Source organism: Mucilaginibacter sp. (assembly GCF_025362475.1).
GTDB lineage: Bacteria > Bacteroidota > Bacteroidia > Sphingobacteriales > Sphingobacteriaceae > Mucilaginibacter.
Genome location: NZ_JANYGH010000002.1, coordinates 57,672 through 173,014, shown reverse-complemented (window position 1 = coordinate 173,014; position 115,343 = coordinate 57,672). Strand labels below are relative to the sequence as shown.

116 protein-coding genes (2 of these 116 cut by a window edge) are annotated in these 115,343 nt (G+C 43.3%); 42 read left to right on the top strand and 74 right to left on the bottom strand.

The window, feature by feature from the left end:
- From Q0R88_RS01710 to Q0R88_RS01660, 11 genes are all read right to left on the bottom strand, one after another.
- Positions 1 to 97: the beginning of a nitrous oxide reductase family maturation protein NosD gene (locus Q0R88_RS01710; RefSeq protein ID WP_295711559.1), read on the bottom strand. It extends 1,142 nt beyond the left edge of the window; 97 of the gene's 1,239 nt are visible here — the first part of the coding sequence; it begins with the start codon at positions 95 to 97; its stop codon lies beyond the left edge, outside the window.
- The gene (locus Q0R88_RS01705) at positions 94 to 534 is read right to left on the bottom strand and encodes a nitrous oxide reductase accessory protein NosL (RefSeq protein WP_295711557.1); all 441 of its coding nucleotides are present in this window, start codon (positions 532 to 534) and stop codon (positions 94 to 96) included. The genes Q0R88_RS01710 and Q0R88_RS01705 overlap by 4 nt, the downstream gene beginning before the upstream one ends.
- On the bottom strand, positions 531 to 1,106 hold the full coding sequence (locus Q0R88_RS01700; protein ID WP_295711555.1) for a hypothetical protein: 576 nt from the start codon (positions 1,104 to 1,106) through the stop codon (positions 531 to 533). Before Q0R88_RS01700 ends, Q0R88_RS01705 begins: the two co-directional genes overlap by 4 nt.
- Positions 1,107 to 1,165: 59 nt before the next feature.
- Positions 1,166 to 3,148 (bottom strand): Sec-dependent nitrous-oxide reductase, encoded by a 1,983-nt coding sequence (nosZ, locus tag Q0R88_RS01695; protein ID WP_295711553.1) that lies wholly within the window; start codon positions 3,146 to 3,148, stop codon positions 1,166 to 1,168.
- Between the two features lie 20 nt (positions 3,149 to 3,168).
- Positions 3,169 to 3,657, bottom strand: coding sequence for a cytochrome c (locus tag Q0R88_RS01690; RefSeq protein WP_295711550.1), 489 nt, complete (start codon positions 3,655 to 3,657; stop codon positions 3,169 to 3,171).
- A gap of 183 nt (positions 3,658 to 3,840) precedes the next feature.
- Positions 3,841 to 4,269 (bottom strand): Rrf2 family transcriptional regulator, encoded by a 429-nt coding sequence (locus Q0R88_RS01685; RefSeq protein WP_295711548.1) that lies wholly within the window; start codon positions 4,267 to 4,269, stop codon positions 3,841 to 3,843.
- A gap of 43 nt (positions 4,270 to 4,312) precedes the next feature.
- Positions 4,313 to 5,266 carry an iron-sulfur cluster repair di-iron protein gene (ric, locus tag Q0R88_RS01680; protein WP_295711546.1) on the bottom strand — a complete coding sequence of 318 codons (954 nt, stop codon included), beginning with the start codon at positions 5,264 to 5,266 and terminating at the stop codon, positions 4,313 to 4,315.
- A 78-nt stretch (positions 5,267 to 5,344) separates the two neighbouring features.
- A complete protein-coding gene (locus Q0R88_RS01675; protein ID WP_295711544.1) occupies positions 5,345 to 6,529 on the bottom strand; it encodes a hypothetical protein in 1,185 nt (394 codons plus the stop codon).
- A complete protein-coding gene (locus Q0R88_RS01670; protein ID WP_295711542.1) occupies positions 6,529 to 6,861 on the bottom strand; it encodes a metal-sulfur cluster assembly factor in 333 nt (110 codons plus the stop codon). The genes Q0R88_RS01675 and Q0R88_RS01670 overlap by 1 nt, the downstream gene beginning before the upstream one ends.
- Positions 6,848 to 8,134 (bottom strand): cytochrome C oxidase subunit I, encoded by a 1,287-nt coding sequence (locus Q0R88_RS01665; protein WP_295711541.1) that lies wholly within the window; start codon positions 8,132 to 8,134, stop codon positions 6,848 to 6,850. Before Q0R88_RS01665 ends, Q0R88_RS01670 begins: the two co-directional genes overlap by 14 nt.
- Positions 8,131 to 8,952 (bottom strand): DUF2249 domain-containing protein, encoded by an 822-nt coding sequence (locus tag Q0R88_RS01660; RefSeq protein WP_295711539.1) that lies wholly within the window; start codon positions 8,950 to 8,952, stop codon positions 8,131 to 8,133. Before Q0R88_RS01660 ends, Q0R88_RS01665 begins: the two co-directional genes overlap by 4 nt.
- Positions 8,953 to 9,605: 653 nt before the next feature.
- Between Q0R88_RS01660 and Q0R88_RS01655 the strand changes: the two genes are divergently transcribed.
- Genes Q0R88_RS01655 through Q0R88_RS01645 form a run of 3 tightly spaced genes read left to right on the top strand, consistent with a single transcriptional unit; the run spans position 9,606 to position 11,693 of the window.
- Entirely contained in the window at positions 9,606 to 10,427 is an 822-nt protein-coding gene (locus Q0R88_RS01655) for an SDR family oxidoreductase (RefSeq protein ID WP_295711537.1), read from the top strand.
- Positions 10,424 to 11,341, top strand: coding sequence for an AraC family transcriptional regulator (locus Q0R88_RS01650; protein ID WP_295711535.1), 918 nt, complete (start codon positions 10,424 to 10,426; stop codon positions 11,339 to 11,341). Before Q0R88_RS01655 ends, Q0R88_RS01650 begins: the two co-directional genes overlap by 4 nt.
- A 10-nt stretch (positions 11,342 to 11,351) precedes the next feature.
- Positions 11,352 to 11,693, top strand: coding sequence for a nuclear transport factor 2 family protein (locus Q0R88_RS01645; protein WP_295711534.1), 342 nt, complete (start codon positions 11,352 to 11,354; stop codon positions 11,691 to 11,693).
- Positions 11,694 to 11,770: 77 nt separating this feature from the next.
- Here Q0R88_RS01645 and Q0R88_RS01640 read toward each other — a convergent pair whose 3' ends face one another.
- Positions 11,771 to 12,724 (bottom strand): hypothetical protein, encoded by a 954-nt coding sequence (locus Q0R88_RS01640; RefSeq protein WP_295711531.1) that lies wholly within the window; start codon positions 12,722 to 12,724, stop codon positions 11,771 to 11,773.
- A 44-nt stretch (positions 12,725 to 12,768) separates the two neighbouring features.
- Here Q0R88_RS01640 and Q0R88_RS01635 point away from each other — a divergent pair, with 44 nt between their 5' ends.
- Entirely contained in the window at positions 12,769 to 13,986 is a 1,218-nt protein-coding gene (locus tag Q0R88_RS01635) for an IS4 family transposase (RefSeq protein WP_295711530.1), read from the top strand.
- 190 nt (positions 13,987 to 14,176) lie between these two features.
- Here the strand turns inward: Q0R88_RS01635 and Q0R88_RS01630 are convergent, their stop codons facing one another.
- The 3 genes from Q0R88_RS01630 to Q0R88_RS01620 form a co-directional block, all read right to left on the bottom strand.
- Positions 14,177 to 14,506 carry a MazG-like protein gene (locus Q0R88_RS01630; protein ID WP_295711527.1) on the bottom strand — a complete coding sequence of 110 codons (330 nt, stop codon included), beginning with the start codon at positions 14,504 to 14,506 and terminating at the stop codon, positions 14,177 to 14,179.
- A gap of 118 nt (positions 14,507 to 14,624) precedes the next feature.
- Positions 14,625 to 15,203: a TetR/AcrR family transcriptional regulator gene (locus Q0R88_RS01625; RefSeq protein WP_295711525.1), complete on the bottom strand. Its 579-nt coding sequence runs from the start codon at positions 15,201 to 15,203 to the stop codon at positions 14,625 to 14,627.
- A gap of 102 nt (positions 15,204 to 15,305) precedes the next feature.
- Complete coding sequence (locus Q0R88_RS01620; protein WP_295711523.1) at positions 15,306 to 15,665, bottom strand: helix-turn-helix domain-containing protein; 360 nt, start codon at positions 15,663 to 15,665, stop codon at positions 15,306 to 15,308.
- Positions 15,666 to 15,772: 107 nt separating this feature from the next.
- Here Q0R88_RS01620 and Q0R88_RS01615 point away from each other — a divergent pair, with 107 nt between their 5' ends.
- Positions 15,773 to 16,528 (top strand): glucose 1-dehydrogenase, encoded by a 756-nt coding sequence (locus tag Q0R88_RS01615; protein ID WP_295711522.1) that lies wholly within the window; start codon positions 15,773 to 15,775, stop codon positions 16,526 to 16,528.
- Between the two features lie 33 nt (positions 16,529 to 16,561).
- Complete coding sequence (locus tag Q0R88_RS01610; protein WP_295711520.1) at positions 16,562 to 17,032, top strand: nuclear transport factor 2 family protein; 471 nt, start codon at positions 16,562 to 16,564, stop codon at positions 17,030 to 17,032.
- A 253-nt stretch (positions 17,033 to 17,285) separates the two neighbouring features.
- Here the strand turns inward: Q0R88_RS01610 and Q0R88_RS01605 are convergent, their stop codons facing one another.
- Both Q0R88_RS01605 and Q0R88_RS01600 read right to left on the bottom strand, forming a co-directional pair.
- Positions 17,286 to 17,915: a hypothetical protein gene (locus Q0R88_RS01605; protein ID WP_295711518.1), complete on the bottom strand. Its 630-nt coding sequence runs from the start codon at positions 17,913 to 17,915 to the stop codon at positions 17,286 to 17,288.
- 30 nt (positions 17,916 to 17,945) lie between these two features.
- The gene (locus Q0R88_RS01600) at positions 17,946 to 18,536 is read right to left on the bottom strand and encodes a hypothetical protein (protein WP_295711516.1); all 591 of its coding nucleotides are present in this window, start codon (positions 18,534 to 18,536) and stop codon (positions 17,946 to 17,948) included.
- 129 nt (positions 18,537 to 18,665) lie between these two features.
- On the opposite strand from Q0R88_RS01600, the gene Q0R88_RS01595 reads away from it, so the two are divergent.
- Together Q0R88_RS01595 and Q0R88_RS01590 are read left to right on the top strand one after the other, a co-directional pair.
- The gene (locus tag Q0R88_RS01595; protein WP_295711514.1) at positions 18,666 to 19,277 is read left to right on the top strand and encodes a TetR/AcrR family transcriptional regulator; all 612 of its coding nucleotides are present in this window, start codon (positions 18,666 to 18,668) and stop codon (positions 19,275 to 19,277) included.
- Positions 19,278 to 19,622: 345 nt separating this feature from the next.
- Positions 19,623 to 20,087 (top strand): 5-fold beta-flower protein, encoded by a 465-nt coding sequence (locus Q0R88_RS01590; protein WP_295711512.1) that lies wholly within the window; start codon positions 19,623 to 19,625, stop codon positions 20,085 to 20,087.
- 199 nt (positions 20,088 to 20,286) lie between these two features.
- Here the strand turns inward: Q0R88_RS01590 and Q0R88_RS01585 are convergent, their stop codons facing one another.
- From Q0R88_RS01585 to Q0R88_RS01575, 3 genes are all read right to left on the bottom strand, one after another.
- Positions 20,287 to 21,045 (bottom strand): hypothetical protein, encoded by a 759-nt coding sequence (locus Q0R88_RS01585; RefSeq protein WP_295711511.1) that lies wholly within the window; start codon positions 21,043 to 21,045, stop codon positions 20,287 to 20,289.
- Positions 21,046 to 21,164: 119 nt separating this feature from the next.
- Positions 21,165 to 22,445, bottom strand: a complete 1,281-nt coding sequence (locus Q0R88_RS01580; RefSeq protein ID WP_295711509.1) for a HAMP domain-containing sensor histidine kinase — start codon at positions 22,443 to 22,445, stop codon at positions 21,165 to 21,167.
- Positions 22,445 to 23,119, bottom strand: coding sequence for a response regulator transcription factor (locus tag Q0R88_RS01575; RefSeq protein WP_295711507.1), 675 nt, complete (start codon positions 23,117 to 23,119; stop codon positions 22,445 to 22,447). Before Q0R88_RS01575 ends, Q0R88_RS01580 begins: the two co-directional genes overlap by 1 nt.
- Positions 23,120 to 23,396: 277 nt before the next feature.
- On the opposite strand from Q0R88_RS01575, the gene Q0R88_RS01570 reads away from it, so the two are divergent.
- Entirely contained in the window at positions 23,397 to 24,068 is a 672-nt protein-coding gene (locus Q0R88_RS01570) for a cytochrome b/b6 domain-containing protein (RefSeq protein WP_295711506.1), read from the top strand.
- Between the two features lie 35 nt (positions 24,069 to 24,103).
- On the opposite strand, the gene Q0R88_RS01565 is transcribed toward Q0R88_RS01570, so the two are convergent.
- From Q0R88_RS01565 to Q0R88_RS01530, 8 genes are all read right to left on the bottom strand, one after another.
- Positions 24,104 to 26,572, bottom strand: a complete 2,469-nt coding sequence (locus Q0R88_RS01565; RefSeq protein ID WP_295711504.1) for a TonB-dependent receptor — start codon at positions 26,570 to 26,572, stop codon at positions 24,104 to 24,106.
- An 80-nt stretch (positions 26,573 to 26,652) separates the two neighbouring features.
- Positions 26,653 to 27,471, bottom strand: a complete 819-nt coding sequence (locus Q0R88_RS01560) for a helix-turn-helix domain-containing protein (protein ID WP_295711502.1) — start codon at positions 27,469 to 27,471, stop codon at positions 26,653 to 26,655.
- Positions 27,472 to 27,493: 22 nt separating this feature from the next.
- The gene (locus tag Q0R88_RS01555; protein WP_295711501.1) at positions 27,494 to 28,183 is read right to left on the bottom strand and encodes a VIT1/CCC1 transporter family protein; all 690 of its coding nucleotides are present in this window, start codon (positions 28,181 to 28,183) and stop codon (positions 27,494 to 27,496) included.
- Between the two features lie 26 nt (positions 28,184 to 28,209).
- Entirely contained in the window at positions 28,210 to 29,433 is a 1,224-nt protein-coding gene (locus Q0R88_RS01550) for a DUF3570 domain-containing protein (protein ID WP_295711498.1), read from the bottom strand.
- A 14-nt stretch (positions 29,434 to 29,447) separates the two neighbouring features.
- Complete coding sequence (locus Q0R88_RS01545) at positions 29,448 to 29,675, bottom strand: DUF4266 domain-containing protein (RefSeq protein ID WP_295711496.1); 228 nt, start codon at positions 29,673 to 29,675, stop codon at positions 29,448 to 29,450.
- Between the two features lie 3 nt (positions 29,676 to 29,678).
- On the bottom strand, positions 29,679 to 30,635 hold the full coding sequence (locus tag Q0R88_RS01540) for an FAD:protein FMN transferase (RefSeq protein ID WP_295711494.1): 957 nt from the start codon (positions 30,633 to 30,635) through the stop codon (positions 29,679 to 29,681).
- Positions 30,622 to 31,059 carry a thioredoxin family protein gene (locus Q0R88_RS01535; protein ID WP_295711492.1) on the bottom strand — a complete coding sequence of 146 codons (438 nt, stop codon included), beginning with the start codon at positions 31,057 to 31,059 and terminating at the stop codon, positions 30,622 to 30,624. Before Q0R88_RS01535 ends, Q0R88_RS01540 begins: the two co-directional genes overlap by 14 nt.
- A gap of 12 nt (positions 31,060 to 31,071) precedes the next feature.
- Positions 31,072 to 31,497, bottom strand: coding sequence for a Rieske 2Fe-2S domain-containing protein (locus Q0R88_RS01530; RefSeq protein ID WP_295711490.1), 426 nt, complete (start codon positions 31,495 to 31,497; stop codon positions 31,072 to 31,074).
- Between the two features lie 318 nt (positions 31,498 to 31,815).
- On the opposite strand from Q0R88_RS01530, the gene Q0R88_RS01525 reads away from it, so the two are divergent.
- The gene (locus Q0R88_RS01525; RefSeq protein ID WP_295711488.1) at positions 31,816 to 32,091 is read left to right on the top strand and encodes a hypothetical protein; all 276 of its coding nucleotides are present in this window, start codon (positions 31,816 to 31,818) and stop codon (positions 32,089 to 32,091) included.
- Positions 32,092 to 32,241: 150 nt separating this feature from the next.
- On the opposite strand, the gene Q0R88_RS01520 is transcribed toward Q0R88_RS01525, so the two are convergent.
- From Q0R88_RS01520 to Q0R88_RS01505, 4 genes are all read right to left on the bottom strand, one after another.
- Positions 32,242 to 32,961 (bottom strand): TIGR00730 family Rossman fold protein, encoded by a 720-nt coding sequence (locus Q0R88_RS01520; RefSeq protein ID WP_295711486.1) that lies wholly within the window; start codon positions 32,959 to 32,961, stop codon positions 32,242 to 32,244.
- A complete protein-coding gene (gene mgtA / locus Q0R88_RS01515; RefSeq protein ID WP_295711484.1) occupies positions 32,958 to 35,516 on the bottom strand; it encodes a magnesium-translocating P-type ATPase in 2,559 nt (852 codons plus the stop codon). Before mgtA ends, Q0R88_RS01520 begins: the two co-directional genes overlap by 4 nt.
- Before the next feature lie 21 nt (positions 35,517 to 35,537).
- Positions 35,538 to 36,371, bottom strand: coding sequence for a hypothetical protein (locus tag Q0R88_RS01510; RefSeq protein ID WP_295711482.1), 834 nt, complete (start codon positions 36,369 to 36,371; stop codon positions 35,538 to 35,540).
- Between the two features lie 173 nt (positions 36,372 to 36,544).
- Entirely contained in the window at positions 36,545 to 38,923 is a 2,379-nt protein-coding gene (locus Q0R88_RS01505; protein ID WP_295711481.1) for a phosphoketolase family protein, read from the bottom strand.
- 488 nt (positions 38,924 to 39,411) lie between these two features.
- On the opposite strand from Q0R88_RS01505, the gene Q0R88_RS01500 reads away from it, so the two are divergent.
- Together Q0R88_RS01500 and Q0R88_RS01495 are read left to right on the top strand one after the other, a co-directional pair.
- Positions 39,412 to 40,170 (top strand): glucose 1-dehydrogenase, encoded by a 759-nt coding sequence (locus tag Q0R88_RS01500; RefSeq protein ID WP_295711479.1) that lies wholly within the window; start codon positions 39,412 to 39,414, stop codon positions 40,168 to 40,170.
- Between the two features lie 6 nt (positions 40,171 to 40,176).
- Positions 40,177 to 40,326 (top strand): AAA family ATPase, encoded by a 150-nt coding sequence (locus Q0R88_RS01495; protein WP_295711477.1) that lies wholly within the window; start codon positions 40,177 to 40,179, stop codon positions 40,324 to 40,326.
- Positions 40,327 to 40,379: 53 nt separating this feature from the next.
- Here the strand turns inward: Q0R88_RS01495 and Q0R88_RS01490 are convergent, their stop codons facing one another.
- Together Q0R88_RS01490 and Q0R88_RS01485 are read right to left on the bottom strand one after the other, a co-directional pair.
- A complete protein-coding gene (locus Q0R88_RS01490; RefSeq protein WP_295711476.1) occupies positions 40,380 to 40,763 on the bottom strand; it encodes a hypothetical protein in 384 nt (127 codons plus the stop codon).
- A 75-nt stretch (positions 40,764 to 40,838) separates the two neighbouring features.
- Entirely contained in the window at positions 40,839 to 41,168 is a 330-nt protein-coding gene (locus Q0R88_RS01485; RefSeq protein ID WP_295711474.1) for a DUF2892 domain-containing protein, read from the bottom strand.
- Between the two features lie 89 nt (positions 41,169 to 41,257).
- Here Q0R88_RS01485 and Q0R88_RS01480 point away from each other — a divergent pair, with 89 nt between their 5' ends.
- From Q0R88_RS01480 to Q0R88_RS01460, 5 genes are all read left to right on the top strand, one after another.
- Positions 41,258 to 42,592, top strand: a complete 1,335-nt coding sequence (locus Q0R88_RS01480; protein WP_295711472.1) for an acetate/propionate family kinase — start codon at positions 41,258 to 41,260, stop codon at positions 42,590 to 42,592.
- Between the two features lie 111 nt (positions 42,593 to 42,703).
- Complete coding sequence (gene glgP, locus Q0R88_RS01475; protein WP_295711470.1) at positions 42,704 to 44,362, top strand: alpha-glucan family phosphorylase; 1,659 nt, start codon at positions 42,704 to 42,706, stop codon at positions 44,360 to 44,362.
- Positions 44,363 to 44,528: 166 nt separating this feature from the next.
- The gene (locus Q0R88_RS01470) at positions 44,529 to 45,950 is read left to right on the top strand and encodes a PAS domain S-box protein (RefSeq protein WP_295711469.1); all 1,422 of its coding nucleotides are present in this window, start codon (positions 44,529 to 44,531) and stop codon (positions 45,948 to 45,950) included.
- The gene (locus Q0R88_RS01465; protein ID WP_295711468.1) at positions 45,881 to 46,060 is read left to right on the top strand and encodes an ATP-binding protein; all 180 of its coding nucleotides are present in this window, start codon (positions 45,881 to 45,883) and stop codon (positions 46,058 to 46,060) included. Before Q0R88_RS01470 ends, Q0R88_RS01465 begins: the two co-directional genes overlap by 70 nt.
- Before the next feature lie 95 nt (positions 46,061 to 46,155).
- Positions 46,156 to 46,533, top strand: coding sequence for a response regulator (locus Q0R88_RS01460; RefSeq protein WP_295711466.1), 378 nt, complete (start codon positions 46,156 to 46,158; stop codon positions 46,531 to 46,533).
- Positions 46,534 to 46,613: 80 nt separating this feature from the next.
- Here Q0R88_RS01460 and Q0R88_RS01455 read toward each other — a convergent pair whose 3' ends face one another.
- Complete coding sequence (locus Q0R88_RS01455; protein ID WP_295711464.1) at positions 46,614 to 47,666, bottom strand: response regulator; 1,053 nt, start codon at positions 47,664 to 47,666, stop codon at positions 46,614 to 46,616.
- A 306-nt stretch (positions 47,667 to 47,972) separates the two neighbouring features.
- Here Q0R88_RS01455 and Q0R88_RS01450 point away from each other — a divergent pair, with 306 nt between their 5' ends.
- Entirely contained in the window at positions 47,973 to 49,010 is a 1,038-nt protein-coding gene (locus Q0R88_RS01450) for a HAMP domain-containing sensor histidine kinase (RefSeq protein ID WP_295711462.1), read from the top strand.
- 138 nt (positions 49,011 to 49,148) lie between these two features.
- On the opposite strand, the gene Q0R88_RS01445 is transcribed toward Q0R88_RS01450, so the two are convergent.
- From Q0R88_RS01445 to Q0R88_RS01435, 3 genes are all read right to left on the bottom strand, one after another.
- Positions 49,149 to 50,009, bottom strand: a complete 861-nt coding sequence (locus Q0R88_RS01445) for a universal stress protein (protein WP_295711461.1) — start codon at positions 50,007 to 50,009, stop codon at positions 49,149 to 49,151.
- Between the two features lie 227 nt (positions 50,010 to 50,236).
- Entirely contained in the window at positions 50,237 to 50,659 is a 423-nt protein-coding gene (locus Q0R88_RS01440) for a hypothetical protein (protein WP_295711459.1), read from the bottom strand.
- Positions 50,656 to 50,871 (bottom strand): hypothetical protein, encoded by a 216-nt coding sequence (locus Q0R88_RS01435; protein WP_295711458.1) that lies wholly within the window; start codon positions 50,869 to 50,871, stop codon positions 50,656 to 50,658. The genes Q0R88_RS01440 and Q0R88_RS01435 overlap by 4 nt, the downstream gene beginning before the upstream one ends.
- 277 nt (positions 50,872 to 51,148) lie before the next feature.
- Between Q0R88_RS01435 and Q0R88_RS01430 the strand changes: the two genes are divergently transcribed.
- From Q0R88_RS01430 to Q0R88_RS01420, 3 genes are all read left to right on the top strand, one after another.
- On the top strand, positions 51,149 to 51,976 hold the full coding sequence (locus tag Q0R88_RS01430; RefSeq protein ID WP_295711456.1) for a DUF6544 family protein: 828 nt from the start codon (positions 51,149 to 51,151) through the stop codon (positions 51,974 to 51,976).
- Positions 51,977 to 52,326: 350 nt separating this feature from the next.
- On the top strand, positions 52,327 to 53,169 hold the full coding sequence (locus Q0R88_RS01425; protein ID WP_295711455.1) for a universal stress protein: 843 nt from the start codon (positions 52,327 to 52,329) through the stop codon (positions 53,167 to 53,169).
- Between the two features lie 17 nt (positions 53,170 to 53,186).
- On the top strand, positions 53,187 to 55,883 hold the full coding sequence (locus Q0R88_RS01420; protein WP_295711453.1) for a cation-transporting P-type ATPase: 2,697 nt from the start codon (positions 53,187 to 53,189) through the stop codon (positions 55,881 to 55,883).
- Here Q0R88_RS01420 and Q0R88_RS01415 read toward each other — a convergent pair.
- The 3 genes from Q0R88_RS01415 to Q0R88_RS01405 all read right to left on the bottom strand — a co-directional run bounded on the left by Q0R88_RS01415 (position 55,880) and on the right by Q0R88_RS01405 (position 59,218).
- Positions 55,880 to 56,941 (bottom strand): AI-2E family transporter, encoded by a 1,062-nt coding sequence (locus Q0R88_RS01415; RefSeq protein ID WP_295711451.1) that lies wholly within the window; start codon positions 56,939 to 56,941, stop codon positions 55,880 to 55,882. The genes Q0R88_RS01420 and Q0R88_RS01415 overlap by 4 nt on opposite strands.
- A 439-nt stretch (positions 56,942 to 57,380) precedes the next feature.
- Positions 57,381 to 57,635, bottom strand: a complete 255-nt coding sequence (locus tag Q0R88_RS01410) for a hypothetical protein (protein WP_295711450.1) — start codon at positions 57,633 to 57,635, stop codon at positions 57,381 to 57,383.
- A 101-nt stretch (positions 57,636 to 57,736) separates the two neighbouring features.
- Positions 57,737 to 59,218: an MBL fold metallo-hydrolase gene (locus Q0R88_RS01405; protein WP_295711449.1), complete on the bottom strand. Its 1,482-nt coding sequence runs from the start codon at positions 59,216 to 59,218 to the stop codon at positions 57,737 to 57,739.
- A 144-nt stretch (positions 59,219 to 59,362) separates the two neighbouring features.
- Between Q0R88_RS01405 and Q0R88_RS01400 the strand changes: the two genes are divergently transcribed.
- The 4 genes from Q0R88_RS01400 (at position 59,363) to Q0R88_RS01385 (ending at position 64,052) form a co-directional block, all read left to right on the top strand.
- Entirely contained in the window at positions 59,363 to 59,794 is a 432-nt protein-coding gene (locus Q0R88_RS01400) for an Hsp20/alpha crystallin family protein (RefSeq protein ID WP_295711448.1), read from the top strand.
- Positions 59,787 to 60,035 (top strand): hypothetical protein, encoded by a 249-nt coding sequence (locus Q0R88_RS01395; RefSeq protein ID WP_295711447.1) that lies wholly within the window; start codon positions 59,787 to 59,789, stop codon positions 60,033 to 60,035. The genes Q0R88_RS01400 and Q0R88_RS01395 overlap by 8 nt, the downstream gene beginning before the upstream one ends.
- Before the next feature lie 228 nt (positions 60,036 to 60,263).
- A complete protein-coding gene (locus Q0R88_RS01390; RefSeq protein ID WP_295711446.1) occupies positions 60,264 to 61,148 on the top strand; it encodes a universal stress protein in 885 nt (294 codons plus the stop codon).
- A gap of 354 nt (positions 61,149 to 61,502) precedes the next feature.
- Entirely contained in the window at positions 61,503 to 64,052 is a 2,550-nt protein-coding gene (locus tag Q0R88_RS01385) for a cation-translocating P-type ATPase (protein ID WP_295711445.1), read from the top strand.
- Positions 64,053 to 64,464: 412 nt separating this feature from the next.
- Here the strand turns inward: Q0R88_RS01385 and Q0R88_RS01380 are convergent, their stop codons facing one another.
- From Q0R88_RS01380 to Q0R88_RS01355, 6 genes are all read right to left on the bottom strand, one after another.
- Positions 64,465 to 65,445 carry an MlaD family protein gene (locus Q0R88_RS01380; protein WP_295711444.1) on the bottom strand — a complete coding sequence of 327 codons (981 nt, stop codon included), beginning with the start codon at positions 65,443 to 65,445 and terminating at the stop codon, positions 64,465 to 64,467.
- Positions 65,446 to 65,451: 6 nt separating this feature from the next.
- Positions 65,452 to 66,228, bottom strand: coding sequence for an ABC transporter ATP-binding protein (locus tag Q0R88_RS01375; RefSeq protein ID WP_295711443.1), 777 nt, complete (start codon positions 66,226 to 66,228; stop codon positions 65,452 to 65,454).
- 5 nt (positions 66,229 to 66,233) lie between these two features.
- Complete coding sequence (locus Q0R88_RS01370) at positions 66,234 to 67,028, bottom strand: ABC transporter permease (RefSeq protein ID WP_295711442.1); 795 nt, start codon at positions 67,026 to 67,028, stop codon at positions 66,234 to 66,236.
- 346 nt (positions 67,029 to 67,374) lie between these two features.
- A complete protein-coding gene (ppsA, locus tag Q0R88_RS01365) occupies positions 67,375 to 69,825 on the bottom strand; it encodes a phosphoenolpyruvate synthase (RefSeq protein ID WP_295711441.1) in 2,451 nt (816 codons plus the stop codon).
- Positions 69,826 to 70,176: 351 nt separating this feature from the next.
- The gene (locus Q0R88_RS01360) at positions 70,177 to 70,749 is read right to left on the bottom strand and encodes a universal stress protein (RefSeq protein WP_295711574.1); all 573 of its coding nucleotides are present in this window, start codon (positions 70,747 to 70,749) and stop codon (positions 70,177 to 70,179) included.
- Positions 70,734 to 71,042, bottom strand: coding sequence for a hypothetical protein (locus tag Q0R88_RS01355; protein WP_295711440.1), 309 nt, complete (start codon positions 71,040 to 71,042; stop codon positions 70,734 to 70,736). Before Q0R88_RS01355 ends, Q0R88_RS01360 begins: the two co-directional genes overlap by 16 nt.
- A gap of 630 nt (positions 71,043 to 71,672) precedes the next feature.
- On the opposite strand from Q0R88_RS01355, the gene Q0R88_RS01350 reads away from it, so the two are divergent.
- The 3 genes from Q0R88_RS01350 to Q0R88_RS01340 are packed head-to-tail and all read left to right on the top strand — an operon-like array spanning position 71,673 to position 74,695.
- A complete protein-coding gene (locus tag Q0R88_RS01350; RefSeq protein WP_295711439.1) occupies positions 71,673 to 72,758 on the top strand; it encodes an efflux RND transporter periplasmic adaptor subunit in 1,086 nt (361 codons plus the stop codon).
- On the top strand, positions 72,759 to 74,018 hold the full coding sequence (locus tag Q0R88_RS01345; protein WP_295711438.1) for an ABC transporter permease: 1,260 nt from the start codon (positions 72,759 to 72,761) through the stop codon (positions 74,016 to 74,018). It begins immediately after the preceding gene.
- The gene (locus Q0R88_RS01340; RefSeq protein ID WP_295711437.1) at positions 74,018 to 74,695 is read left to right on the top strand and encodes an ABC transporter ATP-binding protein; all 678 of its coding nucleotides are present in this window, start codon (positions 74,018 to 74,020) and stop codon (positions 74,693 to 74,695) included. Before Q0R88_RS01345 ends, Q0R88_RS01340 begins: the two co-directional genes overlap by 1 nt.
- Positions 74,696 to 74,800: 105 nt before the next feature.
- Here Q0R88_RS01340 and Q0R88_RS01335 read toward each other — a convergent pair whose 3' ends face one another.
- The gene (locus tag Q0R88_RS01335) at positions 74,801 to 75,661 is read right to left on the bottom strand and encodes a universal stress protein (RefSeq protein ID WP_295711436.1); all 861 of its coding nucleotides are present in this window, start codon (positions 75,659 to 75,661) and stop codon (positions 74,801 to 74,803) included.
- Positions 75,662 to 75,799: 138 nt separating this feature from the next.
- On the bottom strand, positions 75,800 to 76,237 hold the full coding sequence (locus Q0R88_RS01330) for a pyridoxamine 5'-phosphate oxidase family protein (RefSeq protein WP_295711435.1): 438 nt from the start codon (positions 76,235 to 76,237) through the stop codon (positions 75,800 to 75,802).
- A 355-nt stretch (positions 76,238 to 76,592) separates the two neighbouring features.
- On the opposite strand from Q0R88_RS01330, the gene Q0R88_RS01325 reads away from it, so the two are divergent.
- The 4 genes from Q0R88_RS01325 (at position 76,593) to Q0R88_RS01310 (ending at position 79,971) form a co-directional block, all read left to right on the top strand.
- A complete protein-coding gene (locus Q0R88_RS01325; RefSeq protein WP_295711434.1) occupies positions 76,593 to 77,555 on the top strand; it encodes a trypsin-like peptidase domain-containing protein in 963 nt (320 codons plus the stop codon).
- Between the two features lie 295 nt (positions 77,556 to 77,850).
- The gene (locus Q0R88_RS01320) at positions 77,851 to 78,519 is read left to right on the top strand and encodes a BON domain-containing protein (protein WP_295711433.1); all 669 of its coding nucleotides are present in this window, start codon (positions 77,851 to 77,853) and stop codon (positions 78,517 to 78,519) included.
- A 21-nt stretch (positions 78,520 to 78,540) separates the two neighbouring features.
- Positions 78,541 to 79,050 carry a hypothetical protein gene (locus tag Q0R88_RS01315; RefSeq protein WP_295711432.1) on the top strand — a complete coding sequence of 170 codons (510 nt, stop codon included), beginning with the start codon at positions 78,541 to 78,543 and terminating at the stop codon, positions 79,048 to 79,050.
- An 84-nt stretch (positions 79,051 to 79,134) separates the two neighbouring features.
- Positions 79,135 to 79,971, top strand: a complete 837-nt coding sequence (locus tag Q0R88_RS01310) for a universal stress protein (RefSeq protein WP_295711431.1) — start codon at positions 79,135 to 79,137, stop codon at positions 79,969 to 79,971.
- 254 nt (positions 79,972 to 80,225) lie between these two features.
- On the opposite strand, the gene Q0R88_RS01305 is transcribed toward Q0R88_RS01310, so the two are convergent.
- From Q0R88_RS01305 to Q0R88_RS01290, 4 genes are read right to left on the bottom strand one after another with little or no spacing between them, the layout of a single operon-like run.
- On the bottom strand, positions 80,226 to 80,552 hold the full coding sequence (locus Q0R88_RS01305) for a carboxymuconolactone decarboxylase family protein (RefSeq protein ID WP_295711430.1): 327 nt from the start codon (positions 80,550 to 80,552) through the stop codon (positions 80,226 to 80,228).
- Positions 80,553 to 80,586: 34 nt separating this feature from the next.
- Positions 80,587 to 80,859: a hypothetical protein gene (locus Q0R88_RS01300; RefSeq protein ID WP_295711429.1), complete on the bottom strand. Its 273-nt coding sequence runs from the start codon at positions 80,857 to 80,859 to the stop codon at positions 80,587 to 80,589.
- The gene (locus Q0R88_RS01295) at positions 80,859 to 82,004 is read right to left on the bottom strand and encodes an AAA family ATPase (protein ID WP_295711428.1); all 1,146 of its coding nucleotides are present in this window, start codon (positions 82,002 to 82,004) and stop codon (positions 80,859 to 80,861) included. Before Q0R88_RS01295 ends, Q0R88_RS01300 begins: the two co-directional genes overlap by 1 nt.
- Positions 81,961 to 82,812, bottom strand: a complete 852-nt coding sequence (locus Q0R88_RS01290; protein WP_295711427.1) for an ATP-dependent metallopeptidase FtsH/Yme1/Tma family protein — start codon at positions 82,810 to 82,812, stop codon at positions 81,961 to 81,963. Before Q0R88_RS01290 ends, Q0R88_RS01295 begins: the two co-directional genes overlap by 44 nt.
- A 447-nt stretch (positions 82,813 to 83,259) precedes the next feature.
- Here Q0R88_RS01290 and Q0R88_RS01285 point away from each other — a divergent pair, with 447 nt between their 5' ends.
- Positions 83,260 to 83,847, top strand: coding sequence for a hypothetical protein (locus Q0R88_RS01285; protein ID WP_295711426.1), 588 nt, complete (start codon positions 83,260 to 83,262; stop codon positions 83,845 to 83,847).
- 237 nt (positions 83,848 to 84,084) lie between these two features.
- Here Q0R88_RS01285 and Q0R88_RS27135 read toward each other — a convergent pair whose 3' ends face one another.
- The 3 genes from Q0R88_RS27135 to Q0R88_RS01270 form a co-directional block, all read right to left on the bottom strand.
- A complete protein-coding gene (locus Q0R88_RS27135; protein ID WP_366086560.1) occupies positions 84,085 to 84,282 on the bottom strand; it encodes a chromate transporter in 198 nt (65 codons plus the stop codon).
- Between the two features lie 292 nt (positions 84,283 to 84,574).
- Positions 84,575 to 85,333 (bottom strand): glucose 1-dehydrogenase, encoded by a 759-nt coding sequence (locus Q0R88_RS01275; RefSeq protein WP_295711424.1) that lies wholly within the window; start codon positions 85,331 to 85,333, stop codon positions 84,575 to 84,577.
- A gap of 96 nt (positions 85,334 to 85,429) precedes the next feature.
- Positions 85,430 to 86,020 carry a Crp/Fnr family transcriptional regulator gene (locus Q0R88_RS01270; protein ID WP_295711423.1) on the bottom strand — a complete coding sequence of 197 codons (591 nt, stop codon included), beginning with the start codon at positions 86,018 to 86,020 and terminating at the stop codon, positions 85,430 to 85,432.
- Positions 86,021 to 86,499: 479 nt separating this feature from the next.
- Here Q0R88_RS01270 and Q0R88_RS01265 point away from each other — a divergent pair, with 479 nt between their 5' ends.
- Together Q0R88_RS01265 and Q0R88_RS01260 are read left to right on the top strand one after the other, a co-directional pair.
- On the top strand, positions 86,500 to 87,318 hold the full coding sequence (locus Q0R88_RS01265) for a helix-turn-helix domain-containing protein (RefSeq protein WP_295711422.1): 819 nt from the start codon (positions 86,500 to 86,502) through the stop codon (positions 87,316 to 87,318).
- A 40-nt stretch (positions 87,319 to 87,358) separates the two neighbouring features.
- On the top strand, positions 87,359 to 88,915 hold the full coding sequence (locus Q0R88_RS01260; RefSeq protein WP_295711421.1) for an FAD-dependent monooxygenase: 1,557 nt from the start codon (positions 87,359 to 87,361) through the stop codon (positions 88,913 to 88,915).
- A 19-nt stretch (positions 88,916 to 88,934) separates the two neighbouring features.
- Here Q0R88_RS01260 and Q0R88_RS01255 read toward each other — a convergent pair whose 3' ends face one another.
- Complete coding sequence (locus tag Q0R88_RS01255) at positions 88,935 to 90,359, bottom strand: MATE family efflux transporter (protein WP_295711420.1); 1,425 nt, start codon at positions 90,357 to 90,359, stop codon at positions 88,935 to 88,937.
- Between the two features lie 275 nt (positions 90,360 to 90,634).
- On the opposite strand from Q0R88_RS01255, the gene Q0R88_RS01250 reads away from it, so the two are divergent.
- Positions 90,635 to 91,537, top strand: a complete 903-nt coding sequence (locus Q0R88_RS01250) for an N-acetylmuramoyl-L-alanine amidase (RefSeq protein WP_295711419.1) — start codon at positions 90,635 to 90,637, stop codon at positions 91,535 to 91,537.
- A 211-nt stretch (positions 91,538 to 91,748) separates the two neighbouring features.
- Here the strand turns inward: Q0R88_RS01250 and Q0R88_RS01245 are convergent, their stop codons facing one another.
- A complete protein-coding gene (locus Q0R88_RS01245) occupies positions 91,749 to 92,570 on the bottom strand; it encodes an alpha/beta hydrolase (protein ID WP_295711417.1) in 822 nt (273 codons plus the stop codon).
- A gap of 466 nt (positions 92,571 to 93,036) precedes the next feature.
- On the opposite strand from Q0R88_RS01245, the gene Q0R88_RS01240 reads away from it, so the two are divergent.
- The gene (locus Q0R88_RS01240; protein WP_295711416.1) at positions 93,037 to 95,499 is read left to right on the top strand and encodes a TonB-dependent receptor; all 2,463 of its coding nucleotides are present in this window, start codon (positions 93,037 to 93,039) and stop codon (positions 95,497 to 95,499) included.
- Positions 95,500 to 95,505: 6 nt separating this feature from the next.
- On the opposite strand, the gene Q0R88_RS01235 is transcribed toward Q0R88_RS01240, so the two are convergent.
- From Q0R88_RS01235 to Q0R88_RS01190, 10 genes are all read right to left on the bottom strand, one after another.
- Positions 95,506 to 96,129 carry a hypothetical protein gene (locus Q0R88_RS01235; protein WP_295711415.1) on the bottom strand — a complete coding sequence of 208 codons (624 nt, stop codon included), beginning with the start codon at positions 96,127 to 96,129 and terminating at the stop codon, positions 95,506 to 95,508.
- Positions 96,130 to 96,717: 588 nt separating this feature from the next.
- A complete protein-coding gene (locus Q0R88_RS01230; protein WP_295711413.1) occupies positions 96,718 to 98,979 on the bottom strand; it encodes a multicopper oxidase domain-containing protein in 2,262 nt (753 codons plus the stop codon).
- A gap of 43 nt (positions 98,980 to 99,022) precedes the next feature.
- Entirely contained in the window at positions 99,023 to 99,538 is a 516-nt protein-coding gene (locus Q0R88_RS01225; protein WP_295711411.1) for a DUF3347 domain-containing protein, read from the bottom strand.
- A gap of 25 nt (positions 99,539 to 99,563) precedes the next feature.
- Positions 99,564 to 100,085 carry an AraC family transcriptional regulator gene (locus Q0R88_RS01220; RefSeq protein ID WP_295711409.1) on the bottom strand — a complete coding sequence of 174 codons (522 nt, stop codon included), beginning with the start codon at positions 100,083 to 100,085 and terminating at the stop codon, positions 99,564 to 99,566.
- 114 nt (positions 100,086 to 100,199) lie between these two features.
- Positions 100,200 to 100,598: a hypothetical protein gene (locus tag Q0R88_RS01215; RefSeq protein WP_295711407.1), complete on the bottom strand. Its 399-nt coding sequence runs from the start codon at positions 100,596 to 100,598 to the stop codon at positions 100,200 to 100,202.
- 206 nt (positions 100,599 to 100,804) lie between these two features.
- On the bottom strand, positions 100,805 to 101,017 hold the full coding sequence (locus Q0R88_RS01210) for a heavy metal-associated domain-containing protein (RefSeq protein WP_295711406.1): 213 nt from the start codon (positions 101,015 to 101,017) through the stop codon (positions 100,805 to 100,807).
- A gap of 15 nt (positions 101,018 to 101,032) precedes the next feature.
- A complete protein-coding gene (locus tag Q0R88_RS01205; RefSeq protein WP_295711405.1) occupies positions 101,033 to 103,267 on the bottom strand; it encodes a heavy metal translocating P-type ATPase in 2,235 nt (744 codons plus the stop codon).
- 218 nt (positions 103,268 to 103,485) lie between these two features.
- Positions 103,486 to 104,538: a hypothetical protein gene (locus Q0R88_RS01200; protein ID WP_295711388.1), complete on the bottom strand. Its 1,053-nt coding sequence runs from the start codon at positions 104,536 to 104,538 to the stop codon at positions 103,486 to 103,488.
- A 244-nt stretch (positions 104,539 to 104,782) separates the two neighbouring features.
- Positions 104,783 to 105,709: an alpha/beta hydrolase gene (locus Q0R88_RS01195; protein WP_295711386.1), complete on the bottom strand. Its 927-nt coding sequence runs from the start codon at positions 105,707 to 105,709 to the stop codon at positions 104,783 to 104,785.
- Positions 105,710 to 105,823: 114 nt separating this feature from the next.
- Positions 105,824 to 106,111 carry a hypothetical protein gene (locus Q0R88_RS01190; protein ID WP_295711384.1) on the bottom strand — a complete coding sequence of 96 codons (288 nt, stop codon included), beginning with the start codon at positions 106,109 to 106,111 and terminating at the stop codon, positions 105,824 to 105,826.
- A gap of 386 nt (positions 106,112 to 106,497) precedes the next feature.
- Between Q0R88_RS01190 and Q0R88_RS01185 the strand changes: the two genes are divergently transcribed.
- From Q0R88_RS01185 to Q0R88_RS01170, 4 genes are all read left to right on the top strand, one after another.
- The gene (locus Q0R88_RS01185) at positions 106,498 to 107,178 is read left to right on the top strand and encodes a GNAT family N-acetyltransferase (RefSeq protein WP_295711383.1); all 681 of its coding nucleotides are present in this window, start codon (positions 106,498 to 106,500) and stop codon (positions 107,176 to 107,178) included.
- Between the two features lie 83 nt (positions 107,179 to 107,261).
- On the top strand, positions 107,262 to 108,965 hold the full coding sequence (locus Q0R88_RS01180) for a beta-xylosidase (protein WP_295711381.1): 1,704 nt from the start codon (positions 107,262 to 107,264) through the stop codon (positions 108,963 to 108,965).
- A gap of 149 nt (positions 108,966 to 109,114) precedes the next feature.
- Positions 109,115 to 109,312, top strand: coding sequence for a hypothetical protein (locus tag Q0R88_RS01175; RefSeq protein ID WP_295711380.1), 198 nt, complete (start codon positions 109,115 to 109,117; stop codon positions 109,310 to 109,312).
- A gap of 8 nt (positions 109,313 to 109,320) precedes the next feature.
- Positions 109,321 to 109,602, top strand: coding sequence for a type II toxin-antitoxin system YafQ family toxin (locus tag Q0R88_RS01170; RefSeq protein ID WP_295711378.1), 282 nt, complete (start codon positions 109,321 to 109,323; stop codon positions 109,600 to 109,602).
- Between the two features lie 45 nt (positions 109,603 to 109,647).
- On the opposite strand, the gene Q0R88_RS01165 is transcribed toward Q0R88_RS01170, so the two are convergent.
- Both Q0R88_RS01165 and Q0R88_RS01160 read right to left on the bottom strand, forming a co-directional pair.
- Entirely contained in the window at positions 109,648 to 110,556 is a 909-nt protein-coding gene (locus tag Q0R88_RS01165) for a metallophosphoesterase (RefSeq protein WP_295711376.1), read from the bottom strand.
- 16 nt (positions 110,557 to 110,572) lie between these two features.
- On the bottom strand, positions 110,573 to 110,740 hold the full coding sequence (locus Q0R88_RS01160; protein WP_295711374.1) for a hypothetical protein: 168 nt from the start codon (positions 110,738 to 110,740) through the stop codon (positions 110,573 to 110,575).
- Positions 110,741 to 110,988: 248 nt separating this feature from the next.
- Between Q0R88_RS01160 and Q0R88_RS01155 the strand changes: the two genes are divergently transcribed.
- Positions 110,989 to 111,798 (top strand): lysophospholipid acyltransferase family protein, encoded by an 810-nt coding sequence (locus Q0R88_RS01155; RefSeq protein ID WP_295711372.1) that lies wholly within the window; start codon positions 110,989 to 110,991, stop codon positions 111,796 to 111,798.
- Between the two features lie 18 nt (positions 111,799 to 111,816).
- On the opposite strand, the gene Q0R88_RS01150 is transcribed toward Q0R88_RS01155, so the two are convergent.
- From Q0R88_RS01150 to Q0R88_RS01135, 4 genes are all read right to left on the bottom strand, one after another.
- The gene (locus Q0R88_RS01150; protein ID WP_295711370.1) at positions 111,817 to 112,770 is read right to left on the bottom strand and encodes a hypothetical protein; all 954 of its coding nucleotides are present in this window, start codon (positions 112,768 to 112,770) and stop codon (positions 111,817 to 111,819) included.
- A gap of 68 nt (positions 112,771 to 112,838) precedes the next feature.
- Positions 112,839 to 113,870 (bottom strand): hypothetical protein, encoded by a 1,032-nt coding sequence (locus Q0R88_RS01145; protein WP_295711369.1) that lies wholly within the window; start codon positions 113,868 to 113,870, stop codon positions 112,839 to 112,841.
- 106 nt (positions 113,871 to 113,976) lie between these two features.
- The gene (locus Q0R88_RS01140; RefSeq protein ID WP_295711368.1) at positions 113,977 to 114,957 is read right to left on the bottom strand and encodes a glycoside hydrolase family 43 protein; all 981 of its coding nucleotides are present in this window, start codon (positions 114,955 to 114,957) and stop codon (positions 113,977 to 113,979) included.
- Between the two features lie 131 nt (positions 114,958 to 115,088).
- On the bottom strand, positions 115,089 to 115,343 hold the 3' end of the coding sequence (locus Q0R88_RS01135) for a family 43 glycosylhydrolase (protein ID WP_295711366.1). Its footprint extends 750 nt past the window's final position; only the last 255 of its 1,005 coding nucleotides appear in the window; its start codon lies off the right edge, out of view; its stop codon occupies positions 115,089 to 115,091.

The following is a 115,343-nucleotide window of genomic DNA, read 5'->3' as shown; positions in this document are numbered from 1 at the left end:
CCACCTTTGTTCCGGGCGCCACGATGATCGTATGTGCCCATAACGGAAGCGGCATCGCCAACAACAAACCTATTTTAACGATCAGCGATCTCATCATTTGTCTTTACTTAATAGCAGTGACCAGTCATACACCTGTGCCGACCTGTCCTTTTTTGCGGCTTCTGCCGCTGGCCGGGAAAGAAAAGCCGCCAAATTCCCACCCATAGGTGAGGACAGCGAACTATCCCGGAGGAAAAAGGATTTCCGGGCATCGGTAAATTGTCCGGGTTTGCTAAAATCATTGACTAAAAAAACACTCTTCGAGTCGCCGGCAATGGCAGGGTTTTCGCTTATAAAATTACCCATGCATTCAACTGCATCAAACTTGAATACTTTGCCTTTCGCGGTGATAAGCTCAGCAGCGAAACGCTTATCCATGATCGTCATTTTACAATGCGCACAGGCATCTTTACCATAGCGGATGGGATCGGGCGCGTTGCTGCAAGCCGTCAAAAAATAACACAGCACCATTGTAATGATGTTTAACCTTTTCATTTGATCTTGTTTGGAGAAATTTTCGGTTTATAAAAAAGTGCGGTTGCGGCTAGTAACCCGCCTAATCCTACCAGGATCCCGCCGGTATCAGGTAAAGAACCAGCAGTAAAATTGAGCAGTTGCTTATAGCCAAAAAGCGGCGGCTGGTAATTCATCCCCTCTACTTTGATAGCGGCATGTGGATTGAGTTTGTGTCCGTAGCTATATTCCCACATGTAAAAGTCACTAAAGCCAACGCAGGCGAACAGGCACAAACCAATAAACCAGGTCCATAAAAGTTTGCGGCTTTTGGCGATGGCGGCGGCGAGACCGATGAGCGTCAATACCCCAAATACATAGGGGAGTATCTTAAATTCTTTAAAATCGGCTACAGAAATAAATTTCATTCCGATATAATGGTTCAGACCGTTGATCTGATCGATACTACCCGACAGTCCGTTCAGCCAGATCTTCATTTCCAGGCCTTCGGGGTATTGGGGAGCGTCCAGTAAAATATGCCATAACGGAAAAAAATAAGCGCTCAGCATCAGCAGGCCGCTGATGAAGATCAACACTCTTGTATGGGTTTTCATGGTCGGGGAATTATCCAAAGCGTATAGTGTTTTCAAACGCCATACGCTTTGATTTATAATTATTGAGTTACCGGATTTTCGCCGATAGAGAATTTAATGGGTACATTGGAGCCTGCCGGTGACACCCTAAAGTAGCCCTGCATTTCCTGGTGAAGTGCTGAACAAAAGTCAGTGCAATAAAAGGGTACAATACCCGCTAATCCTGGAGTCCATTTTAGGGTACAGGTTTCACCCGGCATGACCAATAATTCTGCGTTATTCGCACCTTTGATCGCGAAGCCGTGCGGTACGTCCCAATCCTGTTCCAGGTTAGTTACATGGACATAAACTTCGTCCCCGATCTTAATGCCATCAATGTTATCAGGTGCAAGGTGTGAACGGATAGCTGTCATGTAAACATCCACCCGGTTGCCGTTTCGTACTACTTTAGTGTCTTTTTCAGACTTGGTTACATAGGCGTTTTTATTGTCTTCCAGTTTGAAGAATTTGATTTGGTTTTTCAGCACCTTTTCTGCCGGGATCATTTGCGCGTAATGCGGCTCACCGATGGTTGGGAAATCCAGCAAAAGCTTCATTTTATTACCGGTAATATCAATTAGCTGGCAAGCCTGGGCAAGTTCCGGACCTGTTGGCAGGTACCTGTCCTTGGTGATCTTGTTCAGTGAAAGCAGGTATTTGCCAAATGGTTTTTTAGAGTCGCCGCCGACAATGGATAAATGGCCGGGTGAATAATAAGAAGGTATCCGGTCTATAATTTCCAGGTTGTCCACTTTCCATTTAACCACCTCTGAAGAAACGAACATGGTCGTATAGGCGAAGCCTTTATCATCAAACTCGGTATGCAGGGGGCCCAAACCCGGCTTTTTAACTTCACCGCGAAGGACGGCTTCGTATTTCAATACCGGGATATTACCGGCTACCATACCGTCATATTGTTTTTTATCGATAGCGTCCAGCATTTTCTGATAAGAGAAAACCGGGATCACAGCCGCCAGTTTGCCACTTGCAACAATACTTAAACCGTCAGGGCTTACATCTACACCATGCGGAGATTTCGGGCAGGGCATGTAATAAACAAGGCCTGGAAATTTAGTGACATCAATGGTCTGTGTCTCTGTTTCAATGACAGAGGTAGCCGTGTGGTTTTTTTCATTATATATATTGTGCGCATATTTTGCAGGCGTTTTAGTTCCCTTACCGGCGGCGATCAATTCCTCTGCTTTTTTCCAGTTCACGGCCATTATAAAGTCCTTATCACGCTGGCTGGCATTCACCTCTAATAGGGTATGCGCCTGTTCGGTATTATAGCAGGTAAAAAAGATCCAGTCATGTGACGGGCCTTTACCGGCATGTGCGAGATCATAATTAAAGGCGGGAACTATCAGCTGAAAAGCCAGGTTCATTGCTCCATTGTCTTTATTTACTTTAACAAATGATACAGCACCTTTGAAGGTCTGTTTAAAGCTGCTGATCGGATTGTCGATTTTATTGTTATCAAGCGGCTCACTGAAACGGGTATTGCCGACAACGTATTCGGTATTCTCCGTACAAAACGGGGACGCGTGATTTCCGCCGATGTTCGGCAATTCTAAAATTTCTGCTGTTTTAAAGGTTGTCAGGTTAATACGAGCGATACGCGGCGTATTATTTCCGTTAATAAATAACCAGCGGCCATCGTCCTCGCCATTGGTTTTTGAAAGCTCCGGGTGGTGCGAATCATCCCAGGGCACAAAGCCGTGTGAAGTATTCAGCATCGGTTTGGTTTCTTCCGAATAACCGTAGCCGTTCTCAGGATTTTGGGAAAATACAGGGATCACTTTTAACAAGCGTCCGGAAGGAATACCGTAGGCAGCTACCTGACCGCTAAACCCGCCGGATAGAAAAGCATATACTTCATCATATTTACCTGGTGCCACATATACTTTTTGCGCGGCATCGGCATCGACTGATGAGCCGGCTTTTCCGGGTTTACAGCCATAAATGGTACTGCCCGCTAACAAAACCAGGGCCGCTACCAATAATTTATAAGGTGAAAATTTCATAATCCGTAAAAGTTTAAATGTTATTTGCTGTCGTTTTTTCTAAAGTATTCCAATATCTGGCGGGTTTCTTCATCTGTTACATTCTGGAAGGTCATTTGGGTCAGGTGTTTTGCCAATAATGCCTGGCCAACCGGATCTTTTGCTTCCATTTCAACTGGGTTGGTGATCTGGTTCATGATCCATTCCGGGGTGCGTCTTTTGGTAACATCCTTCAAGCCCGGGCCAACCACTTTCTGGTCGGTCAATTTATGACAGGCAGCGCATTTCGCGTTAAACACGACAAGCCCTTTATCCGCCATTGCGGGGTCAATGGCAGTCAGTTTCACATCCGTGAATTTGCCGACACCCTTGCTGTCGCTTTTTGCAGCCGGGTCAATATCCGCGCTTGCTGCTGGCGTAGAGGCCGATGTATTGTCTGCCTCCGTGGCTCCGTTTGACGGACCGCAGGCATATAAAAAGGTCAAACCTGACACGAGCGTAGCAATAAGTAAGGTTTTTAAATTTTTCATTTTTCTTGTGTTTTAATTTTTGATAAAACTATCAGTAAACAAGCAGGGTGGACGTGATGTCCGACAGCTTATAATATGATTTAAATCATATTATAAGCTGTATTTGATTTGTTTATGCTTATTTTATCTACTTTAAATCATATTAATAAAAGATATAAATGTCTTTTATTAAATCAAATTTTTTTACTTCAGAAAGTATTTATGCTTATGGAACTCTTCCACCAGTTCGGTAACCGGCTTCTTGCTGAACTCGGCCATTAACATATCCCGGATCGGTTTGACCTGTTCATGCATCGGGCATGGCTGTGTTTGCGAACACTTCTCTAAACCCAGCACACAAGAGGTGAAAAGATCGTTGCCATCAATGGCCCGTACAATGTCGATCAGGAAAAGGTCCTGCCCGTTTTCAACATAAAAACCACCGGTCGGCCCTTTCGCGGACAAAAGAATCTTCTTATGGACCAGGGTTTGCAATATCTTGCCTGTAAAATGCATGGGCGAACCAATTGCTCCAGCAACTTCGATGATCCCCGTCTTTTCATTCTTCCTGCTTTTAAGGGCGACATAAACCGTCGCCCTAATGGCGTATTCACATGATTTGGATAGTATCATTTTTTGTGCTGTTGATTTTACAACCCTTATATATAATTATCCGTTAAGATAATTCCTTTTCGAGCTGAATGGCTTTAGGAAACAGGATATTGCTTTCCAGGTGCACGTGACGGTGCAGGTCGTTTTCATATTCTTCCAGTTTCTTGAATAGTATAGTATAAGAACTGCAGGCGTCTATCGGCAATTGATAGTTCGAAGTAATGGTCCTTATAGTTTCAAAATCGCCACCTACCTGCTCGTGTTCGGAATCCATCATCTGTATCGGTACGGAGATCTTTCCGAAGTTTGCTGAAGGCAGCAATCCACCTGTATGGTAAACCTGTGCCAGTTCCTTAATAAAAGGAAATAGTATTTTTTCCTCTTTGACCATGTGCAGGATAAGGTCATTGCCGATCCGTTCGAATAAATGGGCTACCTGGATAAGTTCAGGATGTCTTTCGCCATGGACGCGGGCTACTTTTTGCGCTATCTCCAGGATGAAAGCTGTATTCTCGCGTACATAACGGTGGTGAGTATTGATAATATAATCACTCAGGAAGCCCAGATCCCAGTTTTGAAAATCGTTTTCGCTGGTCGTGGTGGCTTCACCTTTAACGGCTTCGAGCTGACGCACCACTTCTTCGGGACTAATCCCTTTTTTCTCACAAACTTCAGCTATGGTTTTTTTACCACCACAGCAAAAGTCTATACCTAAGTTTTTAAAGACTTGCGCTTTACGGTAATCTTTTGCCACGATCTCACCAATGGTCTCGGTGTTTTCTGCTTCGGTCTTTTTGCCGATTTTCACCTGCCATACTTCCGGCCCGCTTTCCAGATAATCCCAAAAAAATACCTGACCTCTTTCAGCCAGGAGCTGATAATACAAAGGTTTAGGATCATGGTCATTGTAAATAATAAAAGCTTCGTCTGCTAACAGCGAATCGAACTTGTCAAAAATCTTTGGATGTTTAAACCGTGGTTCGATCACGGTCACGTCCAAAATGTCTAATACTTCCATTTTCTAAATTGTTAAATAATAAAAGACAAATATATCTTTTATTATTTATCAAAAAGTGATTGTCGTCACGTCTGGCCTTTATACGTTGCTTTTTGTCTTAAACAACAATAAAATACCGACAGGAAGAAAGGAAAGGCAAAGTAAAAATAACAGGGACTGGTAAGATGGGATTGTGATGGAAAATAACGCTAACAAGGATTGTATAAAGAGCAGGCAGAGGTATGCTACCACCAGCAAGATATAAAGGGTGTTTACTATGGAAACTGATTTACAGCGGACAATCAGGCTTTTCCTTAAAAACTGACCGATCAACAGGGGCATGATTATTCCCAGGGTAAGCAAATGGATGTAACCAATAATCAGGTTGCGGTTGAGGAAGGTCCAGTCGCCAACGGCAGGAACACATACCAGGAGTTGAAAAACGCATTTGAAAGTAAGGCCTATGAAAGCCGCCCGTTCTATAAACGACAAATTGCGCCATTGACTTCTAAAATTAAAACACAGTACAAGCCAACTGACCAAGTTTAAGCCAGCACTGATACAGGCCAGAATCCAGACAATATTACCTTGCTTGCTCCATAAGGTGAAAATAAAAAAGAGAGGTACCGTAGAAAAGATAAAAAGATACAGCCATAGCCTTGATCGCCTTCCTAATGGCTTAATTGGCAAGGCAGCAGCCAGTAGTCCCAAAACAGCGAGTAACATAAACCCGTTCATTTGTAAATGCAGGTAGAAGTAGATCGCGTCCTGGTAGTACGGTGTGTTTTTAAGCCCCAATGCAGCCAGCGGGCCTAAGGTGAATGGCCCCAACGCAGAAAGACATAATAAGATCAGGCTACCCCGGAGGAGGACATAAGCCGTTTCGCTCACACGGTTTTTTAATAAATTTCCATGAAATACGAGGTACGTAAAACGAAAAGTTACACCTACAAAAAGTGTTGAAAAACTAATGGAAACAAGTTTATAGCCTTGCCAGGAAAAACTGGCCAGCATACCATAAGCGCTGACGAGCGTTAGTAAAAGGACAATTGTGAAACCGGAACCGATTTTGCCGTCACCGCATAATAATGCGATCAGCAAGGCAATTGAAAAAAACATCCAGCCTGAGAAAGCGAAATGCGAGTGTGCGTGCAGGATGAACTGGTAATCAAGTCCGGGAATGTGGTAAAGCTGTATATAACGCAGCATTATGCCGAAGATGCTCAAAACAATAAAATTAACGATCGCCCAGCGGGGGTAATTAAGGGTGAAAAAGCGTTTCATTAAATGCGTAACAACCGTTTACCTTCATCAGATATATTATTATATGACCAAACCGGTTCCAAAACAAGGTCGATGTTAGTCGTATAACCTTCATAATGGCCTTCGATACAGTTTTTAACCGCAGATACAATGCTTTCACCCATTGGGCAATACGAAGAGGACAAGGTCATCTGAACCTGAATCTGTTTTTTAGGGCTGTCTATTTCTATGCCGTAAACCAGCCCAAGGTCGATAATGTTGATGTGCAGTTCCGGATCCATCACCAGGCGGAGCGTTTCTATGATTTGTTCTTTAAAAAAGGAATTGGGGTCGGTAATATCAAAGCTTGCCATAAGTTTTCGTTTTATGAAAAAGTACAATAAAGATGTTGGATAGGTAAAGCATCGCGGTAATCATTAGCGCGGCTACCCCGACGTAGATCAGCGGCATGAACAATAAATAACAGCCAGGCATAAAGGTCACACAAAAGATCAGGTAGGAAACTGTTTGTGCCTTTAGCAGGTTATTTGAAAAAAGGTCCGCGGGCATCGGCGTTTTGAATTTGCCTGTTAGATGCTCGTAGTGTTTTACCCAAACAATGAAGGGCAGAGTCTTGAAAGTTTGCCCCAGTATTAACGCGGTGATCCAGCCCATCAACATGAATTCACCATAGATCATGGAAAACCGGATTGTCACCGGGTTGTTTCTGAGATAGAAGTAGATGATGAATGGAACGGTTAGCGTTGCTATCTTTAACAGAATAAACGACAGGAAACTGTTCATCATCGGCAGGTCGATATGTTTTCTTAACCGCGACCGCAGGCATTTTAAAATGAAGATAAAATAGCAGGTTAATCCGGCGGTACCTATCGCGAATATCAGATAGGTACGTAGACTGAGCCCGAATAGATAGGAATCTACCAGGAAGTACAGCAGCGCGCCGACGATCAGGTAATAACTGTAGGTAAGCAATTTGGTGCTTTGATACGAAGATACCAGAAACATGGGTACCAGTTTGGAACTCACGCCGATCAGCATCAGCAGGAACCATCCGATCAACCCCATATGCGCGTGCAATTTCAGAAAATGCAGATGATCCTGCGGAAATATGGACAGCGTAAAATTAAAGACCAAAGCCGCGCCTAATGCAATGGTCAGGCAAAGACAGATACAGGCGCTAAAGATAAAATCCTCTTGGATGGTCTGCTGCTTTTTCTTTTTAGCAGTCAGATATACATTAACCGTAAACAGGACAACCGCCAAAAGCAATAAAATAGCCCCGCATTGCATGTGGATACCCGGCACAAATACCCAAAATGAATAGACAAGTGCAATTAACCCTGGCATAAAGAGCGCAAAGCTTATCCACGCGAGCCTTTCGCTGTACAGTTCCGTTTCCAGTACAACAGGGATCAACTGATAAGATGCCCCGAGGATGATCATTGTTCCCCAGCCGAGCGCGGCCATATGGGTGATAGCAAGGATCTGCGGATGGAAATAGTGCCCGGTAAAAGCTTTCACGGAGCACAGCATCATCACAGAAAGTGCCGAAAAACAAAACGCGGCAGTCACATAATGGGTTACCACGATTTTATAAAGGCCAGGGTTCTGCTTTATCCCACTCATTTTTTATAGATCAGCATCTTGATATCAGCCGGGCCGATCGTTTTAAAGACATAGGTCAATTCCTGTTTCTCCAGTTCAGGGAGCAGGTATACCGGCATCTTTTTGTGATGTACAAATAAGGCGTTACCTGCCACAAGGTTCGGCGTTTGCTCCAGGATGGCCAGCATGGGTTTTGGCATCTCCAACTGGCGAACATCAAGAAAAATAATTCGGTGTTCGTCAAATCTTTTCAGCAGCTGGTCGAATTGGTCATTATCAGCTGTCGGGACTGTTAAAGGAATGGTTGCCGTTTCTTCCGTGGTCGGTATTGCTTTGCTAAGATAAGTTACGACCACGTTTGGCTCCGGGTGTTCCATACGGAAAGAAAAACCTTTGTCCGCCAGCAAATGGATCAATGGCAGCGGCTCGAAGGTATTGATAAGTTTTAATCCCTGACCGTCTTCAAGTTTCTTAATACAGGCTAATATTTCTTTTAGAGGATCTTTATCCCGGGCCAGTATAGGGCGCACATCAAGTTCGAGATAATCCAACGGCTCCTGGAAAGAAGCACTCGGCACGGATATATTATTTTCAACGCAAGTATCAGTGGTTACTTTGAATCCGATCTGCTTCATGCTCCACATAAAATCAGCGATCTCGGTTTTTGATATTTTGCAGGCATCGGCAATGCTAACCCTTTTGACCAATAAATTCCGTAGTAATGGATTTTTAAGTCTTGAAAATTTTTTATTCAAGCCGACCAGCGTCTTGATCACCAGGTCTCGGTCGACTTCGAGCAGTTGACTGATCTTTGTTTGCGAATTTATTGCGAGTTCCATAACGCAAAAATGAACACACTTTGATCTATATTATATGATTTAAATCATATAATTGTGTGACAATAGCGATGTATGTAGTAGATTTATATATTTAGTTGGAATTATTTATGAGAATAAATAATCAGCCGAAAATAACAGCCTTTCGAGAAAATTAATAACACAGAACGATAGTCGATCAATCGTGGCTGACAAAGGCTCTTTACCCGAAGCGAATTGTAAAGAATGAAGAATTAATCCTATAAACTATTTGCGTTTTCAATTAATGTTCGAGCGCTTACAATTGCCTCTATATCATGATGAAAGTTAGAATTTTTGCCGCTTCCCCTACTTAAGGAAACACCACTTCGTGGTTGTTTCCTTTTTTTATGCCAATAAAATTCTGTGATCCAAACCGTTACGACCTGGTCATTTTTAGTTCGAAATTTACTGACGAAGTCTTTAGCCTTTTATTCCATATAGTCTAAAAAGCGCGTTGAAAAGTGTTTCCACGCCATTTTTTCAAGGTTCGAATTTCCCTTAAGGTACCTCTCGAACCATTTCAACTAATAAATCAAAATTCAGCTATTCTTCATTTCGGTTATAACACCGTCCGATTCGGTTATGATCACGCTTTTGTAACATCGCAAATTTGTATCACACAAAAGGAAAGCAACATGAAAACTATTTTGATCACCGGCGCATCGGCCGGATTAGGCAAAGCAACCGCCAAATTATTCCAGGCTAAGGGATGGAACGTCATTGCCACGATGCGGTCACCGGAAAAAGAAACAGAACTCAATCAATTAACCAACTTAACGCTGTTGCCGCTGGATATCACTAATAGCGAACAGATAGTAAAAACCGTGCAGGCTGCATTGGAGTCTGGTGATATTGATGTAGTATTTAATAACGCGGGCTACGGTTTGATCGGGCCGGTCGAATCGCATACCGAAGAACAGATCCGCGCGCAATTCGACACGAATTTCTTTGGTAACCTGGCAGTTATCAGGGCATTTATCCCTTATTTTCGTCAGCGTAATAAAGGATTATTTATTAATACCACTTCGCTTTGCGGTTTGGTTTCCAATCCGCAATCGGCGATCTACAACGCTTCAAAATGGGCCATGCAAGGCCTGGCGGAAAGCCTGTCCTATGATCTGGCCCAATTTAATATCGGTATCAAGAACGTAGCACCGGGCGGCATTAAAAGTGATTTTATGAAAGCCATGCAGGTAACTGAGGATAAGGCCTATGAAGCTACGGTGGCCAAAATGACCGAAGGTTTTCAAGATGGAACGTTGATGGAATTTACGGACGCTGAAAAGATTGCCGAGGTGGTTTATCAGGCAGCTACGGATGAAAAAGACCAGCTAACTTACCCGGCCGGGAATGACGCGGTGCGTCTTTATGCCAAACGCCTGGCTGAAGGCCCTGAAGCTTACCGTATCGGTTTGACAAAATACCTTAACTTGCAGAGACCATACCCACAAGCATGAAAAGTGTAAGTAAACAACCCGTTGTATTCACTTCGATCTCGGAACTGCACCGGGCGTTGGGTTTACCCAAACCCCTGCATCCGCTGATCAGTCTGGTAGATTACAGTAATATTACGGTGGATACAGTCGAACTGGAAAAAGGAATGCTGTTCAATTTCTATAAGATCTCCTACAAGAAGAATTTTAGCGGCAAAGTAAAATACGGCCAAAACCATTATGATTTTGATGAGGGCGGCTTATCCTTTATCTCACCGAACCAGGTGATCACTGCATTGGAAGGAGAAGCTGATTACGGGGGCTACACCTTGCTGATACACCCTGACTTTATCAGGTCGTACCCTTTGGGGAAAAGCATCAAAAACTATGGTTTTTTTTCCTACGCAGTCAGTGAAGCTTTATACTTATCAGAGAAAGAGAAGCAAGTCATCGTCGCTCTGTTCAGGAACATCGAAATGGAACTTGACTCGGCAATCGACCAGATCAGCCAGGACGTACTGATATCACAGGTGGAATTATTACTGAACTATAGTAAACGCTATTATAACCGGCAATTCATTACCCGTAAAACAGCCAGCAGTGATCTGATGGTTCGTTTTGAAAGTTTACTCGCTGATTATTTTGACACCGGTAAGCCCTTAACGAATGGCTTGCCGGCGGTTGATGAACTAGCGGCAGCACTAAATGTGTCAGCACATTATCTGAGCGACATGCTTCGTTCGCTGACCGGCCAAAACACGCAGCAGCATATCCATGCTAAACTGGTCGAAAAAGCAAAAGAATTGTTAAGCGCAAGTGAATTAAGCGTTGCTGAGATCGCCTACCAATTAGGCTTCGAACACCCGCAATCCTTTAACCGCTTGTTCAAAAGCAAAACCAAATTTTCACCGCTTGCTTTCAGGCAGTCTTTAAATTAAAAAGCTTTTTATGAAACATTCCGAACTTGAGCAGATCGCTCAACAATTCATAGCTGCGGCCAACCGCTTTGACACCCAGGCTGTCCTTAACCTTTTCGCTGCGGACGCAGTGATCGAAGATGTTTCCGTGGGTGATAAATTCGAGCATACAGCGGGGATCAAAAATTACTTTGTGACCTTTTTCATCGGTTATCACACGTCAACCCAATTGCTGTCATTGGAATATTCCGGACCAGATAATGTTTTGGTCAAAGTGGATTTTACCGGGGATTTCGGCCATGAGACCGGAGGCCTGGATATTCGTGTCAATGAAGCGGGACTTATTGAACATATTGATGCTTATTTAGATTAGTCATATTGTAACTATCAGTATGAAAAACACCTTACAGCTCATCGCTGTAAGGTGTATTTGTTTAAGGTAATTGCATGCTATTGTTCCAGATCAATCACTTCAACATCAGTCAATGAAGAAAGAAGGTCCTGCCCATAGACAGATCCCGGCGATTGAAAGCCTGCTTTGTACCCGCCCTTAAGTACACGGGATGCAACCTCTATCGCGGAAGTGACCGTTGGCATGTACCCAGAAGGCATTTTCGCCAAAGATCTGACCATCTTTCCGTCTGCGCCGGTGATCTCAGCAACGATCATACTTACCCTTTCAGCTATATCCGCGCTCAATTCACCATTTTGGATCTTTACGGTTTCGGGATCGGGTGTATTTGCGGGCAGGGCCATCTGAAAATATTCTTCGATATTGGGAATGCCGGTCGATCTGTAGCATAAAACGACACCGCCAAGAGGGGTCGGAAAGCAATCTTCCGGTCCGTCGCCAAAATCAAAAGCAGCAGAGGGCGCTTCTATCAGCTTTTCGATCTTGCCATCTTTACGCACCAAATATCCGGCATTGATAATATTGGCACTGCTGGCGATGGAGCCGGGTGTAAAACCTCCCGAATATTTGAAGGCCACGCGTAGTTTCACCGGTTCATTTACTCTTTTGGCTGTGTGCATTACCAGCGGGTCGTAAGTTGCAAAAAGTCCTGCTCCTGAAAGTATCATTATATCCGCGACTTTAGCCTTCTCATCCTTTGTTTCAGCAAGACGGTAAATATCCACTTCTGCGGTGATGTCTATATAATGCACGTTGAACGTGATACAAGCTTCCATGGCCAGTTCAGCCGTTTCGCTAAACGGACCTGCAATATTCAGCAAAGCGGTTTTACCTGCGAGTGCCGCCCCCCATCCGCCATGATCATTAACCGGAAATACATGATAAGAGACATTGAGCTCACCCGCCAATACGGCCAGCTTATCCTTACTTCGTCCCACTGTTGTCCGGTAAACGAATTTTTTGAAAAAAAGTAAGGGGTAGCTAAAAGCCACCCCTTTTGTGTTGATATTAGAGTTACCACACTTTAATAACCAACATGAGCAAAAGTACTTTTTTTACCGGACAGCCGATATTAAATCAGCTGCTGAATTTGATAGATCGCAGCTCTGTAAAGACTTTAGCCCGCGCCGGACAGCATGATCGTTATTACCGCTATTTCGACACCTATACACATTTGGTAACGATGTTGTATTGCGTGCTTAATAAGTGTACCAGCAGCCGGGAAGTAGTTAGCGGAATGCAAGCCTGCTGCCATAAACTGCAACATACAGGTATCAAAAAAGCCCCGGGAAGAAGCACATTATGCGATGCTAATATGAAACGATCTTGCAAGGTCTTCGAGTTGATTTATGAACAACTTTACCGGAATTACAGGCATCTTTTACCGGACAGCCGGACTGGGCTCCAGCCTAAACTATATATAGCAGACTCCTCTACTATTACTTTATTTCAGCAAATACTCAAAGCCCCGAGTCCGGGAAAAATGAATGGAAAAAGGAAAGGCGGCATTAAGGTCCATACACTAATGGATGCCGCCAATGATGTTGCTATACAGATTAATTTCACAGCTGCAAGTGCCAATGATATGACCTTTCTAAAAGAGATTAATCTCGATGCAGGTTCATTTATAGTGTTTGATAAAGGCTACGTTGATTATAGTCAATACCAGCGGCTTGATAACGAAGGTGTGTCTTTCGTTACCCGGCAAAGAAAAGGGGCAAGTTATACGGAAACTGGCACAAACCCAATTAGTGCCGAAGAAATGGAAGCCGGTGTAAGGGCTGACCGGATGATTACTTTAGGTACCAGGACGCACCGTAAAAAGGTTAAACTTAAAAGCAGACTGATTACCTTTTTTGATAGGGAAAAGTCGAGGGAGTTTGAGTTTCTGACCAACAATCTCACCTTATCAGCACTGGAAATAGCTGATCTTTATAAAAAGCGCTGGCAGATCGAAACATTGTTTAAAAGAATCAAACAAAACTTCCCGCTCAAATACTTTCTTGGAGATAATGAAAATGCAATTAAGATACAGATTTGGTGTGCTTTTATTGCCGATCTACTTATCAAACTTGTACAGGCACAGCTAAAAAAGCGATGGGCATTCTCTAATCTGAGTTCCATTATCAGGCTGCACCTGATGAGTTATATCCATTTATTCGATTTTCTCAATAATCCGGAAAAGCTGTCTGCTCCCGATAGTCGATCCCCTCAGCTAAAACTGGGGGGCTTAGAAATCGGATTTAAAACCTAAACCGTTAAAACATACACTAATCAACATCTTTTCTTGATTAGCCAATCTTTACCGGACAACAGTGACTTCGTCCCGCGATCTCAAAATCAAGTCCTCTTCGTGCGGCTTCATGACAGATCATGGTACCGGTATAGCCTGTGGCACCGTAGATCAGTAGCTTTCCCATTTTTTCTTTTATCGTGGTCATGTTTTATTTCTTTAAGAGTTTTTCTGTTTTTGAAAGGAAGCCTTCCAGGGCAACATTAATATCTATATTCATACGGCCGGCCAGGATGATCAGCCACCAGATGCTTTCTCCCAATTTGTGTGAAAGTTCCTCATTCGTCGTATCTCCCTTTGGCCAGCGCTCTTGTTGCGACATGGTTAACCTGCCCACCAGACCTGCATCTGTTAAAAATGCCAGAGCATCCTCTTCAATGGTCCATTCACTGCCGTGGTGTTCTTTTTCAAGTTCATGATACTGCTTCCTGATCTGTTTTGACCGGGAAATTACCTCTGTGAAATTCAGTTCTTTGCTCATTTGAGTTGTTTAAAGGGTATGCGTGTGGACAATTTATTATCGCTTATTTTAGAACACTTGTTACAAAATAAGCGCCTATTTGTGTTGCTCTATTAATAAGCACATAGGTAAAACGGTATTACTTTGATATTTGACCGATCAAGTATTTAGCCATTTTTTTGATCTTGATCGGGTCTTGATGGATAATGTAGGACTCGTGCCAGCCGGTAAAGTTGTTAAGGATAAAATCGGCAAGGGTGTTCGCATCAGCATCAGCAGGGAGTTCTTTTAGCTCAATCGCTTTTTGGATAAGACTTGTCAATAAGCCGTACGTAAATTCATGGTCTTCGCGGAGAATGGCCTGCAACTCCGGATCGGTTGCGGCTACTTCGAAAGTGGTTTTTATAGCTAAACAACTGTTAGCGCTGTAAAGGATCGTATGTACAGCACCCTCAATAAAACTAATAATGGCTTTTAATGGTGACCTCACTCTGCCGGCGCTGTTTTGTGCTTCAATCGCCCGGGTTTGTGTGTAACTGCGAATGCATTTGATGAACAGCTGATGTTTATCACCCATTGTATTATAGATACTGCTGATCTTGATATTCATCGCCTCGGCCACATCTCTTATAGAAGTGCCGCTGTAGCCTTTTTTCCAAAAAACCTCCATCGCTTTTTTGATTGCTTCTTCTTCGTTAAATTCTAAGTTCCTTGCCATTTCTCCTGCAAACCTAAAATTATTTTAGAACAACTGTTCTAAAATAATGTCATTTTATTCACTTATGTAAATTGAGGCTCCCCAGAAATAAATGTAATAAACCTAACGGCCCGTGATCTTGTGCCGGTGTTCCGTTCCCCAATCGGCAAGTGCCTGGATGATCGGTTCAAGTGTATGCCCGTAGGGCGTTAGTTCATAAGTCACGGTGATGGGTTTTGTTGTGTTGACCGTCCGTGTGATCATTCCGTTGATCTCCAGGTCCTGTAATTCTTTTGAAAGCATCTTTGCGCCAAGCCCGTTGATCCGGTGCTGAAGATCGGTGAAATTCTTTTTACCATATAACAGAACACCCACCACTTTGATCTTCCATTTACCGCTGATCAGATCGAGTGTATCCTGTATGGCAAAAAGTATTTTGGAACAATCTGCCTCTTCTTCATATATCGTTTTGGTCTTTCCCATGTGCTGCTGTCTGAACAGGGAACCCGCTTTACTTCAGGAAACCCATAACATAAGTAAAGTTAGGGGTATCTACCTTTGAACCATCATTTATTACAGATTTAAATAAAATGGAATTAAAACTCAAAGATAAAGTGGCGCTGGTGACCGGTGCTTCCAAAGGCATAGGCGCCGGGATCGCCAAAGCATTCGGTAAAGCGGGCGCAACAGTGATCGTAAATTTTGCCTCAGGTGCAAAGGACGCCGATCAGGTTGTTAATGAAATCGTATCAGCCAGCGGAAAGGCTTTCGCCATTCAGGCCGACCTGAGCAGCTCAACCGATATCACACGCATGTTCGATGTGGTAAAAGTGAAATTCGGACCTGTTGATATCCTTGTCAATAATGCCGGTGTCGCAGTTTTCGAAATGCTCGACGACCTGACTGAGGACGCTTTTCACAAACAGTTTAATCTGAATGTGATGGGTTATTTGCTGGCAGCGAAGGCCGCTGTAAAACAGATGGATCATGGCGGAAGCATCATTAATATCAGCTCTATTTTAAGCACGGATCCCTACCTGGCATCAAGCGTTTATTCAGCAACCAAAGGTGCTGTGGATACCTTGACAGTAGCACTGGCCAGGGAGCTTGGCCCTCGTAAGATCAGGGTAAATTCAATACTTCCGGGCCACACCAATACACCGGCCACCGCCGGAAATTTTGAGGGCGAATTTGGCGAAAAACTGATCTCGGGAACACCCCTTGGCAGATTTGGCGAACCGGAAGATATCGCCCCGCTTGCTGTCTTTCTTGCATCCGAAGATGCACATTGGGTAACAGGTGAATCTATCAGAGCATCGGGCGGTGTAAGAGGCGTTGGCTATTAAACATCTAAAAATTCAGATCTAAAATTTAATATAATGAAAAATCAAATAATAAACTTTCAGGAAACCGCAGATAAATTTGCGGTAGTTGAAACCCTCTACCGCTTCGCTGCGGGCATTGACCTGCGTGATAGCAACCTTCTTGCATCAGCTTTTGCGAAAGACGCAATATCTGATTTCGGGCCCGCCGCAAGAAAAGCCGGCTTCGAATATCCGGTATTGGAAGGACGAGTTGCCATCGTAGCTGCCTTAACTGGTTCACTGAGCAAGATTGATACCACCCACTCAGTAAGTAATCCAAGGGTCTTTATCAATGGGGATAAAGCGGTTATGGACGCTCTTGTAGAAGCACAACATTTACCCTCGAACGATCATTCCCGGCATTATCTCATGAAAAACAGATACGATGTGGAACTGATCAGACAGGAAGATGTTTGGATTATTCAGCGGGTTACAATAGATAATGTTTGGCGCTCAGGAGACCCATCGGTTCTTACGGATATCTAATGAAGTTGATCGGCAGGTGATAAGTAATTCGAACCGTTTTATTGATCAACTAAATAAAACGGTTCGAGCCACTTTTATACCCATTGAAAGTTCGTGAATTGTCCAGTGCCCTTCTCGAAATGTTTTTCAAAACGCCATTCTATGCAAATCCTCCAAGAAAAAGTTCGTGAATTGTCCAGTTTGGGCTACATTTGGCAGAAGGCCCCTTGAAAAAGGGCTTTTCTTGTATATTGCCATTAAACTTGTGCTGGAATCATTCGTTAAAAGGAGCACCGTTCAACCAAGTTTTCGGGTTGGGGATCTCCAGTTGAAGCCCCTGCTCATGCGCAATACATGTACACATATGAAACCTGTGCGGATAAGGCTGCTTACTTTCCAATTCCTCCCTGTGCATCTCGTAAAAACCATGTTTAAAGTCCAGGCGCGGGTAGCGCCGAACAATTTCTGCCACCGTTTCCGGGTCAAGTTTGATCTCCGGCGGCAGGGCGATTACGTCATAAAGTATCCCCAGTTGGGAGATCCTGGCCTCGTCTTCTTTGAACAGGTTAATGTCCCAGGTGTGCGCGGCGATATTGGTCCAGACCTTCCAGCTTCGGTCATCTTCAACACCCCATTCTTTGAGATAACGGCGGGCTGCGTGAGCACCCTCTATTTCAAAACGATTAGGGCCGCGGCCCAGGTCTGTGAAACCAAGGTCATGCATGGTTGTTGATAAGAAGATCAATTCGCGGTCAGCATTGGAGTTTTCCTGCTGTGCGAATAGCTCCGCGAAAAAATAGCACCGCATCAGGTGGTTATAAAGCATGTCGCCCGAAGCTGAGCGGACCAGATCGTGTGCTTGTCTGACGATTTCAGTGTCCGGGAGTTTGAAATCTATATTCATATTGATCTGTGTTTATGACATTAGTTACGTTTAGTCTTCTGCTGGAATATCGCGAAGCACCTCGGTTAATTTGCCAGAACTGATATCATAGAAGAAACCATAGATCTTCATTTTTTTCGGCGTTGCCGGGCTTGACCGTAGCAGTTCGACATCATGCCTGATCGATTGCTCGTAGTCCATGATAGCCAGGTCATCATGATCCCACATTTTTGAGATATCTGCGTGGTAGTGGTCATGAAACTTCTCGATAAGCTGGTCCGGTTCAAATGAGGTCGCGCCGCAGAAAGAGTGGTGAACTACAATAAGTCTTTCCAAGTCATTAAATAGATAATTCATGGTAGCAACTGACTGCAAAGCACCGATAGCCCGGCCACCTGCATTTGATAGTGTAAACAAGGTTTGTGTCGACCCTACATTATTGCCGGCTTCGTTAAATATGTTTTCGCCAGGATAGACCTCATCCCCAAAATATGCTGCAACTGCATTGGGAATATTAGCGGCGCGTGGATCAAAGCAGTAAATCACCATAGATTTCATCGGGATTGCCTGGTCGAAGCCGGGGAAGTTCTTTTGATCGAACCAGGGTTGTTTCCTGAATTCGTGTTCGCTGTAATTTGTCATTTTTTTTTCCTCCTTTATTGAAAATGTTTATTAATATTATCTTTGACAAAAGTAGACAGACTTGTGTACTTTTGCAAGAAAAAGTAGACAGATTTGTGTACTTTTTATAAATTGACAAATGGATGATTTATGACAACTGAAGTATCAAATTTTAAAGACCTGCGTGCAGATACCATTGAATCGCTCAAACCCCGTGATCGCATTTTGAAAACAGCGAATGCGCTTTTTAATGAATATGGCGTTAATACCATTGGAATTGATCGGATCATTGCAGAAAGCAGTGTATCAAAAAGAACTTTTTATAATCACTTCCCTTCAAAGAACGAAGTGATCGCTGCCTATTTAGAATCTAAGGACTGGCTCCGGTTTTCGGAGCTTGATAAACACGTTTCGCGTGTAAAAGGCGGGGCTAAAGCGGAGATTTTGGCAATATTTGATTTCCTGGAACAATGGTTCTCTGAAGATGATTTTAATGGCTGCGCTTTTGCCCGTGGTTTAAATGATTTTAACCAGGAGGATGTAAAAGTGTTAAGGGGGAAGGTTGATCTTTATTTTGAGCATTGGGGAGATTTTATTAAAACGCGTCTCAAAACACTTGTAGAACCGGACGAAGTGAAGATACTTTTTCCTCAATTGTTAAGTCTGATCACCGGATCGGTCATTGTGGCGCAGGGGCTGGGCGATGCAAAGGTAGCACAGTTAAACAAGCGGATAGCCGAAAGTATTTTAGCGGGTTGTTAATACGGCCGTTTAACTTTTAGGTTTGCAAACCTACTAATTAGTATTTTATGGCAAAAGCAGCGGCTACACGCTCGATGACAGTGCAAAAGGCGTTTAGTATGTTCCATATTGATCAGCAATAACTATCGCCTGAAAGTCCACAGGCATCGAACCGTCCGGAAACACTAATGAATGGATCATTTGCTTATTTTGACCCGGCAACCTCAGTGGAATAACAATGGAGCGTTTAGTAAGCAAGACGTTTCCCGCCATCAGAAAAGTGATTTCCATCACCCAATAACCAATTGACTATCATTTAATTAAAAATAAAAATAAAGGAGATTTACGTCAGATAAGATCAAAATCATGAAAAAGCTACATTTATTTTTATTTATACTAACAATGACGACAGCTGTTACTGTTAGTGCGTGGGGGCAAACCAAAAAAGACACGACATTTAAAATCTCCATTACCGATAAAGGCTGGATACGAGACTACGGTGGCACCAAATTGGGGTATATCGATAAAGACAACATCGTGCGCAACAACAAAGGGCAAAAGCTTTACTTTATTGATGGGAGCGGTAATGTGATTGATGCCAATGGTAAGAAATTGGGTATGGCCAAGAAAAATGGTTCCTATTACAATATCAATGGACAGAACATTCTTAACACGAAAGACCTTGATAAAGAAAAATGTGCCATTTTAGACCCTAAAGGACATAATTTTGGAACCGCTCATATGAACTATAAGTTACATGCCTGTGCTGCACATTGTTATTTCTTAGAACAGCAAAAGAAAAAGGAAGAAGCAAAAAAAGCAAAGGGTTAACACTTTGGTGTTATCAAGATACTTGGGCTGGGTTTTCTAACGGATGCCCAGCTTTTTTTATTAACGCCGGGCTATATCAATATAAACAGCGGGCGTGTTGTTAAACAGAAGCGTACTTTTATAGTAAACCAACCTTAACGAGAAGTTCAATTCCCACGGAAGGCCAGATAACAAAATTGTGATAGACTATAAATCTTGCCTAAAATCTCCTCCCTATAATAATTTTAATGATAGCTCTATCTGCATTTTGCGTAAAACCATAGCCAACGCCACCGTTAAACTCCCAATTAGGGTCAAAATTCAAATCTGTCGCTACAAACAACTGATGATCCTGCTGTTTGAATGTGTCATAATGAAAAAACGGGCCGGTGCTGCCATAATACTCTAAGCCGAGGGCAACAACTTTAGTCACGTCATAACTGCCTTTAACATTAGGCGAAAAGATAAATCCCCTGTTCTCATCCGGCCCTTTAAAGCTTTTCTCCAGGGTTGGGTTAACAGAAACATATAATTTATTCCATTTTTTATCAACTATAGGTCTTATTTCCAGTGTGCTTGTATTTGCCGAGAATGCACTTTTTTGAAAGCCAAATTCGGTTGAAATACTTACACCAACTGGCCAGTTCCAGCTCAGCGGTGCAGCAACTCTTGGCCTGATATGGGAGCCCACATAGGCGGTACGACCGCCATCGCCCATCGAATTAAAAAAATAAAAACCGGTTTCGAACCAGGGGGTCCAGCCATGGGTTATCTCAATCGTTTCATGTTCTACGTGGTTTGTCGGAAGCTCGCCATTAGTGACTGTCTTACTTCCGTTGATCGTGTAATTACTGTGCAGCTCCACCATGGTTTTACCCTTTTCAACTGTTTCAGAACCATAAACCTGGATCTCATAATTGTCCTGTGCTTTAAGTTTCAGGGTAGAAAACGCAAGGATAAGTACGAATAGATATTTCATTGATATTCCGTTTTAAACGTATGCAAATCGCATTCGCCTTAAAACTATCGTGATAATCTGAAGCAAAATTGTAGTTGGTCGCTAAATTTGAATTGTATAACAAAAGTGACAAAACAGGATCATGATAATCCCTGATCAGCAACAGTTTTCTTAAAAGAGAGGATAAACGCGTGCCATCCGGATTCATATTGGTAGCTGATGGTACAGCCATAATGCTGGCAGATATTTTTAACCAACATTAATCCAAGGCCGGTGCCCTGTGATTCCTTACCCTTTTGAAAACGTTCAAAGATCAGATGCTCATCTAACGGATGGCCGGCACCGGTATTCTTAATACACAATTGATCTTCTGTCAATTCGATACTAATAACGCCACCGGGATTATTGTGTCTGATGGCATTACTGAACAGATTATTTAATAAAATATCGATCAGGTATTTGTTGGCTAACACCTGCCTGGGCTGCAGATTGGACTTAAACGAAAGATCTTTGGTTTGCATCAGTTCCTGAAACTGCAGCATTTTTGCGGGCAGCACAACCTCAAGGCTAATTGGCACCTCATCAGTGATCAGTTTATTTTCCAATTTTGCCAGCAATAATAGAGATTGATTAAGCCGGCTTGATTTATTGATCGAGCTGTAGATGTCAGTAATCTGTGCCAATTGTTCAACACTTAAGGTTTCATCCTGGATCAGCGTATCCAACTTCGTGGTCACTACAGCTAAAGGGGTCATCATTTCATGGGAGGCGTTCTCTGTAAATTGCTTCAGGTTCAGGTAATCATAGGTTACCCTTAAAGACATCTCCCGGATGGCTTCGTTAAGTTCAGCAAATTCGTCCACCTTACTTGCCTTTCCTTTAAACTGGTTAACATCTGCAATGTTGAATTGCTTTATCTCCTTTAATGTGAGTTGAAATGGTTTCCAAAGGCTATTGAGAAAATATTTATTGATAATAAAAAGCACCAATAACAAACCTGCCAGCAGGGCAAGGGTAATGATGATGATAATCTCTATAAGGTATTTTTGGCCAGCCCTGGAAATGGTAATAATAACCTTGTAATTGGTATCCTTCAGCTTAACCAGGTCCTCAACTGCACGTCCAGCCTCCTTCCGCTGCTCCTTGGGATTAAAATAGATAGTATCAAAAAAGCGTTTCTGTAACTCCTGCTCATTAGTTCTGATAAACACTGCATGATCTTTGTCAAGGTCATACTGTTGCGGGTTTTGATTACTGCTCCTTACATATTCTTCTGCTTCTGTCAATTGTTGTTGAAGTCCCTCGTTCAACTGTTGCTGGGCAATGTAATTAATAGCAAAATAATAGATGACCGCCCCAATCAATAATACGCTGAGGGTGATGTAAATACTCGTCCTGGTATAATGTGCCGATAATTTCATTAACCAATAAATTTATACCCAAGCCCGTAAATGGAAGTTAAATAGTCTTTGCCGCCCGCGTCCAGTAGTTTCCTGCGAAGATTTTTGATGTGTGTATAAATAAAATCAAAATTATCATGCATATCCATCTCATCACCCCACAGGTGCTCGGCAATGGCATTTTTGGAGATAACCTTACCTTTGTTGGCAATAAAATACAATAACATATCATATTCTTTCCTGGTCAAGACAATAGCGGTTTCATTAACTTCCACCGTCCGGCCCAATACATCGATGGATATCTCATTAAATACCAGCTTATTATTAGTATTTAATGCCTTTCTGCGGTAAACTGCCATCAGGCGAGCCTTGAGTTCTGCTAAATGAAAGGGTTTAGTCAGGTAATCATCGGCACCAACATTTAATCCTTTTAATTTATCATCTAACGAATTTCTGGCAGAAATGATTAACACTGCTTCATTTTTCTGATTGGTTCGCAAGTACTCCAGAACACCAAAACCGTCTCCGTCAGGCAGCCCGATATCCAACAGAACGCAATCATAGTCATAGTCTGATAGTTTCTGTAGTGCAGGATTCAACGCGCTACAGCTTTCGCAGATATTGCCATCTACATTCAAATAGTTGGTGATGTTCTCACGTAAACCTTGCTCGTCTTCTATTACCAGTATTTTCAAAGTTGCTTTTTATTCAAATATAACCACCGAAATTGAAGACAACCTGAAGTATATGCGACCTGTTATTTTATGAATCGGGTAACAATAGCGCAACTACAGATTTGCTTCATATTTATTTGGTAATTTACAAACAATTCAGCCGCTATTTGCGATAAATAGGGTGCTCAAAAAAGAAAGCCCGATATTTTATATTAAAAAAACACAATCACGATCATCCGCTTAAATCTGATTAACATTAAAACATACTTAAGCCAAGCCTGTACTAATTAGAACCAATATGGCAACAATAGAACCTGTCCGTAAAGACGTCCAGCATCACGGACATACAAAAAAATATTCAACTTCACTGCGCGTATGGCACTGGGCCAATACCATCGTTATCAGCGGTTCATTAATCACAGTATTAATCAATGCAACCATTACGGATGACCGCGTTGTATCAACACTGATTAAAGATGAGTTAAAGAACGCCGGCACCACGGTAAGTAACAAGCAGGCTGGTTCTGTTGCACATGCACTTAGCGATAGCGTCTGGAGCATACACACCTATTTTGGGTATGTATTGGTTGGTTTATTTTTATTTCGCTTAGTTTTTGAGTTTTTCCAGTTGGCAGATCAAAAATTCATTCGTAAAATGAAAAGCGTTTACCGGCAATTCCAATCTACAAAAAAGGAAAGGGAGTTGGCAAAACATGAACTTACGGTAAAAGCTATTTATGCTGCATTTTATATTTTGCTCGTGGTTATGGCTGTAACCGGTTTATTTTTGGCATTTGAAGACTTGTTGGCACCTTTCAAATCTATCAGGCACAGCGTTAAAGAAGTTCATGGCTTTTGTATGTACCTGATCATTGTTTTTATCATTGTTCACCTGGCTGGTGTTTTTTTAGCCGAACGCAAGGATAATAAAGGGATCGTCTCTGATATGATCAATGGGGGTAAAGTGTAGTTTAAACGAAGCTAATATTTTGTAACCTTTCTTTATTAAAACTCTTTATCACCTGTTTCGCTGGTGGGTAATTTTAATTTACTGGTAAACCTGTTTAAACTAAAACTAAGGTTGAGCAGGAGTATATCTGTTTCAGAGATGTAATTTGTTGTAGTGTAAAAATTAGGCCCGGCAGTAGTAATACGCTGTTTGTTTGCGCCTAACACCCCCATATTCATGTTTTGCCATAGCAGCGATGCAGACAGACGCCCTTTCATGAATGTTTTTTTCACAGAGGTATTCGGTACAAAAAACCGTCCATCTTCTCCCTGGGCTGTTGGCCTTTTAGAAAGATAGTTCACGTTAGCTTGCAAACTAAGCGTTTTGCTGAGTTGAAAGCTGGTATTACCATTAACCGAATAGGCCCACTTTGTATTGGAGATGACAAAAGGCTCATTTAAAATGGCAATGTTACCAAGTATTTTATAATTATACAGGTTGCCGCCAAGATAAATGCCCCACCATTTAAAGGGCGATAAATTCATTCCCGCCTCCAGTCCGAATAACCTGGCGCTTCCGGCATTGGTATACACCCGGTTCAGGATGGTATCGGCATACACACTGTTGAGCCGTTGTATGGGGTTTTTAATATGCTGGTAATATAGTGTGGTAAAAAAGGAGCCTTTGGTAAAACTCCGGTTCATACCCAACTCGGCCAGGTCAATAAATTCCGGCAGCAAGTCGGGGTCGCCCTGTTCCAGTGTTTCTGAATGTTCGCGCTCGGGTATAGGGTTTAATTCTAAATTGCTGTTACGCTGTACCCGCCTGCTGTATCCCGCCTTGAGGTTCCAACCCTCGTTGATGTGATACAGCAAGCTGGCGGAAGGAAATAGATTGGACAGATTCAGGATATGAGGATTGAGGTCATATGACAAGTTAACCGTGCGTGCTGCATATTCATAGCGCAAGCCCCCAACGTATTCCAGCTTTTGTACTTTGCCTGTATATTGACTATAAAATGAATTGATATCATTTTTAGCGTGGGTACTGCCGCTAAACCTGTCCAGATCGGGTTGCGAGGTAGCCGGTGTTACAAAATAATCAAAAATACCATCCTGGGTATCATGCCTGAACTGGTAACCGCTTTCCAGTTTCCCCATGCCAAGGGTTACACTATAATCAAGTTTTAACCGGTAAGCATTGATGGGTCTTTTGTAAGGGTTATTTACATATTGTATAGTGTCGGTTGTATTTGGGTATTTTAAATTTCGATTTTGAGTAGCCCCGTACAAGTTATCGTGCTCATACAGCAAACTGGCTATCAGGGTTGATTTATTGGTGAAGGTGTGTGCATAATCAATATTCCCCAGATTAAAAGCGCCTTCTTTGGTTTGTAGGTTTGAGTTATAATAGGTTGTACTTTTGATAGGTGTATTGTTGCTTAGGTTTGAAGTGGTGTTGCTGTACAGCAGATCGGCCAGGCGCGCCTGGTATCTTTTGCCGCTGTACAATCCCACCGAAATCACATTGTTTGGGTCGGCAGCATAACTTACGGATGCCCTTCCGGCATAATTATACCGGTCGAAACTTCTTTCTCCGTTAGATGGGAACCGGGTGATGGTATTGTTGGTGAAATTTTTTGTATAAACGTCACCTTCCCGATAGCCTGCATTATCATTCCGGGTATAATTACCCCCCACCGAAATATCCCACTTATTTTTCCTATAATTAATGGTGGCATCGCCTCCAAAGCGTTTCGGCTTCTCCAGGTTGCCATAGTCGGTTGTACTGGGCAGCCCGCCCTGTGCATTGGCTGTAAGTGTAAGGCCATCAGCCGTACCCTTTTTAGTAACTATATTGATGATGCCGCCCCGGCCATCCGGATCATATTTAGCTGATGGCGCCGTTATCAGTTCTATATTATCTATCACATTGGCCGGTAACTGTGTTAGCACGGTTTGTGCATCGGCCAAAACAGGTTTACCGTTGATGAGAACCATGAAGCCTGCTGAACCACGTACACTAATGTCGCCCTCGGCATTGACAGCAACAGATGGCAAATTTTTTAATACGTCAATAGCTGAGCCACCTTTGGCAGACTCAAACTGCCCGGCTTTATAGCTTTGTTTATCAATTTTGTTTAATGCTGTTATTTTCTGGCCAGAAACAGCAACCTCATTCAGCATTTTACCCGAAGGATTGATCTGAATATCGCCTAAGTTCAGTTGCTGGCTGTATGATACATTGATATCTTTCAGATATTTAGTTTCATAGCCTATAAATACAACTTTGAGGCGATAGCTGCCTTGTGGTATTTTGGCAAACTCAAATTCGCCATTGGCCCTGGTTACCTGGCCAGCAACCAGTGTGGAATCTGTTGTTTTGAACAGGGCAACACTCGCATATTCAACCGGCAATTTGCTTTTGGCATCCGTTACATTACCTTTCAAAATCGCGCGCTGTGCAAATGAATGGGTATAAGAAAAAAACAAGATGAAACAACCGAGTAGTAAACGTACTTTCATGACAGCATACAGATAGCACCTGTAAAAGTAGAGTTTACCGCATGTTGATCACGGTATAATACCTATCATTTGCGGTATAATTAAACTGTTTTGCCTGCCGATGCCAAGGCAAGCTCCCGGTACCGACCCGGTGTTAAATTGGTATTGAGCCTGAAAAATTTAACAAAGTGTGAAGTATCAGAAAAATTGAGAACGGCGGCAATTTCTTTGATAGACAATGGAGTATTGGATAACAACGTTTTGGACTCTAAGAGGATGCGCTCATTTAACAACATGGAAGGGGTTTTACCTGAAGCGTTCTTACAGATCATATTTAACCGGGATGTTGGCACGTTTAACAGATCGGCATAATCCTGTATCTTTTTTATCTGTTGGTAGTTTTCATTAACCAGGCTTTTAAATTGGTAATAAACGGCATTAAACGCTGCATCTTTTTGGGGTAAGGCATTTTCCCTCTCTGCAATCTTTAACAGAATCAGTTGTAAATAAACCTTAAGTATAGTGAGTGATGTGCCGGATTGATAGTCCTGGTGAAATCTTTTTACCAACTCTAAAAGCGTATCACTATTTGCAGGAATTAAGTGCGAAGGCAAATGATAAACAATCTCCAAGCCCTCCCTGTTCAGCAGCTCCTCTCTGAACAGGATAACAAAGCCTTTGGGTATCCTGGAAAAATCCCAGCAGTGCGTTTGGCCAGGCTTTAAAAAATAAACAGCTGGGGGCAACACCTCGAATGTGCTGTCATCAATGGTATGAAATCCCGAACCCTGACTTAATATGATCAGCTCGAAGTAACCAACATGTTTATGCGGCACAGTGGGCTTGATCACTTCCTTAAACGGGCTGATTTTTAGAACCTGATTTGATGCAATTTTTGTTTTAACAGGAATGGCATTCATATTTACACTAAGTTAGCAGGCTTTATTTTCCGGTAATTAGCTTAGCCATCACGAAAGCAGCCCCAGCGGCAAGTGCGCCAATTACAACTACTTTGCATGCCCCGGTTAATGCCGGTTGGCCCGTCATCTTACTTTTAAAGTAACCAAAGATAAATAAGCAAATTAATGTAAGTCCACAAGAATAAAAAAGAGCTTCCTGAGCGTGGCTAATAAGAATGTATGGCGTCAGGGGGATAATGCCTCCAACGATGTAGGATATGCCAATAGTAACGGCACTTTTTTTCGCCCGGTTAGCATTAGGTTCTTCCAATCCCAATTCATAGCGCATCATAAACTCCACCCATTGTTTTTTGTCTTTTGTCATTTCATCAGCAATTTGATGCTGCAAAGTTTCCGAAAGACCAAAGCCTGCAAATACTTCTCTCACTTCTGCCTTTTCCTGTTCAGGCAGGCGCTCTACTTCTTCATATTCCCGCTTTAGTTCAGACTGGTAATGATCTACCTCTGTTCGCCCGGCAAGGTAACCACCCAAGCCCATGGCTATAGAACCCGCAACGATCTCCGCGATACCCGCGGTGACCACGAGCCCCGAAGAACTGATGGCCCCACTTAAACCTGCCGCTAAAGCAAAAGGGACTGTTAACCCATCAGACATACCTATCACGATATCTCTGATGGTTTCTGAACTGGTTACATGGTGTTCGTGATGCATTTACACTTGTTTTATTAACGGGTATATTATTTGAACTTCATGGCCAGCGTTACAATATTTGAATTCAATCCGGTAGAGCGCATGTAGTGGCCTGCCCTAATCTCCAGCGAATTGAAATGCTGCCAACCAAACACACCTGTAGGCGGAGACAACCTTATATTGGCCCCAACAAAATTGCTATGTAATGTAGACAGGTCATAATCGCTGGTGTAATATGTATCTGTAGGATTATGCTGCCCATAAGGCGCAAAATAGCGTGTACCCTGCTGGTTATTATACCGGTAATAAGGGCTTACTGATACAAATGAAGTTAGCTTAATAGGTATTTCCAATTCTGCAGTATGGGCCCGGATACCCCAACTATCCATATAGTAACGGTAAAACGTCCGGATCACAAAATGATCATCCAGGAAATAGTTAAATCGTACGGCTATGGGGAGTTTATATCGACTACCGGGAAGGCTTTCTACCCGTTCAGAGCCATCAGTAAAATAATCACGCTGGTATTTGGTGGCCAGCAAACCATGCTGATAAGATGGCTCGATGATCAGTAAAGCCTGAAGCCGGGGCGTTAGCACCTGTGAAACAGAAAAAGAGGTACTGAATGAATTACGCGGACTATGGTCAACGGCGCCTCGCCCATCGCGGTCAGATCCTGAACCATATCCTGGCGGTCGCAGTTCAACCGGTAAAATTACTTTCCAGGTATCAAGAAAAACCTGTCCCTTAAAATCAAACTGGGTATTTTTATCCTTAGATACCCGGGTAAGATTTATACCCCCACCAAAAGACTGATAATCAAACTCATGCGAATAAGATCCGGTTAATCCGAAAGCGTTGCCGGTTTTGTCGTTTGAAATGGTCCAGTTCAATGATGGGTATACTCGGGTATCCTGCCTTGAGGCGGAGGAAATACTGTTCGGGTCTATCTTATCTGATGATGCAGAGGTGTAGTGATCTACCCCCAGTTCGAAAGTAAAAGTATGTTTTTTGCCACTTACGCCATATTTTGAAAGCTGCAAATCAAATGTATTGGCAAAATCAGTTAAGTTTTCGGTGCCGATGCCTCCGGTTACCGCAGAGTTGTTACCATTTTGGTGGTAATAAGCCGAAATGATATTGATCTCTTCAATTTTAAGCTTCCGTGCTTCATAATTGCTACTATCCTTAACCGGTAAAGTTTTAGTTTGCGCGTGCGAAGCAACAATCCCTAAATATAGGGCAGCCACACATAAATATATTTTTCTCATATCAAGCCGCGTTTTTAGTTACATCCGCAGCCACCGCCGCTTTTACCACCATTGGCTCCCGAGCCACCTTCTCTGTATAATTGAAAACTTTGTTCAAACTTCTGCGATTTACGGGCAGACAACTCCATTTCGGCATCATTCAGGCGGTTTTTTTGATAAGCTTTTACAGACATACATGACGATAAGCCGAAGACTGGTAAACTGGCTATGAGTATTAATTTATTCAGGGGTATTTTTTTCATCTGCTAATTTTTAATGTTAATATTTTTGGAGGTATAGAGTTGATTATCGTCATCAATGATTACACAAGCAAGCTGTTGCAATTGGTTTACCAGGTTAAGTCCTACATGAACCCCCATAACTGTGACGGGTGTGGCCATTGCATCGGCAAACTCCGCGCTGGGGCAAATAATGCTTACACTCTTAATTCCGCTTACCGGAAAGCCGGTTTTTGGGTCGATAGTGTGCGAATATTTTTTACCATTGATGATGACAAACTTTTCATAGTTACCGGACGTAGCAATAGCCATATTGCTGATATTGAGTGTAGAGAATGGCGTCATTCGCTTATCAGGATCGGCAATAGCAATCGTCCAGGGGTTGCCGTTGGGTTGCATTCCCCAGGTAATCAAGTCGCCAGCTGCGTTTACTATCCCGCTACTTACTCCATTTTGCTGTAGCACAGCTTTAGCGCGATCGGCCGCATAACCCTTTCCTATTCCTCCAAAACCAATGCGCATACCTTTTTCTTTGAGCATAACTGTGGTATTTTCAGCATCCATGATTACATTTCTGTAATTAATAAGGCGGACCGTCTCCCGGGCTGTTTCTGCAGCCGGCAAGCTTTTCATGTTCACATCAAAATTCCAAAGGCTTTTATCAATAGAACCATAAGTAATATCAAACGCTCCCTGGGTAAGCTCAGATATTTTCAATGAGCGCTCTATCAGCTGGTATACTTCAAGATCAACCTTTACCGGCCGGATACCCGCAGCTGCATTGATCTGGTTAGTTTGGCTATCATCGCTGAAGGTGGTCAACAGTTTTTCAATCCGGCTAATCTCGGCAACAGCCATATCAATACAACTATCTGCCCAATCCTGGTTATCGCCTACCACGCTAATCTCAAACCGGTTCCCCATCAACTTCAGTACCCGCTTGTAAGCGGTTGTTGCTTTTTTAATGGATTCAATGGCCGGCATTTGCAGAAGATTGGATTTGGCTAATAAACTGGTCGGCAGTTTCATCGGGATATCCATCCCATTCTTTTAATACTTTACCATGCTCATCAATCAGCAGCGTAAATGGAAACTTGCCGTCGGGATTATATTTGTCGGCCAGCGCTTCGTTCAGTTTTACCTGTTCTTTGCTCAATTGATTTTTCTTTTGCCGCGGAAAATCGGCACGAACCAACACCAGGCGATCTGTAGCAAAATCATTGAATTTTTCCGATTCCAGAATTTCCTTCCTCAAACGAATGCATGGGCCACACCAATCTGATCCGGAGAAATTAACCAGGATAAGTTTATGTGCTGCTGCTGCCTCAGTTTGTGCTTTATTGAAATCACCCAGCCATGTGGCGGTACTGGTTGTAAACAAGAAAAGAAAAATTGTTAATAGTTTCATTTTTACCAATTTTTAAGAGAACACCCTCAGCGATGTTCCGGTTAATGTAGTTTGATATACCGTTAGACTACGGTTTGCCGGCGAATTTTTAACAACACCCTTTTCTGTAAAAGCCGAACCATGGTTATTACAGTAAAACTGCTGGCTGCTGCCCTGATAAATCAGGGGATAACTCTCGTGAGTACAGGATTGCTGAACAGCGATATACGTACCGGCGGATGTTTTGGCAACAATAACTCCGTTAGATGCCAGGTAACCACCGTTAGTAAGCAGTGCTGAGTTAGCTGATGTACTAAGATCAAGTGTAAAGTCTACGCCGGAAGGGCCAGTAACGCCAGATGCGGAGCCGTCCGATTTTTTGGAACAACCTACGCAGTTGATAAGGGCGAATGACGCGGCAGTAATACCAATAGCTGAAAGAAATTCTTTTCTGTCCATAAATTTAAAATCAGGTTACATCAATAAGTTTCTATTAAATTTAAAAAGCCTTTAAACATTATAAACGATGTGCCGGCAGAGAGGGCTTTTGTATCGACAAACACCAGAACATAACCGCCCGGGACCTTCTATTTTCACAATACTATCCTAACATTCTGTAGTTGGCATGAAATTGAGGGCATTTAACAGATTTTAACAAAAACCTGATATAACCTCCTTTAAGTCATTCTGCCTCAACTTCAGATTTGCTTCAAATTTCAACGCTATTTTAACGGGATTAAATAAACTACGGTAGCTATTATTGATTGCGATACAAGTATGAATATCCCATTTCCTTTTAGAACCTCTAAATCACGCCCTACCAAACCGCAGGAACAACAACGGATAATTAACGAGCAGATCATCGATTATATGACCACATTACCGGGAGAGAAAAACGCGGAAAGCCTTTGGCTTGCAATGTGCGATCAAGGATATAAGATGAGCATCAGTTCATTTAACACCCGGTTAAAAAAATTGGTAGAAGCCGGCTTTATTGAAAAAATATCTCTGGGTTATAATAAGCACTCCTACAAAATTGCCGATCAGCATTAGTTTGTTTTATCATACTTTAGATAACATAGTTGCACATCTGTATTTCCACACTACCCTGCTTTTTGAGCATCTGTTTTTAGTGTAAACCCTGCTTTGGCATACAATTTTGCAATTTAATAAGCATAAGTAGCCCCCCCCCATTACCTGTTATCAGGAATCTTCAAAAAGCCACCTTAATGGTTTTGTTACACGTTTGGGTTTTAATCCATACTGCTTGATGCTTTTTTCACGGATCAGGTTTACAGCCTCCTCAATATCGTCGGTCACCAGGTAAAGCCTTGTATCCGGCTCGCTTATGGTCGCGTCCTTTTTCATGATAGCAATGTGGTCGAGCAATTCCTGATGATATTCCCTTCCAAATATGATGACCGGGAAATTATGGATCTTATGGGTCTGTATCAGGGTAAGGGCCTCAAAGAATTCATCCAGGGTACCATATCCTCCGGGCATTACCACAAAAGCAAAAGAATACTTCACAAGCAATACCTTGCGCACGAAAAAATGCTTCAGATACACCCATTTATCCAGATAGGCATTTGGTAACTGTTCTGCAGCCAGCTGTATATTGCAGCCTACAGACCGCCCACCTACATCTTTTGCCCCTCTGTTGGCTGCCTCCATTAAACCCGGACCACCGCCAGTTAAAATGGTAAAACCCAGGCTGGCAAATGCTGCGCCAGCACGTCGGGTCATTTCATAATAAGGATGATCCTCTTTGAACCTTGCAGAGCCAAATATGGTGATGCACGGACCAATAAAATGCAATGCCCGCAAACCATGAATCAGGTCAATCATGGTTTGCACAGTAAACTTCAATTCCTGCAAGCGTGAATGCGGTCCTTCCAGGAAACGGATCTCGGTTTGATTCATTTGGTTAAAAATTTAAAGCGACCCTTTTTCAAAAGATGATACGCTCCCCTGTAAAAAAAGTATTTAGCAAGTTCAGCGCTAAACATATAGCATACAATGATTAATAACATCCAGCAGTAAAATGCGAAGGATAACTGAACAAATCCAAACCAGGTAGCTAACGACGTTAAAGGCAAGGTCAAGACCACTATAAGGACAATTATCGTTGCTGTAAAAAGATACTTACCGGGCAGGCTTTTAAAAAATGGCAGGCGTGTGCGCACAATCAGTACAATTAAGATCGCTGAAATAACGGATTCGGTAAACCAGCCGGTTTGGAATACTTTTTCATTGGCATGGATGACGAATAATAAGACCCCGAACGTCAGGTAGTCGTAAACCGAGCTTAGCAGGCCAAAGGTGATCATAAAACGCCTGATAAACCGCATATCCCAGCGTTGCGGCGTCTGGATGTTGATGTCGTCAACACGGTCCGTCGCGATCGCCATTTCTGGAAAATCCGTTAATAGGTTCGTGAGCAGTACCTGCTTTGGCAACAGCGGCAAAAAAGGCAAAAACAAGGATGCGCCCGCCATACTGAACATATTGCCAAAATTAGCACTGGTGGCCATAAAAATATATTTCATGGTATTGGCAAACGTTTTGCGCCCTTCCAGGATCCCCTCCAGCAACACATTCAGGTCCCTGCTCAGTAATACGATGTCAGCGGCCTCTTTGGCTACATCCACCGCTGTATTCACAGAGATCCCAACATCTGCCGCATGTAAGGCCGGGGCGTCATTGATGCCATCCCCCATAAAACCAACCACATGCCCTACCTTTTTCAAAACCATAATGATTCTTTCTTTCTGGTTAGGCTCCACTTCCGCAAATATATCTGTCAGGGGCGCCTGATGGCTCAGTGCAGCATTGCTCATTTTTTGTATAGCGGATCCAGTGAGCAACTTAGGGTGCCCTATACCTATCCGTAGCGCCAGGCTTTTAGCAACCAGGGCATTGTCCCCGGTAATTATTTTCAAACTGACCCCAAGTGTATTCAGTTTTTTAATTGTTTCATAAATCCCCTCCTTGGGTGGATCAAATAAGGTTATAAAGCCTAAAAAAATCATCCCACGCTCATCATCTTTTGTTATGATAAGTTTACCGTCAATAGGTTTATAAGCCACACCCAACGTCCGGAGGCCAGCTTCACTTAACCGGGTATATTGTTCATGAAGCACCGTTTCCATTTCCCGGATATCCGCCCGTTTTCCCTCGCTTGTTTCCACCTGGTCACATAACGCCAGGATACCTTGCAGTGAGCCTTTCGTTATTGCCATATTACAGGTGTCATTTTTAACTTGAATAGTCAGTCTTTTTCTGATGAAATCATACGGAATTTCCGTCAGGAGATGATAGTCGCTTAGCGTTTCCACGTGCGTATTACATATTGCCTCATCAATGGGATTATGAAAGCCTTGCTGCATTTTAGCATTAAGCCATGCATATTGCAACACCTTATCGCTATGCCTGCCATTACAATCAAGACTCTCTGCAAGGGTTACCTTTCCTTCCGTAATTGTCCCGGTTTTATCCGTGCATAAGATGCTCATGCTGCCAAAGTTCTCTATAGAAGACAGGCGTTTAACGATCACCTGCTGCTGGGCCATCCTTCTTGCCCCTGCAGCTAAGTTCACACTTATAATGGCTGGCAACAATTGCGGCGTAAGCCCTACAGCCAATGCCAGGGAAAATAAAAAGGAATCCAATACAGGTTTATGAAGCAGTACGTTTGCGGCGAATATGATAATAACAAGCAGTAAGGTTATCTCCATTAACATGTAGCCGAATTTTCTTATCCCTTTTTCAAAATCAGTTTCGGGTGTCCTGCTCATTAATTCTGCGGATATTTTTCCAAATTCTGTCCCGGCTCCTGTTTGGATGACCAATGCTTTGGCCCTGCCGCTGATTACATGTGATCCCATAAACAAGGTATTACTCCGTTTGGCCATGGGAGCATTGGCAGCAACAGCGCCGCAACGCTTTTCAACCGGAAAGGTCTCACCGGTAAATGCCGCTTCATCCACAAACAAGTCCTGCGATTCCATCAGTAAACTATCTCCGGGAATAAAGTCTCCCGCGGTTAAGCTAACTACATCCCCAGGGACAACTTCTTCCACAGGAATGGCTTTAAATTGACCATCCCGCAGCACATCACAGTGCAGCTGTACCAATTTTAACAGTTCCTTAACAGCGTCCGCGGCTCCTTTTTCCTGCCAGAAGCCTAAAAACCCACTGATTAGAACAATGGCGAGGATAATTGCAGTATCCGCCACATCACCCAAGCCAGCAGAAAGCAAAGCGGCTGCAATTAGTAACAGCGTAACCGGGCTTTTAAACTGTGCCAGAAATAAAAGAAAAAAAGATATTTTTGGATTGTTCCTGATTGTGTTGGGCCCATAATTCCGCCTTCGGATGGCAGCTTCCCGATCTGATAAGCCCTTAGGATCAGCAGATAGCTGCTGATAAGCCGTTTCTGTATCAAACTCCCAAAATTTCATTTCAGTATCGCCCATTACTTCCATAGTTTAATTTAATCAGCATGGAAAAATGAGCAATGGCACAGAGATATGAACGGGCAGGGAATGTCCTAAATATTCACCGATAATTTCCTCAAAATGAAAGCGGTGATTGACCACAACCAGCAAATCGTTATGCATACCGTTGATCATCACGTCAACCGCTTTGATCAGATCGCGTTCCTGTATATTGTTAAAAAACAGCCGGTCATAATCAAAACGAGAAACTATTTCTTCTGAAAATATACTTTGTGCATATGACTCAATAATATGTGGCAATCCCTTGGCAGATAAATGGGCAATGGTTAAGCTGGCGTAAAATGGCTTAGCCAGCTCAACCAGGTATTTAACAATAGCTATACGGCAATAGCGGAGGTCCGCTATATAAACCAGGCGTTCCAGATCTTTCAGCGGCCAATCCTCCGGGATCAACATGAGCGGGCTAAGCACGCGGTTCAATACGCAATAGGCATCCAGTTTCCCTTCCGCATCGTTCTTTTTTACTTTAGAAGGCAAGCCCTTGATGATCATATATACCTGATCTTTATTGACCATCTCTGCAAAGCGGGGAATATTGAAATCAGTAATCCTCATTTCTTCAATAACGGGATTATTGTTACGCTCAGAATAATTTGGTACATCTGTTTCATCCCATACTTTATTTACAAACTGTTCATGCTCATCAGCTGCGAGATGTGTTCCAGCCCGCACTTTTTCGCGTTTCTGCTTCCGTACTTTTGAAGTATGACAAATCACTATTTTTGCCTGGATCTTCCTGGCGATCATCTTGGCGAAAGCGGCTGCATGAAGGTCTGCCGGCGAGTTGTCATGGAGAACGATAATAGTTTTCATAATGTATCCGGTTGAATATTCCTCCTGTTGTAAATTTTGCAATAATGCCCCGGCAATTAAATGATAAACATCACATCAGGAATTGTTTAACATCAGACCCTGAATCGAAGTGGCACGCATCATTATGATGATGCGTACCACTTATTGGTAAATTGGCGGGTATGCAAAAACGATCAATCTTCTACTACCGTTTCAGTCCTGGTCCATTTCCAGTTCTTAATTTCGGGCATATCATCCAGATGAGCACAGATATAGTTGTGATGCTCCTTTAATCTGGATTCACACCAGTTGATAAAACCATCTGCTTGCTGATGCATCCGCGGTACTCTTTTTACTGCTTCCATCGCTAAATGATAGCGGCTCATCTGGTTCAATACCACCATATCAAAGGGCGTAGTTGTAGTTCCTTCCTCCATAAAGCCACGCACATGAAAACGGGCAGGATCAGGGCGGCCATGCACCAGATCATGAATAATGCGTACGTAGCCATGAAATGCGAAAATTACGGGAGCTGTATTTGTAAACAGTTCACTAAACAATTCATCACTCATCCCATGGGGGTGATAAGCCTGCGGAGAGAGGGCCATCAGATCCACCACATTAACTAACCTAACCACCAGATCGGGAAAGTGATCCATTAATAATTTCGCTGCAGCAACAGATTCCAGTGTGGGTACGTCACCGGCACAGCCTAATACCACATCAGGCATTTGCCCATGGCTATTACCCGCCCATTTCCAATCCGAAGCTCCTTTGGCACAATGCTCAATAGCTTCTTTCATAGACAACCACTGCAATTCCGGCTGCTTTCCTGCCACCACCACATTTACATAATCTTTACTGCGCAGGCAATGGTCCATAACCGATAAAAGGGTATTGGCATCAGGCGGCAAATAAATCCTGACTACCGAGCTTTTTTTGTTCACCACCGTATCTATAAAACCCGGCCCCTGATGACTGTAGCCATTATTATCCTGTCGCCAGGTATGTGAAGTCAGTAAATAGTTCAACGATGCTACAGGCTTGCGCCAAGGCAGTTCACGCGATGTTTTGATCCATTTGGCATATTGGCTCACCATAGAATCTACAATGGTGACAAAAGCCTCATAACATGGAAACAAGCCATGTCTCCCGGTGAGTAAATAACCTTCCAGCCATCCTTCACACAAATGTTCGCTTAATACTTCCATCACCCGCCCATCGTTGGCCAGCTTGTCATCTTTTGGCAAAATCTGTTCCATAGAACACCTGTTGGTTACTTCAAAAAAGGCTTCCAGGCGGTTCGAGGTCGTTTCGTCCGGGCAAAAAAGCCTGAAGTTTTTAGCATCTTTATTAAGGGTAAAAACATCGCGGAGATATTTGCCAAAATTGCGGGTGCTTTCCGCTTCTGTTTCACCAGGACCTGTTATCTTTAATTCGTATGAGCTGAAATCAGGTAATATAAGTTCCTTTAGCAACACCCCCCCGTTAGCATCAGGCAATGCACTCATCCGTTTATCCCCTTGCGGCGCCAGGGCCGCCAGTTCGGGTATCAGTTTTCCAGCGTCATCAAACAATTCTTCTGGCCGGTAGCTGTGCATCCAGGATTCAAGTAATATCAGTTTATCCGGATCTTCTTTTACCCCGGTAAGCGGCACTTGATGCGCCCGGAAGGTGCCCTCAATTGGAACCCCTTTCCATTCTTTGGGTCCGCTCCAGCCTTTTGGCGTCCGTAAAATAATCATCGGCCACCGGATAGGTGTTGTAATACCGCCCGTCCTGGCTTTTTCCTGTATCAACCTGATCCTCCGGTAGGCCTCGTCCAATATCCCTGCCATTTGCTGATGAACCATCGCAGGTATATCCCCCTCCACAAAAAACACATCATAGCCATAACCAGAGAATAGCTGGGTCAATTGCACATCGGTCATCCGGGCAAGTATTGTAGGACCGGATATTTTATATCCGTTTAGGTGCAGTATCGGCAATACGGCGCCATCACGTACGGGGTTTAGGAATGCGATCGATTTCCAGCTACCTTCCAGCGGAGCTGTTTCCGCTTCCCCATCTCCAACAACGCAGGCGGCCAGCAGGTCGGGGTTATCAAATACCGCTCCAAATGCGTGACTCAATGCATATCCCAATTCACCGCCCTCATGCACCGATCCGGGCACATGAGCTCCTACATGGCTGGGCACACCTCCCGGTGTCGAAAACTGGCGGAACAACTGCCGCATACCTTGCGCGTTTTGTCCAACCTCCGGATAAATTTCTGAATAGGTGCCCTCTAAGTAAGTGTTGGCTACAATGGCGGGAGCACCGTGCCCCGGTCCACAAACATAAAGCACATTTGCGCCCGTATTTTTGATCAGCCTGTTCAAATGAACATAGATCAGGTTTAAGCCCGGAGAAGTACCCCAGTGGCCAAGCAAGCGTGGCTTAATATCACCTGGCTTTAAAGGCTCCTTCAGTAAGGGGTTTTCCTGTAAATATATCTGCCCTGCTGCCAGGTAGTTTGCTGCCCGCCAGTAGGCATTAATATCAGTCAGTTCTTTTTGAGATAATGTATTCATAATTGCTTTTTTGATTACTGAGCCATTAAGGTTGAACTATATATTTGCGACCATTTAGTTTTTTACTTGTGGAATAATCCCCCTGCCATTTTACACGGTTGTCCGGCGGGAGCCACGGCACTGAACCTGACATTCAAAAGCCGCAATAATCGTTAGCGATAGCATTGTAGACTGCTTTGCTAAAGCCCACTGTAAACTAAGACGAAGCTACAATCAACCTTTCATCGGATAAATGATCGTTGTTATTTATAGAGATGACAATTGTCACCTTTAGCGTGGAGTTGTATAAAACAAATGGACATAAGCACTCCCAAAACAGCGAAGAGACGTAACCATACCCCGAAAAAGCGAGTTTTGGCAACTTCTGCAAAATGACTGCCGTATTTTGCTGCCTGATCTTTCCGGTATGGCATCATCCATTTGGGTGACCGTGATCATTCTTTAACCCCGATTTACGCAGGACTTTTGTTTAATAAAATCCTACCATTATGAAGCTATTGACACAAAAAACAGCCCTGGTGACCGGAGCCGGATCAGGGATCGGGAAAGCCATCGCGGAAACTTTTGCCGAACAAGGCGCCAAAGTTGTACTGACCGATATCCACCACCAAAATATCGAAGCCGTTGCGGCGGGGATCAACGCGAAAGGAGGAACAGCATTGTGCATTGCTGCGGATATCGCCCGCAAAGAGGACGTACAACTGGTTATAAAATTTGTGCTGGATAGCTACCAAACGCTCGACATCCTGGTCAATAATGCCGGCGTTATGGATAATTTCACCCCGGTGGCCGAGGTTAGTGATGAATTATGGGACAAAGTGCTGGGCACCAATCTAAATGGTCCTTTTTTCACCTGCAGGGAGGCCGTTCAACTTTTCCTGAAGAAACAAGGAGGAACGATCATCAATATCGCCTCAATTGGCGGCCTGTACGGCGGCCGGGCAGGCGCCGCTTACACAGCCTCCAAGCACGCCCTGGTCGGCCTCACCAAAAATATCGGCTACCAATATGCCACAAAAAACATTCGCTGCAATGCGATAGCGCCCGGTGGCGTAAATACCAACATTATTCAAGGCATGGAACCCCACCCCTTCGGTTTTGAAAGAATGAACGCTGGAACCGGTAATGCCCCGCCGGCTGCAAATCCGGAGCAGATTGCAGAACTGGCTTTATTTCTGGCTTCAGAAAAATCAACTTTCATTAATGGGGCGGTGCTGACAGCTGATGGTGGTTGGACGGCCTACTAATCTGATATGGGCAAAACAATATATATGGCCGCTACTGAAGCGCACAGCGGAAAATCAGTTGTGGCCATCGGGCTAATGCACACTCTTTTGGGCAGTGCTCAAAAGGTGGCTTTTTTTAAGCCCATCAGCAGCCAATGTCAGGAAGTTCCGTTATGAAAAGGTATTCAGCCGCTCATAACGAAACTTCGATAAAATGTACTTAAAAATCTTTACATCCATTTCGCCGCCATGGAGTTAAATTCATGACGCAGGTCGTTAAATATTTTTTCCTCATTGAGGTAACGCTCATGAATCAGGGAATGTTCGTTAGCAACGGCTTCTGAAACCATGGTACCTGTAAGCAGCAGCTCGGCCTCGATGTCCTGGTCATTGACATGGATGTCATGCTTCAATTCATCCAGGTAATTCCCGTGGATCAGAAACTGGTTCTGGAAATGCTCTACTTCTTCCTGTACTTCGCGCGTAGTGTTGTCGGCCGCGATCTCTTGCAGTCTTTCCTGCAGGATGCCCAACTCCTGTTTATAAAACGCAGTGCCTCTCAAACCATCATTGTTCAGGTTTTTGATGTGTTTAATATTAACATGATTTTTCATATGACAAGATTACGGCGGACTTCCAAAAACCAGAATGACCGGCAGCAGCCCGGAAAGTGACACTTATCATTATACTTATTTGATCAGGGATTTCCGGGTCCGAATCCTTGACGGAAAAAACAATTGACAAAAACTGGCCAGGCCGGTTAGCAGGAGACCAGCAGCGATCACAAGTAACAGCATAGCCAGCAGGCCGGAAATAACGCTAAAAAAATATAAAGCCAAAATGGCGGCAGCCACCAAAACGCACGCTACTTTGTAGAGTATACCGATATTCTTTTTCATATCTGTATAGATTAATTTTTTAATTAAACGAGCCGGCAATTGGATTGATCCGTTCGCTGATAAAGACAAAGTTCGGTAAGGCCCCACACGTTTTTCGTGACCCGCAACTGGGTTACGCATGATACTGCTCATTTTTCCGGCTATCAGCGCGTTGCCTGTTTTTCTTTGGGATCCGGATGACACAATTTCAAGGATGAATAACTTATGTCATGGAGCATCCTGTTGCATCAAGGCCACTACCGGTTAATGACCGCCGTCAGTTTTTTTACCTGGTCAGATCATTTTCCGCGGCTATGGCCTATACTACCTTTGCAGAAATACGAATTATATCCCATCATAATATCACCGGAGAGGACATGGCTGAACAGGCAGAAAATTATAGCTTATGTATCAATTGCGGTTCTTCGAGCCTGAAATTTAGCATTTACCGGGCGAATACCTGTTTGCTGGAACTCAGCGGCCAGATTAGCCGCATCGGGCAGGAAAATTCCGGGCTGGAAATTAAAGATGCCGCAGGGCAGATACTCGAAAGCCGTTCAGCACATTACATCGATTTCCAGGCCGCAGTCAGCGAGCTGATCACCTGGCTAAGTGGTCAAAAAAAATATCATACGATAAACACCATCGCCCACCGGCTGGTACAGGGCGGACCGGACCACCGCGAACCTGAAATAATCACCGATGAGCTACTCGACGACCTGGAACGATATACATACCTGGCAACAAATCACCTGCCGGTTGAACTTGCAACAATACGGGCATTTCGGGCTGCTTATCCGGGGCGCCGGCAGATAGCCTGTTTTGACACCGCCTTCCACCGCCATATGCCTGCTATCGCGAAAAACTACCCGTTGCCTGTAACATACCGTGAAAAAGGTTTGTTCAAATACGGTTTCCATGGTCTTTCCTTCGCCTATATCCTGGAAGAGCTAATTGCGCAAGATCCGGTTGCAGCCCGGCAAAAAACGATAATAGCTCATCTGGGCAATGGCGCCAGCATGGCCGCGGTAGATCAGGAATGCAGTGTGGATACCACCATGGGAGTTAGTCCACTCGGCGGCTTAGTGATGGGTTCCCGCTCCGGGGATCTGGACCCGGGCGTATTGTTGTTCCTGTTAAATCAGTACCAGATGACACCGGCCGAACTGGAGGAACTGCTCAGCAAACATGCCGGCTTAAAAGCCATTGCCGGCGTAAGCGATGTACAGCAACTGCTGGAAATGGAACCCGAAAATACGCAGGCGAAAGAAGCGCTCGCAGTTTTCTGTTACAGTGCCAGAAAGCACATCGGTTCGCTCGCTGCCGCTTTGGAAGGTTTAGAAACGCTGGTATTCACCGGCGGCATCGGCGAAAACGCTGCCATCATCCGCGAACGAATTTGTAAGGGCCTCCGTTTTTTAGGGTTGGAGCTGGATTTGCAAAAGAATACAGCAAATGAAAATACCATATCAACAGCAACAAGCCGTGTAATAGTCCGTGTCATTAAAACTGACGAGGAATTAATGATGGCCAGGCTGGTACGGGCAGCAGTATCTATTAATTAAATGCTGATAATAATGAAAAGAGCCCTCTGGTAGACACTAACGAAAAACATTGCCGCTGGTGGTAGATAATTACCGGCCCGCGGCCGAAAAAACAAGCTAACGCTCAAAATGATGATGACCAAACCTGAAATTTTCGGCTTCTCGCCGGATGAAAAATATGCCACGAGTGTCGCCTACTTCTCGATGGAATTCGCTGTTGACCAGGCGCTCAAAACTTATAGCGGCGGGTTAGGCTTTTTAGCTGGCTCACACATGCGTAGTGCATATGAATTTAAGCAAAACCTGTTAGGTATAGGAATCCTTTGGAAATATGGTTATTATGACCAAACCAGGGACAGCGAGGGCTTGATGAAAACCACGTTCATCAAAAAAGAATATACTTTTTTAAAAGATACCGGTATCATTTTTACAGTAAGGGTGCATGACGCTCCGGTGCAGGTTAAAGCCTACCTGCTGCACCCGGAGACCTTTGGTACCGCCCCCCTGTTCCTGCTAAGCACGGATATCAAGGAGAATGATGAACTTTCACGATCTATCACCCATTACCTGTATGACCCCAATGAGGCGAGCAGGATTGCGCAGACCATTGTTTTAGGGATCGGTGGCGCCAGCTTGCTGGATATATTGGGTTTGGCGCCGGATGTTTATCACATGAATGAAGGACACGCATTGTCGCTTAACTTCTACCTCTATGCCAAATACAAAAGCCTCGAAGAAGTAAGAAAAAGAGTGGTTTTTACAACCCATACACCGGAGATGGCTGGCAACGAGTCGCATAAATACAGTCTGCTAAAAGAAATGTCTTTTTTCTACCATCTGCAGGAACATGAGGTCAAAAGCCTGCTGGGTTTAGCGGGCGATCAATTTAACTACACCCTTGCGGCACTCAAATTCTCAGGGAAGGCGAATGGCGTTTCCAGGCTTCATGGCAAAGTGGCACAACAAATGTGGGGCGGCAACCCCGGTATCTGCGATATCATCCCGATCACCAACGCGCAGAACAAAAATTATTGGAAGGATGCCCCGCTTGATAACGCAATCGCCGTCGGGGATGACCAGGCGATCATCCGTCGGAAAAAAGAAATGAAACGGGAGTTGTTTAAGGTGGTGGCCGATCAATGCGGTAAGTTGTTTGATGAAAACATACTTACCATAGTTTGGGCCCGACGCTTTACCGGTTATAAACGTGCAGATTTATTGATGGCAGACTGGGCCCGGTTTATCAGCCTGCTAAACCAGACGAACCGGCCGGTGCAGCTAATATGGGCGGGGAAGCCTTACCCCCGTGATGAGCAGTCGATCGGGCTGTTCAACCAGATCATCACCAGCGCCCAACCGTTTGCCCGTTGCGCGGTACTTACCGGCTATGAGTTGCAGCTGTCGGCATTGTTAAAAAAAGGTTCGGACGTTTGGCTCAATAATCCCCGGCTCTACCACGAAGCTTCGGGGACGAGCGGTATGACAGCTGCGATGAACGGCAGTATTAACCTGTCTATGCCGGATGGCTGGGTACCTGAATTCGCCCGCGACAAGGATAATTGTTTCCTGATACAACCGGCACCAGACACACTTTCGGAGGTGGAAAAAGATGTTCACGAAAACCGTAACCTCATGGACACCCTTGAAAATGTGGTATTACCCATGTATTATGATCACCCGGAACAGTGGCTGGCCATTCTTAAAAAAGCGGCAACCGATATAGTTCCCAATTTTGAGTCCGGACGGCTGGCCAATGAATATTATACTAAAATGTACAACGGTAATAAATAAAATTTTAAGTTTAAAGACCATGTTATAACGATTATTCATTTTTCTGGGAGAGAGAGGAGGGCTCCTCGTCACTCGTATTGTTTCGCTGTTGATTACCAAGAAATAAAATATATAATTTGTTAATTTATAGTAAATTAGCAATCAACAACTACAAAAACCTTTTTCTATGGATGATGTTCGCCCCTCCTCCATTCAGTATTACGAGAAGCTTCCTATAGCCGTATATCTATGCGACCGAAACGATGTATTGGTGGAATATAATACCGCTGCCGCGTCACTGTTCGAAATCACTCCGCTAACGGGACAAAAAGATTGGTACCCGGCCCTAACGAAATATGACCACGAAGGGCGCCAGATCGATGCAGGCGATAAATCCGTAACAATGGAGATCAAAATGCATCAGGATGGTGTTCGGCAGGAGATCCGCTACCGGATGCCCGATGGTGCCGACCGGTATGTCCTGGTCTCTTCCATCGCGGTATGGGACGAGGCAGAAAACTACGACGGCGCAATCCATACGTTGATCGATGTAACCGCTCAGCGCAGGTCAGAAAGACAACAGGCCCTGCTCGCCGCTATCGTCGATTCATCCGATGACGCCATTATCACCAAGGATCTGGATGGCCAAATCACCAGCTGGAACCGGGGCGCGGAGCGCCTGTTCGGGTACAGCGCCGCCGAAGCAGTAGGGCAGCACATCAGTCTGATCATCCCCGCCGAACGGCTGGCGGAAGAAAAACGGCTCATCAAAGCGATTAGCGAAGGCAAAAAGGTGGAACATTTCGAAACCGTGCGCCGAACCAAAACTGGGCAGGAAATACCGATCTCGCTGACCGTTTCCCCTGTACGCGACACTTCGGGCCGGGTTGTCGGCGCCTCCAAGATTGCCCGTGATATTACCCGGCAGAAACTGGCAGAGGAACAGGTAAAGACCTATACTACACACCTGGAGGACATGGTTGCACAACGGACCGACGAACTGAACCGGGCCTTGCAAAAAGAAAAAGAATTGAGTCAGCTGAAGAGCCGTTTCGTATCAATGGCCTCTCATGAGTTCCGCACACCGCTCAGCGCAATCAAACTCTCCGCCTCCCTCATCGAAAAATATGCGCAGCCTTACACGGACCTTAATATTGCCAAACATATAGGCAAAATCAAGAATTCCGTCAATAACCTTTCCGGCATCCTGGGCGAGTTTCTTTCAATGGAAAAGCTGGAGTCTGGGAAGATCAGCGTTTCGCTGACAGAATTTGACCTGTCTGAATTTTGCCAGGAAACGGCCCTGGAAATGCAGATGCTGGCCAAACCAGGACAACGACTACTTTACCGGCATACGGGAGCAACAGAACCAGTGCTGCTGGATCAGCAATTGCTCAAGAACTGCCTTCATAACCTACTATCCAACGCGATCAAATATTCATCCGAAGACACCATAATCGGGCTGGACACTGAACTTCTCACCGCGAATGCCGCCTGTCTGTCTCTGACCAGGGAATCGGCATACCGGAAGGAGACCAGGTGCATTTGTTTAGCCCATTTTTTCGCGCAGGGAACACCGGGTCCATCCAGGGCACAGGGCTGGGTCTGAATATTGTGGCCAGGTACGCGAGCCTTATGGATGGGGCGATCGGCTTTGAGAGTCAATCCGGTCAGGGTAGCACCTTCACACTGCGTTTCCGGCAGCCGCAGATCAAGTAAAGGGACGTTTCAAAACTAATAGGAATATTAAACAATCTTTGTTAATTTTATAGATAGTCTGCGGCCAGGTCACCGCACAACAAAAAACAGCCACCATGAAAAAGATCTTACTGATAGAGGACAATGATGACATCCGGGAAAACACCTGTGAGCTGTTGGAATTGGAAGGCTACGAGGTTGTGGCGGCTACCGACGGACGGGCCGGGATGTTGCTTGCACAGGAATGCCTTCCGGATATTATTTTGTGTGACATTATGATGCCCCAGGCCGATGGCTATGAAGTGTTTCGGGAATTAAAAGCCATACCCTCAACCGCGGCCATTCCATTCATATTTCTTACTGCCAACTCTGAAAATACGGAAATGGAGGCTGCCATGCGCTTAGGCGCCGATGGCTATATCCGCAAACCTTTCAGTCCCGAAGAACTCCTGGAAGTGCTCGGCCGCTGCTGCCTGCTCGCTGACAAGCACTGACGGTGGAAGTTTTCACATGGTTATCGTCACATTCCTTTCAACCTGGCGATGGGCACGGGAAAGGTCTACCAACCCACCTTTTAGTTTTTCATGCGCTCGAGGCGCTTCAAATCAAGTATCGTGATCAGATTGCCGTTCTTATCAATCAGGCCTTCGCTCCGGAAATCCGATAAGGTACGGCTGACCGTTTCTGTAGCTATACCTGCCAGCGCCGCCAAATCTTCACGGGATATTTTGAGCCCGGCATCGGTGGAAACGGACTGACGCTGCAGGCGCAAAATAGCTTCGGCCAGCTTTTTCCGGACCGAATGATAAGCCATCTGCAATAACTGATCCTCGTTTTCCCGAATCTGATCAGCCAATAGCTTAATAAACTGACGCGCCAGATCAGGGTATACACTCAGCAATTGCTCCAGTTGTTCTTTGGGAATAAGGCAGAGCTGACTGTCCTCGAGCGCTGTGGCAGTTTCGGCATAGGCGTCATCGGCCAACAATGCGTGGATGCCCAGGTATTGGTCTGCGGTATGCATAGCGGTGATCAGTTCACGGCCATCCTCGGCCAGTTTACTGGTCTTTATTTTCCCCTCAAGTACAATATAAAGCCCGTTCCCTTTATCACCTTCATAATAAATAACCTGGTTCTTTTTGAAATGCCTGGTCTTGCGTTCGCGAATAATCCGTTGCAACTCCGCCAGTCCATTGTTCCGGGCAACAAGATGGCCCAGCTGGTCCAGGGTCTTGCTGTAAAATTCCTTTTGCTGGTCCCTTTTTTTCAAGCGACTTTCAATTGCGTTCAGCAGTTCCACATCGTCAAAAGGCTTGGTCAGGTAATCGTCGGCACCCATTTCCATAGCTTTGCGCAGATCCACCCGGTCGGCCTTAGCTGTCAGAAAAATAAAGGGAATATGGGCCGTTTGGGGCACTTTGCCCAACAGGTGCAACACACCGTATCCATCCAGTTCCGGCATCATGATATCACATAGGATTATATCAGGCAGCTGTATCCGGGCCTGCTCCACCCCTTCTTTGCCATTACCGGCAACATATACCGTATGACCTGCCAACTCCAATATCTCCGCTACGCTTTCGCGGATATCGCAGTTATCTTCTATAATCAAAATTTTGATATTCATGTTCCAGTCTCGTTAACTATAGCTTTTTAACATTCTGTTGTGCAATTTAATAACCTGACTGCCAGTACACAGCACGTACTGGCGGCACCAAAGAGTAGTATCATATAGTAGTGTTACCGTTTATTACTGACCCCTAAAATTAGGCAGGCCAGTCTCCGAAAAATATGACCGGAGACACATCAAGGGGTGATCATCGTCAGAAAAATCGCGCAACTATTGTGCATAACATGACTAAACTCATTCCTTCTTCTGTTAGTCATCATTGCGTTACCGGGCAGAACAGGATAAATTGTCTAAAAAAAACAGATGAACAATAACCAATTAGCAGCGATCCTCGGCTGGAGGAAATATGTTGAGCATAGCAATGACAGAATCCCAGACCGCGGGGATAATATTATGTACCGTTTCCGCCTGCTGTTTTATACCGGCTGCGGGGTTTCTGTCGTCCTGGTTGTGGTGTTGGGATTGATTTCGTATATGCACCTCAGCCAACTGCAGGCTACGACCGCCCGCACCGGCCTGCAATCCGGTGCATTGAGACAGATCAAACTATTTGTGACCGCCGGAACCGCCATGGTGCTGATGATTGTGGCTTTTTTGGTCTATATCGTCCTGAATGAGCTGAAGAGCCGTTCCCGGGCCTACCAGCACGAACATCAACTGAATAAACTGAAAAGCAATTTTATCACGCTTGCGTCGCACGAGTTCCGCACGCCATTGAGCTCGGTAATGCTCTCAGCCGCGCTGATCGAAAAATACGCCCAAAAACAGGAAACCGAAAATATCGTCAAACATAGCCTGAAGATTAAAACGGTGGTTCACCGACTCGAGGTTATCCTGGATGACTTTCTCTCGCTCGAAAAACTGGATGCCGGGCGGGTAATGGCCAGCGCCGTCAGCTTCGACCTGGATACGTTGTGCCGGGAGACAATGGAGGAAGTTTGTTTCATGGGCAAGCCTGGTCAGCAGTTCAGCTATGAACAAACGGGTAACGTCGGCATGGTCGGACTCGATCAGGAACTGATCAGAAAGGCGCTGACCAACTTATTGTTCAATGCCGTCAAATACGCAGGTGAACAGGCGCATATCTGGCTGCTGCTGCAAATTACGGAGGAATGGATCACTATCAGCGTGAAGGATAATGGCACCGGTATAGCAGAAAAAGACCAGCATCAATTGTTCACGATCTTTCACAGGGTTGATGATTCGGGAAACATCCCCGGCACGGGACTGGGGCTGCACATTGTTAAACGATATGTACAGTTGATGGGTGGCACTCTACATTTTTACAGCAGGCCGCAGGACGAAACCTGTTTTGAAATGACCTTTCCGGTGAGCCGCTGAGCTTTCAGTCTTAGGAATGCGGGAGGAACCGGTAGCGTAAAAGGCTGACAGGGACCCGTAGCCCAAAAAAAACGAATAAAAAGGCATGGTCAGTGGAGGACTAAAATTAATCTGCAGCAGTTCCATGATCATTGATTTTCAATTCTTGCCGGGAAACACCAGTACAGGTATATGCGGACGGCTGAGGGCTTTCATTGTATGGCTGCCCTGCAACAGACGTGAAAAAAAAGAATGTGGATAATGTACAAGCGCGAGCAGGTCTGCTCCCGTTTCCCCGCAAAGACGATCAACCCTCGCGAGGAAATCCTTACCTCTGATATCTTTGTATATAATCTTCGGATAATTTAATTTGTAAACCTGGCTCACGAACGACAGTTTCTTTTGATCATCCGCTCCTTCCTGTTTACCGAACTGACTGACATGAACAATTTCCAGTTGAAAATCAAATAGTTCCCCCAATTTGACCAGGTATTTAACGGCTTTCATATCCCCGGCGTTAAAGTCTGTGGCGAAAACCACTTTTTTTATTGTGCCGAGGTCGTGCTCCTGCGGTATGACCATTACAGGGCAGCCCGCTTGTTCTATCACCGACCGGGTGTCGTTCCCGAACCATAGATGATCAAAAGCGCTTCCGGACCTGCCGCCCATCACGATCATTTCAATCTGCTGCTGTTTAACTACAGTGAGGATGTTCTCGCCGAGGCTGCCTTCGGCTATCTGGCGGTGTACAACCGGGTTGTAACTCATTGAACCCAGCTTACCAATCATTATTTCAAGTTGCTCGGTAAGCTCGAGAAGATGCCCGCGGCTTTCATCCATCTGCCAACTCGTTTCTTCGGCCACAAAGCCACCGCCTATATGATAGGGTGTTACCGGGATGCCGGCTATATTGTGCAGCAATAGGAGATCGGCATGCAGCTTTTCTCCCAACATCACCACCGACCGTGCCGCATGCGCAGCGTTTTCGGAAAAGTCAGTAAGCAGAAGTATTCTTTTCATGGTATTTTAATTAAGACTTTACTTTCAAATCTTTCCATTTTATTGCTCTCAAAGAATGACCACCATCTTTTAATATACTGATCAAGGCCTGTTATTCCTCCGAGATTTGTGACCATCAACATAGCAATCCGAACGACGAATTTAAATTTTTGTAACCCTCCTAGATGGAAAGGATTAACCTCATCATCGAGATTATGGGTGAGTTGGTTAAATAGGTATCATCGCTTTTATACCGCTTTTTCCTTTGTCATAATCGCTTCCGTGTAATTGAATAGGTCTGTCTTGGTTACCTTCACCGCTGCAAACAAAGCCCTTAATTCTGTTCTTAGCTTATTGTATCTTTCCAGAAAATCAATTCCCATTTCCTTTTTCGAATCGTCAATGAACGGTTTAAGAAAATGGAGAAATTCCGGAATTTTTATTTTAAGGGAATCTATATGCTGTTCCTGTCCCCGTATTTTTGTTATAAAGTCTGCTGCCGTGGCTGGCATTTCTTTTAGAGGGCACGCTTCCTGGTATTTAAGCAGAATATTCTTAAAAAAACGCACTTCATCTTCCATAAAAGAAATGTCCTGCAACCAGTGCTGGCTTAAAATATACAGTTCCTGTAGTTCGTACTCTAATTGAGTGTCGGATTGTTTCGTGTTCATAGCTTTATAATTGATAAATTTTCGTCGTCCATCAACTCCTCAAAAACATGAGGAGGCCAGCCTGCCAAACCAGTTTGTGGAATTTGTGCCGGAATGATCATGGCATTACAAAGGGCCACGTTGGCTTTTAATTGTTTGGCCAGTTCAAATCCATAACGGGCAACCTGTTTCCAACCGTCGGAAAAATCATTGGTTATTACTATTGTTTTCATGACTTTACACAATCAATTTGTTATATAAAGCTGCCTAATTATTTGCAGTATAAAACTGATGACGGTCATGTTTTATGGTGACCTTATGTCGGAAAAAACAGTCATATTAACCGGCGACAGACGATATTTTATGAACTAAAATGAGTTTCGGCATTTTTTAGGGAGCAATATCTCTGCAATTTTGAACAGCATTGATCTTGACCGGACTCTATTTAGCACGATCATGGTTAAATAAGCACCAGAACTATTTTGACACCCTATATTATCATATCATCCTATGTTTGGCTTTAACGCTTTCACCTCACTGAAAAAGATCTTCGCTACAGAAGTTAAGGCAGAAACCGATCAGTATTATCTCTCCGGGGTAAGCCGACCTCTACGGGATATAACGGATTTGCCAGAAGTCCTGCAACAGTGCTTGTCTGCCTCTGGCTACACCGGTAAAGAAAATTTGATCTGTTGTAGCGTCAGTTGGAAAGAGGCGTTTTTAAAAACAGCCAATCAACAAAACTGGGCTCCCCTGGTATGCAAACAGGTGAACTTTCTTCCGGTACCTGCGAGAATCGTGTATATGCGATCCAAATTGATGGGTGTAGTGCCGTTTGGTGCGCGGGATAAATATCAAAATGGAAAGGGAAGCATGCTGATCAAGCTGATGAATATTTTCACACTATCTGATACCAAGGGAAAAGAAATGGATGTGGCGGAACTGGTAACGATTTTGGCAGAAACCATGCTGATCCCAGCCTATGCGCTACAACCCTACATCAGCTGGAGAGAATTGGATCATTATACCCTGGAAGGGATCATTCATGATCGAGGTGTTTCTGCAAGCGGTATTTTCTACTTCAATAAACACAATGAGTTTCTTCGCTTTGAAACTTCAGATCGTTATTATACGGATCACGGAACTTTTAAAAAGTATAAATGGATCGCCTATGCCGGAGGTTACATGGAAAGAAACGGGATCAGGTTCCCTTCCGAATTCAGGGCAGTGTGGAAAATGCCGCATGAAGACTACTGTTATTTCAAAGGTAAAATTGACAGACTGGAGAACAATATATTTGATAGAGCGGTATCAAACACAATAGACGGAAGCAGCTAAACATTTCTGTTTAGAAAAAACTCCTTTTATCGCATTTATTTTAGCACCTAAGTATATCCTGATTTGACATCATCGAAACTGCCGGAATGTGCTTTATCTTATTAAAAGGTTGATAAATGAATTCGTGATTTGCATCATTTATTTAAATGCCAGCCATCATTATATAACTCAATTTTTTAAGAAATATTTGTAATTATAAGTAAGCCATTGCCAAAAATGCAGTAATTATTATGGCTGAAAGACTAATGAAAGCTATTGATATACATTTATTTATTGCTCATCAATAATAAATATAAAAGCAATGCAGGTTTTTTAGCCAATTGACCTTTAAATCACCAATAAATAAAATTATGGAAAAGATACTCGTCACTACCGACCAGTCCATCAATTCAAGGGCCGCGATTCGTTTTGCCATTAAGCTGGCGAAGCAACGCAAAGCCGAATTAATTATTCTTCATGTATACCATCTGTTAAAACCTTTCAAATGGAGTGAACAAGCCTTTGAAGAGTATGCCGGTAACTTCAGAAAAAAAACGGTTGAAGAGCTATCTTCATTTATTGCAGAAATCTACAAGGCTATTGAGGAACCTGAAAGCAACTATCAATTGGTACTGGTATCTAACATTGATGTGGCGGATGGGATCATGGATTATGCAAACAAACATCATTGCTCCTATATATGTATCAGTACCCGTGGTGCGGGCGCCCTCACAAAAATATTCGGAACCCATACCGCTAAGCTCATCTCCAATTCTGCAATCCCTGTACTATGCATTCCAAGTAATTATCATCTCAAAGAATTAAAGCATATTCTGTATGCATCGGACATGACCGATTACGAACGTGAACTCGATAAAGTAATTGCCTTTGCACGGCCTATAAAGGCGAGTGTTGAAATGATGCATATTTCCTATCCTTATGAGTTTGCATTTGATAAAGAGTTTATGGAGGCTATGTTAAAGAAAAAAGCGAATTATACTGTGAGTATCCTAAAAAGAGAAAGAGATATCACCAATGCTTTGCTGGAAGATATTGACGATGCCATTAAAATCAGTAAACCATCTCTTTTGGTTTTGTTTACCCATCAGTCAAGGTCCATGTTTGAAAAATTATTTTTCCCTTCCAATGCAGAGAATTACTCCTTTCATGGAAAAATCCCTTTACTCACCTTCAATAAAATGGAAAACAAATAACAGCTTACCAAATGATAATGAAATATCCCTTAGATCACCCTTTTTCATTATCCCTGGAGGAAGTTGCAACACTCGTTCAAACAAATGTGAATAAAGGTATTCCTCAAAATGAGGCTGCAAAACGCAGTAAATCCTACGGGCTTAATATCTATAAAACTCAAAAGCAGAAAAGCCTCTGGTTTATCCTGCTGTTGCAATTCAGGAGCCCAATCGTTTACCTCCTGGTATTGGGGGCGACCGTTTCACTTTACTTTAAGGATCTGTTGGAGACAATAGCCATTTTGGTTGTTATTGTTATCAATGCCCTGATTGGCTTTTTTATGGAAGTGCAAGCACGCAGTTCTATGAAGACACTCAAAAAAATGGACATCATACTGGCAAAGGTGATCCGCGATGGTAAAACAAAATCAGTCCCGTCGGAACAGCTGGTTCCCGGCGATCTGGTTCCGCTGGAGGCCGGGGATATAATCCCGGCAGATGGCCGTTTAGTAGAGGTGCACCGCTTGCAATGTGATGAATCATCGCTTACCGGCGAATCCCTTCCATCTGAAAAAAACACAGTAGCATTAACCGAGGATACGGTGGTTGGCGATCAAAAAAACATGGCTTTTAAAGGCACGTCCGTGCTCAGCGGGAACGGGAAAATGGTGATCACTGGTATTGCAGCACATACGCAATTAGGCACGATTACCGCTTTAGTGGAAAATTCGACCGATACAGCCACGCCACTGGATAAAAAACTGAATAGATTAAGTCGGAAACTGATCTGGATAACACTGGCTATGACCGCTATTTTTGCGGCAACAGGGTTTATCCAGGGTAAGCAAATATTGATCATCATTGAAACATCCATTGCGCTGGCGGTGGCTGCCATACCTGAGGGTTTACCTATTGTGTCAACGGTTGCTTTATCCTTTGGGATGTTGCTGATGGCCAGGCGGAATGCAATCGTAAAAAAATTATCCGCGGTAGAAACGCTGGGGAGTACTGGGGTGATACTAACTGACAAGACCGGAACCTTAACTGAAAATAAGATCTATGCCGATACATTGGCGTTTCCGGAGGAAAGTATCAAAGTAAACATAGAAAATAATAGTTTAAATTTCCCGGACGATGTGATTAACGTGAGCGCCGAAAACTTTGAAAAATTGCTCTTAACTGGTATTCTATGTAATAATGCCATCATTACAACAGACGAAATGAGCGGCGGGGAAAAGAAGTTCTCCGGAGATCCGGTGGAAGTTGCGTTATTACAAATAGCAGTTGCCGGGGGTTTGGATACCGATGCATTAATCAAACAATACGTACGTATCGGAGAAATTCCATTTAGTTCAGAAATCATGATGATGGGTACTTTGCACCAAACATCATCAGGATATTTTGCTGCCGCTAAAGGAACTGTTGAAAGATTGCTGGAGAAATGCAGTAAAGTTCAATCGGGCACGCTTATAAAAACATTGGATGATGAATCCCGGATTGCCATACTTTCAAAATCGGAGAAAATGGCAACGACCGGGCTGCGGGTATTGGCATTTGCCTACCGGTCGGACAACACACTCGATGACCACAATTATTTGAATGATATGGTTTATATTGGCATGGCTGGTTTTCTTGATCCACCCAGAACACATATTAAGGGGGCCATATTTACTTGTAGAAATGCAGGCATTAAAGTGGTGATGATTACCGGTGACCATCCGCAAACAGCCCTAAATATAGCCAGGGAAGTAGGTTTAATTGATGAAGACAACAAAAATGTAATCACCGGAAGGGAGCTTCCGACGAGTGACTCATTAACAAAAGAATGGAAGGAGCGTATTTTGGCTACTGCAGTTTTTGCACGTGCCTCACCCAAACAAAAACTGGAAATTGCCGACGTTTTTCAAAAGGCCGGGTCAATAGTAGCCATGACAGGCGATGGTGTTAATGATGCACCGGCATTAAAAAAAGCAGATGTTGGTATTGCTATGGGAATCAGAGGAACCCAGGTAGCTAAAGAAACAGCCAGTATTGTTTTGAAAGATGATTCGTTTACTTCAATTGCTGAGGCGGTAGCCCATGGCCGGGAAATATTTCAAAACATTCAAAAGTTCGTCGTCTACCTAATGTCTTGTAATCTGAGTGAGATTTTTATTGTAACCATCTTAGGTATTATTACCCCTGCGGCCACTTTACTGCCCCTGCAGATCCTTTTCTTAAATATGGTTACAGACATATTCCCCGCGCTGGCACTGGGCTTAGGTACAGGCGATAAAACAGTGATGCAGAAACCACCCAGAGACCCTGCAAAGGAAATCATTACCAATAAAGGCTGGATGGTTATTGCCTTATACTCAGTAACCATGACCTCGGCAGTAATTATTGCAGTAGTTTACTGTAAAGAGGTGATTCATAGCAACAACAGTGTATGCAATAATGTAGCGTTTATTACGCTCACGTTTGCACAATTATTTCATGTGTTCAACATGTCTTCGAAGGGTTCTGCCTTTTTTAATAATGAAATTACCAGGAACAAATTTGTATGGGTGGCCGTTTTCATCTGTAGCGGCCTTACACTAATGGTTTTTGCAATCCCCGGTATCCGTTTAGTGTTAGGGCTATCGGTACTTTCGCTTAAATTATGGGTTACCGCAATAGCAGCGGGGATGTTACCATTGGTCGTTATCCAGGCTTTCAAAGTAATACCCAGGAAAACTAACCAACTATGTCATTAAAAACTTCCATCAGGCTTTTTACAGGGCAGCTCATCGCCCAGGAGTACCCCCCATTGCTTAAAATTTTCAGAGCGGTCAAACGCTATTTTTAAAATAGAAAGAACAGGCATCGCCAGGAACATACCCGATATACCAGCCATGCTGCCAGCTATAATGATCCCAAGAATGGAAACAAGCGGGTTAATTTTTACCTGTGAGCCTACAATCCGTGGCATTAAAATATTATTATCCAGCAATTGCACAAACGTAATAGCGCCTAATACGATCAGTACATCTGCAATACTATCAGATGAAGCAAGGGTTAACAATACACCTAAAATATTACCAATTAAGGCCCCCAGGTAAGGAATAAGGTTTAAAAAAGCAAAGATGATCCCTATCAGTAACGCATTTTGGATACCAAAAAGCCACAATATTCCCCCTAAAAGTATAATGATATAGGCGATTTGTATCAATAAGCCAACCAGGTAGCTTTTTACCATTTGCTCTGTCTGACGGATACCTTCTTCTACATTTTGATGCTCATCTTGTTTAAAACACATCAGCACAAACTTTAAAAAAAGATTCCTGTACAGCATGATCAGGTATATGTAGATCGGCAACAGTCCAATAAATATGACTATGCCTGATAAAGACCCTACCGCACCTTTCAAAACACCGCCCAGGGAATTAAAAAGTTTTTGGCTTTGTACGTTAATAAATTTCAGCTGTTCTGCCGGAGAGTATCCAAATGAGTTACTTATCCAAATACTTAAATTATCCAAATGTTTAGCTACGGTCTTTTCTATTTGCGGAAAATCATTTAACAGGGCCCCCACCTGGCTGGAAAACAACCAAATGATTAACGCTATTACAATAGTTAATAACAGTATCGGCAAAAAAACAGCAATGACTTCGGGCAGTTTTAGTTTTCTGAAAAAACGAAATATAGGCAAGAGCATCAGGCTGAAGAAAAATGCCATTAATATGGGCATTATGATTGTATTTCCAGCCACCACGATAGTTCCTAAAACAAACAGGCCTATTAATTCTATAGCAAGTTTTACGGTCGTCGGCATTTTATTTATCATAGGATACAGTTAGGTTAAACTATTGCAATTTGCTTTTTCATTATTCAATATAAGCCTTTTTTATTTTACTAAATAATTAATAGTCAGCCGGGTAAGCTGACCGGATAAATATTGGTATTTTTTTCCGTTGGATGTTTGTTCAAACCGTCCTGTTTTCTTGATAATATGGATTTTATAAAGAATGATCCCGATGTTATTTCCGATGTTGCTTTCCCGGCCGTTATACCATGTGATGGATGAGTGGCAGCTCCAGACCTGTTAATTCTTCAAAAACGCCCCAGATTATAACACATTCCCGGTTAACCAGCCAAACCGGTTAAGCACCTGGCTTTTTAATAAATCCTCTTTCTGGTTTTCGTTTAATTCTCCTAACATGACGGACGGCTTACTGGTTAACAATCTAATATCCCGATCTGAAGTAGTTTTATCAGTCCTGGTACAGCAGCAGTTCCTGTGCACGAATCACGAATTCGGTGAGGTGGGTAAATTGCCTGTTTTCATATTCCCAGTTAAGAATGAACCGGTATCTACCATCATCACATGGGCCCAGAGCAACTTCAAAGTCTTTCTTTCCTTCGCTGTCAACCAGAATTTGTTGAGCTGTATACGTATCACCACAAAGGCGACTCAAACAAGCCCGGCCTTTAACAGGGTGTAAAAAATTAAATTTCAGACTTGGCATATCTCCTCCCTATTTAAAACAAAATGTAGTACCAAATTTAGATGCCACCGATTTCTCAAAAAATGATATCAGGCACAAAATAGCCTGATCTTCTGTATTTTTCAGACGGGCAAACCAGCCGGTTTAACCGGATCTTCATTTTCCATTCCGGTAAAGGGCTGCGCTTTTAACTCACTACGCTTTATCGGGAACAGTAACTTTGGCCGGCCTTCCTTCATGATCGTAACGGGAACACGAAGTTCATCTTTTAGCTTCACCCGGAGTGCCTCCTGCGCGCAGGGCTCACCATGTACAAGAAAGACCTCCGCGGGCGCCGGTTCAAATCCTTTTATCCACGTTAGCAATTCGCGCTGGTCCGCATGTGCTGATAAGCCGCCGATCTCCAAAGTCCGCGCTCTCACCGGGTAATATTGCCCATGTATCTTAATTTCCGGAACCTGGTTAAGCAGGGCTCTTCCCCGGGTGCCTTCAGCCTGGTATCCAATCATCAGTACGGTGTTCCTTGCATCCCCGAGGTAATGTTTAAGATATTCCAACACCCTGCCACCGGTGAGCATCCCACTTGCAGCGAGCACCACCTTACTTCCTTTTTGACGAATGATTTTTTCTGTATGGTGATAATCCGGGTTAATAGTCACCCCGCTGAACATGCGGGTAGTTTCTGCTTCGGGGATTGTTAGCCAGCCCGGGTATTTCAACAAGGAACGGCCGGCCGAAGCCGCCATAGGGCTATCCAGGAAAACCGGGATGCTTTGAGGTATTCCCCCGGAATTTTTAAGCCGGTATAAAACATGTATCACATCCTGTGCCCGGCCCACAGCAAAACAGGGAATTAGCAGGTTACCGCGCCGAAAAATCGTATCCTTGATGGCCAGGCCAAATGCTTCCGCCGGATCAGCGGCGTCATGCAGCCGATCCCCATATGTGGATTCCATCACCACAAAATCGGCCTTAACCGGATGAACCGGCGGGGGAAGCAATTCTGAATGATAACGCCCGATATCACCAGAAAATACGATAATTTTTCCATAACAAGTAATCTCCAGAGAACAGGCCCCAACAATATGACCGGCGGGGAAAAACTTAAACCAGATCTGCTCATTCAAACGGAAGATACGGTCGGGCTCCAACGTCACAAACTGCTGTAACGCTGTTTCCACATCCTCCGTTGTATATAATGGTTCGGCCGGCCGGTGTTTGCTGTAACCGTGCCTATTGGCTTTATCAGCATCCTCTTCCTGTAATTTTGCGCTGTCCCTCAAAATGAGTTCTGCCAGGTCTCGGGTGGGTGGGCTCATGTAAATTTTGCCCCCGTATCCGTTTTTAACAAATAAAGGAATATACCCGCAATGATCAAGATGTGCATGGGTAAGGATCATCACATCGACGGCCGAAAGTTCAGCCGGCGGTCTTTCCCAGTTTCGTTCCCGGAGAGACTTGATACCCTGAAATAAGCCACAATCTACCAGGATGTTCAACTCCGGTGTTTGCAGCAGGTGTTTTGAACCTGTAACAGTTTCTGCTGCCCCAAAAGACTGTAAATAAACAGCATCATCAATAGAAGCATCATTTGCGTTGTTCATGACTAATGGCTTTTAATATCCGGTAAAATTAGCGCGTAGATGAAGCCAAATTATTGATGAACGTCACAATGGAAACTGATCTGGGTCATCGTGATTGGCCACAGATAATAGGAAATTTGAACTGTAACCATTAAATAAATCATTATGCCAACTTTAATAAAAACTAACAGCTTTCCATCATTAAGGTCAATGATGGAAGATTTTTGGAACACCGACAGGTTTTTTGACAAACCTTTGTTTTCAGGCGAGCAATTACCTGCAGTTAACGTCCGGGAAACAAAAGATAATTTTGAACTGGAAGTAGCGGCACCCGGCTTTAAAAAGGACGATTTTAAGGTCTCTACCGGAAATGGTTTGATAACGATCAGCGCGGAAACCAGCAGCGAACAAAAGGAAGAAAAAGAAAATTACACCCGTAAGGAGTTTTCAAAAAGCGCCTTCACCCGTAGCTTCAAGCTGCCGGAAAACGTTTTGGAAGAAAAGATCAAAGCATCGTACAAAGATGGCTTACTGGTCATTGATCTTAAAAAATCAGACAAAGCCCTGACGGCCAAAAAAGAAGTAAAAATTGACTGATCCCCAATTTCAGGACAATCAGCCAAACAGTTTCAATCTCAGTAACACCGTAACGCCGGACCTCACTAAACAATATCATGATAGCAATCATGTGGTGGCCGACCAAGGGTTCCATAAAATTGAAACAGCTTTCCTGCTGCGTTTAATGGGTGATCTCTTCATCCGGGCATTGCAGCGTCATATCCCGCCAAATTCAAACAGGCAGGAAAGCATCTTTATCAATTGGAAACAATTTTGCTGATAAGCAGCTTGATCACCTATTCAAACTACCCTAAATAATAACGAAGCTTCCCCTTCTGGTGCTTTCTTAATAAAAAAGATATAGACCGCTCGCTTTAATCGCAACCCATGATGATTTGTATGGTATAATATTTTTATGCCTGTTATCATGTACGCAAGTGACCAGGATCATTTAAGGGGAGAAGCAAAAAATCAACCTTTGTAGCACAACACTTTAAAACCACCCAATATGAAAACCATATTAGTCCCTACAGATTTTTCTGCTCCCGCAAACAATGCCCCGCGCTATGCCCTGCACCTGGCCAAAGGCATGAAAACAGGGATCAGGTTATGCAGCGCGATTTCAGTGCCAGCCGAGGCCCGGATGGCGCCGCAAGTAGCATGGCCGTTGGAAGATTATACCTCTATGAAAAATTTTACAACAGAGCAATTGGAGCTTTCTGTAGAAAAACTAAAGCAAAAACTGAAAGACCAGGCAGAAGGCCTGCCGCCGGATTATCAACCGGCTATTGGTTACAGCAGCGAGGTTGGCTCAGTAACAGAAGTGATCAGAAATGTGGTGGGAGAACAAAAAATGTCCCTGGTGGTGATGGGCATGTCAGGTGCAGGGGGGCTCAGTCGATTTTTCCTGGGCAGCAACAGCAGGGAGCTGATAGAAAAAGCCAATTTCCCGGTTATCCTTATTCCGGCTGATTTTATATATAAGCCCATTCAAAAGATTGCCTTTGCCACTGATTTAAGCAAGAGCGATATCGAGGTAATTCATTCCCTGGCCAGTATGGCGCGTTATTTCAACGCGGAGATCCTGGTTAGTCATGTTACTGATGAAAAAAGTGAAAACCCCAGGAAAAAACAGGATATAGATAATTTTCTCAGTGAAGTATCCGATAAAGCCAATTATCCAAAAATCTATTACCGTCATGTCAGGAGTGTCGATATAGATAGTGGCCTGAACTGGCTTTATGAACACAGCCAGATTGATATGCTGGCCATGGTTCACCGCCCGCATAATTTTCTTTCAAAACTGATCAGCGGCAGCCACACGCAGAGACTGGCTAAGCATATCACCATTCCGCTACTGGTGTTTCCGCCAGACTGCTGCGCGGTTATTTAAAACATACCCAAAGCAAACGTTGTTCCTTCAGATAAACTGTAATTGCGTTAAAATGGAAACTCCCGGGTTTATGCAGTCCATGATATTCAAAAAAGCAAGTCAGGAACGGATGATCAAATCAGTGGCTAAACTGCCCCGCCAGAATGGTCTGCCCTTTTTTGATACATTAAAAATAATCCCTGTTCATACACAGACAACCGTATTCAGTCTTTCACAGGCCATTAAAAAATTAAGGAAGGGCCAGATTAGCGGAGCTGCAGTTTTGACAATGGACTCAAGCCGTTTACAGAAAATCGGGTTTAGCTATCCAAAAGTCTTTTAATTACGGTTCCCCCGATGCCTAAAAAATAAATAATGGAAACTACTCCTATTACCGTTCGCCCCGGATATCCCACTGCAAAAATAGCCGGCATAAGCGGACTGAATGATGCGCAGGTTATCGAAGCCCGAAACCAATTTGGTTTTAACCGGTTGGTTTTTAAAAAAGGGAATCGTTTCATTGATGCAGTCAAAAGCCTGTCCAAAGAGCCTATGGTCCTGCTGCTCCTGGCAACCTCAGGGATTTATTTTATCAGCGGCAATACCGACGATGGTTTTTTTCTGGCCTCTGCAATTGTACTGGTTTCGGCTATTTCCCTGTATCAGGACTCCCGGAGCCGCAATGCGCTGGAACAGCTCAAGAACTATACACAGGCTGGCTGCAGTGTTATCCGGAACAGCAAAACAGTAAGTATAAGTGCCGACGAAGTGGTTGTTGGCGACAGCCTGGTTGTTGAAGAAGGCGCAGCCATTATGGCTGATGCCACAATTGTACAGTCAAATGATTTCTCGGTTAACGAATCCATTCTCACCGGGGAATCACTGCCCGTTTATAAAGATCCAGAACAAAATGACCATTTTATTTACCGGGGTACCACGGTGGCCAGCGGATTGGCCATTGCTTCAGTAACAGCCATCGCCCATGAAACAAAGCTGGGAAAAATTGGCCAAAGTTTGGAAGCTATATCTGAAGAGCAAACCCCACTGGAATTGCAGATCGGTAGTTTTGTCAAAAAGATGGTGATTGCTGGTGTCGTTGTATTCCTGATTGTCTGGGCCATCAATTACTACCGTTCTGCCCTCATTTTAGATAGCCTGCTGAAAGGACTTACGCTGGCGATGAGTATATTACCGGAAGAAATACCGGTAGCCTTTACCACCTTTATGGCCATTGGCGCCTGGCGTTTGATGAAGATGGGAATCGTGGTTAAACAAATGAAAACTGTGGAGACATTAGGCAGCGCTACTGTGATCTGTACAGACAAAACGGGAACGATCACCGAAAACAGGATGAGCCTGGCCGGTGTCTTCGCGCTGAGATCAAACCGCATTGCTAATGATGCAGCACTGTTTGACCCAAATGAACGGGAACTCATCAGGATAGCTATGTGGGCCAGTGAGCCTGTACCGTTTGACCCAATGGAGATAGCCCTGCATCATACTTATACGCAAATATTTGCGGCTGATGAAAGGCCGTTTTATCATATGATCCATGAATACCCCCTGGGCGGCAAGCCTCCCATGATGACCCATATTTTCGCTGATGCTTCGGGGCACCGGATCATTGCCGCCAAGGGGGCTCCGGAGGCTATCATGCGTTTATGTTTACTGAGCGAAGACGAACGAAGACATACCATGGCTGCAATAGCCACACTTGCTGATGATGGTTACCGGGTGTTGGGAGTTGGAGAAGCCATTTTTGGAGATGATGCGTTCCCTGCCAGCCAACAGGAATTCCGATTCACATTTAAAGGGATCGTGGCTTTTTACGATCCTCCAAAAGCAAATATTACCGATGTGCTGAAAACATTCTATAAAGCAGGTATAGGGGTAAAGATCATTACCGGCGACAACGCGGCGACAACTGCATCCATCGCCAGGCAAATCGGCTTCAAGGGATATGATAAATGCATAGACGGCGCGGCGTTAATGATACAAAGCGATGAAGAACTACAGGAAACCGTTCTCCAAATCAATGTATTTACGCGAATGTTCCCCGAGGCGAAGCTGAGGGTGGTTCAAGCCCTGAAAGCAAGTAACCAGATTGTGGCCATGACCGGCGATGGCGTAAATGACGGACCTGCATTAAAAGCGGCACATATTGGCATTGCAATGGGCAAAAAAGGAACAGAGATTGCCAAACAAGCTGCCTCCCTCGTTCTTGCAGATGATGACCTGTCAAAAATGACAGATGCGGTTGCCATGGGCAGAAGGATATACGCCAATCTTAAAAAAGCCATTCAGTATATCATTTCTATTCACATCCCTATCATCCTCACCGTTTTTACCCCGCTGTTCTTCGGCTGGATCTATCCCAATATTTTTTCGCCCATACATATTATCTTTCTCGAATTAATCATGGGCCCCACCTGTTCTATCGTTTATGAAAATGAACCTATTGAAAAGAATAGCATGCTGCAAAAGCCCAGGGCGTTTACCCAAACCTTTTTTGACTGGAAGGAGCTTATAACAAGTGTTATTCAGGGATTGGTCATCACCGCCGGAACGTTAAGTATCTATTGGTTTGCCGTATACCAGCACGCTAATGAGCCTGTTACCCGTACTATGGTATTCAGCACATTAATTGCGGCCAACATCATACTAACATTGGTAAACCGTTCCTTTTATTATTCCCTATTAACCACCATTAAATACCGCAATAGCCTGGTGCCTGTTGTGCTCGGTATTACTTTAATTGTTTCCGGATCATTGTTTTATATCCATCCCTTGTCAGCGTTTTTTGGATTTGAACCTTTAAGTCTTGCTCAGTTGTCCATCAGCTCGGGAGCAGGTATACTATCGGTGATCTGGATTGAATTATTAAAACCGGGAAAAAGATCTGCTTTTGCGCTAAAGCCAGCTTAGTTAACCACAGCTTCAGGCCTTCAACCTACAATTTAAATTATAACAAAAACCGTAATAAAACTCAATCGCTATTCATTTCCGTTCCACCCAAAAAGCAGCACCAGCCCTATAACTGGGCGACTAAATAAATGATGAAGATCAATGCAATATATGACCAATTACAGGTTTCCGGAATTGCCCTTAAGCTATATTTGTATTACCCGATGGATGGAATTTATTCCTGTTTCGGTAGATGAAGCAGTACATTTTGTCTTTAGTGACTGATGTACTGCCGCATTGCGGAATCGGCGACCCCGGTTCCGTTTTTTTTTGTTTTCCACATCTCCCAGACAACACATACCTGTATTTTGCGCTTGCTATTAAATCCAGAACAACCTAACAATTTTTTGTGTTAAAATATTCTTAGTTTTAGTTATTGGCCTTCCTTTTTCTTTTTTTCAAGGCTTTTAAAATAGCCCCTCAGTAAAAAATTATGTTTTAAGGCCTCCATATTCTGATTAAACCCGGCGGTGCCGTCTTGAATATTTTTCATGGTTTGTTTTAGTTGCCCGGCCACAGCAGAGTCACGGAGCAATACGTATAGGGAACCATCTTTCGATGACAGGTCCTGGCTAACGGCTTCGATCAATGTATTCAACCGAATGGTCGCCAGGTTTGCTTGATCACTAACCGAACTAACCTTCTGCATTGTGTTATTTAAATTCCCTGCAAAAGCTGTATCGGTTAGTAAAAGTCCGGCTGCGCCCCTTCCCTTTCTGATTCCTTTTACAATGATGTCCAGGTTTACAGCCATATCTCTGGCATTTGCTGTGGCTTCATGAATGTTTTTTAAAGAAGACCGGAGAACCGGACTTAATTCCTTATCGTTCAACAATTCCAAAATCTTGCTTTCGTTGATACGCTGAACCGTGCCTTTTAATTCTTCGGAGATAAGTGCAATATTATTATTGGTCTTATCCAGGGTCTGCAGCATGGCATCAGTACTTACAGCTTTACGGGTTTGCAGGTAATCACCCTTGCTTATCGCCAAACTTTTGCCCGTTCCGGGCTGAATATTAATAACTTTATTACCCATCAGCCCTTCGGTCCCAACTGTAGCGATAGCATCCTTATGAATAAATGAACCTACTTTAGGGTCGATCAACAAAATCACTTCAATCGACGTATCGTTAATCAACTGCATGTCTTTAACCGTTCCGGCCTGAATACCGGAGTATAAAACATTATTTCCGGCTATTAATCCGTTCAAATTGGAAAAGCGTACTTTTATTTCAAAACCACCTCCAAACAGGTTGTGATTCTTCCCGATCATGTAAAAGGAAAATATCAGCACCAGTAATCCTGCCAATGTAAATACACCCAATTTGATGTTATTTTCTCCCTGGTTTGCCATAGTTTGTTATTCAAAAAATTGTTTAATATTTTCATCTGTAGCATCCTCCAGTTCCTGGTAAGTACCTTCCATATAACACTTTCCGTCCAACAGTAAAACTACCCGGTCGGCTGTGTTTTTAACGCAATTCATATCATGAGATATAATGATGGAAGCCGTATGGTATTTTTTCTGCAGGGATAAAATGAGATTATCGATCTCCCTGGCGGTTACAGGATCCAGCCCGGTGGTTGGCTCATCATACAGAATAATCTCAGGTTTAAGAATCAATGTACGGGCCAGCGCGACCCTTTTGAGCATACCTCCGGAAAGCTCTGCAGGCATCATATCCACGGTATGTGGCAGGCCCACATTGTCCAGGGCTTCTTTCACCATGGCATCTACCTCGGTTTGCGGCAGCCTGATCCATTGCCTTCGGAGGGAAAATTCAAGATTTTCTCTGACGGTCATGGAATCATAAAGAGCGTTTCCCTGAAAAAGAAAACCGATTTTGGTCCTGATCTTGTCCAGGTCTTCGTGATCTAATTCCGGTATATTTTTCCCCAGCACAATGATCTTACCACTATCGGGCTTTAAAAGCCCGATGATGCATTTGATCAGAACAGATTTTCCAGACCCCGATTTACCCAGCACCACCAGATTTTCATTCTCATACACTTTGAGATTAAAATCATTCAGTACCACATTCTCCCCAAATCTTTTACAAAGATGTTCAATCTCAATTACAGCTTCCGGTTTTCCCGTTATCTTACCTGTTGTTGATGATCTGATTGGCGTTTCCATTGCATTTAGTTTAGTCCAAGAACATCGGTAAGTTGCACGGCCAATAAATCAATGATAAATATCAGCACAGAAGCCAACACAACGGCAGTATTAGCAGAACTACCCACACCGCGCGTCCCTTTACTGGAATTATAGCCTTTATAACAGCCAACAATACCTACCGCAAAGCCGAAAAAGAAAGTTTTTATAACAGCTGGCGTAAGATCACCAAAGCTTAAACTATCAAATACCTGGGTGTAAAACAGGCGAATACTCGTCACCGATCGGATATTGACACCGATATAGGCGCCGAACAGGGAGATTGCATCACTGAGGATAGTAAGGATAGGCAACATTAAAGTTGATGCCAATACCCGTGTGGCTACTAAATATTTAAAGGGATTGGTTCCGCTTACTTCCATGGCGTCGATCTGCTCGGTTACTTTCATGGAGCCTAATTCGGCGCCAATACTGCTGCCGATTTTACCGGCAAAGATCAAGGCAGTGATCACCGGGCCAATCTCGCGAACAATAGCTATGCCCACCATCACAGGCAACTCAGATTCGACCCCGTAACTGATCAGGGAGGGCCTTAATTGCATAGTCAATACAAGGCCCATAATAAATCCGGTCAAACCAATCAGCGGCAGGGACTTATAACCAATTAAATAACACTGAGTCAGCAGCTCTTTTACTTCAAACCGGGGTTTCAAACCCAAAGAAAAAAAATGCCCTGTAAATCTCATTACATGACCGGTTTCTTTAAAGAATTCCAGTATCCGGTCAGTAAAAGCCCAATGAATTTTATCTATGCTATCCATGCTGTACAGATCTGATTTTTAACTAAAAGTACCACGTTCGCCATCGTGGAGAAATGATGAAAATCATACAGGTAAATGATCAATGTCATGAATGCACCCGGGAGATGATTATAGCTTCTACTCAAAAATCTATAATTATAAATAAAGCTCCGGGTAACCAGAGCTCACACCATATATGGCACTAAAAAAAATGCGTATCCGCTTTGTTTTCAAATAGTTTATTCCCCTTTACCGCCGTTGTTCTAATACTTCAACCTTGATTTTTTTCGACTTAAATGACAGGCAGCTTTTTTAAAGTGTATTAATTTCATTGTAATTGCCTGGGCAGATAACGTAGCCATTCCGTTTAAGCAATGCCCTTTGCATGTGTTGATAAATTTTTAAGATTAACTGGTCGGTTTACTTTTTTTGTTGATTTGATGGGAGGTGAAAGCGTTTCGTTGATATTATTAATACCATTGATGAGTGCATCCGGGTTAAACGAAATGCTATCAATACCCGCGTTAACGATTAGCCTGGTGAAATCTTTGGAGTCACTTGGGGCCTGTCCGCAAAGTCCAACATTTCTCTTCAATTGATTTGCCTTTTGAATCATTAAAACAATCAACTTTTTGCTGGCAGCATTCTGCTCATCAAATAAATCGGCTATCAAAGCAGAATCTCTGTCGATACCGAGTGTTAATTGGGTAAGATCATTGGAACCGATAGAAAAACCATCAAAAACAGCAGCAAATTCTTCGGCCAGCAAAACATTACTTGGTATTTCTGCCATAACAAATACCTCCAGCCCATTGACACCTTTTTTCAAACCGTATTTTTTCATCTGTGCTATAACCTTTTTACCTTCCTCAACAGTACGGCAAAAAGGGATCATCAATTTAACATTGGTGAAGCCCATATCGTCTCTGACTTTTTTCATGGCCTCACATTCCAACCGGAAGCCCTCCCGGTAACGCTCATGCGTGTAACGCGAAGCCCCCCGGAATCCGATCATCGGATTTTCTTCATCCGGTTCAAAGTATTTGCCGCCAATCAAACCCGCGTATTCATTCGTCTTAAAGTCGCTCATTCTAACGATGACTTCCTTGGGATAAAAAGCAGCAGCAATGGTGGCCACCCCTTGTGCCAGCCGGTCCACAAAATACCTTGTCTTATCCGGGTAACCGGAGGTCAGATGCGCAATCCTCAATCGGTCTGTTTCGTCAATAACACGCTCAAAATGAACCAGTGCCATGGGGTGTACCATAACAGAATGGGTAATGATAAACTCCAGCCTCATCAGCCCGACGCCATGGTTAGGATAAAATGACAGTTGGAAAGCCTGATCAGGATCACCTACAATCAACTGTGCCCTGGGATGCTCGGGCAAATGGATTTTCTTTAAATCAGTAAGGGTTTCTTTCCAGTTCAATTTGCCACGATAAACAATTCCGGTCTTACCCTCGGTACAGCAGAGGGTTATCTCTTCACCGTCTTTGATATTAACCGTAGCGTTTTCGGTACCAACAATCGCTACCGCTCCCAGTTCCCTGGCTATGATGGCCGCATGACTGGTTCTGCCACCTTTGTTGGTGACGATCCCTGCTACCTTTTTGAGTATGGGGTCCCAATCCGGGTTGGTGGTGTCGGTAACGAGGATCTCTCCTTCGTTAAGTTTACCGGCCTCTTCAGGCGAGCTTAGTAATCGCGCAAAACCGCTGGTGATCTGGTGCCCAACGGCAGCTCCCGTGGTGATCGTTTCACCTTTTTCTAAAATATGGCAGGTTTTTATCTGTAACGTCTTTTGCTGACTGTGCACGGTTTCCGGTCTTGCCTGGATGATGTAAAGCTGGTGGTTCTGTCCGTCTTTCGCCCATTCAAAGTCCATGGGTTTTTTATAATACTCTTCAATGATCACTGCCCAGCGGGCCAGTTGCTCAATTTCCACATCATCCAGAACAAATTTCCCCCTCAATTCCCAAGGCGTATCCCTATTTATCGTGGTATGGTGTTCATTCCCATCCTCAGTATAGACCAGCATTTTGCTTTTGCTGCCCAATTTTTTCTGTAAAATCGCTTCCTTATTTTTTTTCAAAGTGGGCTTGAACACGATAAACTCGTCTGGAACAACGGTGCCCTGTACCATGTTTTCGCCTAAGCCCCAAACCCCGGCAAGGTGCACCACATCCCTAAATCCCGATTCGGGCTCAAGGGTAAACCCAACACCTGAACAGCCCAGGTCTGAGCGGACCATTTGCTGAATACCCACAGAAAGAAAAACTTTAGCGTGATCGAAGCCCTTATCTTCCCTGTATTTAATGGCGCGGTCGGTGTAAAGGGATGCAAAACATTGTTTTACCGCATAGATAACAGCCCAATGCCCCTGTATATTTAAATAGGATTCATGCTGACCGGCAAAACTTGCATCCGGAAGGTCTTCGGCTGTCGCGCTGCTACGTACGGCTACTGATGGTTCTGAAAAATTAAACAGGTAGTCATAAGCATCAATAATGGTCATTTGGAGGTCCTGGGGTATTTCAGCGTCCATCATCAGTTTCCTGGCTTTTGCTCCAACCTGGGAAAGATTGGTAAAATTATCCCGATCAAGTTCTTCAAGTATTTTTTGCAGGGGCTGCTGTAGTTTATTACGCGTTAAAAAATATTGGTAGGCTGCAGCTGTAACCGCAAATCCATCCGGGATGGGTATGCCCATGGGCACCAAATGGGTAAACATTTCTCCGATGGAAGCATTTTTACCACCGACCTCTGCAATATTTTGCATCCCGATTTCACTGAATTTTTTGATGAAAGATTCCATATCGATTTTCATTATTTATTTGAAAGTATCTTATATCTTATCTACCCGCTGGCGGTGTTTCTTCTTGCTTAGTGAGAAGCTAATTTCTGCCTAAAACCGTCTCCAAATAATGACCAGGGTCAAAACCAAAACTGATCCTGCGCAAAAAACAGGTTTGCTGCCGAATGGACTTGAGCGTAAAGTCTTTCGTTATGATAAACCAATATCCCTTTTACAGGCAGGGTTTCTTAAAAATCAATCGTGCTCTTTAGGTTAAATTCCTTTTGCAAAACTGAAAGTTGCAACCCAAAAAAAGCCGCAGAGAGTTAAGTTCTTCTGTGGCTTCTGTGTGAATATATATATATCAATAGTTTACTTTACTTCCATACGTGACGGGATTACCATTACCGGTATTTGCTGGTGTTTTAATTGCTCACCGGTATGACTCCCTTTAAATATCCTGCTCAAAAAACTATGATGGTCATGCACTAATACAAGTAAATCAGATTCATTCTCTTCACAATGACGATTCAGACGAGCAGGCAATTCCTTGCCGGATATATCTTGGTATGATAAATTAGGGTACCGATATCTTCTTACGCGGTTGACAAATTTACTTTTCATTTCCATTTCGCGTGAATCATCATGGCCCCAAAGGGATACATGCAAAATTTCCAGGTGAAAATCAAAAAGACGGCCGAGTTTAATGAGATAATGTACCGCATTCAGATCACCTTCATCAAAGTCGCAGGCGATTGTAACTTTTGCTATTTTTTTAAGATCAGCGCTTTGAGGAATAATCAAAACCGGCCGGTTTGTTTGATTGATGACCGTGCTGGTGTCACTACCTATCAGCAAATGTTCCATGGTTGTGCCGGAGCGGGCGCCCATGATGATGAGTTCGATATCCTTTCTTTCCAACAAGAACTTCAATTGATACTGCAGGCTCCCCTCTTCCCGTTGGCAATCGATACTTGGCTTGTGTTCCCCATGCTGACTTTCGAGACAAGTTTCTCCAGGCTCTCTTTCAGATAGATGATTTTCTCCTTGCTTTCATCCAGCCAGATCATCTGTTCTACTGCATAAGGCGTTCCGCCAAACTCGGATAGAACTGGCTGGCTGGCAAAAGTATTAAACAATAAAATATTCGCATGCAACTTCGCACACAGTGGAATAGCAGCGGCCGCGGCATGATCTGCATTATCTGAATAATCGGTTAGCACCAGTATCTTTTTCATGATCAATTTATTTAAACGTAAACTCTTTGCTACCCTCATTGCTCGAGGAGATATAACAAATATGATCAATCGTATCCCGGCCGCCCATGACCGAAATCATCCCGAAATTTGATTTACCGCACATTTACGAATGCTGAGCGCGCAGATTTCAGGATCTTTTCAATGGCCTGAAGAAATGTCGCCTTTAATTTTCCTCCTTGGGTGAAAGACTTGTTTCCGCATAGCCATAAGTGATGTCACAACAGTCGAAGTAATATGTTCGTTATTACCGGCGAATGAGCTTACCGCGGTCGGTTTATGGATATTTAAAGATGTGATAGGGAGTAATTTATATCGGATAACCCGGGCATGCCGGGTACCTGGTAAGTTAAAAAAATGATCAGCATCAATTAAAATAATGATTTGTGCTACACGCTTGGATCAAGTTAAAACCTAAATTTGTATTATTAGGCAGATTGAGTTTATTCCTGTCCCGGTAATGCGCCCGGGAAGTCTTTCGGGCATCATAATTGCGCATTTTTACACCAAGGTCAACTGATTTTATTTTTTAGCAGCAAAGAATAATTACGGACAGGGAAAGGCTTTAACATAATACAGTTCACGCTTAGCCTGAACTAAACTTACAGTCACATGAAGCTGATTAGCTATTATATTCCTATTGTATTTTTAATCAGTGCATGCTCAACTAAAAAAGATCATACCAGGGCGGTTATAAAAAATATCACCGTATCCTTATATGCTTCTGCAAATGTTAAAGCAACAGACCAGTACACCGTAACATCAACTGTGCCGGGTATCGTTAAACAAATCAATGTAAACCCTGGTGACCTGGTTAAAGCTGGAGAAATACTTTTTGTTCTGGAAAACCGGGAAGCCGTTTTAAATGCAGCTAATGCCCGTCAGGCTTTGGATTTTACAACCTCAAACAGTCGGGCCAGTTCTGAACGGCTCCAGGAAGCCATATACCAGGTTCAGGTAGCCAAAGAAAAATACCAACTCGACTCTGCCTTTTATTATCGTCAAAAAATTTTATGGGAGCAAAACATAGGCACTCGTTTAGATTTTGATCAGCGCCATTTGGCATTTACTACCTCAGCAATAAATTATGATGCCGCGAATAAAAGTTTGGCCCAATTGAAAAAACAACTGAAAAACGATCTGGAGTTATCTAAGATCAATTACAGCATTTCCAAAAAGCGACAGACCGATTATTTAATTAAGAGTGAAATAGACGGTAAAGTATTCGATGTGATTAAAAATAAAGGCGAGCTGATTACCACACAAACCACTCTATGTGTTTTAGGGAAGCCTGATCAGTTTTATCTGGAGATGAATGTTGATGAGAAGGATATCATAAAGATTAACCTAAGCCAACGTGTTGAAATTACCATGGATAGCTATCAGGGACAATCATTCAGTGGCCGGGTCAGCAAAATTTATCCGATTATGGATGAGCGCTCACGTACATTTAAGGTTGAAGCCGTTTTTTTGAACCCTCCAGGGAAGCTCTATCCTAATTTAACGGCGGAGGTTAATATCATCGTCAGTGTGAAGAAAAATGCGATGCTTATCCCCAGAAACTACCTCGATAAAAACAATTGTGTGTGGTTAAAAGGCGATATTAAAAAGAAAGTGATCACAGGGGTACAGGATGAAAAGAATGTGGAAATACTGCACGGGCTAGATACACAGGAAACTATTTATAAACCTGATTAAATGAAAACAGGACTGCTCTTAAATATCGCCCTCGCCTTGTTAATGGCGCGCCTAAAGCAATCGGTTGTGGCTGCTGCCGGCGTTACCTTTGGCATTGCCATGTTTATAGCACTTATTAGTTTCATGACAGGTTTAAACAAAATGCTGGATAACCTGATTATAAACCGTACCCCGCATATCAGGTTATACAATGCTATTACCCCATCCAAAACGCAACCTGTTAATCGGGCCGCCGACTTCGCCGGGTTCAAAAATTTCATTCTATCGGTGAAACCAAAGGATGAAGGAAAGCAGCTTTATAATGCAAGCCGTATTATTAAAGCCATTAGGGAGGATGATAGGGTAATTGATGTTGCCCCTAAAATAAGTACAACCGTTTTCTTTAATAGCGGCACCATTCAATTGTCAGGTATAATTGATGGCGTCGACGTAGATCTTGAGCAGAAGCTTTTTCACTTAAATGACAACATCATTGAGGGAACTATTGCTGATTTAGCTGTGGTGAGTAACAGTATAATTATTGGAAAAGGGCTTGCTGATAAGCTTATTGTAAAAATAGGAGACGTGATACAGGTTACTACGCCTGACGCCGATATTGCTAAGCTTAAAATAGTAGGGATAGTACAGTTTGGAATAGCCGAAGTAGACGACGTGCAAAGTTTTACTTCCCTGCAAACCGCGCAAAAGCTGCAAGGCAAGCCGGCCAGCTATATTACCGATATACAGGTTAAATTAAAAAACATCGCGCTTGCTCCCGCACTGGCTAAGGAATATGCACGACTATTTGATGTTGATGCAACCGATGTGCAAACCGCCAATGCGCAATTTGAAACCGGCACCACCGTACGAAACACCATTGCCTACAGCGTAAGCGTCACCTTGCTGATTGTTGCCGGGTTTGGAATATATAATATATTGAATATGTTGATTTATGAAAAAATGGATGCAATAGCGATATTGAAAGCAACAGGATTCTCCGGCAAGGATGTTAAAGCGATATTTATTCAACTGTCGATGGTGCTCGGCGTAGTTGGCGGCGTCATTGGCATCATATTAGGGTATTGTTTATCGCTTATCATAAGTCATATTCCGTTCCAGACTTCGGCATTGCCAACAATAAAAACCTATCCGGTAAATTTTGAAATTACCTACTATTTAATTGGCATAAGCTTCGCGCTTATCACCACTTATCTCGCCGGTTTGTTTCCGGCACGTAAGGCAGCAAAAATTGATCCGGTGGTCATCATAAGGGGGAAATAATGGAAACACCGGTTTTACAGGCGATTGATATTAACAAGTATTTTTTAGACCCGGTGCGTTTTCGTGTGCTTACAGATATTAGCTTCTCTATCAGCCGTGGAAGTTTTGTTTCCATTACAGGCAAATCAGGATGCGGTAAATCAACATTACTATATATCTTATCCACGATGGATACAGATTATGAAGGCGAATTGATATTGGACAATGAATCACTTCGTCAAAAAGATAATGCCGAACTCGCTGTCATTCGCAATCAAAAGATCGGGTTTGTATTTCAGTTTCATTACCTGATTGAAGAGTTCAATGTGCTCAAAAATGTGATGCTGCCGGCCATGAAACTGGGCAGATATTCTACCGAGGCAATAGAGCAAAAGGCAATGCAGCATTTAAAAACTTTAGGCATAGATGACCAGGCCCTGAAAAATGCCAGCCAGCTGAGCGGCGGCCAAAAACAGCGTGTAGCCATAGCACGGGCGATGATCAACGACCCGCTGATTATCATGGGCGATGAGCCCACCGGCAACCTGGATAAAAAGAACAGCGATATTGTTTTTGGCATTTTTAAAGACATTTGCCTGGAAAATAAACAGACCATTCTGGTTGTAACCCATGATCCGGATTTTGCTAAAAGGGCCGACCGGATCATCGTGATGGAAGACGGGACAATTATTCCATAATATCCCGAAATTTATAAATATTCAGCCAGTTTAATCCAATTTAAAACTTCCGTTATCGCCTTACCCGCAACATCCGGGAAGCCGGTAAACTAACGTTAATTTTATTTAGTTCATTTTAGAAGGAAATACCAGCAGGGGTGTTTTCTGTTTAGCTAAGGCTTTTTTGGTTTCACTATGAGCAAACAGCCGCACAAAAAAGGAGCGCTGATGATGCAGTAAGGCTAATAGCACTGGTCCGGTTTCTGTACCTAAGTGGTTCAACCTGTTGATTACATCATTTCCTCCAATTTTATGATAGCTTAGCCCCTGGTACTTTAATTGCGCAACTTTTGCTTCGAAGGCAAGCGCCTGGGGACTTTGTTCCGCTTCTTTCTGATCAGGTTTGATTACATGGATAATCTCAAGCTGAAAATGAAAAAGGTTGCCCAGTTTGATGAGGTAATGGATCGCTTTAAAATCCGCTTCATCAAAATCGGTTGCGAATATCATCTTTCTTATTTGCTTCAGGTTTGTTTTTGCAGGAACAATAAGCACTGGTCGGGTGGCATGGTTCACTACAGCATTGGTATCGTGGCCATATAGTGCATCATCGCGGTCATGCGATCGCGCTCCCATGACTATGAGTTCCATCTTGTTTTGAACCAATAATTCATCTACATCCATTCCCAGGTCGCAGTCGTTGAACTCAACAGAGATAACCGGCTTATGATCATCAGGCTCCAACTGTCTACTAAGGGATTCCAGGCCTTCCATCAATGACCCCAAACCCAGTTGGCTGCTTTTTTTTCGTTTCGTAAACTCGTCCACAATCCATCCGCCACCGCCATAGGATGGCATGGTTGCATAGTCGATATAGGTATTAAACAATAACAGGTCAGTATGTAACTTCCCGCTAAGTATTAAACCGGCTTCTGCGGCACAGGTCGCATTGGCTGAAAAATCGGTGAGCACAAGTATTTTTTTCACGACTGAGTCTTTTAAATTTCATTTCAAATATTTCCATTTTTTCGATCAATAGCCTGTTGTTTTTTATTTGCACAGCGGCAAACTTATGCTGCCGACTCTGTTTCCCGCATCAAAAGCAAACTGAACGGTTTTAATCTATTAACGTTCATACCGGCCGGTTTTCTTGCCCAGCTTAATTTTATAGATAATCAGTTCCACTTTACTGCCTATATCGCTATCCTTTTCCGTGATGCCATGCGATGGATGGTCGGGCGCATTTTGAGATAGCGGCATGATCCGGTGAATGATAGCTTGCATAACCCGCTCCTTTTCATCCATGTCTGTTATTTCCTCAAACGTTCCCCAGGCAACCACGCTTTTCCAGCGGAATATGCTTTGTATATCATCCACCTCGAAACATACCTCGGGATTCTTTCGCATCATGTCAATTTTTTTTCCCTGAGCAGAGTGCGCGTAAATATCCGCGCCATTGTAAACATAGTTAATAGGAACAATATAGATGTTACCATCAGTACCGCAGGCAATCCGGCCGGTGACTTGTTCCTTTAATAGTCCCTCAATTTCCTCATTTGTCATTTCCCCTAACATTGTCTATTTTTTTTGATGGTTCTTAAAAACACAGCCTTAAATAAAAATGATAACAACTACGATGCAATATTCTCAAAAAAAGCACTGGTGCGGAATGACCGTGGTCACATAAATAGGTGATGTGGAATATGGATTCACATGATTGCACTCATTGGTCCACGGTTGCCGGTCAATTAGTTTTATAGAAATAAATTCCATGAAAAAGCTTACTTTATTTACCTTCTGTTTAGTGCCTCTTTGGCTGCATGGCCAGGTTTCTACGACTGCGACGGATTTAAGTTATGCAGCTTCAAAGGCAATTCCCGCGGTGGTTCGTATTCAGGCTTTTGTGTCCGATAGTATTTTGAATATACATCCTCACCTGGTAACCTCCATGGGCATTAAATCAAATAAATCCGGTACTGGCATGCTCGCAGGCAGCGCCTCGGGAGTGCTGGTAAGTGCTGATGGCTATGTGATTACCAACAACCATGTATTGGCCGGGGCCGACAGTCTGATGGTCATTTTGCAAGATCGCAGAGCATACCGCGCGATGCTGACCGGGACGGATGACAGGGTAGATCTGGCGCTACTTAAAATTCCCGGTAATGCGCTCCCTTTTCTGGAACTTGGCAACCCTGGTACGATACAGATCGGGGATCCGGTGCTTGCTGTTGGCAATCCGCTTGATCTGACTTCTACGGTTACTGGGGGAATTTTGAGCGCCCGATTCAGAAACATGGACAGCCAGTCGGATGAATCCCTGGTAAATTCTTATCTGCAAACTGATGCCGCCAGCAATGAAGGTATGAGCGGAAGCGCTTTAGTGGATCGTAATGGTAAACTTATCGGTATCAATTCAGCGATCATTTCTCCTTCCGGAACTTTTGCGGGGTATACCTTTGCCATTCCGGCCGGCATTGTGAGGAAAGTATGGCACGACCTTGTTGCTTACGGAAGTGTGCATTATGCGTACCTCGATATATTTTTTGTTGACATGGATGCCACACAAACCAAACGGCTACTGGCCAAAAGCCCAAGGGGCGTTTTAATTGAAAGCGTGCAACGGGGAGGTGCAGGCGAGCAGGCCGGATTACAGCGGGATGATATCATCATACAACTGGATCAGCAACAAATAATCTCATCCCCCCAATTGCGCGAGTTGCTTGCGCAATATGCCCCGGGGAATCATGTAGTATTGACCATTGTACGCAAGGGTAAAGAAACTGATCTCGCAGTGATACTTTCGCCGCAAAACGGAAGTACGTCCAGGGCTGCGGTGCGCAAACAACCAGCACGCTGGCCTGCTTTTCGCACTAAGCAATAACATTCACCCATGGTCTCTTTGCCATCTATTTTACCAAAACCGTTAAGCCGCCGGTAGCATTTGGATTTAACGAAGGAGCCGGGCTATACGGTCGACCAGCGTACCTCGAAAAAAGCATTCCACTATCTATCGCCTTGAGTCTCGCGGGAGGCAGATTGGGGAACGACCCCTCCATTTAAATTGTGTTTCATATCAAAAACCCGCATGATGGCAATCATTGAAATAGCCACCAAAAGGGCTGTCCTTTGATATATGAAATGTATCTAATTTATAAATCATTTAAAAAATAAAACTTATGAAAACGGACATTCAAATCCAAAAAGATGTGATGGATGAACTGAAATGGCAGCCATTTCTGAATTCATCCGAAATTGGCGTTGCCGTAAAAAACGGAATTGTAACACTTTCAGGGATAGTTGATTCCTTCTCCAAAAAGTTAAGCGCCGAAAGAGCAGCAAAAAAGGTATCCGGCGTAAAAGCCATTGCAGAAGACATTCAGATCGGGGTATCACCCGTTTACCGTAAAACAGATACGGAAATAGCCGAGGCGGTGTTTAACGCCCTTAAATGGCATTCAGCCGTACCAGAAGAAAAGGTTAAGATCAAGGTAGAAGACGGCATCGTTACCCTGGAAGGCGAGCTTGAATGGGAATACCAGCGGATGAACGCCAGAACAGCCATCCAAAACCTTTCCGGAGTACGATCAGTAACTAACCTGATCACCATTAAACCAAACCTTAACCCATTTGAGTTGGAGCAGAAAATTACGGAGGCCTTCCGGAGAAACGCCGCCATTGATGCCGGTAAGGTAAACGTTAGCACGAGCGGCAGCAAAGTCATACTTACCGGAAAGGTTCGCTCATTTGCCGAAAGCGAAGACGCGGAAGATGTAGCCTGGGCAGCGCCGGGTGTTTACCACGTGGAAAACAAACTGTCTATCGTTGAACCGGAATTTGTGTATTAACTTATTTATAAAAGTAAAATCATGAAAAAATCAAAATTTATATTCAGCCTGGTGATTGTGATAACCATATCTGCGATGCGGTCATTTGCCCAGATCATCCTACCCGAAGTAAATATAAAAGCTTCGATCTATAAGTATCTTAACGCTACCGATAACAAGGAAATGGCGCAGCCGGTCAGAATGCTGGAGTTCAAGGCGGCCACCTATGATGTAAAAAAATCAGAATTCTACAACGATGATTATGATGGCTATTCTATATCCTTTTATATCCCTGACGGGAAAATTCTGGCTGCTTATGATAAAAATGGCAAACTGCTGCGTACTGCCGAAAAATTCAAAAACACCAAACTACCTGCAGCGGTAAGGGATGCGGTTAGCAAGCGGTTCCCTAACTGGCATATTTCCGAGGATATCTACCAGGTTCATTACTATGACCAGAAGGAATCTGCCGATAAAAGCTTTAAGCTCCTGCTGGAGAATGGCGACAAGCGCATGAAAGTAAAAATTAATGAAAAGGGAGAATTTATTTAAGCTTCCTGCAATTAACCTATTAACAAGAACCGGAAGCTTTTGTATAGTTCATTTTGCGGAAGCTTCTTTTTTTAAATAAACCACATGAAAAAGTTAATGATTGCTATTGAAGCAGAAAAACCGGATCAGCAAAGCATTGCATTCGGCTGTTACCTGGCCAAACTCACCCGTTCCGGGTTAACAGGCATTTTCCTGGAAAATCTCCCCGCCGAATCCGCGCCAGGTGTGAAGTTTGCATACGGGAGCGTTTTTGTGGAAACAATTAATTCCCTTGATCTGCCAGAAACGGATTTTAAACTGAAAGCCGGCTCAGAAAACATCCGGAAATTCAAAGCGTTTTGCGAAGAGCAAGGGGTAGCCTACCAGATTCACCGCGACCAGAGCGTGCCGGAGGAAGAATTAATCGCCGAAAGCCGCTATGCCGACGCCATTATTACCAGGCCGGGTTTATTTGCTTCCTCGGAGCTGGAGATGCCTGCCGGATTGGTTAGGGAACTGCTGGCCAAATCAGAGTGCCCTGTCATTATCGCTCCCCACCATGCCGGACCGATTAATAAGATCCTGTTCGCTTATGACGGAAACGCATCGTCAGTATTTGCGATCAAACAATTCACTTATTTATTTCCGGAACTAAGAAATTGTGAAATCACTGTACTGCAAGCGGATAAGGAGGCGGTATTTAGCGAGGCGCAGAAAGAAAAACTGTATGAATACCTGAAGGAACATTACAGCCAGATAAACTTTAAAGACCTGCATGGAAAACCGAACGACGAACTGTTTGATTATATGCTGCGGGAGGCCAATGCGTGCCTGGTGATGGGGGCTTTTGGGCGAAACTGGCTATCCAGCCTATTCAAGGCCAGTACAGCAGAACTGCTTATCAAAATCAACAACCTGCCGATATTCATTACTCATCGATAAAAAAAATGCCAATGTAGCACAAACAAAGGAAACAAGGGGTCAAGCTTACACCATTAACGGGGCACTTTTATTAATGCCGCCAATATGGTTTCTTGTACTGATCTATAGGATGCTGAATTTGCTTGAGAATGTAGTTAAGCGCACGCGATAAGCACCACTCCGCGCCTTACGGGTAACATGCTCATGAGGTGCTGTTCCCAACTTTAAAAAAGATCTGAAACTATAAATGCCCCCCCGGATCCTATGAACTTTATTTAAGAATTCAGATCCCCATTGTCGTAAATTGCTAAAGCCGCCGGCAAACAGCTGGCCACTCCGCTTAAGCCACATACGCTTATGGTAATTAATATAGTGTCTTTGATTTCATCACGGGTGGCACCGAGTTGTTTGGCCATTTGCACATGGTAACGTACTGCAGTAACATCACCCAGGGCTGTTTTAATACCGATATACAATAATTGCTTAGTTTTAGAGTCCAGTCCGTTTGTACTTTTTAATGCCTCTATCAATTGGTTAAATGCTTTTGATACTTCAGGGGCTTCCTGTTCAAATACTACAAGGGGGTTGTCGTTGCTGCTCATGATTTTTAGTTAATTGATTGACGGGTTATAAAATTTAGTGATCCAGGTTTTTCCAAAAAAAATTTGCCAGTAATAAAATAGACCCAGGCGCTGTGATTAGCCATGGCGCCCCAAGTAGCAGTACCCATGTAGAAAAATGCGGGTAAAAATAGGCAAAGCCAATAAAAGGAATCATCAATGCATTAGCTATCAAAAATATTCTCACAACACCTATTATTTGTAAAATCTGTACTACGCCATATCCTGCAGCAGCAATAAATGCCGCAAGCGCTGCATAAAAACCCAAAAGCGCAGTTTCCTTTTTCATTATAAAACGTTGAGGATCTTATCTTCTTTGGTACGATGGCCTAATATTTTTTCCAGGTCCTCCCTGTATATCACTTCATTTTTCAATAATGATTCAGCTACTTTTTCCAGCAAAATTTTATTTTCGGTCAATAGTGTTTTAGCGGTCAGATAGGCATCACCTACCAGCTTCCGAATTTCCTGATCTATCAGTTCGCCCGTAGCTTCACTAAAAGGTTTCTGAATAGATAAGTCGCGCTGGTTGGTTGAATCATAATAACTAACGTTACCCAACTTATCATTGAAACCATAATAAACCACCATAGCATAAGCTTCCTTGGTCACCTTTTCAAGGTCATCAATTGCCCCGGAGGAAATTTCACCGAAAATGACTTCTTCGGCCGCCCTGCCTCCAAGCGTAGCACATAAATGCTCCCGGAATGCAGATTTGCTCCTTAACTGTTTCTCTTCTGGCAGGTACCAGGCAGCACCTAAAGATTTCCCCCGCGGAATAATGGATACCTTAACCAATGTATCAACCGTTTTTAATAGCCAGCTGGTTACGGCATGGCCAGCTTCATGATAGGCTATGATTCTTTTTTCTTCCGGAGAAATGATCTTACTTTTCTTTTCGAGCCCAGCAACGATCCGGTCAATTGCATCTGTAAAATCCGTTTTTTCTATTTTAGTTGCCTTTCTTCGCGCCGCTATCAAAGCGGCCTCATTGCAGATATTTGCAATGTCTGCCCCGGAAAACCCCGGTGTTTGCGCGGTCAATAATTGAATATTAATTGCCTCATCAACCATTAAATTACGCATGTGGACTTTAAAAATGGCCGCACGTTCACTCATATTAGGCAGTTCCAGGTAAATATGGCGGTCGAATCTGCCCGGACGAACAAGCGCCGGGTCAAGCATATCTGCACGGTTGGTTGCAGCTAAAACGATAACGCCGGTATTGGTACCGAAGCCATCCATCTCGGTTAATAATTGATTTAAAGTGCTTTCCCTTTCATCATTGGCGCCCCCTAAAAAGGCGCCTTTTCCCCTTGATCGTCCGATAGCATCAATTTCATCTATAAAAATGATACACGGCGCTTTTTCCTTGGCCTGGCTAAAAAGATCACGTACCCTGGAAGCGCCCCCCCCCCACGAACATCTCCACAAATGCAGCACCGGAAATAGAAAAGAAAGGTACCTGGGCTTCGCCTGCAACCGCTTTTGCCAGCAGGGTTTTGCCTGTTCCTGGTGGGCCCACCAAAATGATACCTTTTGGTATCTTGGCGCCCAGTTTAGTGAAGGACCCCGGCTTTTTCAAAAAGTCTACTATTTCCAGCACTTCTGTCTTTGCTTCATCCAACCCGGCAACGTCATTAAAATTGATATTACTGTTCTCCTTTTCAACCAAAATCGCCGTGGATTTCCCAAAGTTAAAAATAGAAGGCCCGCTGGTTACCCCCATGCCGCCCTGTCTCCTGATGAAAAAGCCTGCTACTATGTAAATCAAGATAAAAGGGAGCACCCAGCTTAATATATTCCAGAACCAATTGCTTTGATAGGTATAACTAACAGGAACCTTTTCAATTACAGAAAAGTTTTTTTCCGCCTCTTCCATATTTCGCTCAAAGGATTCTACCGACCCAATCGTAAATACATAATGGGGCCCATTATTGATGCCGCTGCCAAATGAAGGTTTAAATACCTCTTTAAATGCGATATCCCCTGAAAATATTTTTTTGATATATACTTCTACCTTTTCTTTATTAACTACAACCAGTTTTTCGGTCGCTTTGCGGTTTAGTATCGTGTTTGAAAATTGCTGCCAGGTGATTTCTTTGGTGCCATAAGAATCCGTTAATATTGGCGATAAGATAAAATACAGTAACATAATCACATAAACCCATATCCAGCTGAAAGCGGGTTTAATTTTCTTTTTATCAGGTTTTCTGTATTTTAATTGCTGATCCGTCTTCATAGATTAAAGATGGGAAGCCCAATGAAGAAATAAAATGATGAAGATCAGCCAAATTAATGATCTATTTCAGCGCTTCGACCATCAAACCCTCAACCTACTTGCTGAAATGCAGATCTGCACCAAATATATAACGCTGAAAAAATGATTATAACGTTCTCCGCTACAAGGCCACTATTTCGAATGACCTTATTTATGTAATTCACCATATTTACCGCAGATATTTCATATTCTCCATCCTAATACCAATAGTTACAACTCCAGAAGCATATAAGTGTCGCAGGCCATTATCCAGGTGAACTTTGGGAAAATTTTCATTTCAATACGCAAAGCAATTGTAACAATAAGCAAGCGATTTAATCTTATTGGCAGTTTACAAACCAGAACTTTAGGCAAATGATCAAAAAATATTCAGTTTTAGCAGGAATATTATTTTCGTTGGTTTTAATAATGATAGCAATTTCAGTTTACCCGGGCGGCACAAGGTTCGATGAATATTCTATTGGTTTCAACTGGACAAAAAATTTCATGAGCAACCTGTTTGGAACAAACGCGTTGAATGGCGCTGAAAACCCTTCCAAAATTTGGGCATGCGCAGGAATGATCATCCTTCCAGTTACTTATGCCCTATTTTTCATTAATATGGCAAAAAAAATACCCGAAAAAAATGCCGCCAATATTCTAAAATACGGAGGTGTAGCTAATATTTTCTTTACATTTTTAACTGTAACATCGCTACATGACATCATGTTGATCATATCAACCACTTTGTTTTGGAGTTGTATAGTCGTTATCACGGTTTTTATCATGAAAACAAGTCTTCATTTATTTAAATTCTTTTGCATAATCAGTCTTTTGGTTTTTTATTACAGTATTTACCTATGGGGCATAAGTGATTGGGATTTATTACCAATAATGCAAAAAGTAAATTTTGTCAGTTCAACGCTATTAATTTTAGGGCTCGAGTATTTTACCAATCAGGAAGATTTTGCCCATATTAAACCAAGGGCAAATAAGAAATTAGTTATGGACCACTAATATTGATATTTTTAGATTGGGGCGAAATTACATTCAGTCTATTAGCAGTTCGGTTTTAGCAATAAAGTTCTTGAATCGTTAGGTATTAATTGCCTAAAAGCGCGATGAAGATATAATTAAACGAGTTTTAAAAAGGCGCTAAACCCACATTTGCGTGAGACATTTCAATTAAGGGACCTTCAACGAAAATATAAATGAAGCATGGCAAAACAGTCTAATATACCGTAACAAACAATGTCATCGCCCCATCGATAAAGAAGCATGAAAAAAATTGTAACCAGCCATGAACCCGACAAAACCAACAACGATGCTCAACGGTCCGGGTGTTGTTTTGGCCAGCGCAAAACCGTCTGCCATTTGCATTTTAGATAACCAGGCAAATTTCCCTACCGCAAATTGTGCTACATAAGGTAAAACTGTATAAGCCCCACCCACAGTAAAACGATAGGTTTAACACCTCAAGTCACCTTGTTCGGGCCACCAGGATATGAGATCAATCTTTTGTACCTCGCCGGATTGATTTCATCGATTTTAACTGGCGCGGGCCTTTTTTCTATCGACTCGATGATCTTTAATAAATAGGCTAAATCTTCTCAAATTAACATCTGAAGATTATGTAGCTATACTGACAATATAAAAGCCGGACTATCCAGCTTCTATATTGTCAGTTAAAAACTAAACATCTGAAACGAGTTTAATTATTTAATGCTGCCTGTGTCAGGCAAATTTAACGCTGACCGCCAGCGACAGCAATTGCTTCTCCATGAATCCAATAAGCTTCTTCGGATGCCAGAAACACAGCAACTTTGGCGATATCCTCCGGTTTGCCTACACGACCGAGCGGGGTTTCTGAAATATGCCATTTTTCTGCTTCTCCGTTCATTACGCCCGAACTGTGAGAGCCTTCTGTTTCTATCAGTCCCGGATTGATAGAATTGACGCGAATGTTCTTAGGCCCAAGCTCCTTGGCCAGGATACGGGTCATTGCGTCAACGGCGTATTTGGTTTGTGTATATACTAATGAAGTAGGCATATCGAGCGTTGACACGATAGAACCGGTATTAATTATCACGCCGCCATTATTCCCGAATGATTTAATTGCCTGCTGAATAGTCAGTATACTACCTAAAACGTTAATGTTAAACATCCTGTGAAAGGACTCTTCGGTAATATCTTCAATGCCTGCAAAGCTGTATACACCGGCATTGTTAACCAATATATCCAGTTTACCAAAGGCTTTAACGGTTTCGTCAAATATCTGTTTTACATCAGGTGCTTTATCCACGCTTCCGTGTACCGCAATCGCTTTTCCACCTGCTGAAATTATTTCCTGAACAACCTTGTCTGCGTCTTCTCTGCTGCTTGAATAATTCACAGCAACGGCAGCTCCTTCCTTTGCATAGGCTTTAGCAATACCTGCGCCTATACCTTTAGATGCACCTGTTATTAAGGCTACTTTTCCGTTTAATTTTCCTGAATTTTCCATTTTACTTATCTGATTATTTCTTTTTTGATATAGCAAAGTTGGAGTTTCATAAGCCCCCATACGATGAAGTAGCTTAGGAAATCAAGTTGAAGTAGTTCAAGATTTTGGCTTCACACGCTGATTGCGGATCTTCGAAAGAAATTCGGTAGTCATGCCCAGATAGGAAGCAATAACATATTGCGGAAACCGAAAAGCCATACCCGGATAATTTTCTATAAATAATGCGTACCTCTGCTCTGCTGATTGCATCAGGTTACTAATAAGGCGTCTTTGCATAAATGCAACAGAACGTTCAGCCAATATTCGGAAAAAAGTTTCAAACTTATGATTTGCCGCTTTTAACTGGCTTTCGTTCTCAAACGTAATCTGCAATAACAGAGAATCCTCCAATGCGGTGACGAACATGCGGGCAGGCTGCTGATAAATATAGCTATTATAATCGGATATCCACCAGTCCTCGACTGCCAACTGAATAGTATGCTCTTGCCCATCGTCACTAATAACATATGCCCTTAACGAACCATTGAGTACAAAAAACCTGCTTTTAGCCGTAAAATCAGGTTGAATAATAAACTGACGTTTTTTTACCCTTACTTCCTTAAAGGAAGCTTTAAACACTGCCGCTTCTTCATCCGAAAACGGAACTAGTTTCCGCGCGTAGTTAATTATCGTTTGCTGATTATCCATTTAAATAATTGAGGTATACCTGCAATAGCCCTATATCTAATAAATGTAATTCTTATCTCAATATGTTTTGGTAAGATGAACAATTACAATTATCTACATTTTATATTATAATGATGCCATTCTACGAAAATGATTCAAAAAATCTTGATGCTTTGTGTACCTAAGGCTACTTAAAGATGAAGGCTGTTACAAGAAATTGTAGCAGCCTCCATTGTTTCTGATCATACAATGTTCCTACACACCAGCTGCTGCACGAAATGAATTAACAAACGCCACTAATTTGCTGATTTAGGCACCAACAGCAACGGAAGGCCAATAGAAAAACCGAACATTGAAAAAGATTTGCTAAAAAACGAATGTCCTCAACTCCTCCACAAAATAATTCGAGAATTGACCAATAAGGTTACAAATAAAGGCAAAGCCTCAAATCGAAAAATTTGGGGCGTTTTATTTTTGACCCAAATATGCTATCTTTCAAAATGCAGCACCAAGAATTTGCACCTCCTGAAGAATTACGGGATATCATAAAGTGCTTTTGGTATAACAGAAGAGACTCCGGAGAACTACCATCGGGTTTTGAGGTACAACCTGATGGCTACGCTGAAATTATTTTTCATTTCGGAAGCGCCTGTTGCATTTCTCGCAATGGCGGCCTGCAGCCGTTGCCATCGCCATTTATGATGGGGCTGCTCAATCAACCCGCTGTTTTTTACACTAAAAATCGTTTAGAGATCATTGGTATCAGGTGCTTTCCATGGACCGTGTTCGACTTGCTTGGACTGCCGGCCGGTAAAGACGGGGTGCAAATATTTGAGCACCCTATTGCCCAGCTTCAATCCACGTTGAGCAAGTGGATTCATGCTGGCAGGATAGATGAAGCGCTGGATGAGGTAAAACAGTATTTCTTGAATGCACGATCGGGGATTGCTATTGATAGTATGCTATTCAAAGCCGGGATTGCTATGAGGGAAGCAAATGGCACCATGCCGGTAAGCCAGGTAGCGGCGGCGGCTCATGCTACGGTGCGTACATTGGAAAGAAACTTCAAGCAATCTTCTGGCTATACTGTTAAAGACGTGTCTGGTCTGATGCGCTTTGAGCAGGTACGAAATCAATTATGGCTTTATCCAAATTCAAACCTTGCCGGCTTAGCTCATGAGCTGGGCTATACAGATCAATCCCACCTGAGCAGGGAATTTAAGCGCTACAGCGGTACTACGCCAGCGGCATTCGCACGAAAGGCCAAGAAGGGAAAACAGGCTGTAAGCAGCGATTTTGTCGCGTTTATACAAGCCTAACGCAGGCGCATTCCAGAGTTTTGTGTTTCAATCATTATACATGAAAGTTACACCTGAAAGCAAGAAATCAGCACAAAATCATTCTACTCACGATATAATCATTTCCGGCGCAGGGCCTGTAGGTCTGTTCCTCGCCTGTGAACTCGCCCTGGCCAAATGCTCAGTCCTGATATTGGAAAAGGCGGAGAGTCCGCACTCGCCATTGAAGCAAATGCCTTTTGGGATACGGGGACTCTCGGCAACTACTATTGAAGCACTTTACCGCCGTGGGTTGCTAAAAGAACTTGAGATACATAAACGCCTTAAAAACCCACACTCAAACGCCGTACAAGGGCCACGCCGTCAGGTCGGGCACTTCGCTGGCATTCCATTCCATGACGGCGATATTGATACCTCACAATGGAGATACCGCCTGCCAAACTCGCCCCCCACCAGTTTAATTTCTGAAATGCAGGAGCTTGAGGCTGTGCTGACCCGCGGCGCAGAAGCTTTGGGGGTAGTTATCAAGCGCGGGCTTGCCATTACTCACTTTCATCAAACCGGGGACGAGGTGACTGTTAACTCAGGCGACCAATACTTTAAGGGTAAATGGCTTGTGGGTTGTGATGGAAGCCGGAGTGTTGTTCGCAAAGCAGGCGGTTTTGAATTCGCCGGTACGGAGCCGGAATTTACCGGCTACACTACCCAGGTTGATATTGCCGACCCCTGGAAGCTGAGCCCGGGCCGAAACGTGACATCAACAGGTATGTACCTGCAATCGCAGCCGGGTTACGTGGTGATACAGGATTTTGATGGAGGGGCTTTTCATAATTCAGAAAAGCCAATCACGCTTGAACACGTGCAGGAGGTGCTACGCCGCATCTCAAACACCGATGTTACTATCAGCGCACTGCATTTGGCAACCACCTGGACTGACCGGGCAAGGCAGGCCACAACTTACCGCAACGGACGGATACTTTTAGCCGGCGATGCCGCGCACATTCACGCACCGTTGGGAGGCCAGGGGCTCAACCTTGGGCTGGGCGACGCCATGAACCTGGGCTGGAAGCTTGCCGCAACCATCCGGGAGAAAGCGCCGGAGGGTTTGTTGGATAGTTATTATACAGAACGGCACCCAATTGGCGCACAAGTGCTGGATTGGTCACGCGCCCAGGTTGCTATCATGAAACCAGACCCGTATGCCCGCGCCCTGAACGCGATTATCCGCGACCTTATGAATACACGCGATGGTGCCACCTATGTTGCAGGACGGGTGTGGGGCATTTTCACACATTACAATCTCGGTGGCCATCACCCCCTGGTAGGTCACAGCGCTCCCAACTTTGAGTTGGAAAACGGTGCAAAAATTGCTGAGCTAATGCACGATGGCCAGGGGATACTACTTGATTTTGATAAGAATGATTCACTTAAAACTTTGGCGGGTGAATATGGCAACCAAATCAGGTATATTTCAGGCAATGCAAAAGACCGAGTATCGGTAAGCGCCGTACTGATACGCCCTGATGGAATTATCGCCTGGGCTTGTGATAACAACCCGGATTGCATCGAACTGGAAAAGGCAGCCGGTCGCTGGTTTGTTTGTAATCAGCGATGTTAGCCGCATAATGAACGATGCACTAAACCATGGTTTTCTTCCATTTTCCACGCTTAAACAATATGTAAGCCGCTATACTTAATCCAATTTCGGAAAAGGGGATAGCAATAAAAACGCCGGTTGGCCCCATTGCAAAATACTTGGCCAATAAATAAGCCAAAGGAATTTGGAATAACCAAAATGTAAAAACGTTAATTTTAGTAGGTGTCCAGGTATCACCGGCACCATTAAAAGCACTGGTTAAAACCATACCCACTCCGTAAATAATAAAGCCGCCGCTTAAAATTTGTAAAGACCGGGTGGCCACTTTTTTAACAGCCTCATCGTCTGTAAAAAAAGAGGCAAATAAATGCCCGCAGGTTAAAAATAATACGGTCACAATGCCTAAAAATACAATTGTATATTTTATAGTTTGAAACACTGATTGTTCTGCCCTGTCCACATGCCCGGCTCCTAAATTTTGCCCAACTAATGTCGCTGCCGCATTGCTCAAACCCCAGGCTGGCAGCAGGAAGAACATCATTAACCGCAATGACGTTTGGTAACCCGCAGAACCATGATCGCCACCTGTTGTAGCAACCAATTGGGCCAAAAATATCCAGCTGCAACTGGCTATTACAAATTGCAAAATACCCGGTGCCGCAATTTTAATGATCGCTTTAATCTGATGCCAGTCGGGTATAAAATAGCTTATCCGGATTTTTAAAGCATTTTTGCCATTAAATAAGTTATAAATCTGGTAGGTAACCCCCAAACCGCGACCAATGCTTGTGGCTATCGCCGCTCCCGTTAATCCAAAAGCCGGGATAGGACCAAGCCCCCTGATAAAAATAGGGCATAAAATAATGTTTGCCATATTAGCAATCCACAAACTGCGCATGGCTACGGCGGCGTTACCGGCTCCCCTGAAAATACCATTTATTAAAAACAACAGCACAATGATGAGGCTGCCGCCCATCATAATGCGAACGAATGGAGTTCCATGATCGGCAGTTTCTGTGGAGGCTCCCATAATTAAAAGCAGGTCTCTGGCATGTAAAAATCCCAAAATACTGATGGCCAAGTTAATAAACACAGCAATTACAATGGTTTGCATTCCTGCCTTTGAGGCGGCTTCAGGATTTTTTTCACCAATGCGGCGTGCAACAACCGCTGTTGCGGCCATACTTAAACCTATGGCCAATGAATATATTACGGTTAATACAGATTCCGTTAATCCCACTGTTTGAATAGCGTGACTACTGTTTTTTAAATGACCTACAAAATAAAGGTCGACCAAGGCAAAAACAGATTCCATGGCCATTTCCAGCATCATGGGGATAGCCAATAAAACAATTGCTCTTTTTATACTGATGGAGGTGAGGTCAACTTCCTTACCCTTTATTGCTTGCTTTAAAACCAAAAAAAAAGAAGATACCTTACCCTTTATAGTAATTGATTGCGACATAGATGTAAGCTTGTATTATTTTAGGAAGTGGCTTTTTATCTGAGACCCTGAAGTACAAATATAATGAGACCTTTTGGTTACGCAAGCTGTGATTGAAACGGCAGGAGCAGAAAACCATCCGGTATAACCGCGATTCAATCAACGGGTTTTTATAAGATTTGTGTACAATTATAAAAAAGATCTAAAAAACGATTGGGGATTACAATGTTTTATTAATTCTATTTATCTTTAGTAAACCAAAGACAATCAATTATTTAAACCTTACCTGCACCCTTATGAAAATTACAGATCACTGGTTAGTTGCCGACTCCGCTACTGAAAAAATAAAAATTTCTAAATCCGGAAATGTCAGGGATCCTATCGATCCTGATTATTTGGTAATTCATTACACCGCCACAGATACTGCGCAATCAGCAATAGATTGGTTTATGGATACCCGATCGAACCCTGATAAAATTGCCGCACATATTGTGTTAAATACCGATGGCACAATTACCCAGCTGATACCTTTTAATCACCGGGCAAATCATGCGGGTACCAGCACCTGGGATGGGGTAGATAATTTTAATTTTCATTCCATCGGGATAGAAATTGTAAACCCGGGTTTTGTAGAGAAGCTGGCAGATAATACTTTTAAACGAGCTACAGATGATGGTGTAAAAATTTATCCGGCTACCGATGGTGATAAGTTTATAAAGATTGATCACAAGCATAAGTTTTGGACAGGTAAAAGCAACCATCAATGGCGCACCTTTCCTGATGCTCAGCTACAGGCGCTATACAAGCTTTGCAAAGTATTATTTGATACGTATCATTTAATAGCAGCCGTTGGTCATGATGATATCTCTCCGGCGCGTAAGCCAGATCCCGGACCGGCATTTCCCTGGGATACATTTAAGGCGAATGTATATGGCAGTACTAATAACACCGGTAAAATTTATATTGTAAATACCGAAGACACGAATTTTAGAAATTCATTTTCTACCAATGCCACTGTCCTTAAAAAATTAACAAAAGGGTATGAGGTAGGCTTGATAGAAACAAACGGCCAATGGAGTAAAGTATACCTGGTAAATAGCCAGGCCGAAGTATTGCAGAATGTGGAGGGCAAATTAAGGAGCATTAAAACCATAGGATGGATATTTAGCTCTCTGTTATCTTTAAAACCCGGTCAATAAGCATACCTGGTCTTGTCGAAAATCGCTTTAGAGCCGTTACGAAAAATTGAGGCCTTTCTTGGGTCCTCTATAATAGTTCGGAAATTGTCCCGGCAAGGGCTGCTTCAAAATGTATAAGGCCTTGAAATATTAAATTTCAAGGCCTTAGCTTTTTAACTTAAAAACTACCAGCTTTATAATGCCGGCAATTTAAATGAAGTATCTTTTTTATTTATGATTTGAAAAAAGCCAAAAGATCCCTATTGATGGTTGCGGCTTCTGTAGTCGGCATACCATGGGGGAAACCCGGATAGGAAATAAGTTTTCCATTTTTTAAAAGCTTTATAGACTTTGCTGCCGAATTGTGAAATGGAACGATCTGGTCATCTTCGCCATGTAAAACAAGCACAGGAATATCCACACTTTTAAGGTCTTCTTTAAAATCCGTTTCTGAAAAAGCCTTAACACCATCATAATGCGCTTTTACTCCGCCCATCATTCCCTGGCGCCACCAGTTGTCTCTGATTCCCTGCGATATTTTCGCTCCCTCACGATTGTAGCCATAAAATGGAAGCGTAATATCTTCATAGAATTGGGCCCTGTTAAATGCTGTACCCTCGCGTATGTCATCAAAAATAGCCATAGGAACGCCGTCAGGATTATTTTGAGATTGTACCATGATTGGAGGGACCGCGCTGATTAGTACAGCCTTGGCTACCCGGCCTTTTCCATGTTTTGCAACATAATGGATAACTTCGCCGCCACCCGTTGAGTGCCCAACGTGTATCGCATCTCTCAAATCAAGTGCCTGGGTTAGCTCGGCCACATCGGCTGCATAGGTATCCATGTCGTGTCCGCCTGAAACCTGGCTTGATCTTCCATGCCCGCGGCGGTCATGGGCAATAACCCTAAATCCCTGCCCAAGAAAAAACATCATCTGTGCGTCCCAGTCATCGCCCGATAAAGGCCAGCCGTGATGAAAAACAATTGGCTGTCCGGTTCCCCAATCTTTGTAATAAATTTCGGTTCCGTCTTTTACTGTAATCTTACTCATTGCGTTTGTTTTTGATGATTAATAAATAGGTAAATATACTTCTATGGACCAGTGTAATAGTAGCTGTAAATAATCCATTATAAATGGACTTGAATGTGACCGTATGTTGATAGCGTAGTAATCAAGGCCGGACCAAAGCCGGTTTAAAAACTAAAATAGTAAATAAAAGCTGATTTATGAATCCGCCCATTCAAAATTTACAAATATCCGGCAAACGCCCCAAAACTCTCCGCAAATTGGGTCTCGAAAATCAACAGGAATATAGTTTTTACATCGGAGTCTGATTGACCATATACAATCATCTGTCGACCATTGGGGCAATTTTACCGATGAATAGGTTTCGGCACCGGCTAATTCACGCTTCATCCGGGCTAACCGGCTCTTCGTCGATTATTTCCCTCCCACGGTCTATCGCATTTTACAGGTTGAGTCATTTACTTTTTATTTGGAGCATAAAACCAAAGCGATGAAAAAAATATACTTCTTAATGTTATGCTTACTACCGTTTACATTGGTAAGAGCCAGTGATACAGGCTCGTCAAGTATTGCCGGTACTGTTATCGATTCGCTTAGCCAAAAACCTGTTGATTATGCAACCATATCTGTATTTGACCAGGTAAGTGGTAAACTGATATCCGGTTCATTAACAGGTACAGATGGAAAATTCACTTTAGAAAAATTACCCAAAGGCACTTATCAATTAAAGATCAGTTTTTTGAGTTATGCCAACAAAACCATTTCTAACCTTAAAGTAACTGATGGAACCTTATTAAAGTTGGGTAAAATCCTGCTCAGCCCTGATAGCCGGCTCTTGAAAGAAGTACAGGTTACGAGCAAAAAAGCATTGATTGAGGAAAAAATTGACCGGACGGTATATAACGCCGAAAGTGACCTCACAACCCGTGGCGGCGATGCTACCGATGTTATGAAACGCGTTCCGATGGTAGCTGTGGATCCAGATGGGAATGTAAGTGTTAGAGGTAGCCAGAACATCAAAGTTCTTATTAACGGTAAGCCATCGGCAATGGCTTCAGCAAGTATTTCCGACGCTTTAAAACAAATTCCTGCCGACCTGATCAAAAGCGTAGAGGTGATCACTTCTCCCTCTGCTAAATACGACGCCGAAGGGTCCGGTGGCATCATTAATATCATACTGAAACAAAATACACTTCAAGGCATGTCGCTGAACCTCAATTCGGCAGTTGGCACACGAGGAGGCGATCTTGGGTTAAACGGAGGTTACAAGGTAGGCAAAATGAATTTTTCTCTTGGAGGGTTTGGCCGCACAGGCTACAATATCCCAGGCGAATTCAGCAACAGTCAGACAGTAAACAGCCTTACTTCAAATGACACTTATTTAACCACTCAATCTGCCGGCACGCATAATAAATATTTGTTTGCCAGGTATAATGTGGGATTAGACTATGATATAAACGAGCATAATTCACTCAGCCTTGGCGTTGTTTTCGGGGCTAATAACCACCCCACAGTTCAGGACAATTTTCTGACCCAAAGTTATTTAAATGATGTACTGACCGGCTCATCATTACAGAAAAACAAGATCACAAATAATTCAAACTCGGTTGATGCCACATTAACCTATACGCTAACAGGCGCAAAGCCCGACCGCGAGTTTAGCTTGCTTACCGAGTACAGCCAAAACAACCGCAACAATAATTTTGAAAGCCTTTTTCTCAGTCAAACCGATGGCTCGATTACCGGTGGCCTAAAAAACAACAATAACAGTGTCAATAAAGAACTGACTTTAGAAACCGACTATCAAACACCGCTTGCAAAAAACCAATTGCTGGAATTTGGGGCTAAGGATATTATCCGGACGGTAACGAGCGATTATGCTTACCTGGCGGCTTCAGGTTCTTCGCTTAACTATTTACCCGTTTCATCGGCAAGCCTTTCAAATGCCTTTAATTACAAGCAAAATGTTGCCGCTGGCTATGTATCCTTTACTTTTGTTCCCTTTAAAAATTACACCATTAAAGCCGGCACCCGTTACGAGTACACCAGCATTAATGCCGATTTTCTGAGCGGCTCGGCCGTTAATATCCCTAACTATGGCATATTGGTACCCAGCCTAAACATCTCCAAAAAATTCGACAACGGCGATATGATTAAATTGGGATATAACCGCCGCATACAGCGCCCGTCAATTGAATTTCTGAATCCTAATATACAAGCCTCAAATCCCTTAAATATAACCAGTGGGAACCCCGGGCTACAGCCAGAGTTCACCAACAACTTTGAGCTGGCCTATAGTACTAATATCAAGAATAATCATTTCAATATTTCGGCGTTTATGCGCAACACCAATGATGCTATACAAACGATAAGGACAACCAGTGGCGACACGGTGAAAACCAGTTTTCAAAACCTGGGGAAACAAAATGCATACGGCATGAGCCTATCTGCCAACTTAGCGCTTACCAACAAGCTAAATATTAACGGCGGCGTGGATCTTTATTATTTAAACCTTGATAACCAAAACCCCGATCCACTTTTCCGGGCTTCAAATCACGGTATGGTAGCTAGCTACCGCTTGTTTGGCAGCTATGATCTTTCTGATAGTTATTCTATCCAGGCGTTTGCCTTTCGCCGCTCCCGCCAGATCCAGCTACAGGGTTACCAGGGCAATTTCAGCGTTTATAACCTGAGTATCAATAAAAAGTTTGCCAATAAAAAGGGCAGTATCGGCATTGGCGGCGATAACTTTTTAACCAATGCATTCCGCATACCTACGGTTGTTAACTCGGGCAACATTAACCAAAACGCGGTAAACGTTATGCATAACCGGAGCATCGAAATCACGTTTAACTATAAGTTTGGCGGCCTTTCAACACCAAAACCCAAAAAACCTAAAAAGACTATCAACAACGACGACTTGAAGGAAGGTAGCAGTAACAACAATAACTAACCCCAATTACCCTACATGAGTTGTTTTTTTCTTCGCTCTATTCCAGATTCTAAAATTCAACACAAACTTATTTTTTTGAATTAACGACCGCCATTCCACAAATAAAATAGAAGAGATAAAAAGCAATCCCAATATTAAACTTATAATTGATTTCCAGGAGAACCCTCCTGCCATTATGCCTTTCGCGTTCTCCGATACATATTTTCCTAAATGTACGGTAAGCGCGTCGCTGGTAAATTTGCCTACAAAAAATGTGGGGATGATATACCTTGCGTTTATTTTTGCCATACCACTGGCCAGGAATAAAGGAGTAGTTGGCAAAGGCAATAAAGTATAAGCCAATATGGCCACCTGGCTTTTCCATCCTTTTTCTTTCATCTTTTCGCCGAGGAACTGTACATCTTCATTCTTTGCTTTCTTAAAAATTCTTCCCGCAAGTAATGGAATATATAAAGTAAGGATGTACCGCCCAATAATGGAGCCGGTAACTCCAATTATAATAACCAACCAGGTGTTTAAACCATAGGTCACCTGTAAAAAAATCATAATTGTAAAAGCCGGTGGAAATGGGATAGGAACAACATCAAACAAAAAAGAACCCGCAAAAACCAGTAAGTATTGCCACCACATATATTCGATCTTAGTATCTTATTTTAAAACGTATAGTTTTGATCTAAGGTACTAAGAATACGAGGAGAGTGATAGGGTAAATAATAGAAATCATTTGATTGGCTGAGATACATCACTTAATTACTTTGCATGTGGAATGCAGACCCGTCAGCCGACGGACGGCGCGACGCAGCGGCTTTTTTTGCGATCTCCCGTTGGGAGGGGTGCAGCTGAATGCGCGGCAATGGCAGGGAGGGGTTTCGTCGACATACCATCTGCAACGGTGCTTAAACTCCTGATTTAACCCCTACCCCCTCCTTCCCCGAGGAAGGAATCGCACATAACCCTACCTTTTGTTACAGTAATAGTCGCGTTTATACCCGGCCGTAGATCATAGGCGTTCAGAAGATTTCTTAACGTGTTTTTAATTCCCTCCCAACGGGAGGGGTGCGGCTGAAATGCGCGCAATGGCAGGGAGGGGTTTCGTCGACATACCATCTGCAACGGTGCTTAAACTCCTGGTTTAACCCCTACCTCCTCCTTCCCCGAAGAAGAAATCACACATGGCCCCTACCTTTTTATATCTTCCAAACAAGGTATGATCATAGCTCAATAAGTGAGCGTTAAACCGCCGCCCAAACCCATATCGCTATCATAATGGCTTGATACAGAAAAATATTTGGTAATGATATATCGTAGACCCGCCGCATATTCCTTGTCGGTATTTCCCATCAGCGTTAGCCGCAACCTGCTGGTTACAGGAATATCTTCCCGACCCAGCTGGAACCGCAGTTTACCATTTCCATCTACCCTCATATCGGCAATAAAAAGCATTGGCAATGTATAAGCCAAACCGGCAACTACTGTTTTGCGGTTATTTTTATTACTCGCCTGCCCAAAAAGATTTGTTTCCTGCTCGGTGGTTTTTTTATAATGATAATCAAAACCCGCATAGCCGTACAGCCATTGCATCTGCCCAAAGTAGCGCCCAACCATGGTTTCGCTTTCATAGCCTTTAGTGTTATTGATGCCTAAGTGCCACATGGTTGATAGTTTCCAGCGGGTGTTTGCTAAACTTAGATTCCCATCGCTGCCATTGCTTTCCAGCCCTATTTTGGCCATCGCATAAAAGCGGCGGTCATCGGCATACACCTTTTTTATTGACTCAGCAGGGTTAGGCACCTCCGGATTAACCGGCGAGTTTTCATAGCTGAATATCCGGCCCATGCCACTCATCATGTGGTACAGTATATGGCAATGGAAAAACCAATCGCCGCTTTCGGTTGCCGCAAATTCAATGGTATCCGTTTCCATAGGCATAATATCAAGCGTGTTTTTTAGGGGCGAATAATCTCCCTGCCCGTTTAACACCCTAAAATAGTGCCCATGCAAATGCATAGGGTGCCGCATCATGGTATTGTTATAAAGAATGATCCTCACATTCTCGCCCTTCTTTATCAGGATCTTATCCGCCTCTGAAACCGTTTTGTTATTGATAGTCCATACATAACGGTTCATATTACCGGTAAGGTTAAAGTGCAATAATTTAACAGGCCCCGCCGGTAAATTGGTAGGCTTAACGGCTTTTAACATGCCATAGTTTAATGTTACCAGGTCGGCATTACCCATTTCCATACCCGGCATATCCGCCATTTTTTTGCCTGCAGTCGCCGTATCTTGTTTCATGGCGTCATCGCCCGTAATTTCCGGGTACATTACGGTGTTCATGTCCATAACCTGGTTGGTCATTTCCATACCGTCCATCTTTTTCATGTTACCATCCACACCCATCATACCGTTCATCATCTTCATCCCCTCAAAGTACTTTAACCGGGGCAAAGGCTTTGCTTTTACTTCGGCCCCGCTGCCCAACCATAACGAGGTCGACCTGGTTCTGTCCTCGGCGGTAGCTAAAAACTCATAACTACCATCTTTAGGTATGGTAACAACTACATCATAGGTTTCGGCTACCGCTATAATCAGCCGGTCTACCTGCACGGGCTGTACGTCTTCGCCGTCATTGGCCACAACTGTAATTTTACCGCCCGCATACTTGAGCCAGAAATAGGTAGATGAGCCGCCATTGATGACGTGCAGTTTTACCTGGTCGCCTTTTTTAAACTGCGCGGCATGGTTTGCCACTTTGCCATTGCTAAAAAAGCGATCGTAATAAACATCACTTACATCCATGGCAACCATTCTTTTCCACTCGTTGGTTAGTTTGGTTTTGAAATGACCTTCACTAATAGCCTCCGCATAGTTTTGGGTGCTGCCTTTGCGGATGGCATACCAATCGGTTTGATTATGTAGTGATCGCTCCACCTGGTCGGGGTTTTCATCAACCCAATCACTCAGCAACAGCGTGTATTCCTTTTGTGCAACTTCTTCTTTTGGATGAATAATAAATGCGCCGTACATTCCGCTTTGCTGTTGGGTCATGGTATGGGAATGGTACCAGTAAGTACCATGCTGCACCAGCGGAAATTTATAAAAATGGGTTTCGCCAGCCTTAATTGGCGCCGTTGTAAGGTATGAAACTCCATCATACCGGTTGGGCAGTATCAGCCCATGCCAGTGGACGGATGTTTCCATCATCATTCCATTATGTACATAGATCTCGGCGGTATCCCCCTCGGTAAATTCCAATGCCGGCGCGGGTATGCTTCCGTTTATAGCCATCGCGGGTTTTAATTTGCCCGTGAAGCTCACCGTGGTATCGCCAATGTATAAATGGTAAATTTCGCGCTTACCAATTTTGGTGTAAAATGGCTGATGTTTTTCGCCATCATTCATTTTCATACCGCCATGTTGCGCATAGGCCAAACCAACCGACCCTAAAAGGTTCAGTATAAATAAAATAAATATTTTCATAATATGTGAGCTGCCGGAAACTCGCCAGCAGCTTTTGATTAAATTATTTGGTTACCGGAGTCAACATTTCCGTAGTTTTTCCGCAGGTAAGCATTTGCTTACCATAGTAAGGATTTTTAATAGCGGCAGTTTCGCTTAACCAGGTGGCTTTTTTCATAGGGCAATATTGCTCATAAATCACCGTGCTGTTTAATTTTAAGCCTTTAACCACCTCGTACATATTTTTGGACAAGCTGGTAAAATGTTCGCGCTGATGATCCAAAACCGGGCTTTCGCTAATGTGCCTGCTGTCAAACTGCAGCTTTTCCATATAGGTCATCCATAATTTATGCTGATCGGGAGTTAATTTATTCATCGGTACAGCGCTGATAGAGGCCAGCAAATCTTTGGCTTTGCTTTCAGTAACCGCACTGTTATCGGCTATAAGCGCATTTTTAACACCCAGGTAAGCGGTAACCACATTATTTATAGCGCCTGCTGTGGTTGATTCCTGGGCCTTGATCTGTGTACAAGCTATTAATAAAGTAAAAGCTAATAACAATTTTTTTAGTGATTTCATGATGTATAGTTTTATGAATTTGATTTTATAGTTTATCGATAGGTTTGCGCCCCTTGGTTTCTGTAGCTTTGAACTGGCTGGGCGTTATACCGGTTATACTCTTAAACTGTGCCGATAAATGCGCGCTGCTGCTATAGCCCATTTGAAAGGCAATTTCGTTTAAATTTAACTCACCATATTGCAGCAGTTCCTTTACCTTTTCCACTTTTTGCTGAATAATATATTTTTCAATGGTTGTGTCTTCATGTTCAGAAAACAGGCGGCTCAGATAAGCATAATCCTTATTTAATTTAGCCGCAAGTAAACTCGAAAAATTGAAATTATTTGCAGCAAGATCTGAATAATGTACTTCCTGGATGATGATATTTTTTATATGTTCAATCAGCTTATCTTTTTCACTATCAATCAGCTCAAAGCCAAGTAACTTTAAGGCCGATGCTATTTCAACCATCTGGCTTTCATCGGGTTCTGGGTTTACAACTGCCACACCCAGGTTAACATCCTCCACCTCAAGCGTTAAATTTTGGAGTTGTTGTTTTACGACCATAATGCAACGATCGCAAACCATATTTTTAATATGTAATATCATGTATTTCTTTTCAAGCTGTTTAAATAAAAAGACAATAAGTGTCCAATCCGCAAAAGACGCGGTTAAGCCTGATCAGATCTGTAGGGAACAAAATTGAATAGAGATTTCTTTACCGGATTTTCCGGGCGGTGCCTTACGCTCTGTCCAGGCAAAGTCGTTGCCTATTGCTTTTCGCAATAAATAACCAGGGGTTATTGTATAATTAGCTAAAACAGCTACTGGTGAAAATTGGTAATCAAGTGCCGGTTTAATATTTTCTTTGATGGTATATTCACCGTGCTTTTTACAGCATCCGCAATCCTTACCATCCGCGCAATGTTTTTTGTTCTCTTTGTCAGCGCCGGCATTAGCCATTGACATGGCTGGCTTTTTAAACAGGTTAGCAGCGGCACAATGAACGATACAAACAAACATCCCTGTTGTAAGTAACAGGTAAAATGCCCCCATGCCGATGATTGCCGCCCTTTTCATTTAATAACAAAGTTACCTTTTAATAAAACATGCTTTTTATAAAACCCCGTAATTAAATTATAAAATTACGTAAAACAGTTCATATGGCTAAAAGCCAATAGCTCGCGTTATTGGCAGGGAAATCGCTTTTTTTTAACCACCACATCGTGCCGAATTTATTTTAAAAGTCAATAGCCCGGGTTATTGGGCTATTGGCTATGTATGGTTTAAACCCTTTCGGCATTAAAGCCCTTTTGTTTTAGGGCGCTGATGATTCCGTCGGATGATAGTTCTTCCCCAGCTTCAACGGTAAGGATCTTATTAGGGTTTGTTGTATCTACGTTCCATTTATCAATGCCCTTTAAGCTGTTTAATGAAGGCGTAACTGTTGCTACACAGCCACTGCAATTGATGTTGGTTTTGAATTTTAAAGTTTCCATGTTTATATATGTGTTTTAAAGATTAAGTTTTGAAATTTTTAAGCGCAGGCTGTTACTCACTACCGAAACGGAACTTAGCGCCATAGCCGCCCCAGCAATCATCGGGTTTAACAAAAATCCATTGATAGGATATAAAATACCTGCCGCAATGGGTATACCTATCAAATTATATATAAAGGCCCAAAACAGGTTTTGACGAATAGTGCGAACCGTTAGCTGCGAAAGCCTTAACGCTTTAGGCACCTGCTGCAAATCAGAAGATACCAGGGTTATCCTGGCTACATCAATCGCGATATCCGATCCCTGGCCCATCGCAATAGAAACATCGGCCTGTGCCAATGCCTCACTATCGTTAATACCATCGCCAATCATTGCTACCGTATCGCCCTCTGCCTGTAATTGTTTTACGAACGCCGCCTTATCAGATGGTAAAATATCCGCTTTAAAATGATCAATCCCGGCTTCCTTAGCAATAGCGGCCGCGGTTTGTGCGTTGTCACCGGTTAGCATAAACACTTTAATCCCCTGTTTTTTTAACTGACTAATAGCTTCTGCCGAGTTCTTTTTTATTTGATCGGTAATCGCTACTATAGCCAGTACCTGTTTCGCATCTGCAAAATAAATCACGGTGCGGGCCAGGCTTAATTGGGTATTAATATTTTCCTGCAGATCGGCTGGTATAGCAATGCCCTTTTCTTCAACCAATTTGTGGCTGCCCGCGTAATAAATCTTTTTATCATGCACTGCCTTCACTCCCCGGCCCGTAAGGCTTTCAAAAGAATCCACGTTCACCGAGCTGGTGCCCATTGATTGCAGATAGCTTGTAACGGCGTCGGCTAAAGGGTGTTCAGATAACCGCTCCATCGCTAAAAAGCAGGCTTGTAATTGATTGATATCCTGCCCGGTATTTTTTGCCCAGATGAGATCCGTAACCACGGGTTTTCCTTCTGTTATTGTTCCTGTTTTGTCCAGTACTACAACATTTACCTTGTAACCCAACTCCAGGGCTTCTGCATCCTTGATCAGGATACCATTTTCTGCCCCTTTGCCAATGCCCACCATAAGGGCGGTAGGCGTAGCCAGGCCCAATGCACATGGGCAAGCGATAACAAGTACTGTAACCATAGCCAACAAGCCATGTGTTAAGGCATGGCTGCCGCCAAATACAAGCCAGGCACCTAAACTTAGTAAAGCAATAAGCATTACTACCGGCACAAAGATGCCTGCAATTTTATCTACCAGTTTTTGCACCGGCGCTTTGGAGCCTTGTGCCTCCTGCACCAGTTTAATAATATGGGCCAGTAGGGTATCACTCCCTATTTTCTCGGCTTTAAACCTAAAACTGCCTTTTTGGTTAAGCGTGCCTGCAAAAACCTTATCTCCCTGCTTTTTTTCAATGGCTACGGGCTCGCCGCTAATCATGCTTTCATCCACGTAGGATCTGCCATCATAAACCTCGCCGTCAACAGCTATCTTTTCTCCCGGGTGTACAAGCAATTGATCGCCTATTTGCACATCAGCAATAGCAATTTCCTTTTCACCATCGGCAGTAACCAGGTAAACCAAATTGGGTTGCAACCCGATCAGTTTTTTAATAGCCGAAGATGTATTGGATTTTGCCCGCTCTTCCAGTAATTTGCCGAGCATAATAAAAACAATAACCACCGATGCCGCTTCAAAGTAAACATGCGGGTGCAAACCCTGCCGGTGCCAGAACCCCGGATTTACTGTATTAAAAACACTAAACAAAAAAGCTATCCCGGTGCTCATGGCCACAAGGGTATCCATGTTGGCCCGGCCATGCCTGGCCTGTTTCCACGCACCAATAAAGAAATTTTTACCTGCAATAAACAGCACCGGGGCCGAAAGCAGCATCATGATATAATTTGCGTAGGCCATATCCATGAAAACCATCCCTATTAAAACCACGGGAATGGTTAAGATAGTAGCCCAGGTAATGTTTCTTTTAAGTGCTTTATAATATACTTGCTGTGCTTCTTCCTGTTTCTGCTTTCCGTTTGTTGTGTCGATAATAATATCATAACCTATTGACTGAACAGATTGCCTCAGCTTTAGGGGCTGTACTATATCCGGATGAAAGGAAACTTTGACAGATTGTGTTGCGTAATTAACTTCTGCCTTATCAACACCGCTTTGTGCACCAAGCATAGTTTCCACGCTTGATGCGCAGGAAGCACAGGTCATGCCGGTAACCGGGAAGATAAGCGTTTGTGATTTTTGTACTAACATTATACTAATTTAATAGTACAAATTTACCACCAGCCTCAGCCCGCGGCCTTACAGTATTCCGGGAATGATTTATATAATATGGTGATTTGCCATGTAGTAAATCAGGCCATCGATTACCCTCCGATGCTGCTCCCAGCGACAAGCGACAGCAAACAGGGGCGATTATAAACTAATATAATCGCCCCTGCTTAAAATCTTTAATATTCCAAAAGTGCTATTTACAGCGTTCTGAATTTTATGTCATTACCTTGTTCCCAAACAAAAAACTCGTTTTTATTGGTTAATTGCGCCACTTTTAAAAAGCTCCCGATGCCTATAACAGTTGCTTTTTTATCAGGAAGAGACACCATGTTCAGGGTATCAATATTTTGATAAGTTACTACGGCATTAGCTGTGCTGCCGGTAATGTTAGCATATCTTCCTTTAGCTATATATATTTCAGGTTTGCCAGCCTGGGCATAATAAATATCGCCCTTACGTTGCCATACCGTTTGTATACTATTTGATGGTGCAATGCGTAGCGCTCCGCCATCCATGGGGCAGCCGTTAAGCTTCCAGGTATCTGTTCCCATTTTTTGAGCAGCAGAAAAAGTTTGCCCGCCGTTTGTTGATTTAGCCACATAAAGATCTCTTGAACCATTCAGCCAGTTTCTGAACATAATGGCAACCGTTGATCCCGATACGGCAATGCTCGGCTTGCAACATTCGCAAACATGTTTATCTGGCGATTGATATGCTAAACGATTAGCGGACCATCCCTTTGCATTGCCGCTTAAGGAAGAAAACCATATTTGGTTGCTGCCTCCCAGCCTGGTATCCAGCCATACCGCGTAAAAATGATTTTCTTTATCCGCGCTTATTGCCATCAATCCTTCCGGGGCCAATCCTTTCTGGTCATTAATAAGGCCCATCGCCTCCCATTTCTGCGCAGTATGATCCAGTTTAAACCAATGAATATTCCCGGTTTTATCCATAGCCGTAATAACCGAATAATTAGCCGAACTGCTTAACTGCGGCCCTCGGCCCATGCCCAGGTGCATGCCGGTTATATGAGCTACTAAAACCGGTTTTGAAAACGTTTGCCCATGATTATTAGATGTAGCGCAGAAAATATTTTCGTCCAACCCATATACTACTCTAACTATTCCCTTATTATCAATACTTACCTGGGGCTGTTTGCCTTGCCCAATAACATCGCTATTTTGAGGCGACGAGGAAGATAAAATTATAAAGCCGAAGCCTAATAAGACCAGGAAAAAGAGGTATTTCATTTCTATATAAATTTCAGGTTTGTAAATGAAGGCAATGTACAGTAAAATAACATTTTGATGAACGGATTATTGCTTTTTAGCTAAACTATTAAATTAAAACCCGCAGCCTATGCTCCCCTGAAAAATCGCGTTTTACATTTATGGCAGCTGTTCCATTAGCCTAAGGGGGCGGGCACAAAGCGGGAATTGTATCCGCTTCCGATCATGTATAAAGCCTATAAATTTATTGACCGTTTGGCGTTAATTATTTCTCCAGGAAAAAAGCCAGCAGATCTTTTTGAACCTGGGCCGTATTTTCCTGCACTATCCAATGCCCCGATCCTTTGATAACAGATTCTTTTACATTGGTGGCTACCAGTCTGCTATGGGCTGCCAAAAACGGAGCGGCAAAGTGCTCAGACCCCATAGCCAGCAGCGGCATAGGCAATTTGTTTTTCATCAGTTCCACATTATCTTTAGCGTCCTGCGGGAAAGCCCCAAACCAATGGAACGAGCCAGTTGTAGCGCCAGGCACAGAGTATGCCCTGATGAACTCATTTTTTTCGGCTGTAGTGAATGGATTTTTTACATAACCTACCAATGGCCAAAAGTTGGTTAAAAACAACCCAGCCTTACCGGCAACAATTTCGCCCGAGTGCGGCATCCCAAAAAAACCAAACCACCATGCACCGGCACGTACCTGGCTCCATACGGGTTCAACTCCTGGCAATAAGGCATCCATCAGCGCAATCTTCTTTATCTCCTGGGGATACTGGGCGGCGTAGGCGTACGCTACCATAAGGCCAATATCATGACCTGCGAGGTTAAGGTGTTGATAGCCCAGCTTTTTCATCAGCTCATGCAAATCAACGGCCATCGTTTTCTTATCGTACCCGCCGGTAGGTTTGCCAGATTCGCCAACGCCGCGCAGGTCGGGTGCTATAACGGTAAAATGTTTAGATAACTCGGGCATTAAACGGTTCCACATATACCAGTTTTGGCCAAAGCCATGCACCAGCAGCAAAGGTTCGCCCTTGCCCCCTGTTACATAGTGAATTTTAACGCCGTTTACGGTAGCATATTGATGCTTAAAACCCGCAGGCGGCGAAGCTGGTTTAACAACAGCAATTGCCGCAAATGAAAACATGGTAAGCAGGATTACCAATAACAGGGTAGTTGTTTTTATTTTCATAGTATGATTTGTTTATGTGCAGTCAGCCGCCCCCCTTTCAAAAATGAAAAGAACATTCATTACCCGTAAATCTGTTCCGGGTAATTATCATTGAAAAAAGCTTCAATACCCTGATCAATTTACAGGTTCAAGATCAGCAAAAACAACATCGGTGATCAACAGACCTTTTTCCCCGTTCGTGGTTTCAATAGTATGTATGTATTTGTAAGTATTTGATAACTGATCAAACCCTTCGTCAATCACTTTAATATTCAGATCAGCTAAAGAAAAATCTTCGCTGTTTTGGAGACATAAAAATCTTTCATCCTTTATTGATAAAAAATCGTCAGTATATCCCTGGTCATGCAGATCAATAACCCTGCTTGTTAAGGCATCGCTTAATCTTTTTTTAATGTTTTTCATGGCAATTTCAATTACAGTTTCGGCTCCTTACTCGTTTGCTATTCAATACCTTAGCAAATTTCAATCCAAAACCATGTGATTTTTATCACTTTGCAAGTGTTTATTTTTCCACTTTAAAAACTTCATAAAATTTTCATAGATCCCTGCGTGCAGCCGCCCGCAAAAAAATAGCCCGTGCTTGGCTTTAGTGTCATTAACAAGTCAAATTGACAGGATTATTAGCCTATTTTATATGCGTGTTTAAACTTAAAATGCCACCATATATCGAAAAAATGCACACCCGAAATAGTCAGTCTATCCTAATACAAAACATTTAACTTTAATGCCCGTTGGTATTTTGTATAATTTCGCCAAATAAACTTGCAATAAACTATACAAACATTAAAATGGACCACCCATTAAATAACCCGGCCTGGAATGCTTTAACATCTGGGAACAAAAACCTTTCAACAGGCACCAACCTGGTTAAATACTTTATAAAAGATGTATCCCCATTTGCAGGTATGGCAGAAAATACGCCCGAGAACTTCGACACCCTGTATAACCTCCTGCCACCTTCAACTACGGTAGCTGTTTTTAGTCCCGAAGAAATGGAGATCCCTCAGCCATGGAAAACGATTCAGCAAATGCGGGTTTTGCAAATGGTATACACTAACCCGGCGCCTGAGGCTATAACCGATGTGGAACTTGTCCCTTTACGGGATGAGCATATCCCTGCCATGCTGGCACTCACCAAACTAACCAACCCCGGTCCGTTTTTTAACCGCACTATTGATTTTGGAAATTACTACGGCATTTTTAACGATCAGCAACTGATAGCCATGGCAGGGCGGCGTTTACAACCTTCGCCCTACATGGAAGTAAGTGCTGTTTGCAATCATCCCGACCACTTAGGCAAAGGTTACGCCAGCCAATTAATACAACACCAGGTGCGGCTTATTAAAGCAGAGGATTGTACGCCGTTTCTGCATGTGCTGCACAATAACGTAAATGCTATTAAACTTTATGAAAAACTGGGATTTGTAACACGAAGGGTGATGAGCATTTGCGCGATACAAAAAGTTTAATTATCAATGATATTGATACAAACCATCAGCTCCAAATTGACCTTACTTATCATATATTAGTGAAATAACCTTTCATCTAATTTATGAGAACAAAAACAGGGTATTTCGGCTTGGTTGTACTTTTTTATTTACTGAGCTCCCCACTCGTTTACGCACAGGAAGCTAAACAGCAGCCTGCAACAATTACCGTAAATTTAAAAGACGAAGCAGCAGAAATGAGCCCGGTTTGGGCCTGGTTTGGCCACGATGAGCCAAACTATACCTACATGAAAGATGGCCGCAAACTACTTACCGAGCTGGCAAAACTTAGCCCGGTGCCTGTTCATTTGCGTGTGCATAACCTGCTTACCACTGGTGATGGCAAAGCCGCCCTTAAATGGGGATCAACCAATGCTTATACCGAAGATGCTAATGGCCAGCCTGTTTATAACTGGCACCTGGTTGATAGCATATTTGACACTTACATTAAACTGGGAATTAAACCCTACACGCAAATTGGTTTTATGCCAGAGGCCCTTTCAACTCATCCGCAACCATACCAGCACCACTGGAAACCCGGCGACGATTATAATGATGTTTATACCGGCTGGACCTATCCGCCCAAAGATTACCATAAATGGGAAGAGCTGATATACCAATGGGTAAAACATTCGGTAGAAAGATATGGGAAAAAAGAGGTAGAAAGCTGGTACTGGGAAGTGTGGAACGAGCCCAACATTGGCTACTGGAAAGGAACCATGCCCGAGTTTTTTAAAATGTATGATTATGCAGCCCATGGCCTGAGAAGAGCTTTGCCAACGGGCAAAATTGGCGGACCGGAAATAGCCGGAGGATCAAGCCAAAGCGGGATGAAGTTTTTGAAAGCATTTATAGAACATTGCGTAGCCGATACCAATTACGCGACCGGCAAAATAGGCTCGCCGCTTGATGTGCTATCATTTCATGCCAAAGGGCAGCCAACGGTAACCAATGGTCATGTGCGGATGAATATGGCTCCACAGATGCGCGATATTGCCGAGGGCTTCAAAATTGTAGCATCTTATCCGCAAACCAAAAACCTGCCTATAGTTATTGGTGAGTCTGACCCGGAAGGCTGCGCGGCCTGCGGCATGGCTACTAACCCATCCAACGCCTATCGCAACGGCACTATGTATTCCAGTTATACCGCGGCCTCCTTTGCCCGCGAATACCAATTGGCCGATTCATTGGGTGTAAACTTCATGGGCGCGGTTTCATGGTCGTTTGAGTTCGAAGATCAGCCCTGGTTTTACGGTTTCAGGGACCTGGCCACCAACGGAGTCGATAAGCCAGTACTCAACGTATTCCGGATGTTTGGAATGATGAAGGGCAAAAGAATTAAGATACAGGGAGATCATATGTACCCGGTTAAAACAGTGATTGACTCAGGCTTAAGGGGCTCACATACCGATATAGGCGCATTGGCCACTAAAGATAAAAAGGAAGTTACCTTAATGGTTTGGAACTATCATGATGATGACATCCGTGATGCCGGGAATACTGTAAAAGTCACCATTAATGATTTGCCTGCCAACACGGTTACACTTACGCAATACCGGATTGATGAGCAACATAGTAACTCCTACGAGGCCTGGAAAAAAATGGGATCGCCGCAGACTCCAACTTCCGCACAAATTGAAGAACTGCAAAAGGCGGGGCAATTGCAAACCTTGGGTAAACCGATAGCAATACCTGTTAAATCGGGACGATTAAGTACAGAGATCTTATTGCCAAGGCAGGGGGTGGCATTGCTGAGGATGAGCTGGTAGGGTGCAAACTAATTAACGCATGGAATGCTTTTTGATATGTCGAGCTTAATTAAGTAAATTTGTTTAACGTTTAAAACTGTTATGGCGCTTAATGCAGATTCATAATGGTTAATTAAATAAATTCATAAGACGTAAAAATCTTTTTGTATATGCAAACCCTCGAAATAAAAGTACCAGACAATAAAACCCGCCTGGTTAAAGAATTTTTAAAAGAACTTGGAGTAACCATTAAAGTAAAAAAAGAGGTTAATATTCCAAACGCTGATACTATAGCTGCAATGAATGAACTTAAAGCAGGCAAGGGAAAAAAATTCAAAAGTGTTGAAGACCTTTTTAACAGTATCTGATCAAATCTATGTTTGAAATTGTTACCTCAGCAAAATTTCTAAAAGATTTGAAATTACTTAAAAAGCGATCAGTTAAAGATCTACAACTATTGCAGCAACTAATCACAGTACTTGCAGAAAAAGGCCATAAAGGATTAAGCAAAAAGCATCAACCTCATAAACTTAGCGGCGATTATAAAGGATATTGGGAATGCCATGTAAAACCCGACCTGTTACTCATTTGGGATGAGAATGAACAAATAATGCTTTTAGAGTTAGTAAGAACTGGTACACATTCAGATCTATTTTAATTTCTAAACCCAGGATTACTCCAGAAATACATTAATCCCCCTCCCTTACCCCAAATAATTCACATACTTTTCCTCAAACGTTCCGTCACTGTAAAGATCAAGCAGCCCATAGCCGGGCGCGGTTTCGCGTCGGTTTCCATCCCACCATGCACCACTTACAGCACCGTTGCAGATGTAGGTAACATTATTATAAACCACTTTATCTCTTAGGTGGATGTGGCCGCTCAAACATAATTTAACATTGGGATGCTGGTAAAACAAGCGAATTATTTTGGCCGTATCGGTATGCATATCGCCACCAAGCATTACCCATTTATTAATAATATCATCCTCAATCATTAGCGTAGCGGTAAGGATAGGGATGTGCGACATGACCAACACCGGCATGGCAGGATCGGTAGTTTTCAATTCATTTTCCAGCCAGGCAAACTGTTCATCGCCCAGTTTACCAATGTACCATGTTCCGTCAATATCAAGGTGTACACTATCCAGTAAAATAAACTTCCAGCCGCCTTTGATAAAGCTGTTGTAGGGCTTTGAAAGTTTTAACTGATCCATCGCATACTGCTTGCCATAAATAGCCTGGTTTTTGTCGTTCTCGTTCCACCATATATCATGGTTGCCAAGGCAATAGTGCGTGGGGATGCTGCTTTCGGCTTTCAGAATACCATTCATCAGCTGCCATTGGTCGTTTATGGTGCCAATGTTTTCTTTATTCATATCAAAAACAATGTCACCACCATTCAGTACCAGATCTGGCTTTGGGTTTTGCTGCTGCATATGATGCAGGCATTTAACAAATTTAGCAGGCGCGTCGAATTTATTTTTAAGGTGAATATCGGTCAGGTGTGCCACCCTGAGCACACTTTTTTTAGGATCAATGATGTTACCAAAACCGAGGGTTGGCGCCAGTAACAGGCCGCCAATATTTTTTAATGCTGATCTTCTTTGCATGTATAACGTAAACAGGTTAGATACGGGGCTTTTTATGTACCCCTTTTTCCGGCTTCATTTCTGATCGATTGCTATCCCTTTCATAATCTTTTTCATCCTTTTGATTCCTGCGGATGAGCCATACTACCAGTGCAGCCAGTGCAAGTACCACGGCAATTACTAAGGGATAATTTATCGTTTCCATAACCGGTTTAATAAAACAGATGTAGGGAAAGGACTCGAACCTTTCATATGCTGCCGGCCAGCACCCTACGCAATGATCTCAATGACCGGTGCAAAGTTAAATGCACTTTTTGGGTATTAGTAGTACATGTGAATTATTTAACAAAATAGTAATATACCGGATGTCGCCTGCAGAAAAACGCTAATTCAATACCCAAAGCATAACAACAATCCATCTATTCCTTTACACCGCAGCCTTAACTTTGCCAAATGGCGGTAATCAGCAAAAATGATGTTATTAAGGCTACGGGAACAAAAAGGCTTCCCGGTTTAGCTACTTTTTTAATGAAGCTGATGAAAATAGATGCTTTTAATAGTATGATGCAGCAGGCCGGCATGTTACAGGGTGTTGCCTTTACCCGTTTTGTACTGGATTTTTTAGGCATCACCATTCAGATCGACGAAGAGGACCTGGCCAATATTCCGGCTTCAGGTGCTTTTATTGCGGTAGCTAACCACCCCTACGGCGCTGTTGAATCACTCGCTTTGCTTAATTTACTGGTTTCATCAAGAGAGGACACCTTGTTTATGGGCAATTTTCTGCTAAAACGGGTACCAAACCTGGCCGATTACATCATCGCCGTTAACCCGTTTGAAGCCATTAAAGATAGCTCCAGCATCAGCGGACTAAAAAACACGTTGTGCAAACTCAAAAACGGCACCCCGGTTGCTATTTTCCCCGCCGGTGAAGTTTCTGCCTTTGATTTTAAAACAAAACGGGTTACCGACAGGCAATGGCACCCTGTTGTTGGCAAACTTATTGCCAAAGCCGGTGTCCCGGTACTTCCCATTTATTTTCATGGTGATAATGGAATAGGCTTTAGTTTGCTCAGATACATACATCCAGCCTTGCAAACCGCCATGCTGCCTGCCGAGCTTTTTAATAAAAAAGGGATGGTATTACGTGTGCGTATTGGCAAGCCCATATTGCCCGGTGATTTTCAAACGCAGCAAAAAGCTGATGAGCTGTTACCCATACTAAGGGCTAAAACATATGAGTTAAAAGAAGTTGCAGCTTAAAGTAGCTGCAATAATTTATTAACCGTTGGCATTATAAATAAACCAGGCGTTTAACGACAGGTAAATAACCAGCAAAACCTGGGCGCTTATAAAATCGAACTTTTTGGCCCTGGCTATTTTCTCTTGCTTTACAAGCCTCAGCGAATATGAGGTGCAAATGATTACGGTAAGTATAAAAAACAAAGTCATCCCGTGCAGGGTATCTACCAGGGTAAATGTGGTTGATTCCGGTAGTGTTGAATCAATGATATACTTATTACCAATAACAGCAAACAGTGCGCCTACACTTAGCCCAAAGCGCGAATCAATACTATCCGTATGGATATAAAAGCACATATAGGCAATAAGGAAGGCCACATACATGCCCAGGAACATTTTCCAGAACAAGCCCATGGCGTCCCTATTAATTTGCAACCTAACTTTAAAATTGCTGTATTCGGTATGGGGTTTCTTCAGGCTTTCATCGCCAAATGCTGTTTCGTAGGCCTTAATGCCGGTGCTGATGTTAAGACTATCAATATTCCACCCTCTTAGTGTAAAACGCGGGTCGAAATGTTTGCCCAGCGTATCAGCAACAAACACCAGCGATTGGGAATCGAACTGAGAGTTTTCGATAGAAAATCTTAGTTTTTGCCTGTCGAACGGGAAGTTGTTAATTGCCCAGGAATCCTTCATCACACATTGCAGCTTCATGAGCATATAAACCTTGTTACCACTGGAATCGATAGTTGAAAACGATTTGGTAACCGTTTTTGCCTGTGGCACTTCCAGGTTCTGCAAAAAATCAAATTTCCTATTTTCGTATTTCAGCCACAGCCAAAGGTCAATGGTATATTCTTTATCCTTAAAATTAATATCGTGGATACTGGTAATATAAACCCCGGTTTTTACGGTATCCGCAGTTGGCCCTTTCGCCATAACGCTGGTTGATGCAAAGCATATAAACAGGAGAAATAGCAGGGAATATTTCAATGTGATATCTTGTTAGATTTAAAGCGGCCCATGCTAATATACCTAAATATGTATCAAGTATATTTTTATTACTCGTAATAATCTGGCTTTGGCGGATCAGGAATTTCCCTTAACCTGATAAAAGTTCCATTTTTATGATCTATTTTCATTTCAAACGTCGCTTCTGCGTTGGAGACGGCCAAACCGGCTAAACCGCCAAAAAGCATAGTCGCGGCAACTACATCACCTGTAGAGGCCGTTACCTTTGCTGTACCGGTAAACAAGAAATCGTCTTTTACCTTTTTTAAAGGATAATATTCGTGTTTGGAAGCAATATAGGGCTGCCCTTTATAAACTATAGCATAAATATTTTGAGCCTGTACTTTTTTAAGTTTTCCATTCTCATCTTTTGCTTTCACAGCATCCGGGTATATCTGATACCCTTCAACAACTATTTGCTTATCGGGCGTTTGCTCCATAAATAATTTATAATTGGAGTATAGGCCATCTACGTAAGTTGCCGTATTATAAAGTTTTATCTTCCGTTTTTCAACGCTATCCATTTTTAACACCTCGCGGTAGGTGTAAAAGTTACCCTCATGGGGCTGTTGCAAAAGATTGGCGGCAATAAAATTAATTATAGTTGCGCTTCCGGCCTTTAGCAACCCGTTGGTTACATCCATGGCTTTTACTAATACTACCGTATCTATTGCCGCAGTTAATTGATACTGACCAGCCTTTTTGGAGTAAAGTTGCGCATTGAAATAGCAATAACCCTTTTCGCTTACAGATCCTGTGACTTCGGCAAAACCCAATTGCCGTAATTGTAGCAACAGCTCTCCCTGTTTAGCTGTTGAATCGGTAAGGGAATTTAACAATATTGAAAACTGTTGAGCCAAAGGCTTTTTAGCAACCACCGTAGCCTTCCGGTTAAATAAACCCGTTTGCACAAACCCAATATTGGTGGTATCCGACCTGCAATCAAGGAGTTTAAGACTATTGTATAAGCTGTTTTTAACTTTGACCTCAGGGGGACCAAGCTCAAACTCCTGCTTGTTTTGCGCGTACAGGTTTAGGCAGCTTAGCAGGAGAAGAAATTGAACAAGTAAAATTTTATACATATGAGGCTTATTATAATTAACTGCAAATAGGGTCAGTTACAATAACCAAAAATATCTTTTTTTAACCTCGAAAAATATTTTATTCAAACATAATCTACCGCGATATTTATTTTACTTTCTTCACTCCTTCACTCGTCATTATCACCCGTTTAATGGTACCATCCTTATTATAATACAAGTAATCAATACATACCGAGCGGTGAAAACTACCGGCATCGGGCACCAAAGCGCCGTTATGATAGATGAAATAATTTTTGCCTTTAAATTCAATAATGGCCTGGTGGTTGGTGTTGGAGTTGCCGGCCAGCTCGTTAATTATCCCCTTATAAACCCAGGGACCATTAATATTCCTGCTCATGGCATAAGCAATTTTCTCGGGAAACTCGTAGGCGTATGACAGGTAATACCAGCCATTGCGCTCGTGAATCCACGGTGCTTCTGTATAATGGGGCAGAGTGATGGTTTTTATCGGACCGTCCAGCTCGGTCATGTTGGCTTTTAGTTTGGCATAGTAGCAAACGCCATTACCCCACAACAGGTAAGCCTGCCCGTCTTTATCAATTATAACCGATGGGTCAATATCATCCCAGGGGTGTTTGGCTGCCTTGGTCATATCGTTGGTAACTAAGGCCGTTCCCCGCGCATCTTTAAACGGACCGGTTGGGCTATCACTTACCGCAACACCTATGGCTTTGCCGGGAATTGTACCATGCTCAACAGCAACATACCAGTAAAACTTACCATTGCGCTCAATCACCTGCGATGCCCAGGCGTCGGCCTTTGCCCATGTAAAATCCTTTACATTTAAGGGCGATGGGTGCTCCGTCCAGGTTACCATATCTGATGATGTGAAGCAGGTCCAGCTGTGCATTACATAGCCATTTTGATTGGCGGGTGCTTCATCATGGCCCGTGTATAAATATACTTTCCCCTTGTACACCATTGCCGCCGGATCTGCCGTAAATTCATGGCGAATGATGGGGTTACCGGTTGCATGGATGACGGTATCGCCGTTTACCTGAGCCTGTGCTGAGGCTAAGCAACCGAATGCGGTTATTAGTGTTATGAAGTATGTTGATATTTTCATTGTAAGTATTATTAACTCATATAAATCACGTCACTGCGAGGCACGAAGCAATCTCTTTGCTATACAGAGCGGACTGTGCAGACCGATTTGCTTGTGTAGAGATTGCTTCGTTCCTCGCAATGACGCCGTTTCTATTTCCCAATCATCGGCCAACCATCAACCCAATTCAATTTCTTCAACTGCAATTTCGAGATGCCCCTATCCGCAGCATCATAGGCATGGTAAATAATATAATCATCACCGTCGAAATTAGCTACGCCGTTATGACCTACGCCATACCAGTTGCTATCACCTTGCAATAAAATAGTGCCGCCGCCCTTATTCATGGCGAGGCCAGCTTTATCAAGATATGGTCCTTTTAAGGTTTTTGATCTGCCGATGATCAT

Coding starts and splice junctions, on each gene's coding strand:
- Q0R88_RS01705 (WP_295711557.1), bottom strand. CDS start 534: ATGAAAAGGTTAAACATCATTACAATGGTGCTGTGTTATTTTTTGACG.
- Q0R88_RS01700 (WP_295711555.1), bottom strand. CDS start 1,106: ATGAAAACCCATACAAGAGTGTTGATCTTCATCAGCGGCCTGCTGATG.
- nosZ (WP_295711553.1), bottom strand. CDS start 3,148: ATGAAATTTTCACCTTATAAATTATTGGTAGCGGCCCTGGTTTTGTTA.
- Q0R88_RS01690 (WP_295711550.1), bottom strand. CDS start 3,657: ATGAAAAATTTAAAAACCTTACTTATTGCTACGCTCGTGTCAGGTTTG.
- Q0R88_RS01685 (WP_295711548.1), bottom strand. CDS start 4,269: ATGATACTATCCAAATCATGTGAATACGCCATTAGGGCGACGGTTTAT.
- ric (WP_295711546.1), bottom strand. CDS start 5,266: ATGGAAGTATTAGACATTTTGGACGTGACCGTGATCGAACCACGGTTT.
- Q0R88_RS01675 (WP_295711544.1), bottom strand. CDS start 6,529: ATGAAACGCTTTTTCACCCTTAATTACCCCCGCTGGGCGATCGTTAAT.
- Q0R88_RS01670 (WP_295711542.1), bottom strand. CDS start 6,861: ATGGCAAGCTTTGATATTACCGACCCCAATTCCTTTTTTAAAGAACAA.
- Q0R88_RS01665 (WP_295711541.1), bottom strand. CDS start 8,134: ATGAGTGGGATAAAGCAGAACCCTGGCCTTTATAAAATCGTGGTAACC.
- Q0R88_RS01660 (WP_295711539.1), bottom strand. CDS start 8,952: ATGGAACTCGCAATAAATTCGCAAACAAAGATCAGTCAACTGCTCGAA.
- Q0R88_RS01655 (WP_295711537.1), top strand. CDS start 9,606: ATGAAAACTATTTTGATCACCGGCGCATCGGCCGGATTAGGCAAAGCA.
- Q0R88_RS01650 (WP_295711535.1), top strand. CDS start 10,424: ATGAAAAGTGTAAGTAAACAACCCGTTGTATTCACTTCGATCTCGGAA.
- Q0R88_RS01645 (WP_295711534.1), top strand. CDS start 11,352: ATGAAACATTCCGAACTTGAGCAGATCGCTCAACAATTCATAGCTGCG.
- Q0R88_RS01635 (WP_295711530.1), top strand. CDS start 12,769: ATGAGCAAAAGTACTTTTTTTACCGGACAGCCGATATTAAATCAGCTG.
- Q0R88_RS01630 (WP_295711527.1), bottom strand. CDS start 14,506: ATGAGCAAAGAACTGAATTTCACAGAGGTAATTTCCCGGTCAAAACAG.
- Q0R88_RS01625 (WP_295711525.1), bottom strand. CDS start 15,203: ATGGCAAGGAACTTAGAATTTAACGAAGAAGAAGCAATCAAAAAAGCG.
- Q0R88_RS01620 (WP_295711523.1), bottom strand. CDS start 15,665: ATGGGAAAGACCAAAACGATATATGAAGAAGAGGCAGATTGTTCCAAA.
- Q0R88_RS01615 (WP_295711522.1), top strand. CDS start 15,773: ATGGAATTAAAACTCAAAGATAAAGTGGCGCTGGTGACCGGTGCTTCC.
- Q0R88_RS01610 (WP_295711520.1), top strand. CDS start 16,562: ATGAAAAATCAAATAATAAACTTTCAGGAAACCGCAGATAAATTTGCG.
- Q0R88_RS01605 (WP_295711518.1), bottom strand. CDS start 17,915: ATGAATATAGATTTCAAACTCCCGGACACTGAAATCGTCAGACAAGCA.
- Q0R88_RS01600 (WP_295711516.1), bottom strand. CDS start 18,536: ATGACAAATTACAGCGAACACGAATTCAGGAAACAACCCTGGTTCGAT.
- Q0R88_RS01595 (WP_295711514.1), top strand. CDS start 18,666: ATGACAACTGAAGTATCAAATTTTAAAGACCTGCGTGCAGATACCATT.
- Q0R88_RS01590 (WP_295711512.1), top strand. CDS start 19,623: ATGAAAAAGCTACATTTATTTTTATTTATACTAACAATGACGACAGCT.
- Q0R88_RS01585 (WP_295711511.1), bottom strand. CDS start 21,045: ATGAAATATCTATTCGTACTTATCCTTGCGTTTTCTACCCTGAAACTT.
- Q0R88_RS01580 (WP_295711509.1), bottom strand. CDS start 22,445: ATGAAATTATCGGCACATTATACCAGGACGAGTATTTACATCACCCTC.
- Q0R88_RS01570 (WP_295711506.1), top strand. CDS start 23,397: ATGGCAACAATAGAACCTGTCCGTAAAGACGTCCAGCATCACGGACAT.
- Q0R88_RS01565 (WP_295711504.1), bottom strand. CDS start 26,572: ATGAAAGTACGTTTACTACTCGGTTGTTTCATCTTGTTTTTTTCTTAT.
- Q0R88_RS01560 (WP_295711502.1), bottom strand. CDS start 27,471: ATGAATGCCATTCCTGTTAAAACAAAAATTGCATCAAATCAGGTTCTA.
- Q0R88_RS01555 (WP_295711501.1), bottom strand. CDS start 28,183: ATGCATCACGAACACCATGTAACCAGTTCAGAAACCATCAGAGATATC.
- Q0R88_RS01550 (WP_295711498.1), bottom strand. CDS start 29,433: ATGAGAAAAATATATTTATGTGTGGCTGCCCTATATTTAGGGATTGTT.
- Q0R88_RS01545 (WP_295711496.1), bottom strand. CDS start 29,675: ATGAAAAAAATACCCCTGAATAAATTAATACTCATAGCCAGTTTACCA.
- Q0R88_RS01540 (WP_295711494.1), bottom strand. CDS start 30,635: ATGCCGGCCATTGAATCCATTAAAAAAGCAACAACCGCTTACAAGCGG.
- Q0R88_RS01535 (WP_295711492.1), bottom strand. CDS start 31,059: ATGAAACTATTAACAATTTTTCTTTTCTTGTTTACAACCAGTACCGCC.
- Q0R88_RS01530 (WP_295711490.1), bottom strand. CDS start 31,497: ATGGACAGAAAAGAATTTCTTTCAGCTATTGGTATTACTGCCGCGTCA.
- Q0R88_RS01525 (WP_295711488.1), top strand. CDS start 31,816: ATGAATATCCCATTTCCTTTTAGAACCTCTAAATCACGCCCTACCAAA.
- Q0R88_RS01520 (WP_295711486.1), bottom strand. CDS start 32,961: ATGAATCAAACCGAGATCCGTTTCCTGGAAGGACCGCATTCACGCTTG.
- mgtA (WP_295711484.1), bottom strand. CDS start 35,516: ATGGGCGATACTGAAATGAAATTTTGGGAGTTTGATACAGAAACGGCT.
- Q0R88_RS01510 (WP_295711482.1), bottom strand. CDS start 36,371: ATGAAAACTATTATCGTTCTCCATGACAACTCGCCGGCAGACCTTCAT.
- Q0R88_RS01505 (WP_295711481.1), bottom strand. CDS start 38,923: ATGAATACATTATCTCAAAAAGAACTGACTGATATTAATGCCTACTGG.
- Q0R88_RS01500 (WP_295711479.1), top strand. CDS start 39,412: ATGAAGCTATTGACACAAAAAACAGCCCTGGTGACCGGAGCCGGATCA.
- Q0R88_RS01495 (WP_295711477.1), top strand. CDS start 40,177: ATGGGCAAAACAATATATATGGCCGCTACTGAAGCGCACAGCGGAAAA.
- Q0R88_RS01490 (WP_295711476.1), bottom strand. CDS start 40,763: ATGAAAAATCATGTTAATATTAAACACATCAAAAACCTGAACAATGAT.
- Q0R88_RS01485 (WP_295711474.1), bottom strand. CDS start 41,168: ATGCGTAACCCAGTTGCGGGTCACGAAAAACGTGTGGGGCCTTACCGA.
- Q0R88_RS01480 (WP_295711472.1), top strand. CDS start 41,258: ATGGAGCATCCTGTTGCATCAAGGCCACTACCGGTTAATGACCGCCGT.
- glgP (WP_295711470.1), top strand. CDS start 42,704: ATGATGACCAAACCTGAAATTTTCGGCTTCTCGCCGGATGAAAAATAT.
- Q0R88_RS01470 (WP_295711469.1), top strand. CDS start 44,529: ATGGATGATGTTCGCCCCTCCTCCATTCAGTATTACGAGAAGCTTCCT.
- Q0R88_RS01460 (WP_295711466.1), top strand. CDS start 46,156: ATGAAAAAGATCTTACTGATAGAGGACAATGATGACATCCGGGAAAAC.
- Q0R88_RS01455 (WP_295711464.1), bottom strand. CDS start 47,666: ATGAATATCAAAATTTTGATTATAGAAGATAACTGCGATATCCGCGAA.
- Q0R88_RS01450 (WP_295711462.1), top strand. CDS start 47,973: ATGAACAATAACCAATTAGCAGCGATCCTCGGCTGGAGGAAATATGTT.
- Q0R88_RS01445 (WP_295711461.1), bottom strand. CDS start 50,009: ATGAAAAGAATACTTCTGCTTACTGACTTTTCCGAAAACGCTGCGCAT.
- Q0R88_RS01440 (WP_295711459.1), bottom strand. CDS start 50,659: ATGAACACGAAACAATCCGACACTCAATTAGAGTACGAACTACAGGAA.
- Q0R88_RS01435 (WP_295711458.1), bottom strand. CDS start 50,871: ATGAAAACAATAGTAATAACCAATGATTTTTCCGACGGTTGGAAACAG.
- Q0R88_RS01430 (WP_295711456.1), top strand. CDS start 51,149: ATGTTTGGCTTTAACGCTTTCACCTCACTGAAAAAGATCTTCGCTACA.
- Q0R88_RS01425 (WP_295711455.1), top strand. CDS start 52,327: ATGGAAAAGATACTCGTCACTACCGACCAGTCCATCAATTCAAGGGCC.
- Q0R88_RS01420 (WP_295711453.1), top strand. CDS start 53,187: ATGAAATATCCCTTAGATCACCCTTTTTCATTATCCCTGGAGGAAGTT.
- Q0R88_RS01415 (WP_295711451.1), bottom strand. CDS start 56,941: ATGCCGACGACCGTAAAACTTGCTATAGAATTAATAGGCCTGTTTGTT.
- Q0R88_RS01410 (WP_295711450.1), bottom strand. CDS start 57,635: ATGCCAAGTCTGAAATTTAATTTTTTACACCCTGTTAAAGGCCGGGCT.
- Q0R88_RS01405 (WP_295711449.1), bottom strand. CDS start 59,218: ATGAACAACGCAAATGATGCTTCTATTGATGATGCTGTTTATTTACAG.
- Q0R88_RS01400 (WP_295711448.1), top strand. CDS start 59,363: ATGCCAACTTTAATAAAAACTAACAGCTTTCCATCATTAAGGTCAATG.
- Q0R88_RS01390 (WP_295711446.1), top strand. CDS start 60,264: ATGAAAACCATATTAGTCCCTACAGATTTTTCTGCTCCCGCAAACAAT.
- Q0R88_RS01385 (WP_295711445.1), top strand. CDS start 61,503: ATGGAAACTACTCCTATTACCGTTCGCCCCGGATATCCCACTGCAAAA.
- Q0R88_RS01380 (WP_295711444.1), bottom strand. CDS start 65,445: ATGGCAAACCAGGGAGAAAATAACATCAAATTGGGTGTATTTACATTG.
- Q0R88_RS01375 (WP_295711443.1), bottom strand. CDS start 66,228: ATGGAAACGCCAATCAGATCATCAACAACAGGTAAGATAACGGGAAAA.
- Q0R88_RS01370 (WP_295711442.1), bottom strand. CDS start 67,028: ATGGATAGCATAGATAAAATTCATTGGGCTTTTACTGACCGGATACTG.
- ppsA (WP_295711441.1), bottom strand. CDS start 69,825: ATGGAATCTTTCATCAAAAAATTCAGTGAAATCGGGATGCAAAATATT.
- Q0R88_RS01355 (WP_295711440.1), bottom strand. CDS start 71,042: ATGAAAAAGATACTGGTGCTAACCGATTATTCAGATAATGCAGATCAT.
- Q0R88_RS01350 (WP_295711439.1), top strand. CDS start 71,673: ATGAAGCTGATTAGCTATTATATTCCTATTGTATTTTTAATCAGTGCA.
- Q0R88_RS01345 (WP_295711438.1), top strand. CDS start 72,759: ATGAAAACAGGACTGCTCTTAAATATCGCCCTCGCCTTGTTAATGGCG.
- Q0R88_RS01340 (WP_295711437.1), top strand. CDS start 74,018: ATGGAAACACCGGTTTTACAGGCGATTGATATTAACAAGTATTTTTTA.
- Q0R88_RS01330 (WP_295711435.1), bottom strand. CDS start 76,237: ATGACAAATGAGGAAATTGAGGGACTATTAAAGGAACAAGTCACCGGC.
- Q0R88_RS01320 (WP_295711433.1), top strand. CDS start 77,851: ATGAAAACGGACATTCAAATCCAAAAAGATGTGATGGATGAACTGAAA.
- Q0R88_RS01315 (WP_295711432.1), top strand. CDS start 78,541: ATGAAAAAATCAAAATTTATATTCAGCCTGGTGATTGTGATAACCATA.
- Q0R88_RS01310 (WP_295711431.1), top strand. CDS start 79,135: ATGAAAAAGTTAATGATTGCTATTGAAGCAGAAAAACCGGATCAGCAA.
- Q0R88_RS01305 (WP_295711430.1), bottom strand. CDS start 80,552: ATGAGCAGCAACGACAACCCCCTTGTAGTATTTGAACAGGAAGCCCCT.
- Q0R88_RS01300 (WP_295711429.1), bottom strand. CDS start 80,859: ATGAAAAAGGAAACTGCGCTTTTGGGTTTTTATGCAGCGCTTGCGGCA.
- Q0R88_RS01290 (WP_295711427.1), bottom strand. CDS start 82,812: ATGAAGACGGATCAGCAATTAAAATACAGAAAACCTGATAAAAAGAAA.
- Q0R88_RS01285 (WP_295711426.1), top strand. CDS start 83,260: ATGATAGCAATTTCAGTTTACCCGGGCGGCACAAGGTTCGATGAATAT.
- Q0R88_RS01275 (WP_295711424.1), bottom strand. CDS start 85,333: ATGGAAAATTCAGGAAAATTAAACGGAAAAGTAGCCTTAATAACAGGT.
- Q0R88_RS01270 (WP_295711423.1), bottom strand. CDS start 86,020: ATGGATAATCAGCAAACGATAATTAACTACGCGCGGAAACTAGTTCCG.
- Q0R88_RS01265 (WP_295711422.1), top strand. CDS start 86,500: ATGCAGCACCAAGAATTTGCACCTCCTGAAGAATTACGGGATATCATA.
- Q0R88_RS01260 (WP_295711421.1), top strand. CDS start 87,359: ATGAAAGTTACACCTGAAAGCAAGAAATCAGCACAAAATCATTCTACT.
- Q0R88_RS01255 (WP_295711420.1), bottom strand. CDS start 90,359: ATGTCGCAATCAATTACTATAAAGGGTAAGGTATCTTCTTTTTTTTTG.
- Q0R88_RS01250 (WP_295711419.1), top strand. CDS start 90,635: ATGAAAATTACAGATCACTGGTTAGTTGCCGACTCCGCTACTGAAAAA.
- Q0R88_RS01245 (WP_295711417.1), bottom strand. CDS start 92,570: ATGAGTAAGATTACAGTAAAAGACGGAACCGAAATTTATTACAAAGAT.
- Q0R88_RS01240 (WP_295711416.1), top strand. CDS start 93,037: ATGAAAAAAATATACTTCTTAATGTTATGCTTACTACCGTTTACATTG.
- Q0R88_RS01235 (WP_295711415.1), bottom strand. CDS start 96,129: ATGTGGTGGCAATACTTACTGGTTTTTGCGGGTTCTTTTTTGTTTGAT.
- Q0R88_RS01230 (WP_295711413.1), bottom strand. CDS start 98,979: ATGAAAATATTTATTTTATTTATACTGAACCTTTTAGGGTCGGTTGGT.
- Q0R88_RS01225 (WP_295711411.1), bottom strand. CDS start 99,538: ATGAAATCACTAAAAAAATTGTTATTAGCTTTTACTTTATTAATAGCT.
- Q0R88_RS01220 (WP_295711409.1), bottom strand. CDS start 100,085: ATGGTCGTAAAACAACAACTCCAAAATTTAACGCTTGAGGTGGAGGAT.
- Q0R88_RS01215 (WP_295711407.1), bottom strand. CDS start 100,598: ATGAAAAGGGCGGCAATCATCGGCATGGGGGCATTTTACCTGTTACTT.
- Q0R88_RS01210 (WP_295711406.1), bottom strand. CDS start 101,017: ATGGAAACTTTAAAATTCAAAACCAACATCAATTGCAGTGGCTGTGTA.
- Q0R88_RS01205 (WP_295711405.1), bottom strand. CDS start 103,267: ATGTTAGTACAAAAATCACAAACGCTTATCTTCCCGGTTACCGGCATG.
- Q0R88_RS01200 (WP_295711388.1), bottom strand. CDS start 104,538: ATGAAATACCTCTTTTTCCTGGTCTTATTAGGCTTCGGCTTTATAATT.
- Q0R88_RS01195 (WP_295711386.1), bottom strand. CDS start 105,709: ATGAAAATAAAAACAACTACCCTGTTATTGGTAATCCTGCTTACCATG.
- Q0R88_RS01190 (WP_295711384.1), bottom strand. CDS start 106,111: ATGAAAAACATTAAAAAAAGATTAAGCGATGCCTTAACAAGCAGGGTT.
- Q0R88_RS01185 (WP_295711383.1), top strand. CDS start 106,498: ATGGACCACCCATTAAATAACCCGGCCTGGAATGCTTTAACATCTGGG.
- Q0R88_RS01180 (WP_295711381.1), top strand. CDS start 107,262: ATGAGAACAAAAACAGGGTATTTCGGCTTGGTTGTACTTTTTTATTTA.
- Q0R88_RS01175 (WP_295711380.1), top strand. CDS start 109,115: ATGCAAACCCTCGAAATAAAAGTACCAGACAATAAAACCCGCCTGGTT.
- Q0R88_RS01170 (WP_295711378.1), top strand. CDS start 109,321: ATGTTTGAAATTGTTACCTCAGCAAAATTTCTAAAAGATTTGAAATTA.
- Q0R88_RS01165 (WP_295711376.1), bottom strand. CDS start 110,556: ATGCAAAGAAGATCAGCATTAAAAAATATTGGCGGCCTGTTACTGGCG.
- Q0R88_RS01160 (WP_295711374.1), bottom strand. CDS start 110,740: ATGGAAACGATAAATTATCCCTTAGTAATTGCCGTGGTACTTGCACTG.
- Q0R88_RS01155 (WP_295711372.1), top strand. CDS start 110,989: ATGGCGGTAATCAGCAAAAATGATGTTATTAAGGCTACGGGAACAAAA.
- Q0R88_RS01145 (WP_295711369.1), bottom strand. CDS start 113,870: ATGTATAAAATTTTACTTGTTCAATTTCTTCTCCTGCTAAGCTGCCTA.
- Q0R88_RS01140 (WP_295711368.1), bottom strand. CDS start 114,957: ATGAAAATATCAACATACTTCATAACACTAATAACCGCATTCGGTTGC.